Below are 111,676 nucleotides of genomic sequence, written 5' to 3' on the forward strand. Positions count from 1 at the left end.
CTGCGGAGCCACATCCCGACCAAAGGACTGGAGCCTTTCGCACAAGTTCACCGCATCACCGACAACCGTGTAATTCCAGCGGTCGAGCGCGCCGACATTGCCGACGACGACGCGGCCGGTATGCAGCCCTATGCGCATGCGCACGACCTTGCCGCCGTTGCCACGCGCCCGGGCATTCCCCTCCCGCAACGCTGCTGCAATGCCGAGGCAGGCCCGGGCCGCTGCAAGCGCGTGATCCGCACGCTCGTCCGGCGCACCCCAGAAGGCAAGCATGCCATCGCCAATGAACTTGTCGACGGTTCCGCCTTCCCGCTCGACGGCCGCGACCAACAAAGCGAAATGCTCGTTGAGAATATCGGCGGTCTGCGCCGCCGTCAGATTTTCCGACATCGAGGTAAACCCTACAATGTCGGTGAAAATGAACGTCAGGTCGCGTTCGCTCGCCACCGCCGCCTGATCGACGCCAAGGCGCATCAGTTTGCGGAATAGGGAGCGCGGGACATAGGTGTTCATCGCCCGCAGGCCGCTGACCATCGCATTGAACGCCTGAAAGACCTGGTCGATCTCCCGGACCATATTGCGCGGCAAATGCTCGACCTTGTCGAAATCCAGCTCACCGACGAAACGCGCCTGCCGCGAAATCTCCGCCAGCGGCCGCGTGGCACGCCGCACCAGAAGGACCGACAGGCCGACCGCCAGCAGGATGGACAGCAATCCGACCACCGCAGAGCCGAACAGTCGCTGCACCTCGCGCGAGATGGTGGAGGCGACATAGTACTGCCCAACCGTCCACACCCCCGGCCCGTAGCCTGCGATGACCTTCGTCATCGACAAATAGTCGGGGCCGCCGTCGTCGTTGTCCAGGTCCCGCACCTCCACGCCTGCCGCGCTCGCCTGCTGGAAGTTCTCCATCGGCTTCGACGTCGCCAGGCGCGCCAGAGCCCTGTCACCCAGTTGCTCGATGGTTATGGGAAGGCGCGGCACCTCGCCTCCCGGCGCCGCAAAGTCCTCGATATCCGAATGGGCGATCACCTCATTACCGTTGGCGATGATGAAGACGGTCGAGTGCTGTCCTTCGTCGAGTTGGCGCACGGTACGGCCCAACTCGTCGATGGAGACGGCCGCCGTCAGATAGCCGATGAGGGTCTCGCCCCGAACCAGTGGAACGGTGACGTTGGCATAAAGCAAACCGCCCGAGGTCACCAATGGCCCCCAGGTCGCGGGCGAATTGGCAGTCATCTGCGGCAGTGCGTAGAGCTTGGCTTCCTCGGGTATCTGCTGGCGCCGAAACGGCCAGAGCTTTCCGGTAGGCGAACGATAGATCCCGAATCCATCGCCGGCAGCGTCATTCACCACCAGGGCATCGAGCGACGGGTTGGCGTGGACGGCGGCGATCAGTTCACCGCTCAGGTCCTCCAGCTTGTCGCCGAGTTCGCGTCCGTCGAACACCGTCTTGAGCTGCACGACGGCCTGCGAGGCGAGATCGAGATGGTCGCGCAGCCGACGCTCCAGTGAATTGGTCGTCAGCACCGCCTTGTCGTTCAGCAGCGAGAAGGTGTTCTGCATGTTGGCTGAGACGGCCAAGCCGAGCACCAACAGCATCGAGACGCCGATCAACAGGCCAAATGCCGTTCCCACCACCCAGGTAATCGAATAGACACGGCGTTCGCGTGCCACCTGCTCAACTCGCTGTTCGTCCATGCGTAGCTGCGCCGTCCCTGCACTCTGCCCGCCAGATATCCCGCCCGCATTCGCGTCATACGCCGGTCGTTACCTTTCCCGGCACAATAGCGCGGATTGCGTCCGAAACGCGACCCCGCAGCTGCCGAACATCGCGTGAAGGTCAACGGCCGGCGCGTTCTCTTTCCTTCCGGTTCCGCGCTGGAAGCGCCGTCTCTGTACTCGGCACCGCTCAGCAGCTAAGAGACATCTCGTCAAACGGGAGCGAACGCGTGATCGACTACGAGGCCGAATACAACAATCGGGCGCTGGTGCCCGAGCATCCCGCGATCATCGAGGGCTGGGTTCGCGACGCCGCGCACTATCGCAGCGAAGCCAATCGCACGCTCGCAACCGCCTACGAACTGGGCGAGCGGACAGTCTACGATCTTTTCCTCCCCGAGAGCGGCATGCCGGAGCGCGGGCCGCTTGGCCTCTTCATCCATGGCGGCTACTGGCAGGGGCTCGACCGCACCTTCTTTTCCCATATGGCCAAGGGGCTCAATGCCCATGGAGTTCCCGTCGCCATCGCCAATTACTCGCTCTGCCCGCAGGTTCGCGTCGGCGATATCATCGAGGAGATCCGGCGGCTGGTCGGTCATCTGTGGGAACGGTATCGCCGTCCCGTGCTGGCCTATGGCCATTCCGCCGGAGGACAGTTGACCGCCGCCCTGCTCGCGACCGACTGGGGCAGCCGCGGGCTGCCGCGCGGGCTGGTGCCGGCGGGACTCGCCATTTCCGGCGTCTTCGACCTGCAGCCGCTGATCGGCACGTCGCTGAACGAAAAGCTGCGTCTCGACCGCAAGGAAGCCATCGACGTTTCCCCGATCGCCTTTGCCGCTCAGCCGGGCACACGGCTCATAGCCGCGGTCGGGGGCGGCGAATCGTCGGAGTTCATCCGCCAGTCGCGGGTGATCGCCGATGTCTGGCAACGTGGCGGGGTCAGGACCGAACTCGACATTCGCGGCCAGGACAACCATTTCACCGTCATCGCACCGCTGGCCGATCCGGACAGCGATCTGACATTGCGCCTCGTCGACATGGCCCGGTCGATCTGTTGAGCTTCGGGCACGAACGCCCGCAACCATGACGCGGGCGGCCCGATGACCCTTGTCAATGCAGCCGGTCCGGCACTCCCGCTAGCTTGAGGAACCGTCGACCGCAGCCGCAGGAAGGAGCCTTCATGCGTCCAGAATCTCCCGCTCCCATCCGCCTGGAAGATTACTGGGCACCCGCCTACCGGATCTCGACCGTTTATCTCGACATTCGCCTGGCGCCCCGCTCGGCAAAGGTTCGGGCACGGCTGGCTCTCGAGCGGGCGGCAGATACGGCACCTGGAACGCCGCTGATCCTGGACGGCGACGAACTTCGCCTTACCGCTCTCTCGCTCAACGGGCGCGTATTGGCGGATGCGGACTACACTGTCGCCCCGGACAGGCTGGAAATCACCTCGCCCCCCTCGGATCCCTTCACGCTGGAGATCGAGACGGCGCTCGATCCCGATGCCAACACCAGGCTGATGGGTCTCTATCGCTCGAACGGTACCTATTGCACCCAGTGCGAGGCCGAAGGCTTCCGGCGCATCACCTATTTCCTCGACCGGCCCGACTGCCTGGCTATCTACACAACCCGGATCGAGGCCCGCCTCGGCGAGGCGCCGGTACTGCTGGGCAACGGCAATCCCGTCGAGAGCGGCCCCGTGCCGGGAACAGACCGCCACTACGCCATCTGGCACGATCCGCATCCCAAGCCCGCCTACCTCTTCGCCATGGTGGCGGGCGACCTTGCCTGCGTCAGCGACAGTTTCCGGACCTGCGAGGGCCGCGATGTCGCGCTCAACATCTATGTCGAGCATGGCAACGAAAGCGCCTGCGACTGGGCGATGGACAGCCTGAAGCGCTCCATGCGCTGGGACGAAGAGGTCTTCGGCCGCGCCTACGATCTCGACGTGTTCAACATCGTCGCCGTGTCCGACTTCAATATGGGCGCGATGGAGAACAAGGGCCTCAATATCTTCAACGACAAATACGTCCTGGCCCGCCCGGAGACGGCAACCGACCAGGACTATGCCGGCATAGAAACCGTCATTGCCCACGAGTACTTCCACAACTGGACGGGCAATCGCATCACCTGCCGCGACTGGTTCCAGCTCTGCCTGAAGGAAGGCCTGACCGTCTTTCGCGACCAGGAATTCTCGGCCGACATGCGCTCGCGCGCGGTCAAACGCATCGCCGACGTGCGGCTGCTGAAGTCGCACCAGTTTCCCGAGGATGCCGGCCCCCTCGCCCATCCGGTGCGCCCGCGCCTCTATCACGAGATCAACAACTTCTACACGGCCACCGTCTACGAGAAGGGCGCGGAAGTCGTGCGCATGCTGAAATGCCTCATCGGCGACGAGGCGTTTCGTGCAGGCATGGATCTCTATTTCCGTCGCCATGATGGAGAGGCAACGACGATCGAGGCGTTCCTGGCCTGCTTCCAGGAAGCGAGCGGGCTCGATCTCGACCAGTTCTCGCTTTGGTACGAGCAGGCGGGAACGCCGGTGCTCAAGGTCGACAGCGCCTATGAGAACGAGGCCGGGCGGCTCACCCTCACCTTCCGCCAGCAACTGGCTCCGTCCCCGAAACAGCCGGACAAGCAGCCGATGCATATTCCCGTGCGCGTCGGCCTCATGGGGGCGGGCGGCGAGGAACTGGCGCCCACGACGATTACCGGCGCCGATACGACCGGCGACGTGCTGCACATCCGCAATCCGGTGCAGACCGTGGTGTTTACCGGACTGAAGCAACGGCCAATCCCCTCGCTGCTCCGCGGCTTCTCGGCGCCGGTGTCGCTCAAGAGCGATCTGAGCGAGAGCGACCTGCTGTTCCTTGCCGCCAACGACAAGGACCCCTTCAGCCGCTGGGAAGCGCTGCAAAGCGTCGTCATGACGGCGCTGATTGCGGCAACTGCCGGCACCGCCCGGCAGGAAGCGGTGGCGGTCAGCCCGGCGCTGATCGCCGCCTTCGCCGCCAATGTCGCCGACGACCGCCTCGAACCGGCCTTCCGGGCCCTGTGCCTGCAACTTCCGGGCGAGGCGGACATCGCCCGCGAGATCGGCCACGACGTCGATCCGGATGCCGTTCATACCGCGCGTGCCGCCTTCCGCCGAGCGATTGCCGACGGCATCGCCCCGACAATCCGGGCGACCTACGAAACGATGCAGGACGAGGCGGTCTTCTCCCCGGATGCCCGTTCGGCCGGCCGCAGGGCCTTGCGCAACACGCTGCTCGACTATCTCGGCCATGGCTCGGACCCGGCAGGCAACGACGTCGTGCAGGCCCATTTCGAGACGAGCGACAACATGACGGACCGCTTTGCGGCGCTGTCGGTGCTCACCCACGCCGCACTGCCGGGCCGGGACGCAGCCCTTGCGGCCTACGAGGAGCGTTACCGGGCGGTGCCGCTTGCCATGGACAAGTGGTTCATGGTGCAGGCGACCGCGCCCAATGCCTCGACCCTCGACCGGGTTCGCGAACTCACCGGGCATCCCGCCTTCTCGCCCGGCAATCCGAACCGCGTGCGCGCACTGGTCGGCGCTTTCGCCAGCGGCAACCAGAGCCAGTTCAACCGTGCAGACGGTGCAGGCTTTGGTTTCGTGGCGGATTTCGCCCGCGATCTCGACCGACGCAACCCCCAGGCGGCGGCACGGATGATGTCGGCCTTCCGGTCCTGGCGCGCGCTGGAGCCGGGTCGCCGTGCCCACGCAGAGGCGGCCCTTCGGCGCCTTGCGGCGGAAACAGGCCTTTCCGTCGACATGCGCGACATCGTCGAGCGCTGCCTGCAATAGGATATCAATCCCCGTTCGAATCAGGCTTTCGGGCCGTCGGAGCAGTCATCCCAGACCGCCCCGGCGGCCCGTTTCATGTTGGCCGAACGGGACTCGCAAGAGTTGTGCGTTTTGCAAATCGCATTAAGCTTCCATTAACTATATTTTTCTTGGGGGACTCTGGACAAAGCAGGCGAATGCGATTCAAATGAAAATGATTCGAGCGCCGGTTGCGTTCTGTTTGCGGCAAAATCGACACATCGGGGGCCATTACGATGGCGCGTGCCTTTGCAGGGGCTGCGTCCGCGCGTCGATTCGCGGACATGTTGAAACGACAGCGTGATTCGCAGTCGCTGACCGGGCACATCCGCCTTCTGGCGCAGCCCGCCTATCAGCGACTGCTGACCGCGGAACCTTTCTTCCGTCGCGCCATCCCCATTTTGTGCATCGTCTTCATCGCGACGCTGGCGACCTATCGCGCACTCACGCTCTCCTACGAGCATGAGGAGACCGATCTGAGGGCCCGCGACGACCTGACGATGATCGCGACCACGCTGGCCGCCCGCCTGTCGACCGCCGAGGCCGCCCTTCCCGAGCAGGGCTTCAGCACCGCGCTTCAAGCCGCCCTCGCCGACAGCCTGCCGCCGCGCGCCACCGGCGACGGCCGCCGCATTCTCGTCGCCGATCCGGACGGCGTGATCATGGCCACCGCGCCGATCCGCTCCGATCTGGAAGGCCGCCCGCTCGCCGACCTGCTCGGTGCCGGCCAGCCGCTCACCGTCTTCGGCGCCCGCGCCGGCGTTCTCACCGTCTCCGCGGGCGAACCGGACGAGGCCTATGCCACCGTTCATCACCTCGACGGCCGGCTCGGCATGGTCGCCCTGATCCAGTCCAAGGACATGATCTTTGCCGATTGGCGGGCCAGCGTGTCAGCCAACGTGACGCTGTTCGTCGGCACGGCCTCGGTTCTCCTGGTGCTCATCTACGCCTTCTTCGCCCAGGCGACGCGCGCCGAGCAGGCCGACCAGATCTACGCCGCCACCCGCGCCCGCATCGACCTTGCTCTCAACCGCGGCCGCTGCGGCCTGTTCGACTGGGACCTGTCGCGCGGCCGCATCTTCTGGTCCGCCTCGCTCTACGAAATGCTCGGCCTGCAGCCGCGCGACGACATTCTCGGCTTTGCGGAGATCTCCGCCCTCGCCCATCCGGACGACATCGACCTCTATGAGCTGGCAGAGTCGCTGCTGGAGACCGGCGAGACCACCGTCGACCGCATGTTCCGCATGCGCCACGCCAATGGCGACTGGGTGTGGCTGCGCGCCCGCGCCGAAGTGCAGAGCGAGCCGGGTATCGCCGAGCCGCACCTCATCGGCATCTGCATCGATATTACCGAGCAAAAGCAGCTTGCCGAGCAGAGCCGCACCGCGGACCTGCGCCTGCGCGACGCCATCGAGACGATCTCGGAAGCCTTCGTCCTGTGGGACACCGAAAACCGTCTGGTGATGTGCAATTCCAACTACCAGACGCTGCACAACCTGCCGAATTCCGCGATCAAGGCCGGCACGCCCTATGCTCAGGTGATGGCCGCCGCCCGCCAGACCGTTGTGTCGGCGAGCCCGACCATCGGCAGCGATGCCTCCGACCCCTCTTCGTCCTACGAGGCCCAACTCGCGGACGGCCGCTGGCTGCAGATTTCCGAGCGCCGGACCAAGGATGGCGGCTTCGTCTCCGTCGGCACGGACATCACGGCGCTGAAGCGTCACGAGGAAAAGCTGATGGAGAGCGAGCGGCGGCTGATGGCCACCGTCGCCGACCTGCGCCAGTCGCGCCAGAAGCTGGAAGTTCAGGCACAGCAGCTGGTGGAGCTTGCCGAAAAATACTCCGAAGAGAAGACCAAGGCGGAAGAGGCCAACCAGGCCAAGTCCGAGTTCCTGGCCAATATCTCGCACGAGCTGCGCACACCGCTCAATGCGATCATCGGTTTCTCCGAGATCATGGACCAGGGCATGTTCGGCCCGCTCGGATCCGACAAGTACCGCGAGTACTGCACGGACATTCACGACAGCGGCCGCTACCTGCTGAACGTCATCAACGACATTCTCGACATGTCGAAGATTGAAGCCGGACGCATGGAGCTGAAGCGCGAGGCGGTCAACCTCGGCGCGATCGTCACCGACGTGACGCGCATCATCTCCGCCGCTGCCGCCGAAAAGGCCATCTCCGTCACCAGCGAGACCGAGGAAGGCCTGACGCTCTCTGCAGACCGGCGCGCGGTGAAGCAGGTGCTGCTCAACCTGCTCGCCAATGCGGTCAAGTTCACCCCGGACAACGGCTCGGTGACCCTGGCCGCCACTCATGGCCGCATGGACGGCACCAATGCCGTCGTGATCGCGATTTCCGATACCGGTATCGGCATCCGCGAGAGCGATATCTCGCGGCTGGCAAAGCCCTTCGTCCAGGTGGAAAACCAGTTCACCAAGACGCACAAGGGGTCCGGCCTCGGCCTGGCCATCGCCCAGTCTCTGGTGAAGATGCATGGCGGCACAATGGAAATCCGCTCCAGCGTCGGCAAGGGAACCACGGTGACCGTCACGCTGCCTGTCGAGGCACGCATGGCCAGCAAGGCTGCTTGAGCCGCACGCTTCCCGCTTCCGCACAACGCTCACTCCGACTTGCAGGGCCCGCATCGCGGGCCCTTTCTCGTTTTTCGCAGCTTTCCGCTCTGCGACACCACGCCGCCGGGCCGGCCTGTTCCGAAAACTTAGGCGCTAACCTAAATTTCGGTTGACCTCTTCACGGCAAGTAGATAGTTAGGCAAATGGCTAAGCATGATCCGAACCTGAACCTCAAGTTCGCTGCCCTCAGCGACGAGACACGCAGGGCCGTCGTCTCCCGCCTGGCGCGGGGGCCGGCTTCGGTGAGTGAACTGGCCTCGGCTCATGCCATGGCCCTGCCTTCGTTCATGGGTCACCTGTCCAAGCTGGAAGCGGCCGGACTGATCGAGACGACGAAGAAGGGACGCGTGAGATACTGCCGGCTTTCGGCGGACGGAATAGCGCCCGTCACCCATTGGCTGGCGGAACAGCAGGCGCTCTGGACCTCGCGGATGGACCAGTTCGACGCCTATGTCGCCAAGATCGTGAAAGAGAGAACCGATGAAACTTGACCCGGAAACCGATCTCATCCTGAAGCGCACGCTCAAGGCGCCGCGCTCGATCCTGTGGGAATGCTGGACGACGCCCGAGCACATCAAGCACTTCTTCGTGCCACGGCCCCACAAGGTCACGGCCTGCGAGATCGACCTTCGGGTCGGCGGCCGCTTCAACACCACCTTCGAGGTGGAAGGCAACGAGATGGCCAACGAAGGCGTGTTCCTCGAGATCGTGCCGCAGGAAAAGCTGGTCTTCACCGACGCCTATACCGAGGGCTGGAAGCCCGCGCCGGACCCGTTCATGACGGCCATCCTGCTGCTGGAGGACGACGGCAACGGCGGGACGGCCTACACCGCCATTGCCCGGCATCGCTCGACCGACGCCCGCAAGACTCACGAGGACATGGGCTTCCATGACGGCTGGGGCACCGTCTCCGAGCAGCTCGACGCCTATGCGCTGGATCTGCTGAAGTCGCGATAACTCCCGTCCGATTGCCGGACAGCGGCGACGCGCAAAAGCGCGTCGCCCCCTCGTGGGGCGGCTATGCCGCTTTACTCGGCTTTGGCCGAGACCTTCCCCACCAGCTTCTCGAACGTTTCGCGCACCTGCTTCTGCCGGTCGGCGAGCATCGCCTCCAGATGGGAAAAGTCCGGCGCCTCGCCGGCATGCACAAGCAGCTCGCGCACGCCGTTGGGCACCGCATCGGCCTTGAACGTGCCCTCGAGCGTCAGGCGCTGCACCTGGGTCAGCGCGTGATACAGGCGGATCGCGGGCAACAAGACCTCGGCATCGCCAGCCGACAGCAGGCCGGCATCGCGCGCCCGCTCCAGCACCGTCTCCGTCGTCTGCGACAGGATCTCGGGATGCGCCTGCGCATTGACGAGCTGCAGGTACTGGGCCAGGAACTCCACATCGACCATGCCGCCGGCGACCTGTTTCAGATCCCAGATGTCCGCGGTCCCCTTCTCCGCCTCGATCCGTCCGCGCATCGACGCGACTTCGGATGCGATCTTGTCCGCATCCCGGGGCCGGGCCAGCGTCTCGCGGATAAGGCCCTCGATCCTCGCGGCAAAGGCATCCGAGGACCGCGCGATCACCCGCGCCCGGGTCAGGGCCATGTGCTCCCAGGTCCAGGCCTCCTTGACCTGATAGGCCTCGAATGCGGCAAGCCGCGTCGCCAGCGGACCGGCATTGCCCGACGGGCGCAGGCGGAAGTCCACCTCGTAAAGGCGCCCCTCCGCCGTCGGCGCCGACAGCGCCGCGACCAGCCGCTGGGTCAGGCGGATGAAATACTGGCTGGCTGCCAGCGGCCGCTTGCCGTCAGTCTCCGCCCCGTCCTCAGGATGGTCGTAAAGCAGGATGAGGTCGAGATCGGAGGCCGCCGTCATCTCCCGTCCGCCGAGCTTGCCCATGGCGACCACCGCCCAGTCGGCACCGGGCAACTGCCCGTGGTTTTCCGCCACCTGGTCGATCACGAAAGGCATCAGGCCGGCAACGACGCTCTCGGCGAGACGGGCGAGCGCCTCTCCCACCTGATGGGCGTTCAGCGTGTCGGAGAGCAGCCGCAGGCCGATCAGGAACTGCTGCTCCTGCGCGAAGATCCGCGCCCGGTCGAGCGCGTCTTCGTAGAACCGGGCGAGATCGAGCGTGCGGGCGAGGCCGGCGCGGAACTCCTGGGACGTCGGCATTGCGCCGAAGAAGGCCGGATCCATCACCGCATCGAGCACATGCACCCGCTTGGAGACCACCTCGCCCATGCGGGGGGCCGCGCCCATCACGGTCGCCAGCAGCTTCAGAAGCTGCGGATTGGAGCGCAGGAGCGAAAACAGCTGGACGCCGGCGGGAAGCTTCGACAGGAAACCGTCGAAGGCAATCAGCGCCTGGTCGGCATTGTCCGTGCTGGCCAGCGCCGAGATCAGAACCGGATGCAGTTCGGTCAGCCGCTCGCGCGCCTTGGCCGAGCGGACCGCCGGATACCGGCCGAAATGCCAGGCTCGGATGATCTTGCCGGCCTCCTTCGGCCGCTGGTAGCCGAGCCGCGTCAGCGTCTCCAGCGTCTCGGGATCGTCGTCGTCGCCGGTGAAGACCAGATTGCCGAGATCGGAGGCCAGTTCCGGCTCGTTCTCGAACAGCGCCGAGTAGTGCTTCTGCACCCGCTTCAGACGAGTGCGCAGCTCTTCCTCGAAAGGTTCCAGTTCGGCAAAGCCCATCAGCCGGGAGACGCGTGCCCGCGCCTCGGCATCCGCCGGCAGGATGTGCGTCTGCTCGTCGTTGACCATCTGGATCCGGTGTTCCACCGCCCGCAGGAAAAGATAGGCCTCGGTCAGTTCGTCGCGCGCATCCTGTGCGATCCAGTCGAGCTCGGCGAGCGTCGCCAGCGTGTCGAGCGTGCGCCGCCCGCGCAGTTCGGTGATGCGCCCGCCGGCGATCAGCTGCTGGGTCTGGGCAAAGAACTCCACTTCGCGGATGCCGCCGCGGCCGAGCTTGACGTTGTGGCCCGCCACCGCGATCCGGCCATGGCCCTTGTGCACATGGATCTGGCGTTTGATCGAATGCACATCGGCAATCGCCGCATAATCGAGATATTTGCGCCAGATGAAGGGGGCGATCTCCTTGAGAAAGCTCTCCCCGCATGCCACGTCGCCCGCGCAGGCGCGTGCCTTGATCAAGGCCGCGCGCTCCCAGTTCTGGCCAAGGCTCTCGTAATAGACCAGCGCGGCCGGGATCGACATGGCAAGGGGCGTTGCGCCCGGATCCGGGCGCAGCCGCAGGTCCGTGCGGAAGACGTAGCCGTCCGCCGTACGGTCGCCCATCATCTTGACCAGCCGTTTGGTCATGCGCACGAACTCGACCGGCGCCTCCGCCCCGCCCGTCACCGGTGCAAGCTCCGGCTCATACATCACGATGAGATCGATGTCGGAGGAGTAGTTGAGCTCCAGGGCGCCGTACTTGCCCATGGCCAAGACGACGAAGCCTGAACCCTTCTCGGGGGCCGCCTCGTCGCGGATCTCGAACCTGCCGCGCCGGGCAAGATCGCGCAGGCAGAAGCGGATCGCCGCGGTCAGCGCGGCATCGGCGAACCGGCTGAGCCCGCCGGTCACCGCATCGAGGTCGAGCGCACCGGCGATGTCGGCAAGCGCCAGCGTCAGCGCGAGATCCTGCTTCAGCCGCCGCAGGGCGGCCATCACCGCGCTTTCCTCCTCGCCGATCAGCTCGCGAGCCTCGGCAACCAGCCTGTCCACCCGTGCCTGCGGGTTCTCCTGCAGCAGGGCGGCAAGGCGGTCGTGGTCGGCAAGGGCAAGGTCGCGCAGGTAGGGCGCGTTCGTCAGGGCTCCCGAAAGAAACGCAGCGACCCGGTCGCGCTGCTCCTCGTCCGCATCGAGACCCGCAACGGCATCGGCGAGATCCCGCGCCAGCGCCTCGGCTGCAGCCTCGCTTTCGGGGGCAGGAACGCGCGAGATAGCGGCCAGCAGAGGCAGATCGCCGGCGTCTGCTCTCTGGCTGTTCCCCTTCCGGCCGCCACCGTTTCCGGCACCCTTCGCTGCGACACTGTCGTTCAACCCGACCTCCCGATCCGCTCCCTGACAAGGAGCTGTCTTGTTCAATCTCCGCCGGTGGGCGCGGCACCATCAGCACCGACGGCCGCCGGCAATCGCAACCGCGCCATCAGGCCGGGCCGCGCATCGGCAAGCTCCAGCCGCCCGCTATGCAGTCGTGCGACCGCCGCCACGAGGCTGAGACCGAGGCCGGAGCCCGGCGCGCTGCGGCTGGCCTCCAGCCGCACGAACCGGTGCAGCACCCGTTCCTTGTCGGCATCGGGAATGCCCGGCCCGTGGTCGCGCACACCGAGCAGCACCTCGCTGCCTTCCGCGCGCGCTTCCAGTTCCACCCTAGCGCCCTCGCCCTTGTCCTGCCGAGCGTATTTCAGTGCGTTTTCGACAAGGTTTATCAGCGCCTGGACCAGCAGCTCGCGGTTTCCCGTCACCTTCAGCCCGTCGGTCACGCGCAGCTCCATGCCGCCGCCCTCGTCCTCCGCGACCGGCGCGTAGAGTTCGGCCACCTCGCGGACCAGTTCCGAAACGTCGATATCGCCGAAACTCGCGTCGGACGAGCCGGCCTCCACGCGTGCGATGCGCAGCAGCGCGTTGAAGGTGCGGATCAGGGCGTCGCAGTCGTCGATGGTGGTCTCCAGCACCTCTCGCGCCTTGCTGTCGCCCGACAGATCGCTGCGCAGCGCCTCCTCCAGCCGGTTGCGCATGCGCGTCAGCGGTGTCTTCAGATCATGGGCGATGTTGTCGGAGACATCCTTCAGGCCCTGCATGAGCACCTCGATGCGGGTCAGCATCGCGTTGAGGCCGATCGCCAGGCGATCGAACTCGTCGCCGCTCCCCTCGACCGGCAAGCGTTCGCTCAGATCGCCCGACATGATCCGCCTGCTGGTCGCCGTCATCGCATCGATGCGCTTGAGTACGCGGCGGCTGACGAAGACCCAGGTGACGAGCCCGAGCGCGGCCAGCACGAACAGCCAGAAGCGCATGGCCTCGGCCAGCAGCGAGCGGAAATACTGTTGCTCCTGCAGATCGCGCCCGACCAGCAGGCGGAAGCCGCCGGACAGCTGGAACACCCGGGCCAGCGCCTCGCGGCGGGGGCCGCCGCCGATGGGGGTGTAGATCACGCGCTGCAGTTCGCCGCTCTCGCCGGCCAGCACGCGGTCGTCCAGCTGCTCGATATTGCCGACCAGTTGGTTGGCGGCGAAGTCGGTGACGAGATAGAGGCTGGCGCCGGGCCGGCGCGAGCGGGCGTCGACGGTGGCGACGAGCGCGCGGATGCCGCCGATGCGGTACTGGTCGGCAAGGCCGGAAATCTCGGCATCCACCGTATCCACCACCTGCTCGCGCAGCACCGTGGCGGTGTTTTGCGACAGATAGACGAGGACCGCGCCGGAGGCGAGCGTCAGCGCCGCCAGATAGATCAGCGCGAGCTTGATCGCCGTTGTGCGGAACAGCCGGCCGGTCGCGGTCGTCTCGCTCATGCGCGGCCGCTGTCGCGGATCGTATAGCCGGCGCCGCGCACCGTGTGCAGCAAGGGCCGGTCGAAGTCCTTGTCGATCTTGGCGCGCAGCCGCGAGATATGGACGTCGATCACATTGGTCTGCGGGTCGAAATGGTATTCCCACACATGCTCGAGCAGCATGGTGCGGGTCACCACCTGGCCGGCATGCTGCATCAGGTATTCCAGCAGGCGGAATTCGCGCGGCTGCAGCGGAATCTCCTGTCCCGAGCGCGTCACCGTGTGGCTCAGCCGGTCCAGCGTCAGGTCGCCGACCGTGTAGCTGGTCTCCACCTCGCGCTGGCGCGGCCGGCGACCGAGCGCCTCCACCCGGGCCAGCAGTTCGGAAAAGGCATAGGGCTTGGGCAGATAGTCGTCGCCGCCGGCGCGCAGGCCCGTGACCCGGTCGTCGACCTGGCCAAGGGCGGAGAGCACCAGCACCGGCGTGTGGTGGCCTTCTGCGCGCAGGCCGGAAATCAGCGACAGGCCGTCGCGCCGCGGCAGCATCCTGTCGACAACGAGCACGTCGTAGGGCGCGCTGGTCGCCAGGTCGTAGCCTTCCTCGCCGTCCGCGGCATGGTCGACCACATGGCCCGCCTCGCGAAAGGCCTTGGCCAGATAGCTCGCCGCTTCCTTGTCGTCCTCGACAATCAGGATCCGCATGACCTCTTCCGTGTCTCCGGTCTCGGTTTTCAGGCTGGTTCTGTGTGCTGGGTTTAGCATCGGCAAGAGCTCCCGTCGAACGCGACGAAAAAACCCCGGACCGCTGGGCGGCCCGGGGCTTCGGCCCCCTGGCATGCACCTCGTGGCGGTTGCGGACCTGCCCCTGGCATGCCGGTGACCTTCCGGATGACAGGCCGCCCGTCCGGGGGCTTGTCGTCGGATGGCCGCATCCGGTTCGGCCGGCGGCAGGGCATCCCTCAAGGAGCCCCTGCCGCAGTCGTCGCCCGCGCCGGCGTCGCGGCCGGCGCGGAGATGGCTGTGTTCGCTGTCAGCCCTTGTTCTGCTCGACCGGCACCGCGACGAAGCGCGAAGCCTGGTTGCGCTCGACCCGGAGCAGGACGGACTTGCGGCCGTTCTCGCTGGCACCCTGCACCGCGTTGGCGACCTCGCCGGGGCTGTTCACCGCCTGGCCCGCCACCTCGAGGATGACGTCGCCGGGCTGCAAGCCCTTCTCGGCCGCGGCGCTGGCGCTCGGAACATCGGTGATCACAACGCCGCGCTCGCCGGCATTCATGGCGCTGGCAGCGGCCAGTTCCACGCCCAGGCTGTCGACGAAGGCCGTGTCCTTGCCGGTCTGCTGAACGGCCGCGGTCGTCGGACCCTCGTCCTGCAGGCGGCCGAGGGTAACCTTCATCTCCTGCTCGCGGCCATCGCGCCACACGTCGAGGGTCACCTCGGTGTCCGGCGGATAGGCGGCGATCATCCGGGCAAGATCGCGCGGGCTCTCGACCGGCTGGCCGTCGACGCCAAGGATCGTGTCGCCGGAGCGGATGCCGGCCTTGCGGGCCGGGCTGTCGCCCTGGGCATCGGCCACGATGGCGCCCTTGGCTTCCTCGAGACCGACGCTCTCGGCGATGTCCTTGGACACCGGCTGGATCTGCACGCCCAGCCAGCCGCGGACCACCGTGCCGTCGTCCCTCAGGTCCTGGACGATCGCGGTCGCGGTCGAGGCGGGAATCGCGAAGGCGATGCCGACATTGCCGCCGGACGGCGAGAAGATCGCGGCATTGACGCCGATCACCTGGCCCTTGACGTTGAAGGCGGGACCGCCGGAATTGCCGCGGTTCACCGGCGCGTCGATCTGGATGAAGTCGTCATAGGGGCCTGCGCCGATATCGCGGCCGCGAGCCGAGACGATGCCGGCCGTCACCGAACCGCCGAGGCCGAACGGATTGCCGACGGCCACGACCCACTCGCCGACCTCCGGCGCGTCGGGGGCGAATTCCACATAGGTGAACTCGCGGCCCTCTCCGTCGACCTTCAGCAGGGCGAGGTCGGTGCGCTTGTCGGCCCCGATCAGCTTGGCGTCGTACTCCTTGCCGTCATCCATGACGATGGTGAACTCGCTGCCGTTCGACACGACATGCTCGTTGGTCACCAGATAGCCGTCGCCGGTGATGAAGAAGCCGGAGCCCTGGCTCATGCCGTGGCGGCGCGGCTGCTGCTCCCGGCGCTGGTCGCCGCCGAACTGCTCGCCGCCGAACCGGCGGAAGAAGCGCTGCAGCGGATGATCCTGCGGCAGGTCCTCGAAGCCCGGAATGCCCTGACGATTGGACATCATCCGCGGCGTCTCGTCGGTACGCACGCGCACGCTGACCACCGCCGGCTTGACCGCCGAGACGACGCTCGCAAAGTTCTGCGGCGCCGCGCTCTCCACCCGCACCGGATCGGCGAGGGCGAACTGGCCCGGCACCACCGTCTGCAGGCTCATCGCGCCGGCAAGGCCGAGCGCCAGGGCACCGGCCGCCAGGCTGGTGCGGCCGCGCGGCAGGCGGCGAAGGGCCGAGGGGATGTAGGTGTTCGACATGTGTTGCTCTCCACGTCAGGACCCGGACCACTGTCCGGGGGATCAGGAAATCTCGAGCCGGTGGGTCATTCGCGGGGAAGCGCTCACCGGCTGTCCTGACTGATATGGACCATGTCGCCTTACAGCCGCCTGTCGGCGGGATTAAGCTTTCGTAATGTTGCAGGAAAACAGTTGGCGTGGCCGCTCACGCCTCGCGGGTGACGATCGCGGCCCCGGCCTCGAGCGTGCGGTGCACCGGGCAGCGGTCGGCGATTTCCAGCAGGCGCGCACGGGTCTGCGCATCCAGATCGCCCTCGATGGCGATCCGCCGCTCGAACCGATCGATCCGCCCTTCCCTCGTGCGGTGTTCCTCGGTGCAGTCCAGGCAATCGGCGGCATGCACCTTGCCGTGGGTCACCGTTGCGGAGATCCGCTCGACCGCCAGTCCCTTGCGCTCGGCATACATGCGCAACGTCATCACCGTGCAGGCGCCGAGCGCCGCCGACAGGAAGCCGTAAGGGGACGGGCCGCTGTCGAGACCGCCGACCGCTTCCGGCTCGTCGGCGATCAGCCGATGCCGGCCGGACACCACCATCACCTGGAACTTGCCGAGCCCGGTCTCGCTCACCTCGACGCCCTTCGCCTCGGCCTGCGCCGTCTCTGAAGGCGTCTCGAGCGCCTTGCCGATATAGCGGGTGGCCCAGGCGGCGATGACGCCCGCCGCGTAGGCGGCATCGGCCGGATCGTTCAGCAGGTGATCGGCACTGTCCAGCGACACGAAGCTCTTGGGGTGCTTTGCCGCCACGAAGATCCGCGTCGCGTTGTCGATGCCGACGGTCTCGTCGCGCGGCGCATGCAGCACGAGCAGCGCCTTGTGCAGGTGAGAGACCCGCTCGCGCACATTCTGTTCGGCGATGTCGTCGAGGAACTGCTTCTCGATGGTGAAGCGTCGGCCCGCCAGCTCGACCTCCGCACGCCCTTGCGCGCGGATAAGCTCCAGATCGCCATGGAAGTTCTTGAGAACGTGATCCGCATCGGCGGGCGCTGCGATGGTCGCGACGGCGAGCGCTTCGGGAATCTCGTGCGCGGCCGCCAGCATCGCGGCTCCGCCCAGCGAGTGGCCGATCAGCAGCTTCGGGGCCTCATGGGTCTCGCGCAGGAAAGCTGCGGCCTTCAGGAGATCGCCCACGTTGGAAGAGAAGTTGGTGGAGGAGAAATCGCCGCCCGAACCGCCGAGCCCGGTGAAATCGAACCGCAGAACGGCGATACCCTCGCCGGTCAGCGCCTCGGCGATCCGCCGCCCCGCCGCCCCGTCCTTGGAGCAGGTGAAGCAGTGGGCGAACAGCGCATACGCGCGCACCGGCCCGCCCGGCAGGTCGAGCCGGGCGGAGAGCTCCGCGCCGTTATGGCCCTCGAAGGTCAGTCGGATTGGCTGTGCGGGCATGCGGCTCTCCGTTCGTTGGTCGCCTTCGTCGTTCGGAACGCGGGTCTCGTTCGAAGCCCGCGCCGACGCCCAACAGACCACGAAACCGGGAGCGGATCACGCCTGCTTGTCGCGGGAGAGGATCCGGTCCAGTTCGGCCTGCTCCTCGCCGCTCAGCCGCGTCGCGCCGCTGGCGGCGACGGGAGCGGCCCCGCGGCGGCGCCGGGCTCCGAGAAACAGCACCACGATGCCGATGAGCAGCGCCAGCGGCGCCAGGCCCCACAGCGCCACCGTCTGCAGCGACAGGCGCGGCTTCAGCAGCACGAACTCGCCGTAGCGGGCGACCAGGAAGTCGACCACCTCCGCATTCGTGTCGCCGGCGACGAGCCGCTCGCGCACCAGGATGCGCAGGTCCTTGGCGAGCGGCGCATCGCTGTCGTCGATGGACTGATTCTGGCAGACCATGCAGCGCAGTTCGGCGGACAGTTCCCGGGCGCGGTGTTCCAGCACCGGATCGTCGAGCACCTCGTCGGGCGCCACCGCATGGGCTGCCGGCAGGGCGGCAGCCAGCATGGCGAGCGCAAGGATCAGCCGTCGCAGGACCCGCATCATCAGTCGCCCCCCTGCCCGGCAGCCGCCATCTTGCGCCGCGCCGGCTTCGGTGCGCCGACCCGCAGCCTGCGGTCGAACAGCGACAGCACGCCACCGAAGCTCATCACCAGGCAGCCGATCCAGATCAAGGTCACCAGCGGCTTGTGATAGAGGCGGATGTCGGCGCCGCCGTCGGAATGCACCTCGCCGATGGAGACATAGACCTGCGACAGGCCGAAGGTGACGATGCCCGCCTCGGTCGTCGGCATCTGCCGAGCGGTGTAGAGGCGCTTGGCCGGATCGGCCACGGCCACCTGCCGGCCTTCGCGATAGATATCGAAATGGCCGACATCGTCGACATAGTTGGGGCCGGTGCGGCGCGCCAGTCCGGAGAAATTCAGCGTGTAATCGGCGATCTCCACGCTCTCGCCCGGCCGGATGGTCAGCACCTTCTCTTCCTGGAAGGCGGAAACGGCGACGACGCCGAGCAGCGTCAGGCCGATGCCCGCGTGACCGAAGGCCGTGCCCCAGGCGGACTTCGGCAGGCCGACGAGCCGGGCCAAACCCGTCGACAGGCCGACATCGCCGAAGCGGGCGCGCGACAGGATCTCGGCCACCGCAGCGCAGATCACCCAGACGGCAAGGCCGACGCCGAGCGCGGCGGGAACCCGGTCCGTGCCCTGCCACCAGGCGCTGACCAGGATCGCGACGAGCGCAAGACCGGCGACCGCGTAGAGCCGCTGGCCGACGGCGGCGAGATCGCCGCGCTTCCAGGCCAGGAACGGCCCGAACGGCATCGCCATCAGCAGCGGGATCATCAGCGGCCCGAAGGTCAGGTTGAAGAAGGGCGGTCCGACCGAGATCTTCTCGCCCGTCAGCACTTCCAGCACCAACGGATAGAGCGTGCCGACCAGAACGGCCGCGGTCGCCACCGTCAGCAGCAGGTTGTTCAGCACCAGCGCGCCCTCGCGGCTGACCGGTGCGAACAGACCGCCCTGCTTCAGCAGCGGCGCACGCCAGGCATAGAGCGCCAGCGAGCCGCCGATGAACAGCACGAGAATGCCGAGGATGAAGGTACCGCGTGCCGGATCGGTGGCGAAGGCATGCACGCTGGTCAGCACGCCGGAGCGCACCAGGAAGGTGCCGAGCAGCGACAGCGAGAAGGTGAGGATGGCAAGCAGCACCGTCCAGACTTTCAGCGCCCCGCGCTTTTCCATCACGATGGCGGAGTGCAGCAACGCCGTGCCGGCAAGCCAGGGCATGAAGGAGGCGTTCTCGACCGGATCCCAGAACCAGTAGCCGCCCCAGCCGAGCTCGTAATAGGCCCAGTAGGAGCCCATGGCGATGCCGAGCGTCAGGAACACCCAAGCGAGCAGCGTCCACGGCCGCACCCAGCGGGCCCAGGCGGCATCGACCCGGCCGAGGATCAGCGCGGCGATGGCGAAGGAGAAGACGATGGAAAAGCCGACATAGCCGACATAGAGCAGCGGCGGATGGACCGCGAGGCCGATATCCTGGAGGATCGGATTGAGGTCGTTGCCCTCCATCGGCGCCGGCGACGCACGCACGAACGGGTTGGACGTCGACAGCATGAACAGCAGGAAGGCGGCCGTCACCCAGCCCTGCACGCCCAGCGTCGCGGCCTTGAGCTCCATCGGGATGTTGCGGCCGAAGGCGGCGACCAGCGCGCCGAACAGCACCAGGATCAAAACCCACAGGAGCAGCGAGCCCTCGTGATTGCCCCAAACGCCGGTGATCTTGTAGAGGGTGGGCTTGGCCGAATGGGAGTTCTCGATCACGTTCACGACCGAGAAATCGGAGACCATGTAGGCCTGCATGAGGGCTGCGAAGGCGATGCCGACGAGCAGGAACTGCATGCCTGCGACGGGCGGCGCCACCGCCATCAGCCGGCGGTCGCTCGTGACCGCGCCCCAGACCGGCACGACGCTCTGCAGCGCCGACAGAACGAAGGCCAGAATCAGCGCGAAATGGCCGATCTCGATGATCATACCGGATCGTCTCCCTCAAATCGGCAGGCCGGAAGGCCCGCGCGCGGCCGGATCGCTGCCGGCTATTCCTCGCCCTGCCAGACGCCCTTGCCCTTGAGGGCTTCGGCGACTTCCTTGGGCATGTAGTTCTCGTCGTGCTTGGCCAGCACGTTGTCGGCGTGGAACCAGCCGTCGCCCTTCATCACGCCTTCGGTGACGACGCCCTGCCCCTCGCGGAACAGGTCCGGCAGCAGGCCGACATAGACGACCTTGACGCTTTCGACCGTGTCGGTCACGGCAAAACGCACCTCGGCATTGGCGCCGCGCTCGACGCTGCCCTCCTCGACGAGACCGCCGAGACGGATGCGCTGACCGTCCGGCAGCTGCTTGCCGACGATGTCGCTGGGGCTCTGGAAAAAGACGATCTGGTCGTTCAGCGCCACGAGGATCAGCCCGACCGCAACGGCGAGCACGCCGCCTGCGGCTGCGATCATCGTCATGCGTCTTTGCTTGCGGGTCATCTTGCTTCGTCCGTTCCCGTGGCTAACCAGGCCGTGCCGCTCAGGAGCCTTCGCCCAGCTCGCGGGCCAGGTCCCGAATGCCAGCGGCGGCAGTCGGGTCATCCTTCAGCGCCTCGCCGGCGCGCGCAATGACCTGGCGCAAACGCTCGCGCTCGCCGAGCACGTCCAGGGCGCGCATCAACTGCATCCATTCCTGGGCGCTGCCGCCGTCCGCGGCAAGTCGCGCGTCCAGCCCGTCGACCATCGAGCGGATCATCTGCTGGCGGTCGTCCGTGCTCAGCTCTTCCGCCGCCTCGATCTGCTCGCGCGACGGCCCGGCCACATCCGCTGCGGCCGGTGCCGGCGTCTCGACGCCGAGCTTGGCCAGCTCCATGCGCACGGCCTCGGCCCAGGCCTCGCCGCCCTGCGCATCGGCCAGCAGCGACTGCCAGGCGGCGATCGCCTCGTCCTTGCGGTTTTCCTGGGTCAGCGCCAGCGCCAGGAAGAAGCGCGGCTTCACCGCCTTCGCATCCATCGCCACCGCCCGTTCGAAGGCAGCATGCGCCTCGGCGCTGACGATACCGTTGTTGGCGACGACCAGCGCCTCGCCCCGGTCGGTCTCGCGCCGCACATCCGAGCCCAGCAGGCGGATGGCTCTCGCATAGGCGGCGGCCGCGTCCTGCGGCCGGCCCATGCGCATATAGACGGGCGCCACCACGTCCCAGCCGCGCCCGTCCTCGGGATTGTCGGCCAGATGCCGCTCGACGCGCGCCACCAGGTCCGGCAGCGAACGGCCCTGGGCAGGGTCCTCGAGTCGGGCAGACAGCGGCAAATCGGGAAGATCGGGGGAGCCGTACACGACATAGGCTCCCACGGCTGCGAGCGGCACCATGACGAGCGCGGCCGCCTGCACCAGGCGCAGCCGCGTGGCGCCGCCCTTGGCGGCAGCGTCCGCGGCGGCAGGCGCCGTTCCGCTGTCGCGTTGCGCCTCGCGATCGGCCGCGATCAGCCGGCGGGCGATCTCGGTCCGCGCGGCCTGCGCCGCTTCCTGCGAGATCAGGCCGCGGTCGAGGTCGCGGTCCACCTCGGCGAGCTGCGACTTGTAGACCTCGGCGTCGTGCAGGGCGGCGGCCGTTGCGGCGCCGCGTCCGGCACGGGCCAGCGGGACAAGCACGGCCAGCGCCGCCAGTACGGTGAGCAGGGAAAAGGCGATCCAAAGCGTCATGAAGGGGATATAGACCGTGCCTCGCGCATTTCCGCAAGTATTTGCGGCCTGTGACAGGCGGTCGCGCCGCCCCCGGCCTCTTCACGAAACCGTCAGCTGCCGCCCTGTCCCCGGCAGCTTCCTCAGGAGGCCGCCTGCCGCGTCTCCTGCTTGGGCTTGGGCTTGGGCGTCAGCGCGGCCTTGCGGCTGCGCCGCAACTGGTCTGCATAATCCTTGCCGTAGAACGCCTCGCACAGGTCGATGGCGATATCGACGGCGAGCAGGTGCGCCTTGCGGTCCTCCTCGCGCGCGGCGGCCAGCGAGGCGAGCAGCGAGCGGGTCTTGATGTCGAGCGACTGGTCCAGCGCATGGCGGGTGCGCGCGGTGATCTCGTTGACGGCAAGGTTCTCCGCCGCATCGCGCATCTTGTTGACCAGCATGATGCCGCGATGCGCCTCTTCCAGCAGCACCACATCCACCTCCGGCTCCGTGCCGGGCGCGACCTTCGGCACCACCAGCAGCCGGCGGATGCTGCCGGTCGCAGCTTCCAGTTCGCGCGCCACCAGCGCCGACAGCTGCCGCCGCGTCTCGGCGACCCGCTTGTGCCAGGCCGGCTTTTCCATCAGGTCGAACTGGCGGTCGAGCACCTTGACGATGCGGGTATAGGCGTCGATGGCGCCGGACAGCTTCAGGTTGGTGCAATCGCCGCAGCCGATGCCGGCGTATCGCTCGACTTCGGACAGGGCCATCTCGGCGAAGACCGAATAGCTGCTCTCGGAGATCTTGCGGATCGACATGGAGCCGGCGAGCGCAGCCGCGAGAGACAGCATCGATTCGGGCGCCTCGACCCGGCTGAGCACGACGGCCGCGATCAGCGCGCGTTCCTCGACGTGCCGGTCGGTCACCGCCTTGATGCGGGTCAGCGACGGGCTGCCCGGCTTGAAGTCCCATTCCGTCAGCCGCTCCGGCAGGCTTTCGCGCAGGGCCTCCAGCCAGGCGCCCTCCCGGAAGGCGGCGACGAGGTCCTCCACGTCGCGCAGCGCTCGTTCGCCCCCCACCAGCATGCTGATCTTCTGGTGCGCCCGGTCGTCCGCATGCGCCTCCGCCAGAGCCTTTTCCATCGGAGGAAGCACGTTGCGGCGGAGCGAAACGGCCTGCTCGATCACCTCGTCCGGCTCGGTCTCCAGACGGCGGCTGATCTCCAGCGCCACGCTGACCCTGTCGGGCGCGATGTCGCGAGCGATCCAGGTCCAGATCTGCGGCAGGCTCGAGCGGGTGATCCGGCCGCGCTCCTTGCTGGGCAGCATCTCGGTCACCAGCATATCCTCGACCGGTGCGAAGAACAGGCGCTGCAGCCAGTTCTCGCGCGGCTCGGCATCGAGCACGATGCCGGCGTCCGGACGCACCGCGCTGAGGCAAGCATCGAGAATCAGGTCGAGATGGGGATCGTCGGATCCGCGCGCGCGCGCGCCCTCCAGGCCGCGCAAGAGGGTCTGCACAGCGCGGGGCGACAAAGCTTGCAGATAGGATCGGATCTTTTCCGTCAAAAGGTGCCGGTCAGGCATCAGTCCGCGCTCGAACGAGTTCTGGGATCGTTGGCGGATGGTTTCAGAAAATGATTAATTGAATCTTCGCAATGGTCCGTATCCGGCTTCGCAGGCGGCGTCGGAACGGGCACGGAACGCAGCGTCTGCGGGCTTTCGCCCGAGCCCTGCAGCCCCGCTCAGGTGATCGGGAGCCAGCCGTCGTCGCCGCTGCGGCAGGCGGCGCCGCGCATGGAGCGCTCCACGCCCTCCACCGTCACCACGTGGGTGTAGTCGCGGCACAGGATATTGTTCACCTGATAGCTGGGACCGGTCACGACCCGGCCGCTGGTGCCGGAACTGCGGTTCTGCCACTGCACGGTCTCGCCGGTGCGGTTGGTGCCCAGCGCGCCGCGCAGCGCCGTCGCCGCGGCCCTACGGTCGGAGACCTCCAGCCCCTGCCCGGCTTCCGAGCGCAGCAGATCGGCCAGGACGACATCGGCCTCCGATTGCTGGACGGTCGGCGCGCTGAAGGCGCTGCCGAACAGGCTGCCGCCGACCACGACGGGCCCGGCACCGACGTTTCCGCCGGTGCTGCAGGCGCCAGCCACGGCAGCCAGGGCTACAGCAATGGCGAGTTTCAAGGCGTTCATCCGCGCTTGCCCTCGTGTCGTCCCTCTTGATCCGGCTCCTTTGCGGATCGCACGGAAGCCGAAGCGGCGGCGCGCAGGCGCCGCGGTGAGCCTAAACGTCCGGGCTGAATTCGCCAACTGGGAGGAAGGGTCGGCCCGAAATCCAGCATCAGACGTTACACGCATTTGTGGCCGAACTGCGTCCATGCAAGGAGCCTCCCCCGCCTTCGCGCAAGCCTCAGATCGCCGGCAGCACCAGCCGCGCGACGAGCCCGCCGCCGCCCGGCCCGCGGTCCCGCGCCAGCGCCAGGTCGCCGCCATACAGGCCCGCCAGATCGACGACGATGGACAGGCCGAGGCCGGTGCCGGGAACCGTCTCGTCGAGCCGCCGGCCGCGCATCAGCGCCTCCGCCATTTCGCTCTCGCCCAGACCCGGCCCGTCGTCGGCAATGGCGATCACGATGCGCTCGCCCGTCTCTGCGCCGCCGAGCGCGGCAACGCTGACCCGCACCCGGGACGAGGCCCACTTGCAGGCATTGTCGATGAGATTGCCGGCCATCTCTTCCAGGTCCTGCTCCTCACCGCGGAAGCGCAGCCGCGTCTTCATGTCGAGGGAGATGTCGATGTTCCGGTCGCGGTGGATGCGTGTCATCGCCCGGATCAGGCGCGCCAGCACCGGCTCCACCTCGCAGGACACGCCGATCACCCTGCGCTGCGCCGCCATGCGGGCGCGCTCCAGATGGTGATGCACCTGCGAGCGCATGACCTCGGCCTGTTCGGCCACTTTCGGAGCGAAGGGCGCGTCCTGCCCGCGCACCTCGTTGAGAATGACGCTGAGCGGCGTCTTCAGCGCATGGGCGAGATTGCCGACATGGGTGCGCGCGCGCTCCACCACCTCGCGGTTGGAGCGCACCAGCGCGTTGAGTTCCACCGCCACCGGCTTCAGTTCGGGCGGCAGGTTCTCGTCCACCGTCTGGGCATCGCCCCGCCGCACCGCCGCCAGCGAGGCGCTGAGCGTCGCCAGCGGGCGCAGGCCGACACGCACCTGCAGAAAGATCGCACCGACGAGGCCGAGGCCCAGCACCAGCAGCGTCAGCGCCACCTGGCCGGCGAAATCGCCCTCGCGTTCGCGCAGTTCCGCCGTCTCGCCGGCGACCGCGATCCGATAGGCCGCGGCCTCGCCGAAGATGATGGTCTGCTGCAACACGCGCAGCTCCGCATTGCGGGGTCCGGAAATCACCGAGCGCAGGATGACGCCCGGCTGCGGCTCTTCCAGCTGCAACCGGTCGCCCAGCAGCGACATGGAGGAGAACAGCACCTCGCCGGTCTCCGCCTTCATCACCAGCCAGTACCAGCCGGAGGCCGGCAGGTCGAAGCGGGGATCGCCGAGATTGCCCGGCTCGGCCGGATCGCTCGGCGTGCCGGCGGCCATCTCGCCGATGATCGCCTTGAGATAGACGTCGAGGCGGGCGTCGAACTCGCGCTCGCTCGCTTCCCGGTACATGGCGACGAGCACGAAGCCGGTGACCAGCAGCGCCACCAGCGACCACAGGGCCGCCACCAGGATAAGCCGTGTCGCGATGGAGCGCTGGCGCGCCGGGCGCGCGGTCGTTTCCGTTTCGCCGGAACTCCGCCCGGAAGCTTCCCCGCTATCAGGCATCCGTCTCGCCGATCCGGTAGCCGAGGCCGCGCACCGTCTCGATCAGGTCGCTGTCGAGCTTCTTGCGCAGCCGTCCGACGAACACCTCGATCGTGTTGGAATCGCGGTCGAAATCCTGGTCGTAGAGATGTTCGATCAGCTCGGTGCGCGAGACCACGCGGCCCTTGTGATGCATCAGGTAGGAGATCAGGCGGAATTCGTGCGAGGTCAGCTTGATCGTCGCCCCGTCCTTGGTCACCTTGCCGGCGCGGATATCGAGGCGGAAGGGACCGACGCTGATTTCGTTGCTGGCGTGGCCGGCCGCCCGGCGCAGCAGGGCCCGCAGCCGCGCCACCACCTCCTCCATGTGGAAGGGCTTGGCGACATAGTCGTCGGCGCCCGCGTCGATGCCGGCAACCTTGTCCGACCAGCGGTCGCGGGCCGTGAGGATCAGCACCGGCATGTCGCGCCCGTCGCGGCGCCAGCGTTCCAGCACCGACAGCCCGTCGAGCACCGGCAGGCCGAGATCCAGCACCACCGCGTCATAGGGTTCCGTGTCGCCGAGGAAATGCCCTTCCTCGCCGTCGAAGGCGGTGTCGACCACATAGCCCGCCTCGCCCAGCGCCTCGGCCAGCTGGCGGTTGAGGTCCTTGTCGTCTTCCACAACGAGCAGTCTCATGGTCGGGCCTGTTCCTCAAACCTTGTCGTTTCGCATCCGCGCTACCCTTCAGCGCAGCACCTGTCCCGAGCGGGCGTCGATGACGCGCTCCTTCACCCGTCCGCCGTCGAGCACCGACAGCACATAGACGAGCCGGCCGCCCTGGCGGCACAGTTCGGCGCGCACGATCTCGCCGCCGGCGCGTCCGGCAATGCTGCCGAGCGGGCGCGCTTCGCCCGCCTGCACCGCCTGACGGGCCTCGGGCTGGCTCAGGCACTGGGCTTGCGCCGCCGCCGGAGCGAGGAGAGCAAGCACCGTCGCCAGCACCAATGCGGCGCGTCGGGACGTCTTGCGGAGTTGTAGCTGCCTGACCATGCGCGATCCATACCGTGAACCGCCTGAATAGCACATGAACGCAAGATGCAGGACCTGCACGGGAAACGCCGCTCACCCCGTTTTTCCGCCGCGCAGATTGCGCGCGATGCCTTTCGCGCCGTCGACGAGAAACAGCGACAGCACGATGCCGCCCGCCCACTCATCCAGCGGGGCCGGCAGCGCCGAAACGTTCCAGGAAAAGCCGAAGATCGAATCGGCGATCACCGCCGTCCACCACACGCCCAGCGGCAGCACGAAGACCAGCCGGCCGATCCGCCCGGCCGACAGCAGGGTGCCCTGCTCGGCGATCAGCACCTTGCGGGCCTCGGCCCGTGCCGCGATCTCGGCGCGGATCTCCTGCGCCGCCAGTTCCGCGGCAAGGTCCCCCTGCCGCTCCTTCGCCGACAGGCGCCGCTCCATCAGGGAGACCAGCGCGCTCAGCAGCGGCCCGGCGAGAAAGGCGAGCAGCGCGCTCATCGTCCGCCCTCCTGCGGGTTCTTGCTTCCGCACCAGCCGGCCGGTCCGCGCGTCAGATGGCGCAGCGCGATGTTGGCGAGGTTGACGGCCACCACCAGCCACAGCGCCTCGCGCGGGCCGAGCGCGGCGGCCCAGTCGACACCGGCGAGAAAGCCGGCCATCTCGGCGGCGATCACCGCAAGGCCGGTCGCAAGATTGAGGGCAAGGGTTCTCCATCCGCGCATCGCGGTCTCCTTCTCGCAAAGTGTCGGGGGAAACAATTCAGCGCCGGTCCAGCCGGTCCAATAGCGCCCGCACCAGGTCTGCAAGGCGCGCCAGCAGGCCGCCGGGCGCCGCCGGCGCCTTGGCGGGCGTCACCGGGGCCGCAACCCCGTCGCCATAGTCGCCGGTCAGCAGCAGCCGCGCCTCTTCCTGGCGCCGGCGCACGAGCCCGGCGAGCCTGCGTCCGCCGGCGGTGTTGTAGTTGGCGGCAAGGATGTCGGCCGCCCCGCTCACGTCGCCGGCCTTGAGCGCGGTCGCCCAGCGCCACTGCAGCGCGCGCGGGCCGAGATTGAAGGCGACCGAGCAGGCCGCGTCGTGCCGGTGCTGCGGCAGCTCGCCCAGTGCCTTCGTCACCTCGCGTCCGTATTCCTCGTCGATCAGCCGGCGCAACAGGCGATCGGCCTCGGCGCGCGAGATCCGGTCGCCGGGCGCGAGCGGCCGGCCATGCGCCCTGCGCCAGCTCTCCGCAAAGATGCGGCTGCCCATGGTGAAACCGTAGCCGATGGTCAGCACGCCGACCGGATCGCGATAGGCGCTCGCGACAAATCCCTCGTGCCTGGCGACAAAGGCTAGGCCACGTTCGCTCACCTTCATGGGTCTCTCCCGTGCGTCGATGAAATCAGGGTTCCAGCTCGAAGAGGCCCGCGAGCCCCGGGCCGACGCTCGCCGAGACCTGCCGCACCCTCAGCCGGAACAGCGTCTGTGGCCCGCCGAACGCGGCCGTCTCCTGCGCCTCCGTCAGCACCGCCTCGGGGCTCGCCACCGTCGCCGACCACCGGGCGATGCCTCCTTCGTCCAGCAGTTCGGCGAGATACTCCTCGCGCTCCTCACCGAGCGGCACGTCGCCCTCGCGCCAGCCGTCGCCGCCGATGCGCGTGCGGCGGATCCAGTCGAACCGCACCTCGCCCCCAGCAAGCCGTCTCGCGCGCCCATGCACCGGTGCGAAGGGCAGAAGCCCGCGCGCGGTTGCGGTATGGGCGAGATCGACGCGGGCGAGGCTGTCGAGCGCATGTCCCGCCGGCAGCGCCGCATAGGAAAAGCCGATGCCGATCTCGTCGAGGGTCAGCGGCAGCGGCAACAGCGCGTCGTCGATCAGCACCACCCGGCTGCCGGCCGGCGTCGGGGCGCGCGCCGCCTCTTCCGTTCCCTGCTGGCCGCGCAGCAGCATCGACAGGCGGTAGCGGCGCGGGCCGACCAACTCGGCGCCGGCGAATTGCAGCACCTCCAGCCCGCCGGCCCCGCCCAGCACCGCCAGCGCATTGGCGCCGGACAGCACCGCCTCCTCGCTCGCCGAGGACAGCGTGCCGCCGGAAATCTCCACCACCGGCCGGCTGCCCCGGTCCCAGACCGCCACCGGCCCCGATGGCAACTCGTTCACCAGCGTGCCGATCAGCGCCGGACTCTCGGCCCGTGCATGGCGCATCGGCGACAGGCCGTCGCGCCAGCGATAGACGTCGACCGCTCCCGGCCAGGGCGCGCCGAACACCGCAAGGCGCGGGGCCTGCGGCGCGCTGTCGCCGGGCAGCGGCGGCAGGTCGAGGATCACCGCCTCCACCCCGCCGGCCGTCGCGGTGATGCTGCGCGGACGCGCCTCGCCGCCGATGGCGCGGGCAGCGCTCGGCGGCGGCCGGCGCACCACCCTGCCGGTCAGCCGGCGTCCCTCCGCCTCCTCCACGCCGTCGATGCGGATGTCGAGCGCCTCCTCGCGCCCCAGCAGCGGATCGGCCGAAAGCCGCACCACGTCGCCGGGCTCCGGCCCCAGCCGCCCCGGCGGCAGCGCCAGCTGCGCTTCCTCGCGCTCGTTCCAGCGCCGCATCAGCAGCCGGTCGGCAAGTCCCGCCGCCAGCGCCGGATCCAGCGCCGCACCGAGATCCAGTTCCTCCACCCGAGCGCCGTGCCCCTCGATCCGGCGGGAGGAGACGACGAAGCGCCGGTGCTCGCGGGTCGCATCGCGCGCGGCAATGCGCACCTCCGCCGGCAGGTCCGCCGTTTCGCTCCGCCGCAGCGACAGCGCCGGCCGGTCGGCATCGCCGGCCAGGATCCCGCCCGCATCCAGCTCCGTGACGGCCGGCGACCACGCCGGCAGCACGGCCAATGCCTCGCCTCTGTCGACGGCGACCGCGCCATGCGCCTCGATCAGCGGCGCCAGCACGTCGCGCGGCGCCACCGGTCCGGCCAGCGCGATCCCGTCCAGCGTGCCGGAAAGGCCACCGAGCCGGATCAGATCGTCCGGCAGGCCGAAATCGGCGGCAATCGCCCGCACCAGTCCGGCCAGGGACAGCCCGCCCAGCCGGCCGTTCAGCCAGTGGCCGGCGCGCCAGTTGCTGCCGTCGGCCCACAGGTCCGTTGCCGTCGGAAAGGCCGGAAAGGGCCGCGCATCCCAGGCCCACAGGTGGATGCGCGCCGGATCGACCATCGCGCCGCCATAGAGCGGCGAGACCGGGTTGTCGCCGGGGCCGAGCTGCGGATGCCAGCCCGACCAGCGGCCGATCACCGCCTCCAGCGCCCGGCGCTGGATCAGGTCGTCGCGCCCGCCGTCGGAGAAGCGCGGCCAGGCGGATTCGGAGGATTTCGCATCGAAGAAGACATTGGGCTGGTTGGCGCCGCGGCTGATCGCCGGCACGCCCAGTTCCGTCAGCCAGATCGGCTTGGACTGCGGCACCCAGGGTGTCGGCGCCCCGGTCTCCGCATCGGCGACCCGCTCCACATGCGGGTTCGACCACCAGCCCTTCAGGTCCTTGGCGCGGTACACCCAGGGCTTGCCATGCGCCCCGTCGCTGATAGGGGAGCGCAAGCCGGCGCGCCGGTCCGCCTCGCTCGCATAGTACCAGTCGTAGTCCTCGCCGCCCTCGACCGCGCCGGCCAGCGCCGCGATGTCGTAGGGGTCGACAGTGCCGTCCGGGTCGCCATCCTCGCGCTGGTCGGCGAGCGGAAAATACGCATCGATGCCCACCGCATCGATCTGCGGATCGGCCCACAGCGGATCGAGCGGAAAGCGCAGCTCGCCGCCTTCGCGCTGGTAGCCGCCATATTCGCTCCAGTCCGCCGCATAGGTGATCGCAGCAAGGGGGAGCAGCGCGCGCACCTCCCCGGCCAGCTGGCGCAGCACCTCGACGAAGGGGAAGCTGCCGGGCGCGTCGCAAAGCCGCGTCAGGCCGCGCATTTCCGAGCCGATCAGGAAGGCATCGACGCCGCCGGCCGCCTTGGCGAGCGCGGCGTGATGCAGCACGAAGCGGCGATAGCTCCACTCGTTGGGGCCGAGATAGCTCACCCCGTCGCCGGAGGGCGAAAACTGCCCCGCATGGGCCGTGCCGGCAAAGGCGGCGATCTCGCCCCCCGCCGCCGCCGTGCCGTCCGGCGAGCCGTCGAGGCCGGGCGCCAGCGCGCCGGTGACGCGCCCGCGCCAGGGATGCGGCGCCTGTTCCGCCCCGCCGTAAGGATCGGGCCGGCCGTTGCCGGGCGGCACGTCCATCAGCAGGAAGGGATAGAGCGCGACCTTCAGCCCGCGCGCCTTCAGGTCGCGGATCGCCCGCACCACGCTCGCATCCGACGGCGTGCCGCCATAGGCGGGCAGGCCCTCGTGCCGGCTCACCTCCTCGGCGACCGCGCCGGAGAGGCCGGCGACCCGCCATGTGGCGCCGCGCGTCTGGCGGCCGCGCGTTTCCACCTTGGGGCGGATCGTGCAGTGGCCGGCGCGCAGGTCGTCGCCGAACCATGCCGTCACCAGCGCCACCTGTTCCAGGTTCGGGCACAGCGCCTGCAATTCGTCGAGCGAGGCGGACCAGTTGCTCGGCGCATGGGAGACGTGCCGGTTGGCGCGTTCGGAGACGCCCGGCCGCACCGTCCATGTCACTTCCGCCGGCTCGTAGACGAATTCGCCCGCGCCGGGGATGATCGTCACCGCCCGCACCATCTCCTCCAGCGGCTCCACAGTGCGCACCACCTCGAAGGTCAGCTGCGGCAGCCGGTCGCCGAATTCCTCCAGCGGCAGCCGCTCGAACACCGCATAGGCGGTGCCACGATAGGCGGGCGTCGCCTCCTGCAGCGCCGCGATCAGCGGGTCGGGCGGCTGGTCGGCCTCGCCCTTGTAGAGCCGCCAGGTCACGCCGGTCAGTTCCATCGGCTTGCCGTCCGCCCAGATCGCCCCGACATGGGAGATCGGCCCCTGGCACAGCGCCACGGCGAAGCTTGCGTGATAGCGGTAGCTGCGCACCCGCGTGCTGCCGCCGCCGCCCTTACCGCCGGTGGTTTCCTCGCGCACCTCCTCCTCGAAGCGGGTCGCCCAGATCACCTGTCCGGCAAGCCGCACCCGGCCATAGACCAGCGGCAGCGGCGCCCCCTCCGCCGAGGACTGCACGGAAAGATCCGACAGCCGCCGCCCCTCGATGGTGCGGGTCTGGCCGAACAGCCGCTGGTCGAGCGCATGGCCCGCCAGCGCGCCGGCCGCCTGGCCGAGGATCGCGCCGGTGCTGCCGAGAAAGGCCGCGCCCAGCGCCTGGCCGGCGGCCGCCAGAACGAGCGTTGCCATCAGCGCGCTCCCGGAAAGGCGAAGACGGCGGCGATCCGCCGCCGCCAGGCCGGCACCAGGGGGCTTTCGGAGACCGACAGGCCCTCATAGGCGTGGATCATCGCAGGCGCCGTGCCGGTGAGGTCCGTCGAGAGGAAGCCCGCATGCTTCACCGGCGCCCCGTCGCGCCAGCGGAACAGCAGCACGTCGCCCGGCCGCGCCTCGGCGAGGCTGCGCTCCTCCATGTGGCGGCGCGCGGCGGCGAGCAGCGTCTCGCGCGCATCCGCCTCGGCCCAGTCGCGGCTATAGGGGGGCGGTGCCTCCGGCTCCGTGCCGTGGATCGCCCGCCACACCCCGCGCACCAGGCCCAGGCAATCGCAGCCCGCGCCCCGGCAGCTGCCCTGATGGCGATAGGGCGTGCCGATCCAGCGCCGCGCCTCGCAAAGGATGTCGCTTCGCAGCACCATGACGTGCCTCCTGTAGTGTCGCAGTCTTCGTGAAAGTGTCAGCGCACCAGCGCGCCGCCGTCGTTCTCCGCCGCCCCGCGGCTCGGATAGGCCAGCACCCGTTCGGAGCCCGGCATGTGCGGAAAGCCCTGGAAGTTGAGCGCGTTGGAGAATTTCTCGCGGCAGCTGGCGAAGCGCTTGTCGCAGCCGGCGGTCAGCCGCACGGGCACGCCGGCAGCCACCAGTGCGGGCAAAGGCGTCATCAGCTCGACGATGCGCATGCCCTCCTCCACCCGGTCGGAGACCACCTCGCCGACGAGCCCGCCGACCTCCAGGCGCCCGCCGGCGAACCAGTCGCGCGGCGGCCCGGCAATGCCGTCCACCTTGATCCGCCCGGCATTCGAGCCCGCCGCCACCGTGCCCTCCAGCCGGAAGCCGCCGGCAATCAGATCCACACCGCAGCGCCCGTCGCCGAGATCGGCATCGCACAGATGCGAGAACACCCGCCCTTGCGGGATGTCGAGCAGATGGGCGAGCCCGCGCAGCTCGGCGCGAAACGCATTGCCCGCCCGCGTCACCTCGCCGATGACGGCGCGGCGCAGCAGCATCCGGTGCTCCGGCGCCTGCCAGTCGACCAGGAAGATCTCGACGCGCCCGCCGTCCCACAGCCCGGCGGCAAGGTCCGCCTCGGCGATCCTGTCGGAGGCGAGAATGCCGGCCGCCTCGCTGGTGCCGGTGGCGAAGTCGGGCGCCAGGTCCGTGGCGCTCGCCTCGAAGCCGAGTTCGGGGCGGAACTGCGTCCCCTCGAAGGTGAGCACCCTGTCGTGGTCGGTGAAGCCGAGCACGGTGCCGTCGGCCCGTGTCAGCCGCCAGCAGGTGGCAAGCGTCGTCGCCTGCGCGCCCGCGCGCGCCGCGAGTTCCGGCGGAACCGTCCTCATGGCGCCTCTCCCCCGCCCGGCGTTATTTCCACAAGCGGGATTGTCGGCACGCGCCCGGCCTCGAAATGGGTCAGGCTCAGCTCCAACCGGTCGGTGTCGAAGCGCACCGGCACGTCGAAGCGGAAGCCCGCGGTGACCGTGACGCCCGGTGCCGGCGCGCCGGTGAGCGTCACAAGCCCGGTCGCGGGATCGCAGGTGAAGCCCGCGCCCTCGACAAGCTCGCTGCCGCCGACAGCGACCCGCACGGAGCCGGCCACCGGCTTTTCGATCCGCCGCAACGCCGCGTCGGCGCCCGCCCCGTAGCTCTTGGCGAGCGGAAACTCTACCCGCGTCCCGTCGCCGGTGCCGAGCGGGCAGTCGAGCGGGGAGACCGTGTTGCCGGTCGCCGCCGACAGGTTGTCGAAGGGATCGCGGAAGCGGAAGCCGATCAGCCGCCCGCGCATGCGCTCGAAAAAGCCGGCGACCTCCTGCAGGTCGGCGAGCGAGCGCACGCCGCTGCCGGCATCGTAGCGCCGCCGCGATCCGGCCCAGCGCGCGTTGCGCATCTCGGCGCCGGAGGCCAGCGTCACCACGTCCGTGCGCCATTGCGGCCCGCCGCTGGCGCCGAAGGCGACGCCGAGCGGGAAGCGTTCCTCGATGAAGCCGGGCGTCATCGGCCTGACTCCATGTTGCGAATTTTTGAAAGAAATGCCCCGAGTTTGATCTTGCTCAAGGTTCGGCCCGCCGCGGCGGGGCAGTCTCTTCGCGTCACAGGAGGTCTACCGGACATGAGTCATGTTCCCCACGAGTTGCACGAGGAATTCCCGGACAAGGTTGCTGCCTTGCACGAGCTGAAGGTTTCCAACGGCCATTTCGCGCGGCTTGCCGACAGCTACCACGACGTCAACCGGGAGATTCACCGGGTCGAAACCGATGTGGCCCCGGCCTCCGACGAGGCCCTGGAGAACCTCAAGAAGCAGCGCCTTCACCTGAAGGACGAAATCGCGGCGATGCTCGCCGCCACCTGAAACGCCGGTGCCTGAGCCCCTCCTCTTCAGGCCCGACGTCAAAGCCCGCGCCGTCCCCGTCCGACGGCGCGGGCAACCATTGTTGCGATCTGCGCTTCCGAACGCGCGAAGCTCTCCGCATCCCTCGCCTCCACATTGAAGACGATCTGCGGCATGGCCTGTCCCCCGCCTGCTGCGCCCGCGGCAACGCCCAGCCGGCCGCTCGCATCGCGCGACAGCGGCAGAACCGCCTCCGCACCAGCCTCGCCCATCAGCCCCAGCGCACCCGCGCCGCCTCCCGGCAGCGGAAAATAGCCGGGTGCCGCGACGACGCCGCCCTTGGCGAAGGGCAGAATGCCACCGCCGGAAAACCCGGACGCCAGCCCCGAGAACAGCTGCCCGGCAAGCCCCGAGATCCCGCTCGAGATCCCCTGCTCCACCGGGGCGAGCGCCGCGCTCAAGGCCCGGTTCGACAGCGACAGCGCCGCCGACCGCAGCACCTGCTCCAGCGAGCGGCCGTCGACCAGCGCCTGGCGCAGCCCGCGCGACAGCACTCCGGCCGCATCGCGCGAGGCGCTGCGCACATCCTCCATGGCGGCGCGCAGCCGCTCCGCCTCGTCCAGTTCCAGTCCCTCAGCGCTCATCGCCGCCCTCCTGCCGTTCCGTGTCGCCGCCCGCCGCCGCATCGGGGAAACGCCGCATCAAGGCCTCCAGTCCGGCGCGCGCCAGCGGGCGCAGATCGCGCGCCCTGCCGCCACCAAGGCCGGCCAGCACCGCTGCAAGCTCGCGCGGCGTTGCCCGCCAGAAGCTCTCCGGCGGCCAGCCGAGCCGGCCCATGCACAGGCCCATCGCCTCGGTCCAGGGAAAGGGCCGTGCTTCCTCCGCGCCCGCCTGCGGCCCGGCGGACGCGGCGCTCAAGGGTCCGGCGGCGTCTCGCCCCGCTGCCCGTCCGCGCTGCCGGCAAAGGTCGCGCGCAGCAGCTCCGCCGACAGCAGCGCCAGCCCGGCGACGCCGTCCGCATGGTCGAGCCGGGCGACCTCCTCGTCGGTGATGTCCTCGCCGGCACCGCGCAGGCCCGCCCCGAGGATGCGGATCACGTCGCGCGCCGACAGCCGCGCCTCGGCGAAGCGCTCGGCCAGCGTCGCCATGTCCTGCGCCCCATAGACCGCTTCCAGCTCCGCCAGCGCACCCAGCGTCAGCACCAGCCGGCGGTTCCGCCCGCCGAGCCGTGCCGCCACCTCGCCGCGGTGGCGGTTCGCCGCCAGTCCCTTGTCACCTGCCATGGTCAGGCCGCCGTGAAGCTGATTTCGCCGGCCGATTCCAGCGCCAGCTCGTAGGTCACCTCGCCGTCATGGGTGCCGGCATAGTCGAGCGCGCTCACCTGGAACGGCCCGCTGATCGTGCCGAAATCCGGCACCACCACCTGCCAGAAGCGGATGGCCCCGTCGAAGAACATCGCCCGCACCGTCTCGTCCGCCGCCTTGTCGCGGAAGATGCCGCCGCCCGAAATGCTGGCCGAGCGGGTGCCGGCGCCCGACAGCAGCTCGCGCCAGCGTCCGAAACTGTCCGCGTCGGTGACGTCGACGCTGCCGGCGTTGAGCGCGATGCGCCGCGCCTTCAGCCCGGCCATGGTGACGAAGCTCCCGCTTCCGGTCGCATCGCATTTCAGCAAAAGGTTCCTGCCTGCCTGTGCGGCCATCTCCGCCTCCGTTCCTGTATCGACCTAACCCGCCGGCTCGCTCACCAGCCGCAGCCGCAACCGGCCGCGCCAGCTGCGCCCGTCGGCCAGCCGCTCGCTGCGCTCGTCCAGCGTCCCGGCATTGACCAGCACATGTCCGTCGAGAAATCCGCCCGCGCCGGCCAGCACCGCCTCGCGGGCCGCCGCCATCAGCGCGGCAACCTCGCCGCGCGCGTCTTTTCGCGAATGCACCAGGATCTCCGCCTCGTGCTCCTCGCCCTCCTCCGCGCTGGCAAGCAGCGGCCGCGAGACGAGGGCGCCGAGCTCGATGAAGGGGTGCGCGCTCCCACGCGGTGCCCCGTCATGCACCCGCTCGCCGCCCGTCAGCGCGATCAGCTGCGCATCGGCGCGCAAGGCCTTCACCAGCGCCGCACGCAAGGCGACTTGCGCGCTCATCGCCCCTCCTCCTCGATGAGGCAGGCGACAAAGCCGCTCCGCCGCGCCGTGTCGTCGACGGCGAGCACGCGGAAGCGCCGCGCGCCCTCGCTCAGCCGCCAGCCGCCGGCAATGCCGGTGCCGGTGCGCAGCCGCGCCACATGGGTGGCGATGCCGTCGTGCCGCCCGCCCGCCTGCCGCTCGGCAAGGCTCGCCGGCGCCAGTGTCACGAAGACGAGGCCGGTGTCGGTGAAGATCGTCTGCGCCTCGCCGTCTTCTGCCTCGATCCGCTCGGGCCGCTCCAGCCGCATCGCGCGGTCGAGCGGACCCGCTCCGCCTGACGCCCTCACAGCCGCACCATCCGGTAGCTGCCGGCAAGGCTTGCGACTGCCGGCGGCAGGCCGAGCACGGCCGGATCCAGCCCCGGCTCGCGATGCTCGAACCAATGGGCGACCAGCAGCAGCACCGCCTGGCGCAGCGGCCCCGGCACCGTGGCAGGGTCCGCGCCGTATCCGGCGGTGAAATCGATCTCGATGCCGTTGAAGCCTTTGATCCCGGCCGGTGCGCTCGTCCTGACCTTCAGCCGCGGCGGGCTGGTGGCCGCCTCCAGCCGGAAGTCGGCCGGATCCAACGCCACCGGCAGCCCGTCGCCGTCATAGACGGTGACCGCCTCCACCGAGGCGACCGGGGCGACCGGCAGCCGCACCACCCGGCCCGGCGGCCACGCATCGAGATAGAGCCGCCAGCCCTGCGCGATCAGCGCGCGGCGCGTTGCCAGCTCGATCTGCGCCCGCGCGGCGGCGATCAGCCGGCCGAGCAGCGCGTCCTCCTCGCCGGATGTGACGCGCAGCTGGGCGCGCGCCTCCTCCAGCGTCACCGGCTCCACTGCCGGCGGCGTCGTCACGATCGCGGTCATCGCATCCCCATCCGCTGTCCGTCCCGCATCGCCGGGCGGGGAACGTCCCCGCCCGGCTCGTTCCCCGCCGCCGTTACGCGGCGAAGACCAGCAGCTTGATCGCGTCGAAGTCCTGCATGCCGCCGCCCACGCGCTTGGTCGTGTAGAACAGCACGTAGGGCTTGGCCGAATAGGGATCGCGCAGGATGCGCACCCCGGCCCGGTCGACCACCAGATAGCCCCGGCGGAAGTCGCCGAAGGCGATGGCCGGCGCGCCGGCGGCGATGTCCGGCATGTCCTCGGCCTCGGTGACCGGGAAGCTCATCAGCGTTGCCGGAGCGCCGAGGCTCGCCGGCGGCTGCCACAGGTAGTTGCCCTCGCCGTCCTTCATCTTGCGCAGCACGCCCTGCGTGCGCCGGTTCATCACGAAGCGGGCGTTCTGGCGGTAGCCGGCCTTCAGCGCATAGACGAGGTCTATCAGCACATCGCCCGGCTCCGTGGCCGGGAAGGCCGCATCGACGCCGGTCGACAGGGTGCCGACACTGCCCCAGCTCCAGGCGCTCTCGGCCACCTGCGGGTAGTCGAGAAAACCGCGCGGCCGGTTGACGCCGTTGCCGGCGACGAAAGCCGCGCCCTCCTGCTCGGCGAAGGCCAGCTCCACCTCCTCGGCGATCCACGCGTCGACATCGACCGCCGCATCGTCGAGCAGCGAGGCGGTCGCCGCCGGCATGGCGTAGAGCTCCATCGTCGGGAAGGCGAGTTCGGCCAGCGTCGGCGAGCCGGTTTCGGGCCGCGCCGCCGTCTCCGCCACCCAGCCCGACTGCGGGCCGGAGACCGAGAACGGCTTCTTGAAGACGCTGGACGAGACCTGCCGCGAGCCGGCGATGGCGCGGATCGGCGAGACCGACGTCATCCGGCGCAGGATGCCGGCCTCCGTCTCCTCCGGCACCAGATAGCCGCCGTCGGGATCGGAGCCGATGGACAGCGCCTTCTGCTCGAGCGAGCGCAGGCCTTCCTCCTGGCCCTTGCGCATATAGGCGAGGAAGGCGCCGCGATGTTCGCCGGCCGCCGCGCTCTCGCGGGCCCGGCCGCCGGTCCCTTCGCCCTCGCGCGGGGGACGGGCCGCCTTCAGCGCCAGCGCGTCGAGGCGCTGCTGCTGCCGGTCGATCTCCGCCTCGATGCGGGCGAGCTTCTCGCCGGTCAGCACGTCGGTGCTGCCGCGCTGCTCGATCTCCGACAGGCGCTCGTCGTTCACCTCGCGGAACGCGGTGAAGGCGGCGCGCATCTCGTCGAGCTCGCGCTCCAGTCCGCTGCCTGCGGCAGGCGCGGCGCCGCGCCCCGTCACCGCCTTGGTTTCCACCCCCTTGGTTTCTACCCCCTTCGTTTCGGGGGCGTGGCGCGTCAGCGCCGGCTGCTCGGCCGGACGGGGATTGCTGCTGGTCATGATCTGCGAAACTCCATTGCCCTGGTTGAGAGGCCCGGCGCCGGGAGCGCCGGTCGGGCGGCCCTGCGGCCGCCTCACGAGTCGAGCGCGCCTTGCGCGCGTCCCGTGGCGTTCGACCCGGCGTCGAGCCGGGCCATCGGGTGCAGCGGGAAGGTCACGAGCGACACCTCCCACAGGTCGATGTCGAAGATCCGCCGCAGCCCGCTCTGCGGATCGCGGCGGGCGGAGCGGGTGCGAAAGCCGATGGAGAGCCCGTCCAGTGCGCCGGCCGCCACCAGCGCGGCGGCATCGCGGCCCGTGCGCGTGTCGGTCACCAGCCGGCCGCTGAGATAGAGCCCGTGGGCGTCCTCCCTGGCGCTGTCCCACACGCCGATTGGCCGTGCCGGATCGTGCTGCCACAGGAAGCGGATGCCTTGCGCCCCGCGCTCGGCAAGGCTGCGGCGGAAGGCGCCGCGCATCACCATGTCGAGCGCGTCGTCCGGCGCGCCGAAGACGCTGGCATAGCCGGAAATCCGCGTCGGCCGGACGAGAGCCCGCCCACCCTTCGGCTCCGCCCCGCCGCCGTCGCGGCCGAAGCGCCCTGCCGCCAGCGCCCACATCGCCAGCGCGGCACCGTCCCGCTTTGCCGGGCTTTCCGTCTGCACCCGGCTCATGCGCGGACCCCGGCGCTCACCGCGCTTCTCTCGACGGCAGCGCGCAACACCAGCACGAAGCGGGCGAACACGGCCCTGTGCGCCCGCTTCACATGCGGCGCGCAGCGGATCGCGTCCGACGGCGTCGCGCCGGACATCTGGGAAACGGGCACGCGCACCCCCGCGCGCCCCCCAACACGGTGCGTCATGATCTGGATCTCCCTGTGGTGAATTCGAAATGCTCCCTGCCGGGTGCCACCTCTACCGCTCTGGCAACCAATAGGCCCCGGCTCGCGCTTCGCTTGGCCGGGGTGACGCCTGAGAGGGTGCGAGGCCGTGCCTCCCCCTCGGAGGTCATCCCGGCCGCAGGCGAAGCCGAAGAGCCGGGAACCATTGGTGTCCTCAGCAGGCATGAACTGGGAGGCGCTGCCGGCGTGCGGGCCTTCGCCCCAACCTCTCCCCACGTCATTCCGAGCAAGGCGAAGCCGCGGGGAGAGGAAAGTGCCAAGGATGACGAACAGAGAGGCAGTAAGCCCCCCTACTCGTCGCCGATCATCCGGTTGAGCCGGGCGATGGCCTCGACGAAATCGTCGAAGCGGCGGTTGGAGCGCACCATCTCGCGCAAGCTCCACACCAGCAGGCTCGACGAGGAGCCCGCCCACAACAGCAGCACCAGATGGGCAAGGTCCCCGCGTGCCGCCACCTCGCGCAGCGCCGGCTCCATCATGCGCCTTCCGCCCCGGCGCTCTCCGCGCCATAACCGACCGCCTGCCGCTTCTCGGCTCGCGTCAGGAACGAGGCCCGCTCGACCCGCTCCCACAGGGCGGCACGCTCGGCCGACAGCGCCTCGATGGCATCGGCATCGGGCACCAGCCGCAGGTCCGCCCCCTCGCGGGGGGAAAGCCACCGCGCCAGCGCCTCGCCGACGCGCGCGGCCAGCGGCAGCACGGTCTGGCGCCAGAAGGCGCGGTTGGCCTCCTGGTAGTTGGCGAAGGTGTTGTCGCCGGGGATCGCCAGCAGCATCGGCGGCACGCCGAAGGCGAGCGCGATCTCGCGCGCCGCCTGGTTCTTCGCCTCGATGAAATCCATGTCGCGCGGGGTGAGGCCCATCGGCTTCCAGTCGAGCCCGCCTTCCAGCAGCAGGGGCCGCCCCGCATTGGCCGGCCCCTGGTAGCCGGCCTCCAGCTCGCCCTTCAGCCGGTCGAACTGCTCGTCGGTCAGGTTCGCCGCATCCGCCCCGCCATAGACCAGCGCGCCGGAGGGGCGCGCCGCATTGTCGAGCAGCGCCTTGTTCCAGGCCCCGGCGGCATTGTGCAGGTCGAGACTGACCTGCGCCGCCTCCAGCGGCGCGAAACCGTAGTGGTCGTTGAGCGGGTGAAACACCTTCAGATGCAGCACCGACGGGTGTCCGTCGCGCGGGTCGGCGGGAAAGCGCACCGTGCGCCCGCCGACCGTGTAGTCGAACGCCTCCGGCCAGCCGTCGCGCCCCGGCACCACGCGCACCCGGTCGGGCCGCAGCGCATGCAGCTCGCGCGGCCTGCCGTCGATGTCGACCCGCTCCAGATAGGCATTGCCGGCGACCTGCAGGTAGCCGTGGATCTCCTCCAGCAGCCCCTGCCCGGACTGGCCCGGCGCGGGCCGCGCCAGCAGCTCCAGCAGCGGATGCGTGTCGAGTTCGCGCGCCCCCTCGTAGAGCACCAGCGGCACGCTGGCCGCCGCCTCCGCCACCATGCGCACGGCGCGGTGCACCACCGGATTTCGTGCATATCCCTCGCGGGCGAGCGCCGCATAGTCGCGCGGCGTCCACACCGCGCGCCCGCCGCCCGAGAGCGCCAGCAAGGGCCCGGCGCGCGAGGCCTTGGCCTCGGCTGACGGGCGACGAAAAGAGTCAAGAAGGTCGCGCAACCCCATGATCCAGAATCCTTTTTCCGGTCGACTTGAGGAACTGAATCCGCTGCCTGAGACATCGATTCAAACAGCTCGATTCAGCTGCTTCACACGCAGATTCAACTTGGCCGGGGGGCGTCTCACAGGCTGCGCAGGCGCGGGTTTGCCAGCGGCTTCAACGCCAGCTCGTGCAGCGCATAGACCAGCGCGTCGAGCCGGTCGGGCGAGTGGCCGGCCGACAGCCCGTCGGGGGCGAATTCCGCCATCTCGTCTTCGAGTTCGGGAAAGGCGCCGACATGGCGCACCCGGCCCTGCTCGTAGAGCATGGCGACCGGTTCGGCGCGCAGCCACTTGCCGCGCCGCGCCCGCACCTCGGCGACGGGCACGCCCGGGTCGACGCCGTTGATCACCGCGCCCACCATCTCGCCGCCCTGGTTCACCTCGGCGACCAGGCAGTCGGCCTCGAGCGTCCGCCACAGCTCCACCGCCGTCCGGGCCCAGCGCGCCGGCTTTGCCGCCCGCACGCTCGCATCCGCCAGCACATGGACGATGCCCGCCGCATCGATGCCGGCGGCAATGATCCCGCAGGCGTCCGAGCGGCGGGACGAGCCCGCCGGCGGATCGACCGCGACGACGATGCGGGTAAGCTCCTCCGGCCGCCGGTCGGTGCGGCAGCGCTCCAGCGCGTCGCGGCTCCACATTGCGCCTTCGCGCTCGCCGACGATCTCGCCGTCGAGTTCCTGCCGCGCCAGCCGCGTGCCGCGATAGCGGTTGCGGATCGCGGTGATGAAGCCCTTGGCCAGATGCGCCGCGTTGGCCTCCGTCGCCGCGCGGGTCACCACCGTGCCCTCGTCCTCGACCAGCCGCTTCAACAGCGGGATCGGGCGCGGCGTCGTCGTCACCAGCTGGCGCGGATGGGTGCCGAGCCGCAGGCCGAATTGCAGCATGTCCCAGGTCTCCTGCACATGCCGCCACTTGGCCAGCTCGTCGCACCAGGCCATCTCGAATTGCGGCCCGCGCAGGGCATCCGGGTCCTCGGAGGAAAACACCTGCGCCACCGCCCCGCACGGCCATTCCAGCCGCCGGCGCGAGGGCAGCCATTGCGGCCGCTCCGATGCCGGGTGCACACCGAGCAGGCCGGAGATCCCCTCCACCATCACCTCGCGCGCATCCATCTGCGTTTCGCCGACGAGCGCGATGCGCAGCTCGCCGCCCCGCCCTTGTCGGGCGGTCGCGTTCACCGCCGCGCGCAGCCATTCGGCGCCGGCGCGGGTCTTGCCGGCGCCGCGCCCGCCGAGCAGCAGCCACACCCGCCAGTCGCCCTGCGGCGGCAGCTGGTGTTCATGCGCCCAGATATGCCAGTCATGGCGCAGGAAGCGCAGTTCCGCCGCCGTCAGCCGCGCCAGAAAGTCCGGCAACCGCCCCTTCGCCGCACAGGCGGTCAAGGCGCTGCGCAAGCTCGTGCCTGAGTGCATCCTCGTCCCTCCCCGCCGGGTCCAGTTCCCTCACGCCGCTGCGCAGTTCGACCAGCACGTCGAGCGTCCGGGCGAGGATGCCGAGCGTGCGGGCGTTGCGCTCGGCCAGCTGCGAGGCCTCCGCCCGGTCCAGCTTCAGGGCGCGGGAGCGGCCGATTTCCAGCTCGATCGCCTCCACCTGCCGCTCGAACGCTTCCGCCAGCCGCCCCACGAGGCAGGCAAGGCCCTGCGTGTCGCCGGCGGCGATCAGCCCGCGCACGTCGCCCGAGCGCACCCAGCCTTCCGCCTGGATGTGGCGCAGCACCGTGCTCTTGGCGACGCAGAAGCGCTTCACCACCCCGTCCGCATCCAGCGCGCCGCTCTCGTAGAGCTGCCGCGCCTCGGCCCAGGCCTCGACGCCCAGATGCACCGGCGCCTTGCGGTCGGGAGAAGCTGCGTGTGTCGGGGGTGGCTTTCGGGTTTTGGCGCCCGCCGTCTCGGGATCGGCCGCTTCGGCCTGTTCCGGGGATTGCGCGGCACCGTCCGCTGGCGCCTTTGAACCGGCCATCGGCTCCTCCCTGTTTGATGTCGGGATCATGTTCGGCAAGGATCGGCAGACGGCCCGAGAAAGAAGCACGACCTCGCATCCCCTCGGCCTTGCCGAGGGCACCAATGGTTCCCGGCTCTTCGGCTTCGCCTGCGGCCGGGACGACGGCCTGAGAAAGTGGCGCGACCTCGCATCCCCTCGGCCGTCACCCCGGACGAGCAACGCGAGATCCGGGGCCTATTGGCTGCCAGAGCGGCAGCGGGGACGCCAGAACCTCTCCCTGCATCATCCCGCACGCAGCTCAGCCAAGATGCGGGATCGGAGAGCCGAGAGCCTCGCGGCAGCGCTCACACAAAAGAGGCAACCACCCTGCCTCCCCGGTCCCGGATCGTCGGCCTTCGGCCTTGTCCGGGAAGACGCCAAGGAGAGGGTGGAGCGACAAACCAACCGCCAGAAACACAAATGGCGGCCGAACCAATCGGTCCGCCGCCATCGCCAGGCCGCAACTGTGCGACCATGCCTGAACCCTACCCGACCACCGTCACGGTGTCAAGGATTTTTTTCCTACGAACAGCTGCCCGTAGAGATACCGGAACCGCCGCAAGCGTGCCAGCCACCATGCATCAGGAGACGCCCCTCTTTCCGGCCACTCTCACGAGCGCAAACAGGCCGAGCGTCGATAGACACGCCGGCAAAAGCACGAGCAGAGCCAGGAACAGCCCCCCTCCGGAAAGATGCCCCGCAAGAGACGCGAGGACCAGGGCGCACCAGATGACGATCAAAGAAAAATTCGCGGCACAAAGCACCAAGGAGCCGAAAGAGAGCGACAAGACAAAAATGACCGCAACAACCACAAGCAATATCATGAAATAAGAAGTCGCCGACGCCGCCCCGATCATCGAGACGGAAACCAGAACGACAGAAACAGCGTGAAGAACGACAGCCAGCCGGGCGGCATCGGGCAAGATGGACATCCTATATGCTCTCGTAGTCGCTCCCGAACGCGGCCTTACACCCACCCCTCACTCAATAAACCCCACCCGCACCTTCTCGTCCATCGGGTTCTCGCCCGGCCAGTCGGCGACGAAATTCTCGTAGTCTTCCAGCGGGATGCCGTCTTCGGGAAAGGTGCGCCCGCGCACCGAGACGCCGGCGGCATGCACCGTTTCCGGGTCGCCGGAGACCAGCGGATGCCACCAGTAGAGGTCGCGCCCTTCGGCGACCAGCCGGTAGGCACAGGTCGGCGGCAGCCAGGAGAGCGTCGGCACCAGCTCGGCGGTGAGCTGCAGGCAGTCCGGCACGGTGGCGAAGCGGTTGGCATAGTCCGAGCAGCGGCAGCTCTCGCCGTCGAGCAGGGTGCAGGCGAGCGAGGTCCAGACGATCTCGCCGCTGTCCCAGTCCTCCAGCTTGTTGAGGCAGCAGCGCCCGCAGCCGTCGCACAGGGCTTCCCATTCGGCCGGGTTCAGCTCGTCGAGCCGCCGTCCCTTCCAGAACGGCTCGCCCGCCTCGCTTGCGCCGCCCGCCGTCCCGCCCGCCCGATTTGTTGATCGCTCCGCCACCGGCACATCCTTGAAAGGCCCGGCGGATCGGGAGTAAAACGGACCGCGCCGGGTCGCTCCCGCAGCGGGAGCCCGCCCACGGCCATAGCAGAACGGAAGACCAAGGTGAACCAGCGATCCGGCGATGCCGACCCGCAGGACAGCCCGCAGCCGGCGCCCTCTTCAGGGAACCAGCCGTCGGGGCGGCGCCCGTTCGGCGCCCGCGCGCGTTCGGCCATGCTGTCGGTCGACGCGTGGGTCGACACCGCGTTGTGGCGGTCGTTTTCCGGTCTGCGCGCCGGGCTCGAGGGCTATTCGGCCTGGCTGCGCCGGTTCCGCGCCCGCGGCGCGGGGCGCGTTGCCGCCGAGCTTGCCTCCGACGGCGTCACCTTCGGCCTGCTCGGCCTGATCCTGATGCTGGCGCTGGCGCAGGACGCCTTCCAGCAGACCGGGCGCGCCGACTGGCGCACCACCGAGGACTTTTCCGTCACCTTCCTCGACCGCTTCGGCAACGAGATCGGCAAGCGCGGCATCCTGCTCAACGACACGGTGCCGCTGGAGGAGATCCCCGACCACCTGATCAAGGCGGCGCTGGCGACCGAGGACCGGCGCTTCTTCTACCATTTCGGCATCGACGTGATGGGCACCTTCCGCGCCATGCTGGAAAACGTGCGCGCCCGCACCGTGGTGCAGGGCGGCTCCTCGATCACCCAGCAGCTGGCCAAGAACCTGTTCCTGTCGAACGAGCGCACGCTGGAGCGCAAGATCAACGAGGCGTTCCTGGCGCTGTGGCTGGAGATGAACCTCTCCAAGCGCGAGATCCTCAAGCTCTATCTCGACCGCGCCTATATGGGCGGCGGCACGTTCGGCGTCGCCGCGGCGTCCGAGTTCTATTTCGGCAAGAACGTGCGCGAGCTGAGCCTGGCGGAATCGGCCATGCTCGCGGGCCTGTTCAAGGCGCCGACGAAATACGCTCCGCATATCAACCTGCCGGCGGCGCGCGCGCGGGCCAACGATGTGCTGACCAACATGGTCCAGGCCGGCTTCATGACCGAGGGCCAGGTGATCGGCGCAAGGCGCAATCCGGCGGTCGCCATCGACCGCAGCAAGGACCGCTCGCCGGACCACTTCCTCGACTATGCGTTCAACGAGGTGAAGGAGCTGGCGCGCACCCATCCCGCGCTCGCCAACGACCGCATCGTCACGGTGCGCACCTCGCTCGATCCCGGCCTGCAGCGCCAGGCGGAGCGCGCCGTGCTCGAGAGCCTGCGCCAGCACGGCGAGCGCTACCGGGTGCGCGAGGGCGCGGTCGCCGTCGTCGTGCCGGAAACCGGGGCCGTGCGCGCCATGGTCGGCGGACGCGATTACGGCGAGAGCCAGTTCAATCGCGCGGTCGACGCGGTGCGCCAGCCCGGCTCCTCGTTCAAGCCCTTCGTCTATATCGCCGCCTTCATGAACGGCTACACGCCGGCCTCCGTGGTGCCGGACGCGCCGATTTCCATCGGCGGCTGGAGCCCGCGCAACTATTCGCGCGGCTATGCCGGCCCGGTGACGCTGAAGACCGCGCTGACCAAGTCGATCAACACGGTGCCGGTGCGCCTTGCCCAGGCGATCGGCCGCGACAAGATCGTCGACTATGCCAAGGCGATGGGCATCACCACCGAGATCAAGATCACCCGGCCGCTGCCGCTCGGCGTCGCCGAGGTGAAGGTGCTGGACATGGCCGCCGCATTTGCCAGCTTCGCCAGCGGCGGGCTGAAGGTCGTGCCGACCGCCATCCTCGAGGTGCGCAATTCCGCCGGCGATGTCATCTACGAGCAGGCGAACGACCGGGCCCCGCCGGAACGCATCTTCCCGGAGGAAAAGGCCGCCGAGATGAACGACGTGCTGGTCAACGTGGTGGAAAACGGCACCGGCCGGCGCGCCCGGGTGGAGGGCGTCACCGCCGCCGGCAAGACCGGCACCACCCAGGCCTATCGCGATGCCTGGTTCGTCGGCTACACCGGCAACTACGCGGCGGCCGTGTGGTTCGGCAACGACGACTTCACCTCCACCGCCCGGATGACCGGCGGCAGCCTGCCGGCGATGACCTGGCAGTCGATCATGGATTACGCGCACAAGGGCATCGAGCTGCGGCCGATGCCGGGCGTCGACCGCCCGGCCCGCGAGGACGGTGCCATTCCGGTGGCGGAGGGCGCCGGCTCCGACCGGCCGCGCCTGCTGCGCGTGCAGTCCATCGCCGTGCTGGAGGAGATCGGCGCGCGGCTGGATGCCATCGGCAAGCGGGCGGAAGCGCCGGCCGCTCTTCAGGCGCCAGGACAGGCGGAGCCCGTCGCCCGGTGACACTCGCCCTTTCCCACGATCCGGAGACCGACGGCCTGCGGCCGGACCGCGTCCCCTCCATTCTGCGGCGGCGCCGGCGCGCCCTGGCGCTGGATCTCGCCATCGTCATCGCCATCGCCATGAGCGTCGGGTTTTCCAGCGCCTATCTGGCGGTGGAGCGGGCGCCGGCCTTCGGCGCGCTGCGGCTCGGCGCGTGGGAGGCGCGGCCGCGCCAGGGCACCCGCGATGCCGACCCCTATTCCACCGCCACCCATGCCCGCACGGGCCGCGTGCCGCTGGCCGGCGGCGAGGGGCTGATGTTCCTGGCCGAGACCGACAGCGACGGCAACACCCTGTCGCCGCGCTGCGACTACGAGATTTCCGGCCAGGCGGCCCCCGCCCGGCTGTGGACGCTGGTGGCGCTCGACCGCGAGATGCGGCTGGTCGCCGACGGCTCGCCCCGCAGCGGCGTCGACAGCCGCCACCTGCTGCGCCGCGCGAACGGCGAGTTCGTCATCACCGCCGCGCCCCGCGCCCGGCCGGGCAACTGGCTGCCGACCTCCGGCACGGCCCGCGGGCTGGTGCTGGCGCTGCGCCTCTACGACACGCCGCTGACCACCGGCACAGGCGTTGCCAACGTGCCGATGCCGGAGATCCGCCGGGGGCTGTGCCGATGAGCGCGCGCGCCCGCAAGACCTTTTCCTCCCTCCCGCTGCGGGCGCTCGACGGCATGGTCGTCGTGCGCATGCTTCTGCTGCTGCTGGCCGGGCTCTTTCTCGGCGGCATCATCCACATCGCGATCGTGCTCGGCGTGCCGGGCCAGGTGCCGGAAAGCGCCTATGCGCGGGTCGCCGCCTTCGGGCCGGACGGGGTATTCAACCGCCTGCCGGACGTGGAAGCCGGCGCCGAGCCGCTGCCGATGCTCGACCCGATGATGCTCCATGCCGCCTGCCGGTTCGACCTTGGCGAGGGTCCGCTGAAGATCGAGGCGGCGCTGCCGCCGCCCTTCTGGTCCTTCGCCCTGTTCGATGCGGGCGGGCGGGCGATCTACAGCCTCAACGACCGCACCTCCGGTGCCGGCGGCCGGCTGGAAGTGCTGGTGCTCACCACCGAGCAGCTCAGCGTCCTGCGCGAAAACCCGCCGGAGGGCCTAGAGGACCTGATCGTCATCGAGACCGACGCCCTCCACGGCTATGCGCTTTTGCGCGCCTTCGACGGCGAGCCCCTGCTGCGCGAACGGATCGAGACGGCGATGGCGCAGGCGACCTGCCGCAGGCTCTGACACACCCGGCGCCGATATCGAAGGATCCCCGAGTCGATGGCGGTCCGCCGCTGACGGTACAGTCCGCTCCCGCCCGTGGATAGCGCGCCGGCGCCCGTGCGGCCGGCAGGCGGCGCGGCGCCTCCTTGCCCCCTCTCTCCCCTCCCACATCCCCGCCAGACCCGCGCGCTGCACGCAAAAAACAACAGCGCAACCGCACTTATCCCCGTGCGGGTATTTTTCCCGTAATGATATAGGAATATAAACCTAAAATTGATAAGTGGAGGCAGGAATGACTGGATTGTCCGGAATTTCAGACCTCGGCGGCCTGGCCGTCGGCATGCCCGCGGCCCTTCGGCCCCGCCCGATGCGAGGGGCGGGCCTGCTCGTCACGGCCTGCGTCCTGTCGGTTTTCGAGGTGGAGGAGACCGACCTCGCCCAGCCCAGCCGCGGCCGCGCCCATGTCGCGCTGGCCCGGCAGATCGCCATGTATCTGCATCACGTCATTCTCGGGCGCACGCTCACCGACATCGCCCGCGAGTTCGGGCGCGACCGCACCACCGTCGCCCATGCCTGCCGGCTGGTCGAGGACAGGCGCGACGAGCCCGAGTTCGACGCGATGGTCGGCGGGCTGGAGACCGCGCTGCAAGCCGGGCTCGCCGTCCTGCCCGCCCGCCCGCCATCCACCCGTACCCTGGCCACCCGTCCCCTTCCCGCCCGCGGAACGGAGGCCTGAGCCATGGCTTCCTCGCGCCGCGCGCTGGACCGTCTTCTCGCCCGCCTTGCCGCCGCGCCCGCCTGGTCTCCTCAGGACGGACCGGACGGCGGCGTGCAGCTCGTCCCCCTGCCCGCCGCCGCAACCGCGCCGAAGGGCGGCGCCGCGCCTCCCGCCTCGGCCTCCTCCCCCGCCCCGCTTGCCGTCGACGCCGCGCAGCTGCGGGCGGCCTTTGCCGCCGGGCTGGTGGAGCGGGGCGGCAAGGGCCGTCTCCTCCTGTCTCCGGCCGGCCGCGCCCGGCTCCGGCGTCTTGGTTCCGGCGAGGAGGATTTCGCCGCCCAGCACCGGGAGACCGGCACCCGCCGCATCGCCATTGCCGGGGCGGCCGACGAGATCGTCACCGTCAACCATGCCGAGAGCCCGCTGGCCTGGCTGCGACGGCGGCGCGGCCGCGATGGCGAGCCGATCCTCGACGAGGGACAGTTCGCCGCCGGCGAGCGGCTGCGCGCCGACCACACCCATGGCGCCATCGTGCCGGGCATGCGCGGCATGGCCTGGTCGGCACTCGGCAGCGGCGCGGGCGGCGGCCGCGATCCGCGCGGCGGCCTTGTCGAGCTCACCGACACCACTTTGGCCGCGCGCGCGCGTCTCGAACGGGCGATGCGGGAGGTCGGGCCGGAGCTTGCCGGCGTGCTGATCGACGTGTGCTGCGAGCTCAAGGGGCTGGAGCAGGTCGAGCGGGAGCGGCGCTGGCCGCCGCGCTCCGCCAAGGTGGTCCTGCTGCTCGGGCTGACGCGGCTCGCCCGCCACTACGGCACCGGCTGAGCGGGCGCCCCGCGCTCCTGTCTTCTCTCTCACCGTCTCGATCCCCTGTCGCCTCGCTGCCCTGTCTCCTCCCCCTGTCGCCTCGCTGCCCTTGCACCGTTCCCCTTGCACCGCCCCTTCCCCGCGTCTTCCCGGGCAAGCGCAAGCGCGACCCGGGACCGGAGAGGCACGGTGCCCGCCTTTTTTGCCTGAGCGCTGCTGCAACCGCCCTCGGCTCCCCGATCCCGGATCTGCAGGCTTCGCCTGCGTCCGGGAGGACGAAGGAGAGGACCGTGTGGGCGAGGCGATGTTGCGGGGGTCTGCGCGCGCCCGCAACAGCTCTGGAAACCAATAGGCCCCGGCTCTGCGCTGACGCGCGGCCGGGGTGACGGCCGGAAGGATGCAAGGTCTCGCGACACCCACAGGACGTCACCCCGGACGAGCATCGCGAGATCCGGGGCCCAGAGGCAACGCGAGCGGCTGTGAGGCGGGGCGGCGTCGCCTCCCCCATCCCTGTCATACCTGCGAAGGCAGGTATCCAGTATCCGCCGGGGCGGGTGGATTTGCGAAAGCGCCCGTTTCGGCAAGGGAAGCTCACGGCAGTGCCGAGGCCTCGCCCGAACCGCTCGGGGTTACTGGGTCCTTGTCTTCGGCTGCGCCGAAACCGGGACGACAGGCCGAGCGTGGGCGCACGTCGGCGTGTCCTCGCCACTCACTCCAACCCCTCCCCGCGTCTTCCCGGGCAAGCGCAAGCGCGACCCGGGACCGGAGAGGCACGGTGCCCGCCTTTTTTGCCTGAGCGCTGCTGCAACCGCCCTCGGCTCCCCGATCCCGGATCTGCAGGCTTCGCCTGCGTCCGGGAGGACGAAGGAGAGGACCGTGTGGGCGAGGCGATGTTGCGGGGGTCTGCGCGCGCCCGCAACAGCTCTGGAAACCAATAGGCCCCGGCTCTGCGCTGACGCGCGGCCGGGGTGACGGCCGGAAGGATGCAAGGTCTCGCGACACCCACAGGACGTCACCCCGGACGAGCATCGCGAGATCCGGGGCCCAGAGGCAACGCGAGCGGCTGTGAGGCGGGGCGGCGTCGCCTCCCCCATCCCTGTCATACCTGCGAAGGCAGGTATCCAGTATCCGCCGGGGCGGGTGGATTTGCGAAAGCGCCCGTTTCGGCAAGGGAAGCTCACGGCAGTGCCGAGGCCTCGCCCGAACCGCTCGGGGTTACTGGGTCCTTGTCTTCGGCTGCGCCGAAACCGGGACGACAGGCCGAGCGTGGGCGCACGTCGGCGTGTCCTCGCCACTCACTCCAACCCCTCCCCGCGTCTTCCCGGGCAAGCGCAAGCGCGACCCGGGACCGGAGAGGCACGGTGCCCGCCTTTTTTGCCTGAGCGCTGCTGCAACCGCCCTCGGCTCCCCGATCCCGGATCTCCGGCTTCGCCTGCGTCCGGGAGGACGAGGGAGGAGCTTGCGTGCCGGAGAACGAAGGGGGGCTGCCTCAGGCCTCGGCGAGCGCTGCACGGGCGTCCGCGCGGATGCGTTCGACCATCGACTTCAGGCCGTTCGCCCGCTGCGCCGACAGGTGCTCCTTGAGGCCGATGCGGGAGAAGATCTCGTCGATATCGGTCTGCGCGATCTCCGCCGCGCTGCGCCCGGAATAGGTGGCGAGCACGATGGCGACCAGCCCCTTGACGATATGGGCGTCGCTGTCGCCCTGGAACACCAGGCGCGGCGCGCCGTCCTCGCCGCGCTCCACCGACTTCACCAGCCAGACCTGCGAGGCGCAGCCGCGCACCTTGTTGGCGTCGGTGCGCTCCTCGTCGGGAAACTCCGGCAGCATCCGCCCCAGCTCGATCACATAGCGGTAGCGGTCGTCCCAATCTTCGAGGAAGTCGAAGTTCTCAAGAATGTCGTCGAGCGGCGGGATCATGGGCAGCCATCGGTCTTTGAACGGAGCGCGGAGCGGGTCGGACTTTCGTGACCCGCTATATAGTCCGCTCGGCCGGAGATGGAAACCGGGGGGTGTCCGTCAATATCGCGGAAAGAAAACAAAGAAAAAGCCCGCGGGTGAACAGGGCAGCAGTTCACCCGCGGGCGGCGGAAGGGTCCGCCTTCAGTTTGCGCAAAAACGTCAAGAGGCTTGCCGGAAGACTTGCAGGCAGGTCCGGACGGCGGGCGCACCCGCCGGGCCGGGGACAAGTGTCCGGGCCAGGCCCGTTTGATCAGGCCGGTTTCGATCAGACCGGACGGTCCGCGCCCTTGGGACGGGGCAGCGGGACCGGGCCGTGGCCGGGCGCCGGAAGCGGCGTCACCTGGGCCGAGCGCTGCGCGCCTGCCTCGCCGGCGGCCGGTGCCGCGCTGCCCGCCTCGGCGGTCGTCGCGGGCTCGCCCTTCGGCAGCGCCCAGACCGGCTCCAGGTCGGTCTCGGTCAGCGTGCCGGTCGTGCCGGTGGTCAGCTCGCCGTTCTCGTCGAGGTATTCGTAGAGCATCCGCGCGCTGACCTTGGCCTTGGCGCCGATCTGCGAGATCGCCTGGCCGCCGGTCTCGCAGGTCTGCGGATTGCGCTCGCAGAAGCCCGAGAGGTCGCTGATGGTCGACTGGGCCGCGAAGAACGCGGTCACAGGGTTGATGCCGGCGCTCTCCTTGCCGTCCTCGCCGGTGTCGATCGGCAGGATCAGCAGCACGAGCGCGATCCAGAATGCGCATCTGAGAAGAAAGAACATGGTTGCCGCCCTTGGCTGTCATATCCGGGTCGGGGCCGGTCGCCGACATGCGGTCGCCGGATCCGTTATGCCCGCAATGTAGCACGCATCCTCCAACGCCGGGTTGAGTCGCCGCTCTCAATTTTTCGCAATTTCGAGACGAGTTTTCGCAAAATTCGTCTCAAATTTTATCGAAATTCCAAGGCCCTTCCGCAGGCCCTTTGGCGTGCCGTTCCGCCCCTTCGCTCCACCGGGAAAACTTGAGGTTTCATGGTTCCTTAAGCCGTTCCTGTGACCATCGGGGCACAACAGGTCGAGCAAACGGCGACGCGCCGGAAAGACGAGAATGATGCCAGCATTGCAGGATCGGCTGAGGCTTGCGGCAAGCCATGTCGATGCCCTGGTCCACCCGGATGCGGCCCATGAAACGGCCGCCCGCGCCAGCCACGGCGCCTTCATCCGCGGGCATCTCGCCTGCGGCGCGCTGGCGCTCGCCCTGCTGCCGCTGATGCTCGCCTTCAATGGAATCACTACCCTGGCGGTCGCCCTGATTCTCGGCTGGCTGACGGCGCACCTGCCGCTTGCCATGTATGTCTCGCGCACCGGCGAACTCGCGTGGGGGCAGATCGCCTCGGCGCTGCTCTTCGCGGTGAGCTTCGGCGTGCTCGCCGCGCTGACCGGCGGACTTTCCTCGTCGGTGCTGCCGCTGCTGGTGCTCGCCCCTGTCGAGGCGGCGATCGCCGGCCGCCGGCGCGGGATTGTCCTCGTCGCCGCGGTGACGCTGGTAATGGCCGTCGGCCCCGCGCTTGCCGGGCTGACGATGCCTGCGGCCGCCGCCCCGATCGGCGGTTTCCTGCCCGTTCCCTTGCTGGCCGTGACGCTTGCCGTGCTTTACGCCGGCCTGCTGGCGCTGCGTGTGGGCGCCGCCAACCGGCGGCGCGAAGGCGACCTTGTCCTGCGCGAGGCGCGCACGAGCCTTGCCGCACGGCTCGCCGGCGAGGCCGTGCTGCGGCATGGACCCGGCGGGCGCGTGGAGGAGGCCGGCGAGGCCGCCGCGCGCATCCTGGGGCTCGGCCGTCCGGCGGCAGCGGCACGGGAATTGGCCGGCGACGGGCTCTTCGCCCGCGTCCATGTCGGCGACCGTCCAGCCTATCTCAAGGCGCTCAGCGATGCCGCTTCGGAAGGGGCGGTCCAGAGCCTGCGCCTGCGCCTGCGCAGCGGCGAGAACCAGCCCGGCGAGGCCGGCCGTCCGGGCTACATCACGGCTGAGCTGACCGTTCATCCGTCGCCCGAAGGCGATACCGGCACCTTCAGCGTGCTGCGCGACGTCACGGCCGAGGCGACCCTTGCCGCGGAGCGCGACACGGCGCTCGCCGAGGCCGAGAAGGCCCGCGAGGCGCACTCCCGGTTCCTGGCCACCGTCAGCCACGAATTGCGCACGCCGCTCAACGCGATCCTGGGTTTTTCCGAGCTTTTGAGCGGGGATACGGCGTCCGGTGCCGCCGCCGATCCGCAGCGGGTGCGCGACTATGCCGGCACCATCCACCAGTCGGGCAGCCACCTGCTGCAGCTGGTCAACGACATGCTCAACATGGCGCGGATCGAGACCGGCCATTTCGATATCGTCGCCGAACGCTTCGACCTGCGGACCTGCCTCGACGGCTGCCGCCGGATGATGGAGCCGGAGGCCGCCCGGCTCGGCCTGCGGCTGACGGCGGACCTGCCGCTGTCGCTCGGCGAGGTGAGCGCGGATCCGCGCGCCTGCCGCCAGATCGCCTTGAATCTGCTGTCGAATGCGCTGAAATTCACGCCCGAGGGCGGCCGTGTCGTCCTCTTCGCCCGCAGCGAGCCGCAGGGCTTCGTCTTCGGCGTGCGCGACAGCGGCATCGGCATCGCGCCGGCCGACCACGAGCGGGTGACCGAGCCATTCGTGCAGGCGAGTTCGGGCCTGGCGCGGCTGCACGACGGCGCCGGCCTCGGCCTTGCCGTGGTCAAGGGCCTGGCCGCCTTGAGCGGCGGCCGAATGACGCTGGACAGCCGCGAGGGAGAAGGCACCTGCGTCAGCGTCGCCCTGCCCTCGCTGGCCGCCGACGGGGGGATCTCCGCTCCGCGGCCGACACTTTCGCAACGGCTTGCGGCGCCCCGGGGGGAGGCCGGCCGCAGCACGGGACATGACATCAAGCGCAGCGCATGAGCGCCAGGAAGAAGACTGAGAGCATGAGCCGTTCGCCCCGAAACCAGCCCGCTCCCGCCGCCCGGCGCGGACGACGGCACGAACCGCTGCCGCCGGCGCGCCCTGCGTCCCAGGGCCTCGGCGCGGTGGCGCTCGACAATCCGGTCGCGACCGGCGGCTGGCTGGTCATGGCGCTGACCGGCGGGCTGATCATCGCCAACGCCCTCGTCTTCCAGTCCGGCCGCCATCCGGCGCCGTTCTTCGCCACCCGCGACGCGCCGGTCAGCACGCCGGCCGCCCCTGTCGTCACCGAAGCGCAGCTGGAGCGCCAGCGGCTGGTGCGCGACGTGCAGATGGAGCTGCGGCGCCTCGGCATGTATGGCGGCCTGCTCGACGGACTGAACGGCCCGGCAACGGAGCGCGGCGTGCGCGCCTACCAGCGCGCGCGCGGCCTGCCCGAGACCGGGGATATCGACACCGCGCTGCTGGCGCGCCTTGCCATGGATACCGGTGTGGACGTGGACAACCTTCCGCCCCTGCCCCCGCTGCCGCCCCAGACAGCAGCGCCCCAGACGGTGCCCGGTCAGTCGTCCTCCGGCAGCTCGTCGCCGGCCGCCGCGCAGGCTTCGAACCCGACGACCGGCTCGGTGCGCACCACCCGGGTGACGCCGCCGGTGCCGGCCCCGTCTGCCCCCCGCGCACAAACCGTCTCCGCACCCGCGAACGCCGGTCGCGTGCCGCCCGCTTCGGTCGCCAACGGCGCGCTCACGGGCGACCGCGCCCGCATCGCCCGGTTGCAGGCGGCCCTGTCGGAAATGGGCTATGGTCCGATCAGCGTCGACGGATTCGCCGGCGAACAGACCGCCAATGCCATCCGCCGTTTCGAACTCGACCGCGGCCTTGCCATCACCGGCGCGCTCGGCCCAATGGTCGAGCAGGAGGTGGAAAAGGTGCTCGGCCGGCCGCTGTAAGGCCAGGGCGGGCCGGGCCGAGCGCCCGGCGGCGCCCGCGAAAGGACTGCCATGCGCCTGACGTCCGGTTTCTGGGTCTCGGCCCTGATCCGCCGCTGCTTCGGCGAGAACGCCTGGGCCGGCGTGATCTCCAGGGGCGCCGAGGAAGCCGGCGCCATCTATCTGGTTGTCGACCGGCGCGACGGCACCTGCGACCTCTACGGCCCTGCCCCGCAAAGCCTGTTCATGGACGCACCCGTCGGCGACCGGCTGTTCGAGCGCCTTGCCGAGCGCGCGGAGCGGGAAAAGGTCGAAGCCCGCCTCGCCTCCGAGCGGCGGATGGACCCGGACATCTGGGTCGTCGAGATCGAGGACCGCGAGGGCCGCACCTTCTGGGACGTCGCGTCCGATTGAGCGCCGATCCCTTGCCGCTGAGCACCTATCCCCGCCCCTGCCCGCCGACCGCATACTGGCTTGCGAACGACGGGAGCGGGGCCGATGGGGAAGAAGTATACAGGCGGCAGCGGCGACGGGGATATCCCGCTTTCGGACATCCATGCGAGGGTGACCGCGCGGCTCGGCGTGCCGGCGGGGATATCTCCCGCCGACGAGATCCGCTGGCTCGACCGCGCGGCAACGGCGGAGCGACAGCTCGGCCTTGCCGGCTCCTGGGCGCACGATCCCAACCGGCTGCTGGCCCTGCGGCAAGCCCTGGCCTTCAGCGCCGCGACAGCCCGGCAGCACGGGCCCGGCGCCCGGCCGTGAGGCACCGCGCTCCGCGCACTCAGTCCTTCCAGGGAATGGCGCCCGCCGGCACATGGCGGGCGAGCGCATTGACCGCCAGCATCACCAGCACGGTCGCCACCACCGTGACGCTCGACATGGCGGCGGCGAGCGTCGTGTAGCCGCCGTCCTCGTAGTTGAAGATCGTCGTGCCGATGGTCTCGTTGCCGCTCGACCACAGCAGGGCGGAGACCGTCACCTCGTTGTAGGAGGTGAGGAAGACGAGGATCGCGCCCGAGGCGGCGGCCGGCGCGACCAGCGGCGCGTGGACCCGCGCCAGACGGCGGAAGAAGCCGGCACCCGAAACCCGCGCCGCATCGTCGAGACTGGCATCCACCTGCATGTAGGCGGCCATTACCGAGTTCAGCCCGATGGCGAGGAACACCGCCACATAGGCCAGCAGGATGATCGCCATAGTGCCGTAGAGGCTGACGCCGAGCACCGGCAGCGGGCGCAGGAACATCAGGATGAAGGCGATGGACATGACGAGGCCCGGCACCGCATAGGCGACATCGGCCTGTGCCGCGACCAGTCCGGCGAGCCGCCGTGCCATGCCGCGGCGCATGGCCAGGAAATAGCCGAGCAGGATCGACAGACCCGCGATCAGCAGCGCGGCAAGCGCCGCCGCCACCGTGGAATTGGCGAAGGCGCGCAGTGTCACCGCCTGCCGGAACAGGATCTCGGCGTAGTTTTCCAGCGTCAGGCTGCTGGCGGCCAGCGGCAGGCCGTAGGTGCGCATCATGGATGTGGCGAAGAGCGACAGCGCCGGCAGCAGCAGGGTGGCCGCCAGCAGCAGCCAGACGGTCGCCTCGACCGGTAGGCGGGCGCGGCCGAGATCGACGGCCAGCGGCTGTTGCGGCAGGCCGACGAGCGCGTTGCGCATGCGCCGCTGCAGCAGGACCTGGATGGCGACGAGGCCGAGGGTGACGATGCCGAGCAGTATGGAGATGAGCGCCACGTCGCCGATCACCGAGGGGCCGTAGCCGGCGAGCCGGCGCCAGATCAGCACCGGCAGCGTGGTATAGCGGGCGGGAATGCCGATCAGCGCATTGATGCCGAAATTGCCGAGCGCGCTGACGAAGGCCAGGACGAAACCGGCCAATAGCGAGGGCGCAAGCAGCGGCAGGGTGATACGCCACAGCAGGCGCGGCGCGCGGGCGCCGGAGACGCGGGCGGCATCGCTGAGTTCGCGCGGGAAGGCCCGCAGGCCCGCCCTCACCACCAGGAACACGATGGGCATGTGCTGGAAGGAGAGCAGCGCCACGAGGCCGGTCAGCGAATAGACCGGATGCGGCGCGCCGGCGGCCGGAGCCAGTCCCAGCGCCTGCAGCACCGGGGATGCGGGCCCCAGCGCCTGGCTCCAGGCGATCGCCGTCACGTGCGGCGGGATCATCATCGGCAGCAGGATAAGGAAGACCAGCGGCGCCTTCGCCCGCACATTGGTGAGGCCGAGGGCCAGCGCCAGCACGGTGCCGAGCACGGTGGCAAGGCAGGCGGAGAGAAAGCTGCTTTCCAGCGAGTTCCACAGCGCCCGCTGCACGGATCGCGAGGCAAGCGTCTCGGCAAGGGGACCGAGCGTCAGCCCGCCGCCCTCCCCGGTCAGGCCGATGGCGAAGAGCAACGCCAGCGGCACGCCGCACAGCAGCGTGACCAGAAAGGCGACGGCGGCGAGGGAGAGCCCCTCGCCGCCGGCGATCGCGAAGGCGGACGGACTGCGCAAGCCTCGATTACCCGCCGAAGATCTCTTCGAACTTCATCTTGTTGGCGGCATCGCCCTCGAGCGCGGCGGCCGGATCGAAGTTCAGAAGCTTGATCTTGTCGCGGGCGGGGAAGCCCTCCGGCGCGGGAACGCCCGGATGCGCCGGCAGGTAGCCCTGCGAGGCGGCAAGGGCCTGGCCCTCCTCCGAGATCAGGAAATCGACGAAGGCCTTGGCGGCCTCGACATTCTTCGCGGTCTTGAGGATCGCGACCGGCTCGGTGACGGCAGAAACGCCCTCTTGCGGGAAGACGAAAGCGACCGGCGCGCCTTCGGCCGCGCCGCGGATCGCCATGAAGTCGACCAGGAAGCCGTAGAGCTTCTCGCCGCCGGCAACCGCCTTGTAGACGCCGCCGTTGCCGCCCTGAGCGAGCGCGCCCTGCTCTGCCAGCCCCTCGTAGAAGGCCCAGCCGAGATCCGGATGGCTGGTCACCGAGACCATATGGATGGTGGCGGCACCCGAGGTCAGCGGCGAGGGCATCGCGAAGCTGTCCTTGGCCTCCGGCTTCAACAGATCCTTGTAGGACGCGGGAACCATCGAGGCGCCGGTGTTGTAGACGATGCCGGTGGTGATCAGCTTGGTGGAAAAGTAGGTGCGGTCCTTGTCCATGATCGCCGGATCATAGGCCGAGACGTCCGCGCCCTCGTGGGCGAGCAGGCGGCCCTCCTTCTTCAGGCTCTCCATGGTCACCGTGTCGGCGATCAGCAACAGGTCCGGCTGCGGATCGCCTGCGGCGAATTCGGCCTGCAGCTTGGCCATCACCTTGGACGTGCCGTCGCGGACCCACTCGATCTCGAGGCCCGGATGCTTCGCCTTGAAGGCATCGACCGTCTGCTGCGCATCGGCATTGGGCTGGGAGGTGTACAGCACCAGCTTGCCGGACAGGTCGGCGAAGGCCGGCGTTGCGAGCGAAACCGTCATGAGGGCTGCGAGCAGCTTGGTCTTGATCATGCGAAACCCCGTGAATGGCGTGTTGTCCCGTTCGTCGCGAGCGGGTGAACAGGGGCCATAGCAGGCGCATGTAACAGTTTCTTGTGCCCCGGCCCAGACACCGGGGAAGACGCCGGGGATTTTTTACAAGGCTGTCCGGCGGTCAGCCGGCGTCGCGGCGCGAGGAAACAATGGCGGGAGAGGACGGCGCAAGCGTGCGCCCGCCCTGCCCGTCGCGGCGCTCGGCATGGGACAGACCGCCATAGGGCGAGGCCAGGCCGGAAGCCCGGCTGCGGCCGACCGCCGGGCGCTGCGCCTCCTCGCGGGCCGCGGCCAACTGCGCGACGGTGGCGGCCGGGCCGGCATGCAGCCCCTCCATCACCATCATCGCCGCACGCGGGGTGACCCGGTCGTGCAGGGCAAGGAGACCGCGCAAATGCTCCAGCGCCGCGGTCTGGCCGAGCACCCGCACGAGAACCCGGCCGCTTTCGCTGTCGCCGGTGCCGAGCGCCCGCAGCGCCAGCACCAGGGCCTCGCCGCCGGGATCGTCGACGATGCGAGCCGCCGTCTCCGCCGGCAGGGCCAGCGCATGGGCGAGCCGAGCGGCAAAGACGGCGAGACCGCCGGACAGCGCCGCCTCGACGAGTGCGGCCAGCACGGCAGGCTTGAAGGCAACGTTGAGCAGTTTCGGATCGCCTCGGCGGGCCAGTTCGGCAAGCGCGCGCGCTTCCGCCGCCGCGATCGCCTCCATGCGTCCCGTGCGGTCGAGGTCGAGGAACAGGGCGAAGAGCAGCGGCGCGGGCAGGGCATGGCGGCGGGAAAGGTCCGCGGCGAGCGCGCGCAGCATGTCCTCGCGCGCCGACAGGAGTTCCAGAACGCGCTCGCCGGGCGGGCAGTCGGGACGGGCCAGCAGCACCTTCAGCGTCGCCGCGTCGGCATGGCGCAGCAGCACGCCGGCAACGCTCTCCGGCATCTGCGAGCGCGCGGCGATGGCCCGATGGACGGCGGCATCGCCGCTGGCTGCACGCGAGATCAGGTCGGTTTCCGGCAAGGCTCCCTCGCCGGCAAGGGCCGCGGCGGCGATCTCGCTGTCGGGATCGGCAGCGAGCAGGCTGAGGCATTCCGACGGCGTCTCGGGCGCAGCGGCGAGCAGCTGCGCGATTGTCAGGCGGTGCTCGGCCGGCGTCTCCGGCAGCAACTGGCGGAACAGCTCGGCGAAGATGCGGCGCTCGGAGGTGTCGTGCCCCTGCCGGGCGACATAGAGTTCGGTGGCGGCCAGCAACAGTCCGGCCTTGCGGGCATCGCCCGGCTCCATCGGCAGGTCGAGCACGCCCTCCATCGCCCTGTGGTGCGGACGACGGCGGTCCTGCACGCTCTCCTCGGGGATAGCGCCAGGGGACAAAGTCTTGGCTGAAACGTCGAAAGAACTGGACACGGGCCGGGACTGCCTGCGCTACGCATTTACACGCGCCCCTCGCCATCGGCCCCTAACGCGGAGACCCTCATGGAGACGGACTGCGTAAAATTGCCAGAAAAGCGTTAGCGAGTTGTTAACCCTGACTCGTTCCTACTAACCTCACGGCAGTTGGTTTCGCGTGACCTGCCAGGGGTCTGGGACCGGAGCGCCACCGCGCACCGGGTTGGCTCATGGAGGATGCTATGGGCACCGTGCTGAACTTCCACTGCGGCTATCGGCCTGGGCGCCTTTCCCGGCGAGCAATGCCGCGCGGCCGCCATGTCTCGGCCGAGATCGTCATCTTTCCCGGCGTCAGGGTCGAGCATCACGACGACGTGCAAGCGCTTGATCTCGGCGCGCGAATCGGGCGCAAACAGGATAGCCTTGCGCATCCGGGCCTGGACCGCGATCCCGGCAAGGCTCACTGAGCCGGACCGCCCGTCCCATCCGGGGCGCGGGGGGCGCGAGGGGAAAGAGCAAAGCGTGACGATCCGCCGTCCGACAGTGCGCGCGGCCACGGCCGAACGGCCGGGGCTCGCGAGGCGCCAGAGCGCACCGCGCCCTGCCCTTTCGCATGCGCTGCTGCTTGCCTCGGCCTGCTTTGCCGCCGCGACGCTTGCCGCCTGCCAAAGGCCGACAGGCGATTTCGGCCGGCCTGCGCCGTCGGTCATCCACGACCGCCTGATGCCGCAGATGGGCTCGGAACTGGCTGTTGCGCGCGGCGAACCGATGTCGCGCTTCAACCTCACGGACGACGAGCGCGAACTGCGCGATCGCGGCTGGACGCTGATCCGCCCGCCGGCGAGCGAGGACTGGATCGAGGGCACGCGCACCGAGCTGATCCGCACGCGGATCCTGCCGGAAACCGCCAACAAGCTGGATCCGGACCGCTACTATTCCTATCTGCGCTCGGACAAGTACCGCTCCAGCGAGGTGCGTTACGACAAGGTGGCCGCCGACGCGCGCGCGGATGCGGAACTCGTACCGCCCTTCTGCAAGGTGGCGACCCGGGTGATGGCCGCCGACGAGGAGCGGCTGCGCGCCCTCGGCCGGCGCGAGATCTCCACCAAGGAGGAACTGGCGGGCGCCCAGGCGCGGGTGTGGGAGAACCGCCGCTATATCGACTGGGCCGGCCAGGCGCTGCGCTACCGTCTCGTCTCCTACCGCAACGCCATCGACGCGCTGGAGATCGAGACCCCCTCGCACAACAAGGTGTGGGACGCCAATGTGGCCTGGAAGAAGCTCGCCGCCGAGGTGGTGCTGCTGGAAAAGGGCTGCGAGGCGATCAACCGCTATGGCCAGGAAGAGGACGCACGGCGCTCGCGCATCTATTCCAACTGGGGCACCGAGCGGCCGGCGCCCGTGAAGTGAGCCGGCGGGCAGCACGCTGTCACGCAATCCTCACACTGCCATGCGATGGGGCGCGCTTGCGGGCAGCCGCCCGCGCGGTTAAGCACATCGCACGCCGCCCTCCCGACCTCAGCACAGTACCGGAGCCCCATGTCGGTTTCCCTTCGCGCGCTGACCAAGCGCTTCGGCCCGCAGACGGCCGTTTCCGACATCACGCTGGACGTGGAAGCGGGCAGCTTCTTCGCCATTCTCGGCCCCTCCGGGTGCGGCAAGTCCACCTTGCTGCGGCTGATCGCGGGTCTCGAGACGCCCGACGGGGGCGAAATCGCCATCGGCGGCGAGACGGTCGCCTCGCCGTCCCGGCATGTGCCGCCGGAGGCGCGCAATGTCGGCGTGGTGTTCCAGTCCTATGCGCTGTGGCCGCATATGAGCGTGCGCGACAACGTCGCCTTTCCGGTGGAGAGCGCCGGGCTTGCCGCAAGCGAGCGCAAGGCGCGGGTCGAGGCCAGCCTCGACAAGGTGGGGCTCTCGGCTTTCGCCGCGCGCAGACCTGCCTCGCTGTCGGGCGGCCAGCGCCAGCGCGTCGCCCTCGCCCGCTGTCTCGCGCAGCAGGCCGGCACCATCCTGATGGACGAGCCGCTGGCCAATCTCGATCCGCATCTGCGCCAGTCGATGGAAGAGGAACTGGCGCTGTTCCACCGCCAGACCGGAGCAACGACGCTCTACATCACCCACGACCAGCGCGAGGCCATGGCACTCGCCGACCGTATCGCGATCCTGTGGGAAGGACGGCTGTTGCAGGCCGCCAGCCCTGAGACGGTCTATCTGCGCCCCACCAGCGAGCGGGTCGCCCGCTTCATCGGCCGCTCGGCCCTGACACGAGTGGCCGTGGAAGCGGCCGAAAACGGCATGGCGCAGGTCAAGGCGGGCAACCAGACGCTTCAGGTACGGGCGCCCGACGATGCGCGCCCCGGAGCCGGTACGGTGATGCTGCGGCCGGAACACATCCAGACGGACGGAGGCGACGGCGCGCTGCGCGCAAAGGTGCTTCATGTCAGTTATCGCGGCGGGTTCTTCGAGGCGACGGCAGAGCTTCCGGGCTTCGATGAGCCGCTGGTGCTGCATCTCGCCCGCAGGGCCGGGCCGGGCGGCGAGGTTCCGGTGCGCTTCACCGGCGGATGGCTGCTGCCGCAGGACGATTGAGCGCACCCATCCTTCCCTGCAGAGAATGCCCAAAAGAAAGACCGCCGCGGATCGCTCCGCAGCGGTCTCGAACTGTCGGCTTGCGCTTCGGGCCTGCCGCCGCGCCAAGCTGCCTGGCAGGGCTTACTTGCCGCGCTTGCGCTGCTGGCCGAGGCCCATCTTCTTCGCCAGTTCCGAACGGGCGGCCGCGTAGTTCGGCGCCACCATCGGATAGTCGGTCGGCAGGCCCCACTTCTCGCGGTACTCTTCCGGCGACATGTCGTAATGCGTGCGCAGGTGCCGCTTCAGCGACTTGAACTTCTTTCCGTCCTCAAGGCAGATGATGTAGTCGGGGGTGACCGACTTCTTCACCGGCACGGCCGGACGCAGCGGCTCCGGCTCCGGCTCGACGGTCGAACCGCTGGTGCGCTGAAGGGCGTTGTAGACCTCGTTGATCAGACCGCCGAGGTCGGACGAGGCAACGGTGTTGTTGGACACATAGGCCGAGACGATGTCGGCGGTCAGGTCGATAAGATTGTCGTCGGCGACCGTATCAGTCATTATTTCACCCATCAGTTTATTCGGAACTTTGCGAAATAGACCGACAAAAATTACGACCAGACAAGCTCAGCGTACTGTTGGGATACTGACGCGAGACAATATCTGACCTCGATTCTGTCGACCGAAACCCATAGGTGTCGTATATATCGACAAAATGGCGATCACAAGAGAAATTTTTCAATGAAACCCATGTAGCTTGGCCTAAATGCCAATCGATTGCCAAGGCCGGTTTAGAATTCGCAAAAACAAGAAAAGCAGATCGCGAATAAAAAGGCGAAATCTGGGCAGTTGCCCTCTCAAAAACAGGCCCGCACCGGGAGAGCGGCGCGGGCCATGACGTCAGCTCGCCTCGTCCGCCATTTCGTCGATATGGGTGTCCGCGCAGGGCTTGTATCCGGCCTGATAGGCGGCCTTGGCCAGCAGATGCGCGGCAACGGGCGCCGTCAGCAGGAAGAACACGACACCGGCCAGAGCGCGGGTCAGCACGTCGACCTGGCCGGCATGGACGGCAAGGGCGATCAGCATCAGGCCGGAGCCCAGCGTGCCGGCCTTCGAACCGGCATGCATGCGCATGTAGACGTCCTTCAGCCGCAACAGGCCGATGGTGGCGATCAGCGAGAAGATCGAACCGACCACCAGAACTATTCCGACGGCGATTTCGTAAATCGGGGTCATCGGCCCCCCTCCTCTTGCGCAGTACGCGCCTGGACTTCGCGGATCTCGTCGACGATGGTCGGATCCTTCGCAAGGCCCCGGTTGAGCACGAAGCGGGCGAAAGCCACGGTCGCCAGAAAGCCGACAAGGCCGAGCGCGATGGCGATGTCGACATAGAGATAGTAGTCGGTCTGCACCCCGATGGCGGCGATGAAGCCGATGCCGACGGCGACCAGCATGTCGAGCGCTACCACCCGGTCGGGCAGGGTCGGCCCCTTAACGATGCGCAGCACGATCAGCACGAAGGACACGGTCAGGATCGCCAGCGAGATGCTGACGCAAACGTCCAGGAACTCGGAAGAGAAATTGGCAAGCCCGCTCATCGGAAGGCCTCCAGAATCTGGCGTTCGAAGCCGTTCTTGATGTCGTCGATGGTCGCCTGCTTGTCCGGCACGTCGATGCAGTGAACATAGAGCGTGCTGCGGTCCTCCGACACGTCCACGGACAAGGTGCCGGGCGTCAGCGTGATCAGGTTGGCGAGCATGGTGATCTCGAAGTCCCTGTCCACGGTGAGCGGATAGGCGATGATGCCCGGCTTCAGGTCGATCTTCGGCCGCAGAACGATGGCTGCGACGCGCAAGGCGGACAGCACCAGTTCGTAGACGAAGGTCAAAGCCAGGACGAAGATCAGCCAGAACCGTCGCAGATAGCGGTCGGACCCCACCTGCTCGCGGATGATGTACAGCGCCAGCATGCCGAGCACGAAGCCGAAGAAGAGGTTGACCTCGGCGAAGCTACCGGTGACCGCGCCCCACGCGAGCGCCAGCAGGATATTGATAAGGAAAAGGCCGGTCATTGGACGATGTCTCCGAAGACGGACCGCAGATAGCCGAGCGGCTCGACCAGGGTCGAGGCGCCGCGTTGCGCCACCTGCATCATGAACTCGGGCTGCAGGCCGATGATCACCACCAGGCCGAGCAGCAGGGCGATAGGCATCCACACGGCCGCACCGCCGACTTCGCGCGGGACAGCGAGCGAGGCAGTGAGCTGGCCGTCGGCCGTACCTTCCGCACCGCCGCGCCAGAAGGCGTAGATCCACACCCGCCCGACGGCGATGGTCGTCAGCAGACCGGTGAGCAGGATAGCCCCGGCGATCCAGCCATGGCCGTCGCGCAGGGCCGCATCGACCAGCAAAACCTTGGGCCAGAAGCCGGAGAACGGCGGCAGGCCGGACACGGCAAACGCCAGCATCAGGAACGCCGCCGCAAGCAGCGGGCTGGCCCGGTAAAGCCCGCCCAGTTCGCGCAGCGAATAGGAGCCGCCGAGCCCGCGCATGACACCGGCGGTCATGTAGAGCGCCGTCATCACCAGGATCGAATGGACGGCATAGAAGATCGCGCCCGCCATGGCCGGACCGGTACCCATGGCAAGGCCCGCCAGCATGGAGCCGATGCCCGAGATGACCAGATAGCCGAGCAGCCGGCGCAGGTCGGTCTGGGCCAGCGCTCCGATCACGCCGGTCAACATGGTGGCGATGGCGACGACGGCGATCAGGTCAGACAGCACCAGCCGGGCCTCCGGCATCAGCAAGCCGAAAATGCGCAACAGCGCATAGACGCCGACCTTGGTCAGCAGGCCGGCGAAGACCGCGGCCACGACGATGCGCGGCGTGTGGTAGGAGGCCGGTAGCCAGAAATTGACCGGGAAGGCGGCCGCCTTCATGGCGAAGGCGAGGAAGTAGAGCACAGCCACGGTCATCAACGGGCCGTCGACGCCGCTGGACGCGGTCTTGCGGGCAATATCGGCCATGTTTAGCGTGCCGAGAATGCCATAGAGAAGGCCGGTGGCGATCAGGAACAGCGTCGTGGCGATGATGTTGAGCAGGGCATACTTGACCGCGCCGTCGAGCTGGGCGCGCTCGTTGCCGAGCACCAGCAGGCCGAAGGACGAGATCAGCAGCACCTCGAACCAGACATAGAGGTTGAAGATGTCGCCGGTCAGGAAGGCGCCGCAGACGCCGGTCATCAGCAGCAGCAGGAACGGATAGAAGCCGTAGCGCCGGCCGGAACTGTCGATGTCGTTGATGCCGAAGACAGCGGCGGCCAGGGCCACGATGGACGAGGTCAGCGCCAGGGTCGCGCCCATCGCATCCACCGTGAAGGCGATGCCGAAGGGCGGCAGCCAGTTGCCGGCGACCATGGTCAGCACGCCCTTGTCGAGGACGCGGGCGAGCAAGCCTGCGCAGGCAAGGACCAGCAGCGTCAGGAAGATGATCGCGATCTTCGGCTGGGAGTCCGTATTCTTGCGCGCCATCAGACAGAGCGCGCCACCGAGAATGGTGATGACCAGCGGAGCGATCATCAGCCAGTCGCCCGGCGGGACCGCATCCATCCGCATGGCCTGCGAAAGATCAACGGAATAGTCGGAAGCGGCCATGCTCAGTATCCCTGCGGCGGGGCGGTTTCACCGGTCGGCTCGGCAACGCGCATTTCGACCGTGTTGTCGGTGCCGAGTTCCTGGTAGGCGCGGAAAGACAGCACCAGCAGGAAGGCGAAGAAGGAGAAGGAAATGACGATCGCCGTCAGGATCAGCGCCTGGGGCAGTGGATTGGCGATCGTCCCCTCCGGCACCTGGAGGGCCTCCGGGATGACCGGCGGCACTTCGCGCAGCAGGCGACCGGAGGTGAAGATCAGAAGGTTCACCGCATTGCCGAGGATGGCGATCCCAAGCAGCACGCGCACCAGCTGGCGCGACATCAGCAGGTAAACGGCAACGGTGAAGAACATGCCGATGAGAATGGCAAAGGCGGCTTCCATCAGTCGCTCTCCCGCTCTTCGAGGGCCAGGGCAATCGAGGAGATCGAGCCGACGACCACGAGATAGACGCCGATGTCGAAGAACAGCGGCGTGGATAGCGGCACCTCGACGCCGAGCATGTGGACGTACCACCACTGGCTGGTCATGAAAGGCTGCCCTGTGAACAGCGAGGGCAGGCCCGACAGGCCTGCCAGGAAAAGGCCGGCCGCAGAGATGCTCATCGGGTGGAACGTGATCGCCCGGCGCACCGCGGCGACGCCGCAGGCGATGCCGTAAATGGCGAAGGCCGAGGCGGCGATCAGCCCGCCGATGAAGCCGCCGCCCGGCTCGTTGTGGCCGCGCAGCAGCACGAAAATCGAGAAAAGCACCATCAACGCCGCCAGATAGGGGGCGATGGTGCGGAAGATGACCGTCCTCACAGGCGTGCCTCCCCGCTCTTCTGCAACGCCTCGTCACCGGCGGCGCGGTCGAGCGCCTCCTCCCTGGCGTGTTTCGGCCGCACCCGGATGAGCGCCAGCACGCACAGGCCGGCGAGCATGACCACGGCGATCTCGCCGAAAGTATCGAAGCCGCGGAAGTCGACGAGGATGACGTTCACGATGTTGCGCCCATGGGCGATGGTACGGCTGTAGGCCTCGAAGAAGTCCGACAACGACCGGTCGAAGGACAGCTCGGTGATCCGCATCAGGAGGCCGGCAAGGCCGACGCCGACGCCCAGCGCGATGGTGCCCTGCACGATCCGCGGCAGCATCGGCCGATGATCGCTCGGGCGCAGGTTCAGGCGCGTCATCACCAGCGCCAGGATCACCACCGACAAGGTCTCGACCATGAACTGGGTGAAGGACAGGTCCGGGGCGCCGAACAGCATGAAGATGACGGCGACCGCAAAGCCCTGGATGCCGAGCGACACGATGGCCGTCAGGCGCGTCTTGGCGACCAGCACCGCAAAGAGACCGCTGGCGGCGATGGCCAGGATACCCCACTCGTAGAAGCGGAAGTCCGGCATCGGCACGGCCGAGGGCCAGTTGCCGGTCAGCGTGAGCGGCACCAGGAGCGCCAGCGCGGTGACCAGGAAGGTGAGCGTCATGTAGACGTCCATGCGCCCGCCCTGGACCAGCCGGGTGAAGCTGCCCGAGAAGGACACGATACCGGCAATGACCTGGTCGAAGCCCTTGTCCGGGCCCCAACCGATGGCGGCGAGCGTGCGGGCCATGGCGGCGCGCAATGCATCGAGCTTGAGATAGAGAACGATGCCCAGCGCGACGGTCACCATCGACAGGATGAGCGCCGCGCCGATATAGCCGGGGATGAGATGGACCTCCACCTCGGTCGCCGTGCCGAGCACGGAGGAGACCACCGGCGAGATGAAGTAGACGCCGGTCGCATGGGCCATCACGGCCGCGGCGAGGCCGGCCAGCGACAGCGCCACGGGGCCGGCAAAAAGCAGCACCGGCCCCTCATGCGCATGCTTGGGGGTCTCCACCTTCGGCCCGAGGAACGGCTTCAGCGCCACGGCAGCAGCGATCACCAGCATGAGGGCATTGCCAATAAGCGCAACGGCGGTCACCGCCTGATGCGCGCCGGTCGCACCCCAGGTGCCGGCATACAGATACTCCTTCGCGATGAAGCCGACGAAGGGCGGCAGGCCGGACATGGACAGCGCCGCAAGGCAGGCGGCGGCAAAGGTGATCGGCATGGCGCCGCGCAGGCCGCCGAGCTTCGTCACGTCGCGGGTGCCGGCCTCGTGGTCGATGGTGCCTGCAACCATGAACAGCGCACCCTTGAACAGCGAGTGGGCGAGCAGGTAGAGCACCGCTCCCTCGATCGCCTTTTCCCAGCTGGTGCCGGTCAGCATCACCAGCAGGCCGAGAGAGGCGACCGTGGTGTAGGCGAGCATCAGCTTCAGGTCGGTCTGGCGCACGGCGAGCAGCGTACCGACCAGCAGCGTGATGCCGCCGAAGATCGGCAGAATCGTCGTCCACATCGCCGTATCGCCGAGTACGGGATGCATGCGCATCAACAGGTAGACGCCGGCCTTGACCATGGTCGCCGAGTGCAGGAAGGCGGAAACCGGGGTCGGCGCCTCCATGGCATTGGGCAACCAGAAATGGAACGGGAACTGCGCGGACTTGGTGAAGGCGCCGCCCAGCACCAGCAGCAGCACCAGCGGATAGAGCGCCTGCTCGCGCAGGATGTCGCCGCCGGCGAGCAGCGTCGCCATGTCGGTCACGCCGGTCAGCGCGATGATCATCAGGAAGCCGGCCAGCAGCAGCAGGCCGCCGCCGCCGGTCACCACCAGCGCCTGCAGCGCCGCACGGCGCGAGGCGGCGCGCAGATGATCGAAGCCGATCAGCAGGAAGGAGGTGATCGAGGTCAGTTCCCAGAAAATGAACAGCGTGATCAGGTCGTTGCCGAGCACCAGCCCGAGCATCGCTCCCATGAACAGGAACAGGAAGGAGAAGAAGCGGCCCTGATGCGGATGGCCCTTCAGATAGCCGCCGGCATAGAGGATGATGAAGGTGCCTATTCCTGAGATCAGCAGGGCGAACAGCGTCGACAGGCCGTCGACATAGAAGGAGAAGCTGACGCCGTAGGCCGGAACCCAGTCGACGGCGGGCGTGAAGCTGGCGCCTCCTGCGACGTCCGGCACGAGGCCGGCGAAGAACAGGAAGATCGCCGCCGGCACGACGGCGAGCGGCCAGGCCGCATTGGCTCCCAGCAATCGCGTCGCAAAAGGAGCAATCGCCGCCGCGGCGAAGGGAGCGAGGACGGCGGCGAAGGTCGCCTCAGGGCCTGTGATCGACATGTTCCTCCCCAAAGATATGAAACGGCCCGGACAGCCGGATGATCTGACGAATCAGCCCAGGCTAAGGCAGTGTTCATGAAGATTTGCCTCACATATAACCAGCACAACAGGCCGGGCAAGCGATTTAGGACCGCAGCCCGACAGTTTTCGAACCCTACCGCCAAGCCTATTGTCGCAGGGCCCGTTGGTTCCTATTTCTGCCTGTCGAGGGAGTCACTTCATCAACGGAGTCCGCACATGTCGAACGCGACGGAGCATAAGAAACTCGAGAAGAGCGACGAGGAGTGGCAGAGTGAATTGACACCGGAACAGTTCCATGTGCTGCGACGTGCCGGCACCGAGCGCCCCTTCACCGGCCCTTACTGGAACGTCTTCCGCGGCGGACTCTATTCCTGCGCCGGCTGCGGCACGCCGCTGTTCCGCTCCGACACCAAGTTCGACGCCGGCTGCGGCTGGCCGAGCTTCTTCGAGCCGGTGACGCCTGATGCGGTGAGCGAACACGAGGACCGCTCGCATTTCATGGTGCGTACGGAAGTGCGCTGCGGCACCTGCGACGGCCATCTCGGCCATGTCTTTCCCGACGGGCCGCCGCCGACGGGCCTGCGCTATTGCATGAACGGCACGGCGCTGCACCTCGAAGAGGACGAGGCCTAAGCCTCCTGCCTCAGGCGCCCGGCAGCTGTCGCAGCATCGCCGCGACGATGGCTTCCGGGCAGTCCTCCTGCACCAGATGACCCGCCTCCGGGATCACGATCAGCGGACGGTCGGAGATCCGCCCGGCAAGGTCTCGCCCTTTCTCCAGCGGGATCCAGTCGTCCTTCTCGCCCCACAGCACCGTGACCGGACAGTTCATCCGGCGATACAGCGGCTCGACCTCGTCGGTGTAACGCTGGTCCATCTGGGCAATCTGCCGGTAGAAGGCCGGCTGCCCCAGTTCTCCCGTCCAGGGCTCGGCATAGATGCGCAGCGCCTCGTCATAGAGCGGGCGGTAGGCCGAGGTCTTCAGGTAGGCGGCGACAAGCGCGTCGTGCATGTAGGCCGGCATGCCGGCAAAGGCGGCCTCGTGCTGGCGCACGTGGCGGACGAACGGCGACCCCCAGGGCGCCAGCGCCACCGCGTCGAAGATGGTCAGCGAGGCGTAGGCAAGACCGTCGAGGAAGTGACCGCGCAGTGCGGTAGCGCCGCCGAAGTCGTGAGCCAGCACATGCGGCCGCTCCAGCCCCCACTCCCGTAGCAACGCCGCCAGAATGCCGTTCTGCACGCCGAGCGAAACATCCTGCCCCTCCCGCATTTCCGAACGGCCATAGCCGGCGAGGTCGAACCAGTAGACCGTCCAGTGCGGCGCCAGATGCGGCACGATCCGCCGCCAGACCTGGGACGAGAACGGCGTGCCGTGGATGGCGACGAGCGGCGGGCCATCGCCCGCACGTCCCCAGCGGATGGCCGACCCGTCGACGATGGTGGTGTTCGGCAGATCGAGAAGCATCAACCGGCCCTCCCTGGTCATTGCATCATATTTACATTTAGCGAAATGACTATATGATTAGGCGCATGAATGATGCAACCCCTGCCCCGGCCGACGCCCTGCGAGAAGCACAGTTGCGGGCGATTTCCAGCGACGTGCGGATGACGATCCTGCGGCTGCTGCGGGATCCGGCGGCACATTTCTCCGGGCAGGTTTCGGCGGATCCGGTCGCATTCGGCGTCTGTATGAGCCTGATCGCAGAAGCTCTTGGGATCGCCCAGCCGACCGCGAGCCGGCATCTCGACCTCTTGCGGCAAGCCGATTTTCTCAAGGTCCGGCGGCAGGGGAAGTGGTCCTATTGCCGCCGCGACGAGCCGGCGATCCGCGACTTCCTCGCCTGGCTGAAGCGGGACCTGGAAGGCTGAAAGATATGCGGGGCCCCAGGTGCGGGACATTTCCGCGCAAGTCGGACTTGCTCCCGCTTCGCCCGGAGCGATAATTGCGCCAGCCAGAGCCGCGGCTGCAGGGACCGCCGCACGAGCCGGCAGAACCTATGCTGCCACCCCTCCCCCGTCCCTGAACCTCACCGGAAACCGATGACCGACACGCCCAAGCCCGCCCTGACGATCACCTATTGCCGCCAGTGCAACTGGATGCTGCGCGCCGCATGGATGGCGCAGGAACTGCTCTCGACCTTTTCCGAGGAGATCGGCTCCGTCACCTTGGTGCCCGGCACCGGCGGAACCTTCACCATCACCTGCGACGGGGCGACCGTCTGGGATCGCAAGGCCGATGGCGGCTTTCCCGAGGCGAAGGTCCTGAAAGCACGCGTGCGCGACCTCGTCTGGCCGGACATGAGCCTCGGCCACAATGACGGGCACAAGCGGGAGGGGCCATGAACGACCGTGTAGCAGTGACATGCAATCGGCCGAGAGCATCGTCCTTGCCGGAACGTCATTATGTTGATATCAACCTAACATTGGAGCACGACAAGTCTGACCCGAACGATGGAGGACAGGACGATGCACGGCAATTTTATCTGGTACGAGCTTCTGACCACGGACATCGAAGCTGCCAAGGCGTTCTACGGCGCGGTAACGGGCTGGAAAGCCGAGGTGACCGGCGTCGCCGGGTTCGACTACATCCTGTTCAAGGTTCCCGGCTTCGACATGGGCGTCGCCGGCATGATGCAGCTCACCCAGGAGATGCGCGACCGCCAGGTGCCGCCGAACTGGTCGGGATATATCGCGGTTGAGGACATCGATGCCAAGGCGCGCGCCTTCGTCAACGAAGGCGGCTCGGCCATCGTCGAACCTCAGGACATCCCCAATATCGGCCGTTTTGCCGTCCTGGCGGATCCGCAAGGGGCAGTAATCTGCCTGTTCACGCCGAACCCACCTGACGGCTCGATGCCGCCGGCCCCGCCCGCCGGCTCGCCGGGTACCTTCGGCTGGAGCGAGCTCTACGCCGGCGACGGCGACGCGGCCTTCGCCTTCTACGCGAAAATGTTCGGCTGGGAGAAGGACATGGCGGTCGACATGGGTGCCATGGGCACTTACCAGTGCTTTGCCGTCGACGGTCGCGCCATCGGCGGCATTATGACCAAGATGCCCCACATGCCGATGCCCTTCTGGAACTATTATGTGCACGTCGACACGATCGACGCGGCGGCAGAGCGGGTCAAGGTTGCCGGCGGTCAGGTGGTCAATGGCCCGATAGAGGTGCCTGGCGGCTCATGGATCGTCAATTGCCTCGACCCGCAAGGCGCCATGATCTCGCTGACCGCGCCCAAGCGCTGAGATCTCGCCCGGCCGACCCGCCCCTCCTGACACCGTTGTGTCAGCATGATGCGGGTTTTCGCCGGACAAAGCCGGAACACGGGGTTTCCGAAACGCGGCTTTGGGACCATATTGCCGCCATGGCCAAGCGACCGTCTTCCTCCTCTCCCTCTTCCGCGTCTTCCGGCAAACTGGACAAGGCGCGTCCCGACGACCGGACTGCCCGCGACGGTGCCGCGCCGCAAGGTTTCGGCGAGGCGCCGCAGGCCGCCTTCGAGGGGGCGCCGCTGACCGGCCCGGTTTCGGACTGGGCACGGCAGCTCACCGAGGACGAGCCGGCACCGGCGGAGAAGGGCAAGGAGCATCCTGCCGCAAAGCAGGCCAAGCCGGCGCGCTCGGCGCGCGGCACCTCCATGGGGGCGACCAGCAATCCGCGCGAGCGCGCGGCCGGCGGACTCAATCCCGTCGCCGGGCTGGATATGAGCCTGGAAGAGGCCGAGGCGCTGCTGGCCAAGCAGGTGGCGGAGACGAAGAAGGCGCGCAAAGGCAAAAAGCCCGCGCCGGAAATGTCGGACGGCACCACCGGGCACACCGCGACCGTGCAGGCGCTCACCGACCTGATCACATCCGGCAATCCGCTGCACAAGAACGGCGTCGCCTGGGTGCCGCACCGTCCGGAGCGGCCGGCGAAGTCCGAAGGCGGCATCCCGATCAAGCTCGTTTCCGAATACGAGCCGCGCGGCGACCAGCCGACCGCGATCGCCGATCTCGTCGAGGGGCTGGAGAACCAGGACAAGACGCAGGTGCTGCTCGGTGTCACCGGCTCGGGCAAGACCTACACGATGGCGCAAGTCATCTCCCGCACCCAGCGCCCGGCGCTGATCCTGGCGCCGAACAAGACGCTGGCCGCCCAGCTCTACGGCGAGTTCAAGTCGTTCTTCCCGGACAACGCGGTCGAGTATTTCGTCTCCTACTACGACTACTACCAGCCGGAAGCCTACGTCCCGCGTACCGACACCTATATCGAGAAGGAAAGCTCGGTGAACGAGCAGATCGACCGGATGCGCCATTCGGCCACCCGGGCGCTGCTGGAGCGCGACGACGTGATCATCGTCGCCTCGGTATCGTGCATCTACGGTATCGGCTCGGTCGAGACCTATACGGCGATGACCTTCGCCATCGAGGTGGGCGAGCGCATGGACCAGCGCCAGTTGCTCGCCGATCTGGTGGCGCTGCAATACAAGCGCAACGACGCGGCGTTCCAGCGCGGCACCTTCCGGGTACGCGGCGACACGGTCGAGATCTTCCCCGCCCACTACGAGGATAGGGCCTGGCGCATCTCGATGTTCGGCGACGAAATCGAGGCGATCACCGAGTTCGATCCGCTCACGGGGCAGAAGTCGGCGGAGATGAAGAGCGTCAAGATCTACGCCAATTCGCACTATGTGACGCCGAAGCCGACGCTGGCGCAGGCGATCAAGTCGATCAAGTCCGAACTGGTGCATCGGCTGGAAGAGCTGAACGCGCATGGCCGGCTGCTGGAAGCGCAGCGGCTGGAGCAGCGCACGCTGTTCGACCTGGAGATGCTGGAGGCGACCGGCTCCTGCGCCGGCATCGAGAACTATTCGCGCTATCTGACGGGGCGCAATCCCGGCGAGCCGCCGCCGACCCTGTTCGAATACCTGCCGGACAACGCGCTGGTCTTCGCCGACGAGAGCCATGTCACCATTCCGCAGATCGGGGCTATGTATCGCGGCGACTTCCGCCGCAAGGCGACACTGGCGGAATACGGCTTCCGCCTGCCCTCCTGCATGGACAACCGGCCGCTGCGCTTCGAGGAATGGGACGCGATGCGGCCGCAGACGGTCTGCGTGTCGGCAACGCCCGGCTCGTGGGAGATGGAGGAAGCCGGCGGCGTCTTCGCCGAACAGGTCATCCGCCCGACCGGTCTCGTCGATCCGCAGATCGACATCCGCCCCGCCTCCTCGCAGGTCGACGACCTGCTCGGCGAGGTGCGTGCGGTGGCGGCCAAGGGCTATCGTACGCTCGTCACCGTGCTGACCAAGCGCATGGCGGAGGACCTGACCGAATACCTGCACGAGAACGGCGTACGCGTGCGCTACATGCATTCCGACATCGACACGCTGGAGCGCATCGAGATCATCCGCGACCTGCGGCTCGGCGCCTTCGACGTGCTGGTCGGCATCAACCTGCTGCGCGAGGGTCTCGACATTCCCGAATGCGGGCTGGTCGCCATTCTCGACGCGGACAAGGAAGGCTTCCTGCGCTCCGAGACGTCGCTGATCCAGACCATCGGCCGCGCGGCGCGAAATGTCGACGGGCGGGTGGTGCTCTATGCCGACCGGATGACCGGGTCGATGGAGCGGGCAATCGCCGAGACCAACCGCCGCCGTGAGAAGCAAGAGGCCTACAACGCCGAGCACGGCATCACGCCGGAGAGCGTGCGCCGGTCCATCGGCGACATCCTGCAGTCGGTCTACGAGCAGGACCACGTCACGGTCGATGCCGGCTTTGCCGAGAGCGGCAACCTGGTCGGCCATAATCTCAAGGCGCATATCGAGGACCTCGAGAAAAAGATGCGCGAGGCGGCCGCCGACCTGGAATTCGAGACGGCCGCGCGGCTGCGCGACGAGATCAAGCGGCTGCAGGAGACGGAACTGGCGCTGGCCGACGATCCGTTGGCCCGCCAGTCGGCGGTGGAGGATCGCAGCGGCGGTTTCCGGGGCGAGAAGAAATACGGCGCCAGCGCCAACTTGCCCAATGCCTCGAAAGTGCGGAAGAATACGCTCGACGAGATGACCGTCGGACGCACCGAGGTGCCGCTGTCCAAGGGCGCGTTGCCGAAGAAGCCCGGCAGTTCTCCGAAAGACGACGTCAAGCCGGTCGTGCGCGGCAAGATCGGCGCAGGGTCCTATGAGGACCCCGCAGAAGAGCGCCAGCGTCGCGGTCGCCCGAAAAAGAGCGGTCGCCCGGGGCGCTAAGGCGTGTGGGCGCACGAAGCGCCCGGCGCCCCCCCTTTCAGCCTGCAAAGGCGACTTTCAGGCCTGCAAGGGCCTTGGACCGTCTCGCCTGACTGAATGCGGCTCATTTTCCCGCTTTACTTGCAGGGCCGTTTGCATTGAAACTCTCTTCCATTCATATCATTGAATTCACAAGAGACTTCCATGAAGCAGACATCAAGGACCATCCCGACGCTCGTCATTGCGGCACTTGCCGTTGCCTGCGGGCCGTTCATGACGACGATTTCGACGGGCAGCGCCATGGCGCAGAATTCGTCCTCTGCCAAATCCTGGAACGACCCCGACTTTCCGGGCGTCGACCCGACCCAGCGCGCCCTTTACGGCTGCACCTTCGGTCTCAAGCGCTTCCGCATGAAGTACAAGCAGGTGAAATATTCGGCCTTTGCGAAGGGCCGTGCCTTCTCCATCACCGGCATGAGGGGCTGCGGCTGGAGCGTCGGCGAGCGCACGCAGGCCCGCGCCGATAAGGTCGCGATGGACAAGTGCCGCAAGAACGCCCGCAATCCGGACAAGTGCGAGGTCACCGAGCGCACGATCGACAGGTAGTCGCCAATTCGCGATTCAATTGAACCAAAACAATCAAGGCGACTAGGGTCAAAACCCATTGATCTGGTTGATTTGATGTAGCAAATCAGAATCAAGGCTTCCAATCACGGGATTGGAGGTTTGGAGATCGCTTGTTTTGGCTTTCTGATGAGCAATGGGCGGTAATCGAGCCGTTGTTGCCGAGGAGCAAGGGCAACGCACGGCGCGTCGATGACCGCCGTGTGATCTCCGGCATCATCCATGTTCTCGAGGTTGGGGGCCGGCGGTGCGATTGTCCGGCCGACTATGGCCCTTCGACCACAGTCTACAACCGCTTCTACCGCTGGTCTCGCAAACGGTTCTGGATCGATCTGGTGGAGGCTCTTGGCACCTCGATCGACAGCACCTGCACCAAGGCGCATCGCTCGGCCCAGGGCGGAAAAGAGGGGCGAAAAATCAGGCTATCGGGCCTACGCGGGGCAGGCAAACCACGAAAATCCATCTCCTCACCGACGTGATCGGGCGTCCCTTCGCCTTCATGCTGACCGGCGGCAACGCGGCAAACAGCCCCCTGGCGCCACATCTGCTGGCAGGCTTGAAGGGAGCCAGGTACCTGCTCGCGGACAAGGGGTACGATGCAAACAGCTTGCGGAGACATCTGCGCCTGTCGGAAATCGTCCCCGTCATTCCAGGCCGCTCAAATCGCAAACGCAAGATCCGCTACGACGCCAAGCGTTACAAGAGCCGCCATCTCATCAAAAACGCGTTCTGCCGCCTGAAAGACTTCCGCCGCGTCGCAACCCGCTACGACAAACTCGCCAGGAATTTCCTGTCCGCTGTCGCACTCGCAACACTCGTCGCATTCTGGCTATGATTGAGTCTGAACCCTAGGCCGTGGATCGATGATTGCGCGGGGAGCAGCGCGGTCGCGGCAGCGTCACAGGGCTGATCGTCACGCGACGCGCAAATGGCACTTTCGAGGACAGCGGTATGTTCGATCATCGTAAGGCGGCACCACAAAGTCGCCACATGGCGATGCGGGTTGCATTCGTGCTCGCGCTTCTCGCCCCCGCCCTGCCAGCTGCGACGCAGGAGTTGCCTGCCTGTGCGGTGACGGGCGCCTCGTCGGTGATGATCAACGGTCGCCCGGCATTGCGGCTGTCGGATGTGGCCGCGTGCCCGCCGGGCCTGTTCGAGCCGGTCCCAGGCGTCTTCGTGGAAGGCGAGCCGGCCGTCCGCTTCGTGGCGCCGGTGGAGGGATGTGTTGCCGTGCGCTCGTCAGACGTAACCATCGACGGAGCGGGCGCGGTGCGTGCCGGAGACGCCGTCTGTCCGCCGCGGTGACCACGCGGCATGCGTGAGCCGAAAATCCTTTGAGAATCCGGCGCATGCAGCCCTACCTGGGGCCGATTCACCATGTCGCCGGACGGTCACATGCGCTATAGAACACACGAACCCCTTGTCCGGAGTCCGCTTCGTGAGCCTTCGTACACTTACCAATCGTTTCCGAGCCTACCGCGCCGGACTGAAGTCGTCGCCGCTGACGGACGGGCATGACGAGGTGATGGCCGCCGGCGGTGCACGCACATTATACCACTCGCGGTTCAATCCGGCCTGGTTCGGCGAACTCGGCATCACCCCGAAGGTGATCGTCGATCTCGGCTCATTCGACGGCGGCGATGCGTTCCGCTTCTCCCGTGCGTTTCCCGATTGCCGGGTGGTGACGGTGGAGGCCGACCCGCAGCGCTTCGCTCTGGTCAGCGGCAATCTCGCCGGTGAACGGGCGGAGGTGCTGAACTACGCCGCCTGCGCCACGGACGGGCCGGTGGATTGGCACCCTGCGACCATCGACGGAGAAGTGTTCGGCCAGGGCTCGATTTACGCCCATACCGACACCTATCGCAGCCGCTTCTCGCATGTGGCCCAGCAGGCGGCCACTCAGGTAGAGGGACGGCGCTTCGACACGCTGTGTGCCGAGCTCGGCATCACCGCCATCGACCTGCTGCATATGGATATCGAAGGGGCGGAAGCCGCCGTGCTGTCCAGCCTTGGCGCCACGCGGCCGGCTCTGGTCTACATGGAGTTCAGCAAGGACTATTTCGCCGGCGCACCGGACGGTCGCGAGACCCATCGCCGGCTGGAGGAGCTGGGCTACCGGATGGTTCTCGACCTTTCCAGCGACCGGCTTTACCTGCGCGCCCGCTGACGCGTCACGTCTCCGGCTCGGTCTCGAAGCGCAGCGGAAAGCCGTTGGCCCGCCCGGCCTCGGTCGCACGGGTCGCCTTGGTCTCGGCAACATCGCGCGGAAAGACGGCAACGACGCACACCCCCTGTTGATGGGCGGTGATCATCACCCGCACCGCCTCGTCCTCGCTCATGCGGAATTCCGAGGCGAGCACCGCCACGACGAATTCGCGCGGCGTGAAGTCGTCGTTGAGAAGCAGCACCTTGTACAGGCGCGGGCGCTCCGTCCGGGTCTTCGCGGACGGCTGCAGCGTTGTGGATCGGTCGCTCATGGCCGCGCTTTTATCACACAGCGACGCGCTTGTGCACCGGGCGCGACGAATGACGCCATGCCCGTCCGCAGTGCGCTGTCGCCCTTGCCAAGGCTCGTGAAAGCGCCTACCTCCGCTCCATGTTGAAGACACCCAATAGCCCCCTTTCCGATGCTGCGGCTGCGCCGGCGCCGCGGGCGGAACAGCGCCCTCTCACCCTGACGGCCCACGGCATCGTCCGGGAGGATCCATACCACTGGCTCCGGGCGGAGAACTGGCAGGAGGTGATGCGGGCGCCCGACACGCTCGATCCCGCCATCCGCGCCTATCTGGAAGCGGAAAACGCCCATCTGGAGACCGGCATGGCCGACACGAAGGGCCTCCAGGAGACGCTGTTCGCCGAGATGAAGGGGCGGATCAAGGAAGACGACAGCAGCGTGCCGATGGCCGACGGGCCCTATGCCTACGGCTTCGCTTATGTGGCTGGCGGGCAGCATCCGCGTCTCGTGCGCATGGCGCGCGAGACGGCCGAGCGCGGCGGCGAAGCCGAGGAAATCCTGATCGACGGCGACAAGGAGGCGGCGGATAAGGCCTATTTCCGCCTCGGCGGCGCATCGCACTCGCCCGACCATTCGCGTCTTGCCTGGGCCTTCGACGACACAGGCTCGGAGTTCTACACCCTCCTGGTGCGGGACCTTGCCAGCGGGCGCGATCTCGACCAGCGGATCGAGGACACGGGCGGCGGCGGTGTCTGGTCCGCTTGCGGCCGCTATCTCTTCTACGTGCGGCTCGACGCCAACCATCGGCCTTCGAAGCTGTTCCGTCACGAGGCCGGCACCGATCCGACCGGCGACGTACTGGTCTACGAGGAGGCAGATCCGGGCTTCTTCATGGGCATCGGCAAGACCCAGTCCGGCCGCTTCCTGACGATCGACATCCATGACCACGAGACGTCCGAGGTCCGCCTGATTCCGGCCGACGCGCCGCTGGAAGCGCCGCTCACCGTGGCCCCGCGCGCGACCGGCACCGAGTATTCGGTGGAGGACGACGGCGGCAACACGCTGCTGCTGCTGACCAATCACGGCGGCGCCGAGGACTTCCGCATCATGGGCCTGCCGCTGGCGGAGTTGCGGGCGGGCGCCGGCCCGGACGCCTGGCGGGACGTGGTGCCGCATCGCGAAGGGCGGCTGATCCTCTCATTCACCTGCTACGCCAAGCACATGGTGCGGCTGGAGCGCGAGGACGGATTGCCGCGTATCGTCGTTCGCCGCATCGCCGACGGGTTGGAACATGCCATCGCCTTCGACGAGGAAGCCTATTCGCTCGGCCTTACCGACGGCTACGAATTCAACACCAACCGCATCCGCTTCTCCTATTCGTCGATGACGACGCCGGCGCAGGTGTTCGACTACGACATGGAGACGCGCGAGCGCACCCTGCGCAAGACGCAGGAAGTGCCGTCGGGCCATGACCCGCACGCCTATGTGACGCGGCGCCTGCAGGTGCCGGCCGGCGACGGCGAGACCGTGCCGGTGTCGCTGCTCTACCGCAAGGATACGCCGCTCGACGGCAGCGCGCCCTGCCTTCTCTACGGCTACGGCTCCTACGGAATCACCATCCCGGCGAGCTTCAACACCAACTGCCTGTCGCTCGTCGACCGAGGCTTCGTCTACGCCATCGCGCATATCCGCGGCGGCAAGGACAAGGGGTTCCGCTGGTACCGGGATGGCCGCCGGCAGAAGAAGATGAACACGTTCACCGACTTCATCGCCGCCGCCCGCCATCTCGCCGACGAAGGATTCACCTCGTCCGACCGCATCATCGCGCAGGGCGGCTCGGCCGGCGGTATGCTGATGGGCGCGGTGGTCAACATGGCGCCGGAGGCCTTCGGCGGCATCATCGCCGAGGTGCCCTTCGTCGACGTGCTCAACACCATGCTCGACGACACGCTGCCGCTGACACCGCCCGAGTGGCCGGAATGGGGCAACCCGGTCGCTTCGCAGGACGACTACCGGACGATCGCGGCCTACTCGCCGTATGACAATGTCGCGACGCAGGCCTATCCGCCGATCCTGGCGGTCGGCGGGCTGACCGATCCGCGCGTCACCTATTGGGAGCCGGCCAAGTGGGTCGCGCGCCTGCGCGAGCGGCGCAGCAACGAGGCGGCGCTCTTCCTCAAGACCAACATGGAAGCCGGCCATGGCGGCGCGTCCGGTCGCTTCGACCGGCTCAAGGAAGTGGCGCTCGTCTATGCCTTCGCGCTGAAGGTGGCCGGCGCTACGGGCTGATCGGCAATCCGGCGCGGGCATGACGCCGTAAACGCTGGCAAAGGCGGCACTGCGCCGCCCACCGCTGGTTACGGAGGTTTCCATGCCCGCGCTGATCTTCTGCCGCGAGGCGGCTCGCGCTAATATTTCCGCCCTGGTGGCGGTCCTTGCCCTTGTCCTCCTGCTCCCGGTACTCGCCGCCGGCTCTGCCCATGCGGGCGGCAAACCGCTGGTCCTGGAAGACTATTTCCGCGGCCGCACCGTCGGCGAAGGCGTTTTCGAAAGCCGGATTGGCGGCATCCGCCGTCCCTTCACCGTCGTCACCTACGGCAGTTGGAACCCGAAGACCTTCACCCTGCGCCTGCGCGAGGATTTCCGCTTCGCCGACGGCGAGCGCGATACCAAGGTCTGGTTCTTCCAGAAGGTGGCGGAAAACCGCTATATCGGCACGCGCTCCGACGTGCTGAATCCAGTGACGATCACCACCGGCGGGCCGAGCATCCGCTTCGACTATGCAGCGGAACTGGCCACGGATGATGGTCCGGTGGCCGTGCGATTCTTCGACACGCTGACCCGCATCGACGCGCGCACCGTGCGCAACACCGCCGACGTGCGCAAATACGGCATCACCGTCGGCACCGTCGACCTCACCTTCCGCAGATAACGGGTTCCCCAGCAAGACGCGTCACATTGCAGTCACGAAAGGCGGCAAGGGTTCTCCTCCCGCATCCGACCCGCCTTTCGCCCAATGTCGTCTTTCCAGTCCTATGTGATTTGCACCTCCCCGCGCAGCGGCAGCACGCTGCTGTGCCGGCTTCTGGCCGCGACCGGCGTCGCCGGCAGGCCGGCATCCCTGTTCCATGAGCCGTCGCTGGACGATTGGCGCGAGCGCTTCGGACTTGCGAGCGACGCGGGGCGTGATGAACGACAGGCTCTCGCCGAGATCTTCGTCTCGGCCCTCGAGCGTGGGCGCGGCGGAACCAGCATCTTCGGCCTGCGCCTGCAGCGGCACAGCTTCGGCTTTTTCCGGGAGAAGCTCGCGATCCTCCACCCGCATCGACACGGCGATCTTGCGCGCCTCGAAGCAGCGTTCGGTCCCACGCTGTTCATCCACCTCACCCGTGCGGACAAGGCAGCCCAGGCTGTCTCCTACGTGAAGGCGCAGCAGAGCGGGCTTTGGCACAGGGCCTCGGACGGTACGGAGTTGGAGCGGCTGTCGCCGCCGCGCGAACCGGTCTACGACGCCGCGCTGCTGCGCAGCACCCATGACACGATGACGACCGCAGATCGAGAGTGGGAAGCCTGGTTCGCGGAACAGGGCATCGCGCCGCTACGCCTCACCTACGAGGCGCTGTCGGCCGACCCATCGGCAGCCCTGCGCCGGGTGCTGGAAGCGCTCGGGCTCGACCCGGCGCCCGCCGCAAATGCCGTACCGGACGTCGCCCGGCTGGCCGATGCGACAAACCGGGACTGGACGGAGCGCCTGCGTTCAGAGCTCGGGCTCGCGTGACGAGACCGTCTACTTGCTGCAGGTGTTTATGCCGAACAGCGTGTAGGCCGGGCACCATTTCAGGAAGGCGGTCAGCAGCGGCACGACGCCAATCCAGCCGACCCATTTCCAGGTGATGTCCGCCGGACCGAACAGGGCGAAGGCGATCAACGCCAGCCCTACGACGACACGGGCGATCCGGTCGGCACTGCCGACATTGGTGGTGATCATCGACATGGCTGTCACTCCTTGTAGGCGGCGCGGGCACGATGGTCACCCCGGATGCTCGCCGCATGTCCGGCAGAACCCTCGGCAGGTTTGCGGGCTTTTAATTTCTAGTATTCGAATTTAATTGAAAGATGGCCGCAGCCGCAAGCGGCATCGGCTGCGACGACTTGGCACGAATTGGCGAGAACCGGTCCGGGACGCGTGGACACAGGTTCGGGCCTCGGCTATGTGCAAAGCTCCCGCCTCGCCCCCCTTCTCAGCACGATGCCTGCCATGCCTCACCAAGTTCACGCCCACGACCTGCGGATCGAGACCGGGCGCGGCGCGCTCTTCACGCGGATGTGGTGGGAGGGGGCCTCTCTCCAGGACGCACCTCCGCCGATTGTGCTGTTCCACGACTCGCTCGGCGCCGTCGAGCTTTGGCGCAGCTTCCCTCAGGCGCTTGCCGACGCAACCGGCCGGCCGGTGATCGCCTATGACCGGCTCGGCTTCGGGCGCTCGGATGCCTTTCCAGGCGCCTTGCCTGCCGACTTCATCGAGGCAGAGGGACGCGACACGCTTCCGCTCCTGCGCAAGGCCCTCGGCTTTATGCAGTTCATCGCCTGCGGCCATAGCGTCGGCGGCGGCATGGCGGTGGAGACCGCAGGCCGGCACCACGAGAGCTGCCTTGCCGTCGTCACGATGGGCGCACAGGCCTTCATCGAGGAGCGGACGTTGGATGGCATCCGCGTTGCGCGCGCTGCGTTCCAGCAGCCGGGAGAACTGGCGCGGCTCGCCCGCTACCATGGCGACAAGGCGCGCTGGGTGGTCGATGCCTGGACCGAAACCTGGCTGTCCCCGGATTTTGCCGGCTGGACATTGGACAGGGCCCTGGCAGAGGTCACCTGCCCGCTGCTTGCGATCCATGGAGAGGCGGACGAATTCGGCTCCGCGGCCCATCCCGGCTGCATCGCCGAAGGGCGCGGACGCGCAGTGCTGCTGCCCGGCGTCGGCCACAACCCTCACCGGGAGACGGAAGCGGAGACCGTCGCCCTCATCGCCGATTTTCTGACCCGACTTGCCGGCTGAACCTCATACGCGACGATCCGCCTCCCTCACCGGCACGTAACCCGCCTTAAACGAAAGCTCGATAGAGATCGGGTCACAGGACCGTTGCTACGGCCATGCCACCATCATTCCGCCCCACTCCTTCCGCCAGATGGCGGATGATCGGGGATGTACGGCGAGGCTGTGCGGCAGCCGCCAGATCCGCCAGAACGACCAGTCGAGGACACCGATGCCCGCTTCCAGCTTCTCCTCCCGCAAACCCGGATCCATGGCCGGCCGCGCCGCCGCGCTGGCGCTGGCCGCGGCGCTCGCCCTGTCCCAGACGATGCCCGCGCAAGCCAGCTTCATCGGCGACCTGCTCTTCGCCCCCACCTATAACGAGGACTATGTGCCGAGCACCTATGGCTCGCGCGCCGACTGTCGCAATCCGTCGGCCGGTCCGTGGCGCGGCATCGTCGGCGGCCGCAAGAGCGTCGATCTGCGCACGATCCAGTTCTCGCGCGAAGGCTGTTTCCAGACCGAGGCAGAGTGCCGGGCGTTCCTCGACCACATTTCCGGGTATCTGACCCTGGTCTTCACTGCTCAGTGCAGCCGGCGCTGAGCCCCTCGCCAGTCAAAGACACGATACGAAAAAGGCGGGTCCGCAGGGACCCGCCTTTTCCGTTTGAAACGATGCGTTCAGGCCTTACGAGGCGGCCTGGAACAGCTCGTCGACATAGTCCCAGTTGACCAGGTTGTCGACGAAGGCCTCCAGGTACTTCGGACGCGCGTTGCGGTAGTCGATGTAATATGAGTGCTCCCACACGTCGACGCCGAGCAGCGGCACCGCGCCGTGCACCAGCGGGTTCTCGCCGTTCGGGGTCTTCGTGACGGCCAGCTTGCCGTCCTTCAGCACCAGCCATGCCCAGCCGGAGCCGAACTGGGTGGTGCCGGCGGCGATGAAGTCCGCGCGGAACTTGTCGAAGCCGCCGAGGTCGGAATCGATGCGCGATGCCAGGCCGCCCGGCAGCTTGTTGCCACCGCCATTCGGCTTCATCCACTTCCAGAAATGGATGTGGTTGTAGTGCTGGCCGGCATTGTTGAAGAGGCCGGCGTTCTTGCCGAAGCTCTCCTTGACCACATCCTCCAGCGACTTGCCCTCGAGGCCGGAATCCTTCAGCAGGTTGTTGCCGTTGGTCACATAGGCCATGTGGTGCTTGTCGTGGTGATACTCGAGCGTCTCGGCCGACATATACGGGCCAAGCGCGTCATAGGCATAGGGCAGGTCCGGGAGTTCAAAAGCCATGGAAACCTCCTCAGGGCGGGGGCGAAAGAACGATGCCGACCAGACGGCCGACAGTCGCAGGCGGAAGCCGGGCGCCGTTGCCGCGGCAGCCTGCGCGGGTTGTAAGACATTCGGTCCGACAGCCGGATGACGGCCGGACCGGGGGTGCCGGCAATCTCGCAAATCGCGATGGTTGCCTGTCACACAAGGCAAAATAGGCACCCCACCTTCAATCGGCAACGGGCATATGTGCCTTTTTCCCAAAGCCCTGACGCCTTCCGCCTTCTCCATCGTCAGTTGCCGCAGGGCACTCCTGGTTACCGCGCACTCACCGCTTTCTCGCCCTGCAAACAGATTTCCCCTCCCGGCGAGACGCCCCTCGCGTTAGGCTCGGGTCCCGCCTCCCGCCAAGCTCTGCAAGGCCCTTCCCCTCATGATTGCCAAGCCTCGCCCCGCCGCTCCCTCGCCCGTGCTGCTCGCCTTCGGCGGGTTCTGCGCACTGGCCGCCGCAATGGGCATCGGTCGCTTCGCGCTGACGCCGGTGCTGCCCTTCATGAGCGAAGCCATTCCGCTGTCGGCCTCCCAGGCCGGCCTGATCGCCTCCGCCAATTATCTCGGCTATCTGGTCGGCGCACTCGCGGTGATGGCGGTCGGCAAGGACAGGATCGGCACGGGCTTCCTGCTCAGCCTGGCCGGCAGCGCGGGAACATCCGCCTTGATGGCGATCGACGGCGGCCTCGTCTGGCTGGCGCTCGTGCGCTTTCTCGGCGGAATCGCCAGCGCCGGCGTGCTGGTGTTCTGCTCGACGCTGGTGCTCGACCGCCTGGCCGCGGCCGGGCGCGGCGAACTCGCCCAACTCTTCTTCTCCGGCGTCGGCATCGGCATAGCCCTGTCGGCGGCAACGGTCGGATGGCTGGCCCGTGAAGGCGCGAACTGGCAGGGACTGTGGGCCGCCTGCGGCCTCGTTTCGTCGGTGCTGTGCGTAGGCGCCGCGCTCTTCGTGGTTGCGCGGGCGCCGCGCACCGCCGCGCCGACTGCCGAGAGCGCCGGGCCTGTGCGCGCCCGCATATCGCCGGCGCTCGTGCGCCTTGCCGTCGCCTATGCCCTGTTCGGCATCGGCTATGTGGTGACTGCCACCTTCCTCACCTCTATCCTGCGCCAGTCGGAAACATTGGCGCCGTTCGAGGCCCCCGCCTGGGCGGCAGTGGGGCTGGCGGCGGCCGGCTCGGTCTGGCTCTGGGGCCGGGTTTCTGCCCGGCTAGGCGGAGCCTGGGCCTTTTCGCTCGCCTGCCTCGCAGAGGCCGTCGGCGTTGCCGCCAGCGTGGCGTTCTCCGGCCTTGCCGGCATGACGCTGGCCGCCGTCCTGCTCGGCGGCACCTTCATGGGAATCACGTCGCTGGGGCTGATCGAAGGGCGACGCCTTGCCGGCGGCGATCCGCGCAAGGTGATGGCACTGATGACCGCCTGCTTCGGCACCGGCCAGATGATCGGCCCGACGCTTGCCGGCCTGATCGCCGATGCCACGGGCAGCTTCTACTGGCCGTCGATGGCGGCCGCCGCCCTGCTGGTACTGGCCGCGCTGATGGTCGGCCCGCTGTCGGGCCCGAGGCCTGCTCGCCCCCTTGCAAAATGAACGCGGCGGCGCAGCCTTCGCTGCACCGCCGCTCCGCTGTTCCGCCCGGCTCGCGGCCCTCCATCAGCCGTGGGCAAATTCCCAATAAAGGTCGCGGGCGCGCTGAGCGACCGGGCCCGGCTGCAGCTCGCGGTCCTCGATCCGCTTGACCGGGACAACCTTGTTGTAGTTGCCGGTCGAGAAGATCTCGTCGGCATCCAGGAAATCGCCATAGCCGAGCGTGCGCTCGTAGACTTCCGTTCCGGCGTCGCGCAGCAGCTTGATGATGCGCTGGCGGGTGATGCCGTTGAGGAACGTGCCGTTCCAGGCGGGCGTGTGGACCGCCCCGTCCTTGACCATGAAGACATTCGCGGTGGTCAGCTCCGCCACATTGCCGAGCATGTCGAGCACGATAGCGTTGTCGAAGCCGCGCGACTTCGCCTCGACGATGGCCCGTGCGTTGTTCGGATAGAGACAGCCGGCCTTGGCGTTGACCGGCATGGTCTCCAGAGTCGGACGGCGGAACGGCGACAGGGTCAGCGTTATCGCCGCATCCTTCGGCGCAAGCGCCGCCTCGAACAGGCACAGCGCGAAGCGGGTGGAGGTGGCATCGCCGGCGATGGTGCCGATGCCGTCGCCTTCCGCCCAGTACATCGGCTTCACGTAGACCGGTGTGTTGGGCGCGAACCGGGAGAGGCCGTCCTGGGTCAGCTCCATCATCTCGCCGGCCTTCATCACCGGGTTGAGACCGAGGGCCACCGCGGAATCATTCAGACGCTGGCAGTGAAGATCGAGATCCGGCGTCACGCCCTCGAAGGCGCGCGCGCCGTCGAACACCGACGAGCCGAGCCATGCCGCATGCGTGCGCGTGCCCATGATCGGGGCATTGCCCTCGATCCAGTTTCCGTCGATCCAGTTCCAGGTTTGCGACCACTCGCTCATCATCTGCTCCCGATCCGTCTTGGCGCGATTGGTGGGGATCGAACGCCCTTCGCCGGCGAAGGTCAAGGCCCACCCGCACGCGCGCGGGAAAAGGACCGAATTGTTCCGCTCAGTCGGCAGGGCTGTCCAAATCGATCCCCTTTTTCCCGCAATCCGGAATGATGTTGCGCGCTCTCCGACGGCGCGGCAGCCCATCTACAGGCCGGCCCTGGACTTCAGGTTCCCCTAAAATTCTTATGCCGTAGCGACAGGTTCCAGGAAGGAATGTCGGCGAAACCTGGCCCCAAACCCGTATGTGACCACTCGCCGGGAAGAGCGCATGGCGCGTTCTGAGCCGGCTTCTTGTGCGCCGCACAAGAAGCCTTGACCTCGGGCCGGGTTGGCTGTTTGCTTGGCAGGTGAACAAAATTGCGGCAACGCCGCCAGAGGGCTCCCGATACCGGGCGCCCCACCCGCCAAGGCCCCAAGCCCATGTCCCACTCCGCGATCCGTCCCGTCTCCGCCTATGTCTTCGATGCCTATGGCACGCTGTTCGACGTGCACGCCGCAGTACGCCGCCATGCCGGCGACCTCGGCCCGGAGGCGGTCAGCCTGTCGACCCTGTGGCGTCAGAAGCAGCTGGAATATTCCTGGACGCGGGCCCTGATGGGCCGCTACCTCGATTTCTGGTCGCTGACAGAGCAGGCGCTCGACACGGCGATGGCGATGACGGGCAAGAGCGACGCGGACCTGCGCCGGCGGCTCCTCGACGCCTACTGGAAGCTCGACTGCTACCAGGAAGTGCCGACCGTGCTGAAGCGGCTCAAGGACGACGGCAACCGGCTGGCGATCCTGTCCAACGGCTCGCCGGCGATGCTGGAGGCTGCCGTGCGCGCCGCCGGGATCGAGGACCTGCTCGACGAGGTGTTCTCGACCGACCTGCTGAAGACCTACAAGACCCGGCAGGACGTCTACGAACTGGTGACCAACCACTTCCGGATTTATCCCGAGGCGGTCTCGTTCCAGTCGTCCAACCGCTGGGATATCGCAGGCGCCACCGCCTTCGGTTTCCGCAGCGTGTGGATCAACCGCATCGGCGCTGCCGACGAGTATTCGGACCTGCCGCCGACGGCCGTTCTGGCCGACCTGCAGGGCCTGCTGGCGCTGAGCTGAGGCGAGCGCGAGCCGCTTTCCAAAAACGAAAACGCTCCGGCCCGCCAGGAACCGGAGCGTTTGAATTCCGACGGACCGGGATCCGTCAGTAGGTCATGACCGGCGGCAGTTCCTTCGCCTGCGCAACCCACTTCTCCACCGCCGACTCGCTGGGAAGCTGACGAACGAGCTTCTTCGCCTCGTTCACCTCCTTCATCTTGGCGTGAAGGTTGGCCGGCACCCGGTGCTTGAGCTCCTTCACCGTGTCGACGCCGGCGGCCTCGAGCAGCTCGGAATATTCCTCGCCGACGCCGCTGATGCGCATCAGGTCGGCCATGTTGGCCCACTTGAGGATGCGCTTGTCGTCGATCCCGGTCTCCTCGGCCAGCGCCTTGCGGCCCTTGGGATCCTTCGCCCGCTCCAAATAGGCCTCGGTAGTCCTGATGCCGACCGCCTGCAGCTTCTCAGCATAGGCGGGGCCGATACCCTCAATCTCGTCAATGGAATAGGACATCTCGCACCTCCAGACTTGCCCGGCACCGACCGCCGGGCTTCAAGATAAGCTTCTGCTCCTCACAGGACCTGCCCAAGGCCGGGGATCGACGCGACCAGCCGGTCGACGACATCGTCGCCGGCGCGTTCGCGGGCAGCCTGCACGAGTTCGCGCGTGACGGCCTGCACCTCGCCCATATCGAGGCCCGCGTTGGTCAGCTCGTTGAGGGCAGCCATTGCTCCCATTCCCCCGCCGATGCTGCCGCCGAGCTTTCCGGCAAGGCTGTCAAGCAGCCCGCCGCCACCGCCACCCTGCTCCGCCATGAGCTGGGAGGCGCCGGGCAAGGCCGCCAGGACCTGGGCGACCGCATCCGGCGGGCCGTCGCGGTCGAGGAACTTGAGGATGATGCCGATCGCCTGGCGCGCGAGATCCTCGCGGATGCCGGCAGCCGCAGCGACGCGGCCGATGAGTTCGTCCATGTGCCCCCCGAGGAATCATCTGGCGTTTGACTGATAATCTGGCACGAGAGCGCGCATCGCGACAACCGCTATACACAGCGCGATCTGCGGGTTACATGGTTTTTCGGCGCGCCGGAGGGACCGGCGACGGCAGCGGAGGCGCACGAAGTGCAGGACGCAGACAAGATCTTCATCGGTGCTTCGGACAAACCGGAGTATCTGACGCTGAAGCTTGCCAACCGGCATGGCCTGATCACCGGCGCCACCGGCACCGGCAAGACCGTGTCGCTGCAGATCCTCGCGGAAGGCTTTTCCAGCGCCGGCGTCCCGGTTTTCTGCGCCGATGTGAAGGGCGACCTGTCCGGCATCGCCGCCAGCGGCGAGAAGAAGGACTTCCTTGAAAAGCGCGCTGCACAGATCGGCTTCACGGACGACTACATCTACGAGGACTTCCCGACGATCTTCTGGGACCTGTTCGGCGAGCAGGGTCACCCGATCCGCGCCACGGTCTCCGAAATGGGGCCGCTGCTGCTGTCCCGTCTGATGGACCTCAATCCGACGCAGGAAGGCGTCCTCAACGTCGCCTTCGAACTGGCCGACGACGAGGGCCTGCTCCTGCTCGATCTGAAGGACCTCCAGGCGTTGCTGGCGCATGTCTCAGAGCGCGCGCAGGAGCTCTCCCGCGTTTACGGCAATGTCTCGAAGGCCTCGGTCGGCGCGATCCAGCGCCAGCTTCTGGTGCTCGAACGCCAGGGTGGCGATGCCTTCTTTGGCGAACCCGCGCTCGACATCCGCGACATGATGCGCACCACGCGCGACGGGCGCGGCGTCATCTCGGTGCTGGCCGCCGACAAGCTGATGGGCGCGCCGCGCCTCTATGCGACCTTTCTGCTGTGGCTGCTGTCCGAGCTGTTCGAGGAACTGCCCGAAGTGGGCGACCCGGAAAAGCCGCGACTGGTCTTCTTCTTCGACGAAGCGCATCTGCTGTTTTCCGAGGCGCCCAAGGCGCTGCTGGAAAAAGTCGAGCAGGTGGTCCGGCTGATCCGCTCCAAGGGTGTCGGCGTCTACTTCGTGACGCAGAACCCGCTCGACGTGCCCGAGACCGTGCTGGCGCAGCTCGGCAACCGGGTGCAGCATGCGCTGCGCGCCTATACCCCGCGCGAGCAGAAGGCCGTTCGCGCAGCGGCGGAAACCTTCCGCCCCAACCCGGACCTCGACACCGAGCGCACCATTATGGAGCTGGGTGTCGGCGAAGCGCTGGTTTCGGTGCTGGAGGGCAAGGGCATTCCCTCCGTCGTCCAGCGGACCCTCGTCCGCCCGCCCTCCTCCCGCCTTGGCCCGATCACAGAGGCCGAGCGCCGCGAGATCATCGCCATGAGTCCGGTCGGTCATCTCTACGACGAGACCGTCGATCGCGACTCCGCCTTCGAGGTACTCAAGCGCCGGGCGCAAGAGGCGGCGCGGATGGAGGAACGCCAGCAGGCGCGCGAGGAACAGGAGATCGAGCGACGCGGCGCGCCCCGACGCACCCGCTCCGGCTTCGAGATCCCCGACTTCGGCACCTCGCCTGCCCCGGCACCCAGCCGCAGCCGGACCCGGTCCAGCCGCTCGCGCACCGACAGCGTGGCGGACGCCGCCGTGAAATCGGTGGTGCGTTCGCTCGGCTCGGCGCTCGGCCGCGCGCTGGCGCGCGGCGTCCTGGGGTCGATCAAACGGGGCTTCTAGGCCTTCTCCAAGCGCTTCGCGCTGAACTCCCCAGAGATCGTTTTTCGGCTTTGCGGCGGCGGCTCCCTCTTCGCCGCGACAGCAGTTGCCCGCCCCTTTTTGGAGCCGCACCGAGAAGTCAGCGGCAAAGCGGGCACGACCGGGCGCCCCAACATCGGCGAGACGACGCAACAGCCTGCCTTCCGCGAACGACACTTGTCGGCACCATCTCGATCACTGTGTACGGCGGCCTGCCCACAAGCAGCCGCCCGGCCCCAGGGCGCGGTGCGTTCCCCGATACGGGGCCGTGCCGCGCCTTGCCTTGACCGAGGATCTGTGTCCATGCTGGGCTCCCTCACCAGCGCGCCGGCCGCAGTCCTTGCCATGGTCTGTCGGCCCGCGGGCATCCTTCACAGCGGAGCCCCACCATGTCCGATCTCGACCGGGTCCTGTCTCGAATCGACTCCGATTTCGACAACTCGCTCGCCCGCCTCTTCGACCTCGTCCGCATCAAGAGCATTTCCACCGACCCGGCCTTCAAGAGCGACTGCCGGCAGGCTGCCGACTGGCTGGCAAGCGAACTGACGGCCCTCGGCATCCCGGCAAGCGTGCGCGATACGAACGGGCACCCGATGGTGGTCGGCCACCGCAAGGAAGACGGCAAGGCGGGGCCGCACGTTCTGTTCTACGGCCATTACGACGTCCAGCCGATCGACCCGCTCGATCTGTGGGAGCGCGATCCGTTCGACCCGGCCGTCGTGACCCGCCCGGACGGCTCAAAGATGATCGTCGCCCGCGGCTCCGCGGACGACAAGGGCCAGTTGATGACCTTCGTCGAGGCCGCCCGCGCCTGGATCGCCGAGACCGGTGGGCTTCCGGTTTCCGTCTCCGTGCTGCTGGAGGGCGAGGAGGAGTCCGGCTCGCCGTCGCTCCATCCGTTCCTGACCGCCAACAAGGACGAGCTCTCCTGCGATCTCGCGCTGGTGTGCGACACCGGCATGTGGGATCGCCAGACCCCCGGCATCACCACCATGCTGCGCGGCCTCGTGGGGGAAGAGATCACGATCACCGCCGCCGACAAGGACCTGCATTCGGGCATGTATGGCGGCGCTGCGCGCAACCCGCTGCATGTGCTCGCCGACATCCTCGCAGGACTGCACGACGAGACCGGCAAGGTCACCCTGCCCGGCTTCTATGACGGCGTCATCGAGATGCCGGAGGACGTGCGCGCGTTGTGGGACAAGCTCGGCTTCGACCATGAAGCCTTCCTCGGCGGGGTCGATTTGAAGTATCCGGCCGGCGAGAAGGACCGCACCGCGCTGGAGCAGATCTGGACGCGCCCGACCTGCGAGATCAACGGCGTGTGGGGCGGCTACAACGGTGCCGGCTTCAAGACCGTGATTGCTTCGCAGGCTCATGCCAAGATCTCGTTCCGCCTCGTCGGTGACCAGGATCCGGACAAGGTGCGCGCCACCTTCCGCGCCTATGTGGAGGCGAAGCTCCCGGCCGACTGCACCGTCACGTTCCACAAGCACGGCGGCAGCCCGGCCCTGCGCCTGCCCTTCGACAGTCCGGCGCTCGCCAAGGGCCGCAAGGCGCTGTCCGACGAGTGGGGCCGCGAGGCCGCGCTGATCGGCTGCGGCGGGTCCATTCCCATCGTCGGCGACTTCAAGACCATGCTCGGCATGGATTCTCTATTGATCGGCTTCGGCCTCGACGACGACCGGGTGCACTCACCCAACGAAAAATACGAAATGACCAGCTATCACAAGGGCATCCGCTCCTGGGCCCGTGTGCTCGACGAACTGGCGAAGGGCTGATTGCGACGATGAAGTCTATCTGCGTTTTCTGCGGCTCCAGCATGGGAGCCAAACCGGCCTATCGCGAGGCCGCCATCGCCACCGGTGAAGCCATTGCCCGCTCCGGCCGGCGGCTCGTCTATGGCGGGGCGAAGGTCGGGCTGATGGGTGCGGTCGCCGACGGCGCCTTGGCGGCCGGCGGCGAGGTCGTCGGCGTGCTGCCGCTCTCACTGCAGGAGAAGGAGCTCGCCCATGCCGGCCTCACCGAGTTGCATATCGTCGCCTCCATGCACGAGCGCAAGGCGATGATGGCCGACTTCTCCGACGGGTTCGTCGCGCTTCCGGGCGGCGCCGGCACGCTGGAGGAGCTGTTCGAGATCTGGACCTGGGGACAGCTCGGCTATCACCGCAAGCCTTGCGGCCTTCTCAATGTCGACGGGTTCTACGACGGCTTGCTGACTTTCCTGGATCTGCAGCGCGACGAGGAATTCGTGAAGCCGGTGATGCGCGACATGGTTCTGGTAGCAAGCGAACCGGCAGAGCTGATCGCCAGGTTCGAGCGCTACGAGCCGCCGGCGACGCCGAAGTGGATCAAGCGCGACGAGACCTGACGCCTCGCTTGCTGCGCTCACGGCACCACCGGGGCGTAAAACGAAAACGGCCACCCGGACAAATCGCCCGGGTGGCCGTTTTCGTTTTCCCGACCGGCTATAAGCCGGCGTGCCGCCCGTTGCCGGTCAGAGCCGGATCTGGCCGTAGCGTAGCGCTTCGACCACGGTATGCGTCTTGTTGGACGCGTTGAGCTTGGCGCTGGCATTTTGCAGATGCGCATGCACCGTCCGCTGCGAGATGTCGAGCAGACCGGCGATATCGCTCGCGGTCTTGCCGAGCGCGGTGAGTTCCAGCACCCGCCGCTCGCGAGCCGAGAGATCGCCGGGGCGCTGCGTCGACAGGACGCCGAGATCGATCAGCCGGCGGAAGGCGGTGTTGCAGATCAGTTCGAGATTGGACAGCTCCACCGAGCCTGCTTCGAGATGGGCGCCGCCGCCCATCACCACCGCCTGGAAGGGGTGTGTCTCGGTCACCGGCACCACCACCACGCGGGTCTCGCCGCCGAGCGATGCGAAGAGCTCGGAATGCTCCATGTCGCCCACCGTCACGTCCCAGACGAATGCCCGGTTGCGCATCAGGCCCAGCATCAGCGCGCCGTCCTCGGTATCGAGGTCGCTGCGCTCGATGCCGCCGGCCCGTTCGTCCGCCCAGCGGAAGCGATGGACCAGGCCGTCGATCGGCCGGTTGGGCATCGGCAGCCCGGTTACCAGGATATGTGTCGCGCCCAGCCTGCGCAGCTGAGCCTCGACGATGTCGAGAACATGCTTGCCCGTCTGTGCTTCGGCAATCGCCGCCGCCTTGGACTGCGTCTCCATCGGGTCGGCCATCTCTTCCCTGCCTTTCGTCCTGAGAGCCTCGCCTGCTCGCGGCTTGGCATCTTCACCCATGCATACACTCGCAAATTGCGCCAGTTTGAGGGCCAGCACCCGCCGCAAGGGCATTTTCCACTCGGCAAGCCCGTCAAACTTACAAGAACACCACCGTCCCTCAGGCGTCTCTTCCTTGTCAGAATTTTCCCCGCCTCGGCGGGGCCCCGACTTGAAATCGAACGAAAACCACGTGAAGCAGACACCCCCTCCCCTCCCCGAGGGGACGTCCGACAGCGGTCTTCCGAATCCTGACGGGGTAGCTGCCCCCGAGAATTCCAATCAGACCATGGAACGCCGGAGCTCTGCAACCCTCTGTTACCAATAGTTTTTACTGCAACGAAAGAAAAGAGGCAGAGGCCGTTCGCGATTCATTGCCTTCTCCACCTTTTTCAGTCGCCGGACGACCCGCAAGCGTGAAACCGGGCGAGATCGTCGCATAAAGTACTGTCAGTTTCGCGAGGGGCAATCTCGTCAGGGTGGCCACCCGCTCCGAAACGGCCAAGACACCGCCTCGCAGGGGTTCCTTGCCAGGCTCATGAGTGCTATCTGCCGGCCGGGCACAGTCGAGGAGATCCGATTCACGATGAGACTTTCACGTTCCGCCCTCTTGCTTCTCCTGCCTCTGCTCGCCGCCTGCTCGCCGACGCTCGATGGCGATACCGTCGGTTCGATCCGCACGCCCGGCCCGCAGGTCCAGATCACCGAAGCCGGCGCCGGCGGCATCACCGCCGAGACGCCCTACTCGGAGAAGGCAATTGCCGCGGCCCTGCCCGGCTTCACCACCGAGGGTTTCCAGGCTGCCACCGAAGACAAGACCGAGTGGGCGATCGGCGCCTACAACGCCGAGGGCTTCCAAGTCCTGCACTTCTACAAGGGCAGCAACGGCAAGCTGCGCGAGATGCACGGCGTAACCCACCATCTGCAGGGCCCCAACGGCGAGCGTATCGGCATGACCTTCGCCGATATCGGCACCTCGCGCGGCGACTGCCGCGTCGGCCGCAACCTGTGGCGCGGCATGGCGATCTGCAAGGCACGCGGCACCAGCAACGTCACGCTCGTCTATGCGATCCCGCAATATCCCGGCCCCTTCGACCAGCTGGCACCAAGCGACCAACTGCGTGAGGCCGTTCTGCAGCGGATCATCTGGACCCCCGGACGCGCCTGACCTTTTCCTTCCCGCCAGGGCCATCAATGCTCGTCCCGTTTCGGGACGGGCAATCAGGCACGCCGTTTGCGTTGCAGGTCTTGGGGAGAGTGGATGGGCATGAAACGGGACAGGCAGCACATGGCATCGCCATTTGAGACGCGGGATCGCTGCGCGCAATCCGGGCCGACACGGCGCGGGTTTCTGCGCGGCGGGCTGGCGTTTGCCGGTCTCGTTTCACCTCTTCTCCTGCCGCAGGCCGCAAGGCCCGCCGCCGCGGCGGTACGTGTCGCCGATCTGCGCGGCACCATCGAGGCAAGCGAATTCGGCATCCGGCCGGGCGCCGCCGACGACCAGAGCGCCCTGATGCAGCAGGCCATCGATGCGGCGGCGGAGCGCGGGCGGGCGCTGTTCCTGCCCGGCGGACGCTATACGGTCGCCAACCTTCGCATTCCTCCCGGCGCTCGCCTTGTCGGCCTGGCCGGCCAGACCCGTCTCGACTATCAGGGCGGCGGGCATCTCATGTTCGCGCAAGGGCCCGGCACCATCGGCATGGAGGGGATCCATTTCGACGGCGACAATCGGCTGCTCGGCGAGTACACGCCCGCCCTGCTGCACTTCGCCGATGTCGACGACCTCCTGATCGAAGGCTGCACCATCACCGGCAGCTCACAGGCCGGCCTGGCGCTGGACCGCTGCGGCGGGCGCATCGTCGGCAACACGATCTCCGGGGCGCGCACGGCCGGACTGCGCTCCATCGAGGCGCGCGGCCTGTCGATCACCGACAACCATGTCCACGACTGCGCCAATGCCGGCATTCTCGTGCATCGCTGGAGCGAAGGCGAGGACGGCAGCATCGTCTCCGGCAACCGGGTCGAGCGGATCTCCGCCCGCGACGGCGGCACCGGGCAGAACGGCAACGGCATCAACATCTTCCGCGCCCATGGTGTCGTCGTGCGCGGCAACCGCATTGCCGACTGCGCCTTCTCGGCGATCCGCTCCAACAGCGGGTCCAACGTGCTGATCGAGGGCAACTCGTGCCTGCGCTCGGGCGAGACCGCGATCTATTCGGAGTTTGCCTTCCAGGGCGCGGTGATCGCCGACAATCTGGTCGACGGCGGCGCCATCGGCATTTCCATCGCCAATTTCCTGGACGGCGGCCGGCTCGCCACCTGCTCCGGAAATCTCGTCCGCAACATCGCCGACACCGGCCCCTACCCGCCGGAAGTACAGGGCTTCGGCATCGGCATCGCGGTCGAGGCCGACACGGCGGTTACCGGAAATGTGGTGGAAAAGGCCGCACGTTTCGGACTGCACATGGGCTGGGGACCTTACCTGCGCGATGTCAGCATCGCGTCCAACGTCATCCGCGATTGCCCGGTGGGCGCAGCGGTCACCGTAGTGGAAGGCGCCGGCGCAGCACTGATTTCCGGCAACATCTTCTCCGGCACGCCGGGCGGCGCCGTGATCGGCCATCGCTGGAAGGAAGCGGTCACCGGCGATCTGACGCGGCCGGGCGCGGCCGACGGTTTCGGCCACCTTGCCATTCAGGGCAACATGGTTCGGTAGAATTGGTTGAAACAGGCAATCGCCGTCAGACGATGCTTCTCAGCGGCGCAAATGCCTCGGCGACGGCACGGATGCTGCCGACAGGTCGGCCGTTCCAGTTGGCGAGCGGCGGGGCGAGCCAGGGACGCAGCGCCTTCGCCTCGTCCTCGTCGAGTTCCAGCAACGCATCGATGACGGCAGCCATCATCGTCTCGGCCGCACGCGTCGCGCCGTCGTCGCATTTCAACGCAATACCAAAGCCGAGTTCGGGGATCGCCGCGGTAAAGACGCCCTCGGCGCCCGTCTTGACGAACACCCGCCCGCCGAGTGCTTTCATCACATCCGTGCAGAAGCGTCCCGTACCGGCAATCATGAAGGGATGGTCGACACAGGCATTGTACAGCCGCTCGGCGGCCTGTGCGCGCAAGGGCTCGAGCCCCTCGCCGGTGCCGAAACAGGCGAAGGCGCGCGCCAGCGGCGCCAGCGGCATCGCATAGGTGGGGATCGAACACCCGTCGGTGCCTCGTGCGATCGAGGAAAGATCGATGCCGGCCATCTGCTCGATGGCCGCCCGCACCTCAAGCTGCACCGGATGGTCCGGCTCGACATAGCCGCGCGTCGGCGCCCCGAGCGTGCGGGCAAGCCCGAGGAAGCCGGCATGTTTGCCCGAGCAATTGTTATGCAGCGGACAAGGCGTGGCATCCGTCCGGTGAAGAACAGCGACGTCCTCCATCCGGCGCGGCCACTGGCTGCCGCATTCCAGCGCGTCCTCATCGAGGCCGGCCTTCAACAGCATCACCCGTGCCGCATTCACATGCACCTCCTCGCCATTGTGCGAGGAACAGGCGAGCGCAAGTTCTGCATCGTCGAGGTCCAGCGCTTCGGCCGCGCCGGATTCCACCAGCGGCAGGGCCTGCAGCGCCTTCACGGCCGAGCGCGGAAAAACCGGCCGCTGGTGCTCGCCGAGCGCGGCAACGACGTGACCGCCAGCATCAACCACCGCAAGCGCACCGCGATGGCGGCTTTCCACCGCATCGCCGCGCAGCACTTCCACCAGGACCGGATTTTCCATCTCGCTCAAGCCTTCTCGGCTGCCACCTGAAGGGAACCGGGTGCGGACAGGACAGCGGAGGAACCCCCGCGGGCCGACAGGAAGGCGTTCAACCGTTCCAGGGCCCCGTCCAGCACCTCATCCTTCTTGCAGAAACAGAAGCGCACGAAATTGGTCGGGGCGTCGGCAACGTAGAAGGCCGAAACCGGCACGGCGGCAACGCCGGCCTCTTCCACCAGCTGACGGCAGATATCGACATCGGTGCCCTGCAGGCCGAGGGTCGAGACGTCGCAGGTCAGGAAGTAGGTGCCCTCGCAAGGCAGAACGCCGAAGCCGAGAGCTGCAATCCCCCTCGCGAACCGATCGCGCTTGGCCTGCATCTCGTCGCGCAGGGTGAGAAAGTAGCTGTCTTCCTTGCCAAGGCCGTAGGCCACCGCCTTCTGCAGGTTGGGCGGCGTCGTGAAGGTCACGAACTGGTGCGCCTTGGCGATCGGATCGAGCAGGTTCGGCGCGGCTGTGACATAGCCGACCTTCCAACCGGTCAGCGAGAAGGTCTTGCCGGCGGAGCCGATGCGCACCGCCCGCTCGCGCATGCCAGGGAACGCCATCAGAGGCAGGTGCTGGCGGCCGTCGAACAGCAGATGCTCGTAGACCTCGTCGCAGATCGCATAGACGCCGTGCTCGATGCACAGCCGGGCGATCGCGGCCAGTTCGTCTTCGCCGAACACCTTGCCGGCCGGATTCATCGGATTGTTGATGAGGATAGCCTTGGTGTTCTCGGTGAAAGCGTCGGCCAGCTTGCCAAGGTCGAGCTTCCAGTGCGGCGGCGTGACGCGCAGACGCACCGGGATGCCGCCTGCACGCTTCACCAGAGGCAGGTAGCAGTCATAGAGCGGCTCGATGAGGATGACCTCGTCGCCCGGCTCCAGCAGGGCCAGCAGCACGTCGGCCAGTGCCTCGGTCGCGCCCGAGGTCACCATGACCTCGCTCTGCCAGTCGACATCGAGATCGTAGAAGCGCTTGGTCGAGGCGGCGACCGCCTGGCGCAGCTCCGGCAGGCCCAGCATCGGCGGGTACTGGTTCGGGCCTGCCATCAGCGCATCGGCCGCGGCCTGGCGCACGTCCTGCGGCCCGTCCACATCCGGAAAGCCCTGACCCAGATTGATCGCACCGTTGGCGATGGCGAGCCGCGACATGGTCTCGAAGATCGTTGTCGGCAGTCCGGTGAAAACAGGATTGGTCGGCTTCATGGCGTGCTTGCGTTCCCACATGGCGACTTTGTCCGGGGTTTGTAGCCATTCGCGGCGGCTGCGTCGAGTGAGGATGCGCGAACGGCCCGCGCCGGCCTCCCGCTGGGGAAGATCGGCACGGGCCGTCGAGACGTCCGGATCGCGGTGCGAGGTCAGCGCACCAGGATGTTGCGGAACTGCCAGGGATCGCTCTCGTCGAGGTCCTCGGGGAAGAAGCCCGGACGATCGGTGAGCGGCGTCCAGTCGGTGTAGTAGCCCTTGACCGGGCCGAGATAGGGACGCTGAACCTCGAGGCAGCGCCGGTAGTCCATCTCGTCCGCCTCGACGATGCCCTCGTTCGGGTTCTCCAGCGCCCAGACCATGCCGGCAAGCACGGCCGAGGTCACCTGCAGGCCGGTCGCGTTCTGGTAGGGGGCGATTTCGCGGGTCTCCTCGATGGAGAGCTGGGAGCCGTACCAGTAGGCGTTCTTCTCGTGACCATAGAGCAGCACTCCGAGCTCATCGATACCGTCGACGATCTCGTCCTCGGCCAGAACGTGCAGGGTCTCCTGCATCTTGCCGGCGGCGCCGAACAGCTCGTGCAGCGACAGCACCGCGTCGTTGGCCGGGTGGTAGGCGTAGTGGCAGGTCGGACGGTAGACGACCTTACCGTTCTCCTTCAGCGTGAAGAAGTCGGCGATGGAGATCGACTCGTTGTGGGTGACGAGGAAGCCGTACTGGGCACCCGGTGTCGGGCACCAGGTGCGCACGCGGGTGTTGGCGCCCGGCTGTTCCAGGTAGATCGCCGCCTTGCAGCCCTTCTTGTGCTTGCGGGCGTTCTTCGGCATCCACTTCTCGTGCGTGCCCCAGCCCAGCTCGGACGGCTGGAAGCCCTCGGAGAGGAAGCCCTCGACCGACCAGGTGTTCCAGAATGCGCCCATCGGCTTCGGCTTCTTGGCCCGCTGGGTGTCGCGCTCGGCGATGTGCACGCCCTTGACGCCGACCTTCTTCATCAGCTTCGCCCAACCCTTGCGGTTGGTCGGCTCCTCGAACTTGGCGCCGGTGTCGCGGGCAATGTCGACCAGCGCCTGCTTGACGAACCAGGAGACCATGCCGGGGTTGGCGCCGCAGCAGGAGACGGCCGTCGTGCCGCCCGGGTTCTTTTTCTTTTCGCGGCGCACGGTCTCGCGCAGCGCGTAGTTGGTGCGCGAGGCGTTATCTGCGGTCTCGTCGAAATAGAAGCCGAGCCACGGCTCGACGACGGTGTCGATGTACAGGACGCCCAGCTCGCGGCAGAGCTTCATCAGCTCCAGCGAGGAGGTGTCGACCGACAGGTTGACGCAGAAGCCCTGACCTTCGCCCTCGGTGAGCATCGGCGACAGGATATCGCGATAATTGTCCTTGGTGATGGCTTCCTTGAGGAACTTGTAGCCGCGGTCGTCGACCAGCTTGCGGTCGGTGTCGACGGGATCGATCACCGTCACGCGCGAGGCATCGAAGCGGAAATGGCGCTCGATCAGCGGCAGGGTGCCCTTGCCGATGGAGCCGAAGCCGATCATCACGATCGGGCCGGAAATGGTGCCGTGAACCGGCCAGGACTTCTCCGCGGCTGCGGAGCTGGCGGACGACGTGGTTGCCGGGGCGGACCTGGCGGCCTTTTTCTTCGCCGCCGGGGTCTTCATTTCGGTCATGGCGAGTGTCCTTCTGCTTGCAACGTGTCGGCATGGCGCGCAACAGGCAGCGGCCGCCATGGCTGGACCATAACGCCGGCCGGCCGCTTTCGCGACCGGCCGACTCGGAGTTTTTCGGGATCTCTATAGGACGTTATTCTGAGTGACCGTCAGATGACGTAGGAGCGCAGGGGCTCGAAGCCGTTGAAGGCCACCGCCGAATAGGTGGTGGTGTAGGCGCCGCACGCCTCGATCAGCACCTTGTCGCCGATCGACAGGCTGACGGGCAGCTCGTACGGGGTCTTCTCGTAGAGCACGTCGACGCTGTCGCAGGTCGGGCCGGCGAGCACGCAGGGGGTCTTGCGGTCCTCATCCTTGTCCGTGCGGATCGGATAGCGGATCGCCTCGTCCATGGTCTCGGCCAGGCCGTTGAACTTGCCGATGTCGAGGTAGACCCAGCGGATCTCGTCCTCGGCCTCGGATTTCTTCGAGATCAGCACCACCTCGGCCTCGATCATGCCGGCATCGCCGACCATGCCGCGGCCCGGCTCGATGATCGTCTGCGGGATGCGGTTGCCGAAATGCTTGGCCAGGCCGCGCAGGATCGCCTCGCCGTAGCGCGGCACGCCCGGGACGTCCTTCAGGTAGCGAGCGGGGAAACCGCCACCCAGGTTGACCATCGACAGCACGATGCCGCGCTCGGCCATCTCGCGGAAGATCGCGGCGGCAGAGCCCAGGGCCGTGTCCCAGGCCTCGACATTCGCCTGCTGCGAGCCGACGTGGAACGACACGCCATGCGCAGCGAGGCCCAGACGATGGGCATGCTCGAGCACCTGCGGCGCCATGGAGGGCGCGCAGCCGAACTTGCGCGACAGCGGCCAGTCGGCGCCGGCGCCATCACACAGGATGCGGCAGAACACCTGCGCGCCGGGGGCGGCACGGGCGATCTTCTCGACCTCGGCCTCGCAATCGACGGCGAACAGGCGCACACCCAGTTCGAAGGCACGCGCGACATCGCGCTCCTTCTTGATGGTGTTGCCGAAGGAAATACGCTCGGGGCCCGCGCCGGCGGCCAGGGCCATCTCGATCTCCGGCACCGAGGCGCAGTCGAACGAGGAGCCGAGGCTGGCGAGCAGCGCCAGGATCTCGGGAGCCGGGTTGGCCTTCACCGCGTAGAAGACGCGAGTGTCCGGCAGAGCCCGCTCGAAGGCGAGATAGTTGTCCTGGACGATGTCGAGATCGACGACGACGCAAGGCCCCTCGCCTCGTCGCTGCCGGAGGAAGTTCTTGATGCGCTCGGTCATGGCATTCACCCGCAAGTCCGAATTCCGGTACAGGTGCATATGCGATCACGCCTCCCGCCCGCTTTGGAGACGGGGAGAAAACGGACGCCATATGCAACGGTCGGGTTCGACGCCTGCATGCGCGCAAGCGTGTCGCCGTTCCGCGATTGCTGCCTTGGATTGGATCGGGTGTCCCGAACCGCACGGCCGGCAATGATGTAACAAGTGCCTCTTCAGTGACCCCGGGACTTGGAAACCCGGCAGAGACCAAAAAAGCCCTCTTACGTCGTTGCTTTAAGCCATCCGTTTTGTCGCTCTATTCCGGACAGGTCCGGGCCCTTTTGAGCGACTGCCACCTTTCGGTTGGACGACCACGGGCACGTGCGAATTTGGGCAAGAGGAGATATGAATCAGGAGCCTGTCTTAATCAAGGGAAAAATCCCTCGATCAGGTGCATTTTTTGCGCATCTTCCATGCGTTTCCGTATTTCCTGTGACTTTTGCCGATAGGCGAAACGGGCCGGACCGCACGAGACGGGCGACACGCCGCAGCCGCAGGGGAATCAGGCTCTTCCCGGCCGGCGCAGAAGCCCCTTGCGAACACGAACGGCGGGACACGAGGTCCCGCCGCTTGCGCAGTTCAGCAGAGAAGTTCAAACGGAGGAACCGCCCTATCAGTCGTTGCTGCCACGCGGGCCTTCGCCGCGCGCGCCGCGACCTTCGCCCTTCATGCCGTGGTGCTTTTTGCCATGCCAGCGCTTGCCGTCGCGATCCCGCATGCCGCCACGCGGGCGGTCTTCGCGGGACAGAGCACCGTCGCCATTGCGATCCATGCGGGCAACGAGGCCCGCGAAGGGACGCGCCGCTTCCTCGCGGGTGATGGCAAGGTCGCCGTCACGGTCGAGCCGCTGGAAGGCACGCACCATGCGGCTGTCGGTACGCTCGGCCCAGATCGTGCCGAACTCCTCGAGCGTCAGGGCCTTGTCGCCATCGGCATCGGCCGTGGCGAAGGCATCGGCACGGGCCGTGCGGATCTCGTCGCCTGTCACGTTGCCGTCGCCGTCCGCGTCGAAGCGCTCCATCATCCGACCATGACCGCGCGGACCGCCACGGCCCTTGTTGTCATCGTTGCCGGCGCGCCGCTCCATGCGGGAGATCATGCGCTCCATCGGACGGGAGTACTCTTCCTCGGTGATCTTGCCGTCGCCATCGCGGTCGAGGCGCTGGAAGGCACGAACGCGGCGCTCGCTGAACTCGTTCTGGTACGCGACCTTGAACTCTTCCAGCGTCACCTTGCCGTCGCCGTTCGTGTCGGCGGCGGTGAAGGTCGCCTCCACCTTGGCGTCGATCTCGGCCTGGGTCACCTTGCCGTCGCCGTCGGTGTCGAAGCGCTCCATGAACATCCGGGCCATGTTGCCGCGGCGGCCATGATGCCAGCCGTGCTTGCCGCCACGATGGGACTGGTGCCAACCCGACTTGCCGCCGTCGCGACCCCAGCCGGGCTTGCCGCCGTCACGGTCGGCAAAGGCGGGCATGGCGGTGGTCCCGACCAGCGCCGCGGCGAGGGCGGCCAGCGTGATCTTCTTGAAAGTGGTCATCGCGTCATCTCCTTGTCGGTCACTGCGATGACACCGGTCTAGCGGCCGCTTGTCGCTGAAATGTGCCTGCAACACCGCCTTTGTGTCGCAAGCTGTGGCGGTCTGCCCACACGTTACATCTAGATACAATTGCGGTTTCCCTGCCGATGCGGGCAGGGATATCTAGAGTGCGAGGGAGACAATTCGAGGCGGAAGCGACCCATGAGCGAAAGCGGGCACCATATTCTCGTCGTCGACGACCACCGCGACATTCGCGAGTCGCTGGCGCGTTATCTGCGCAAGAACGGGCTGCGTGCCTCGGTCGCGGAAAATGCTGCCCAGGCGCGCAAGTTCCTGAAGGCCGCGGCGGTGGACCTCGTCGTGCTCGACATCATGATGCCCGGCGAAGACGGTCTTTCCCTCTGCCGCTCGCTGGTGGAAAGCGGCACGATGCCGGTGATCCTGCTCACGGCGATGGCCGAAGACACGGACCGCATCGTCGGGCTGGAGATCGGTGCCGACGACTATGTGACCAAGCCGTTCAACCCGCGCGAATTGCTGGCGCGCATCCGCGCCGTCCTGCGTCGTTCCTCCCAGGTGCCCAAGCAGCGCGACCCGATCGAGGCCGAGACGCTCGCCTTCGCCGGCTGGCGCCTCGATGTCCCCAAGCGCCTGCTCACGGGAGAAGACGGCGTTGCCGTGCCGCTGTCGACCGGTGAGTTCCAGTTGCTGATCGCCTTCCTGAAGCGCCCTCGCATGGTGCTGTCGCGCGACCAGCTGCTCGACATCACCTCCGGCCGCAGCCCTGCCGCCTTCGACCGCTCGATCGACAATCAGGTCAGCCGCCTGCGCCGCAAGATCGAGCCCGACCCGAAGAACCCGGAACTGATCAAGACCGTCTGGGGCGGTGGCTACACCTTCACCGCAGAAGTCGAGGACATCGTCGCATGACGGCCCGCTTGCGTCCCTGGCCGCGCTCGCTGGCCGGCCAGCTTGTCGCCCTGCTGCTGATCGCGGTGGTGCTGGCCCAGATCATCACGCTGTGGCTCTTCGCCGGCGAACGGCGGGTGGCGTTGGTGGAGCTTGCCCGCAACACCATCGTCTCGCGCACCGTCTCTCTGGTGCGCCTCGTCGAGGCAGCGCCGGAGAGCCAGCACCCGGACATGCTCCGGGCCATCTCCAGCCGCTTCCTCTGGTACTGGATCGACGAGACTCCTGCCCTTGCCGAAGCCGGAGGCGGCAGGACCGACAAGCGGATCGCCGCCATGCTCGGCGAGGAACTCGATGCCGGCAAGACCATCCGGGTCGACGTCTCGCGGCGCGAGGTCTCCCATGCCCCGCCTTCGCGCCGGCGGATCGATGTCGGCGACAGCGAGGGGGAGGACGAGGCCGACGACCGGCCGGAAGACAGGCAGGCCCGCGACCGCCCTGCCCCGCACCATCACGGCAGCTGGCGCGCCGCCCCCGTGTCGCTGACGCTGTCCGTGCAACTGTCGGACGGGCGCTGGCTCAACGGAGCCAGCCGCTTCCGCGTGCCGCGCAACACGCTCCTTCCGGTTTTCGTCACCGTAGCGCTGATGGCAACGGCCATTGTCCTCGTCATCGGCCTGACCGTGCGCCGCCTCACTCGCCCCTTGCGCGATCTGGCCGCCGCCGCCGGTCGGCTGGGGCGCGGCGAGGATGTGGAACCGCTGCCCGAGAGCGGGCCGTCGGAAGTGCGGAGCACGATCCAGGCTTTCAACGTCATGCAGGACCGCTTGACCCGCTTCGTACGCGACCGCACGCGCATGCTGGGTGCGATCAGCCACGACCTGCGCACCCCGATCACCTCGTTGCGCATCCGTGCAGAGTTCATCGACGACGACGAAAATCGGGAGAAGATGATCGAGACGCTCGACGAGATGCAGCGCATGGTCGAGGCAGCGCTGGCCTTTGCCCGGGACGAAGCCTCGCGCGAAGTCGGCGCACCGACGGACCTCAGCGGCTTCATCGACGCCATCGCCGAGGACTATCGCGATATCGGCAGGCCGGTGGCCTTCGACCCGCCCGAAGGCAGCCGCATCGTCGTGTCCTGTCGGCCGTTCAGCCTCAAGCGTGCCATGCGCAACCTCATCGACAACGCGGTGCGCTATGGCGGCGACGCCACGCTGCAGCTCTCATCCGAGGCCGGACAAGCGGTCATCACCGTGCGCGACCACGGCCCCGGCATCCCGGAAGAACGGCTGAAGGACGTGTTCGAGCCCTTCGTGCGGCTCGAGGAATCGCGGTCGGAGGAAACCGGTGGCATCGGCCTCGGCCTGTCCATCGCCCGCTCAATCGTCCATGCGCATGGCGGCACCTTGATGCTCGCCAACCACCCGGACGGCGGCCTGGAAGCACGAATCGCACTGCCGATGGACGACCGCCCTGGCCGCCGTTGAGGCGGCGAGGAACACAGACACGTCAACGGCCCCTTGTGTTGCGAGATCCGAGCACAACGTGCGACGGCAACAACTTCATGACTCCGCGTCACATTTTGCGATCATCTGACAATCTGACCGGAATTTAACGTTGCGTCATCCTCGGATTTTCATCTCTCTTTACTAAAATTCTCTGCTCACACTCAGATATCGGCAATATTCTGGGCCGTATAACTGCTGAGAGGAGGAGCAGGCAAGCGAATGGACTCCGGGAGGGAGACTGTTCGACTTCCTGCGCAATTGAGGACAAGGGGAGGATGGGAGCCCTGTCATCGAGAAATCGCTACATGCCATCGTCGATGGTGCAAAAGGAGCGCCGGCGGTCACCCAGGGCGGAGGGGGAGATACCGGTTGTAATCATGACCATGCGCGGGCCGATGGCTGCCAGCATGATGGATCTCAGCCTGACCGGCTGCCGCATACGTTGCCCAGATCTGCCGAACTTCGCACTTAGCGTCAGGATTTCGATCAACGGTCACGGATTGGAACTGCGGGCCGAGCGACGCTGGCATCGGAACAAGGAGTCAGGCTGGCGCTTCATCTACGGCGACCGGGAGCAGGAGCGGCTGAAGGAAGCGCTGCATCACATTGGACGCCTGCGTAACACTGCCGAGACCATCGTCCAGCCGTTCCACACTTCGGAACGCTAGAGCCGGTTGCGGCGCTCCTTGAAAGAGAAAGCCTCCCGGCCTGACGGCCGGAAGGCTTCATCCGTTCTCGCATTGCGCGACCTGTCAGTCGCGAGCGGCGGCCTTCGCTTCGAGGCGGCGGGCATGCAGCACCGGCTCGGTGTAGCCGGACGGCTGCTCGCGGCCCTTGAACACCAAGTCGCAGGCGGCCTGGAAGGCGATCGAGCCGTCGAAATCCGCAGCCATCGGCGTGTAAAGCGGATCGCCGGCATTCTGTCCGTCGACCACCTTCGCCATGCGCTTCATCGTCTCCATCACCTGCGTCTCGGTGCAAACGCCGTGGCGCAGCCAGTTGGCAATGTGCTGGGACGAGATGCGCAGCGTCGCGCGGTCTTCCATCAGCCCGACATTGTTGATGTCCGGCACCTTGGAACAGCCGACGCCCTGGTCGACCCAGCGCACCACATAGCCGAGGATGCCCTGCGCATTGTTGTCGAGCTCGGCCTGGATTTCCTCCGCCGACCAGTTCGGCCGTTCGGCGACCGGGATCGACAGGATGTCGTCGAGGCTGGCGCGGCCGCGGGCCCGCAACTCTTTCTGGCGGGCTGCGACGTCGACGACATGGTAGTGCAGCGCGTGCAGGGTCGCGGCGGTCGGCGACGGCACCCAGGCGGTGTTGGCGCCCGACTTCGGGTGACCGATCTTCTGCTCCAGCATCGCCTTCATCAGGTCCGGCATCGCCCACATGCCCTTGCCGATCTGGGCATGGCCCGGCAGGCCGCATTCGAGGCCGATGTCGACGTTCCAGTTCTCGTATGCCTGGATCCAGGCGGCCTGCTTCATGTCGCCCTTGCGGATCATCGGGCCGGCTTCCATCGAGGTGTGCATCTCGTCGCCGGTGCGGTCAAGGAAGCCGGTGTTGATGAAGCAGACGCGCGAGGCGGCAGCGCGGATGCACTCCTTGAGGTTGACGGTCGTGCGCCGCTCCTCGTCCATGATGCCCATCTTCAGCGTGTCGGCGGCAAGGCCCAGCGCCTGCTCGATCCGGCCGAACAGCCGGTTGGCGAAGGCGACCTCGTCGGGACCGTGCATCTTCGGCTTGACGATATAGAGCGAGCCGGCGCGCGAGTTCATGCGCCGTCCGCCACCGTCCGGGCCGCCCGTGCCGATGTCGTGCATGGCGATCAGCGCCGTCATCATGCCGTCGAGGATACCTTCCGGCACCTCCTTGCCGTCGCGATCCAGGATCGCCGGCGTCGTCATCAGGTGGCCGACATTACGCACCAGCATCAGGGAGCGGCCGTGCAGCGCCATCTCGCCGCCCGCCGGCGTCGTGTAGGTCCGGTCGCCTTCCATCCGGCGCACCATCTCGCGCCCGCCCTTGGAGAAGGAGGCGGTCAGGTCGCCCTTCAGCAGGCCGAGCCAGTTGCGATAGGCGACGACCTTGTCTTCCGCATCGACGGCCGCGACCGAGTCCTCGCAGTCCATGATGGTGGAAACCGCCGACTCCAGCACCACATCGGAGATACCCGCCGGATCGGTCTTTCCGATCGGGTTGCCCGGGTCGATGGCGACCTCGATATGCATGCCGTTCTTGACGAAGAGCACGGCAGCCGGAGCGGAGGCATCGCCGCGATAGCCGGCGAATTGCGACGGATCGGACAGGGTGAGAGCCGTACCGCCCTCGCCTGCGATCTTCAGCTTGCCGCCTTCAACGGCAAGTCCGGTAACGCTCGACCAGGGCGCCGACAGCGGCACACGCTCGTCCAGCAGCGCCTTGGCGTAGGCCACCACCTCGGCGCCGCGCGCCGGATCGTAGCCGCCGCCCTTCGGCAGGCTGCCCATGGCGTCGGTGCCGTAGAGCGCATCATAGAGCGAGCCCCAGCGGGCATTGGCGGCATTCAGCGCATAGCGGGCGTTGGTGATCGGAACTACCAGCTGCGGACCCGCGATGGAGGCGATTTCCGGGTCGACATTCTGCGTCGTCACCGAGAAGGCAGCGCCCTCATCCACCAGATAGCCGATCTCCTTGAGGAAGGCCTTGTAGGCGGCAAGGTCGACCGGGCCGGGATGGGCGCGATGCCAGCCGTCGATCTTCGCCTGCAGCGCATCGCGGCGGGCCAGCAGATCGCGATTCTCCGGTGCCAGGTCGTGCACGATGCCCGACAGACCCTCCCAGAAGGCCTCGGCCGTCACGCCGGTGCCCGGCAGGGCCTCCTGCTCGACGAAATCCCGCAGTTCCGGGGCGATCTTCAGGCCGGCAATCTCGATACGGTCCATGGCGGTCGGCACTCCCTGGTCGACATCTGTGCGTCTTGCTGTTCCGGCGCTCCCTCGGATGCGTCCGTCCGGCCGCCTCCGGCTTGCGCGGGCGGCACGGTCTTCACAAAAGACGATGCCGGGAAGCCAGGCAAGGGCAGATGATGGCTGCGTGGCGGACGAAAACCGCGAGCGAACGGTTCGACCGTCATCAAACCGCAAGGGACCTTTCCTGGTCAATCTTGCACAAATCGAAAAGACTTGATCCTCACGGGAAACAATCCTTCCTGCATCCCAGCCCTGCGTCTGTTGCAATGCCCGGTCCCGCCCGCGCGGCTTGCATCGCCTGTCGCAATTCGTCATACGATAGGGGCAATTCTTCGCTCCCGCGCCGGCGCGACACGCCTACGGTGCGGGCCACCCCAGCAAGTCCGGACGACGGAATGCCCCGGCAAGACGGCCGGTGCGCGTCCCGCTCCGGCGCGGATCCATGGCCCTATGTCGCAATCCGGCTCGCCCCTGCTCACGCGCTTCTTCAACCAGCCGATCCTGCTGCTGGTGCTGACCACCCTGTTCTGGGGCGGCAATACCATCGCCGGACGCCTGGCGATCGGCGAGGTCTCGCCGATGGCCGTCGTGCTGCTGCGCTGGATCGCCGTTTCCGGGCTGCTCCTGGTGCTCTACGGACGGCAGGTCCGGGCCGAATGGCCGACGCTGCGGCGCCACCTGCCGATCCTTATCGCTATGGGCATGTTCGGCTTCACCGCGTTCAACGCGTTGTTCTACATCGCCGCCCACAGCACGACCGCCGTCAATCTCGGCATCATCCAGGGGTCGATGCCGATGTTCGTGCTGCTCGGCGCGCTGGTGATCCTGCGCACGCCGATCCGGCCGCTGCAGGCGCTCGGCGTTCTGGTCACCATGGCGGGCGTCGCCTTCATTGCCGCCCAGGGCGACCTGTCGCGTCTGGCCGGGCTGGAGGTGAATGTCGGCGATGCCCTGATGATCATCGCCTGCCTGCTCTACTCGCTCTATGCGGTGCTGCTGCGCAAGCGTCCGCCGGTCTCCGGCATGGTGTTCTTCACCGTGCTGGCAGTGGTCGCGGCGGTCACCTCCGTGCCGCTCTTCGCCATCGAGGTGTCCCAGGGCGCGCTGCAATGGCCGACGCCCAAGGGCTGGCTGGTGATCGCCTATATCTCGATCTTCCCGTCCTGCCTGTCGCAGATCTTCTTCATGCGCGGGGTGGAACTGGTCGGACCGGGGCGGGCCGGCGTCTTCATCAACCTGGTGCCGATCTTCTCGTCCCTGCTGGCGGTGAGCCTGCTCGGCGAGCCGTTCCATCTCTACCATGCCGCAGCGCTGTGCCTGGTTCTGATCGGCATCGCGCTTTCGGAGCGCAAGGCGCGCCAACTCGCCCCGGCCACCTGACCGGCCGCACAATCAACACCGAAAATTTCGGGGGACGACGCGAAAGGGTCGCGTCATTGTCGAAATATGG

The 111,676-nt window shown here is 67.8% G+C and carries 107 protein-coding genes and 1 pseudogene (1 of these 108 running past the window's edge); 43 read left to right on the top strand and 65 right to left on the bottom strand.

Annotation, left to right across the window (positions count from 1 at the left end; translation table 11 throughout):
* A protein-coding gene (locus MNI96_RS18530; RefSeq protein ID WP_249695585.1) for an adenylate/guanylate cyclase domain-containing protein crosses the window boundary here: on the bottom strand, positions 1–1,701 show its 5' portion. The gene continues 207 nt to the left of window position 1, outside the view; 1,701 of the gene's 1,908 nt are visible here — the first part of the coding sequence; its start codon is at positions 1,699–1,701; its stop codon lies beyond the left edge, outside the window.
* Positions 1,702–1,952: 251 nt separating this feature from the next.
* Here MNI96_RS18530 and MNI96_RS18535 point away from each other — a divergent pair, with 251 nt between their 5' ends.
* From MNI96_RS18535 to MNI96_RS18555, 5 genes are all read left to right on the top strand, one after another.
* Positions 1,953–2,780: an alpha/beta hydrolase gene (locus tag MNI96_RS18535; RefSeq protein ID WP_249695586.1), complete on the top strand. Its 828-nt coding sequence runs from the start codon at positions 1,953–1,955 to the stop codon at positions 2,778–2,780.
* A 122-nt stretch (positions 2,781–2,902) separates the two neighbouring features.
* Positions 2,903–5,548 carry an aminopeptidase N gene (pepN, locus tag MNI96_RS18540; protein ID WP_249695588.1) on the top strand — a complete coding sequence of 882 codons (2,646 nt, stop codon included), beginning with the start codon at positions 2,903–2,905 and terminating at the stop codon, positions 5,546–5,548.
* A 302-nt stretch (positions 5,549–5,850) separates the two neighbouring features.
* Positions 5,851–8,160, top strand: a complete 2,310-nt coding sequence (locus tag MNI96_RS18545; RefSeq protein ID WP_244953731.1) for a PAS domain-containing sensor histidine kinase — start codon at positions 5,851–5,853, stop codon at positions 8,158–8,160.
* Positions 8,161–8,345: 185 nt separating this feature from the next.
* Positions 8,346–8,693 carry an ArsR/SmtB family transcription factor gene (locus MNI96_RS18550; protein WP_158195647.1) on the top strand — a complete coding sequence of 116 codons (348 nt, stop codon included), beginning with the start codon at positions 8,346–8,348 and terminating at the stop codon, positions 8,691–8,693.
* A complete protein-coding gene (locus tag MNI96_RS18555; RefSeq protein WP_249695589.1) occupies positions 8,683–9,159 on the top strand; it encodes an SRPBCC family protein in 477 nt (158 codons plus the stop codon). The genes MNI96_RS18550 and MNI96_RS18555 overlap by 11 nt, the downstream gene beginning before the upstream one ends.
* Before the next feature lie 71 nt (positions 9,160–9,230).
* Here MNI96_RS18555 and MNI96_RS18560 read toward each other — a convergent pair whose 3' ends face one another.
* The 21 genes from MNI96_RS18560 to MNI96_RS18660 all read right to left on the bottom strand — a co-directional run bounded on the left by MNI96_RS18560 (position 9,231) and on the right by MNI96_RS18660 (position 34,052).
* Positions 9,231–12,158: a bifunctional [glutamine synthetase] adenylyltransferase/[glutamine synthetase]-adenylyl-L-tyrosine phosphorylase gene (locus MNI96_RS18560; protein WP_502960361.1), complete on the bottom strand. Its 2,928-nt coding sequence runs from the start codon at positions 12,156–12,158 to the stop codon at positions 9,231–9,233.
* Between the two features lie 122 nt (positions 12,159–12,280).
* Positions 12,281–13,711: a HAMP domain-containing sensor histidine kinase gene (locus tag MNI96_RS18565; protein ID WP_249695592.1), complete on the bottom strand. Its 1,431-nt coding sequence runs from the start codon at positions 13,709–13,711 to the stop codon at positions 12,281–12,283.
* Positions 13,708–14,391 carry a response regulator transcription factor gene (locus MNI96_RS18570; protein ID WP_067222682.1) on the bottom strand — a complete coding sequence of 228 codons (684 nt, stop codon included), beginning with the start codon at positions 14,389–14,391 and terminating at the stop codon, positions 13,708–13,710. The genes MNI96_RS18565 and MNI96_RS18570 overlap by 4 nt, the downstream gene beginning before the upstream one ends.
* A 328-nt stretch (positions 14,392–14,719) precedes the next feature.
* Positions 14,720–16,258 carry a Do family serine endopeptidase gene (locus MNI96_RS18575; RefSeq protein WP_249695594.1) on the bottom strand — a complete coding sequence of 513 codons (1,539 nt, stop codon included), beginning with the start codon at positions 16,256–16,258 and terminating at the stop codon, positions 14,720–14,722.
* Between the two features lie 184 nt (positions 16,259–16,442).
* On the bottom strand, positions 16,443–17,681 hold the full coding sequence (locus MNI96_RS18580) for a bifunctional alpha/beta hydrolase/OsmC family protein (protein ID WP_249695596.1): 1,239 nt from the start codon (positions 17,679–17,681) through the stop codon (positions 16,443–16,445).
* 96 nt (positions 17,682–17,777) lie between these two features.
* Positions 17,778–18,272, bottom strand: a complete 495-nt coding sequence (locus tag MNI96_RS18585; protein ID WP_249695598.1) for a cytochrome c-type biogenesis protein — start codon at positions 18,270–18,272, stop codon at positions 17,778–17,780.
* The gene (locus tag MNI96_RS18590; RefSeq protein WP_249695600.1) at positions 18,272–20,260 is read right to left on the bottom strand and encodes a heme lyase CcmF/NrfE family subunit; all 1,989 of its coding nucleotides are present in this window, start codon (positions 20,258–20,260) and stop codon (positions 18,272–18,274) included. The genes MNI96_RS18585 and MNI96_RS18590 overlap by 1 nt, the downstream gene beginning before the upstream one ends.
* A gap of 62 nt (positions 20,261–20,322) precedes the next feature.
* Positions 20,323–20,760, bottom strand: a complete 438-nt coding sequence (gene ccmE, locus MNI96_RS18595) for a cytochrome c maturation protein CcmE (protein ID WP_249695602.1) — start codon at positions 20,758–20,760, stop codon at positions 20,323–20,325.
* 40 nt (positions 20,761–20,800) lie between these two features.
* A complete protein-coding gene (ccmI, locus tag MNI96_RS18600; protein WP_249695604.1) occupies positions 20,801–21,964 on the bottom strand; it encodes a c-type cytochrome biogenesis protein CcmI in 1,164 nt (387 codons plus the stop codon).
* Between the two features lie 122 nt (positions 21,965–22,086).
* Entirely contained in the window at positions 22,087–23,430 is a 1,344-nt protein-coding gene (locus MNI96_RS18605; protein WP_249695605.1) for a hypothetical protein, read from the bottom strand.
* Positions 23,431–23,666: 236 nt separating this feature from the next.
* The gene (locus MNI96_RS18610; protein WP_249695607.1) at positions 23,667–24,119 is read right to left on the bottom strand and encodes an RT0821/Lpp0805 family surface protein; all 453 of its coding nucleotides are present in this window, start codon (positions 24,117–24,119) and stop codon (positions 23,667–23,669) included.
* 217 nt (positions 24,120–24,336) lie between these two features.
* Positions 24,337–25,758, bottom strand: coding sequence for an ATP-binding protein (locus MNI96_RS18615; protein ID WP_249695609.1), 1,422 nt, complete (start codon positions 25,756–25,758; stop codon positions 24,337–24,339).
* The gene (locus MNI96_RS18620; protein WP_249695611.1) at positions 25,751–26,416 is read right to left on the bottom strand and encodes a response regulator transcription factor; all 666 of its coding nucleotides are present in this window, start codon (positions 26,414–26,416) and stop codon (positions 25,751–25,753) included. Before MNI96_RS18620 ends, MNI96_RS18615 begins: the two co-directional genes overlap by 8 nt.
* Positions 26,417–26,464: 48 nt before the next feature.
* Complete coding sequence (locus tag MNI96_RS18625; protein WP_249695613.1) at positions 26,465–26,770, bottom strand: PepSY domain-containing protein; 306 nt, start codon at positions 26,768–26,770, stop codon at positions 26,465–26,467.
* 72 nt (positions 26,771–26,842) lie between these two features.
* Positions 26,843–27,247: a hypothetical protein gene (locus tag MNI96_RS18630; protein WP_249695615.1), complete on the bottom strand. Its 405-nt coding sequence runs from the start codon at positions 27,245–27,247 to the stop codon at positions 26,843–26,845.
* Positions 27,244–27,471 carry a hypothetical protein gene (locus tag MNI96_RS18635; RefSeq protein WP_249695618.1) on the bottom strand — a complete coding sequence of 76 codons (228 nt, stop codon included), beginning with the start codon at positions 27,469–27,471 and terminating at the stop codon, positions 27,244–27,246. The genes MNI96_RS18630 and MNI96_RS18635 overlap by 4 nt, the downstream gene beginning before the upstream one ends.
* A gap of 37 nt (positions 27,472–27,508) precedes the next feature.
* The gene (locus MNI96_RS18640; protein ID WP_249695620.1) at positions 27,509–28,102 is read right to left on the bottom strand and encodes a lysozyme; all 594 of its coding nucleotides are present in this window, start codon (positions 28,100–28,102) and stop codon (positions 27,509–27,511) included.
* A gap of 25 nt (positions 28,103–28,127) precedes the next feature.
* Positions 28,128–32,036, bottom strand: coding sequence for a baseplate multidomain protein megatron (locus MNI96_RS18645; RefSeq protein ID WP_249695621.1), 3,909 nt, complete (start codon positions 32,034–32,036; stop codon positions 28,128–28,130).
* Positions 32,036–32,482, bottom strand: a complete 447-nt coding sequence (locus MNI96_RS18650; protein WP_249695623.1) for an NlpC/P60 family protein — start codon at positions 32,480–32,482, stop codon at positions 32,036–32,038. The genes MNI96_RS18645 and MNI96_RS18650 overlap by 1 nt, the downstream gene beginning before the upstream one ends.
* 38 nt (positions 32,483–32,520) lie before the next feature.
* Positions 32,521–33,399 (bottom strand): phage/gene transfer agent baseplate hub protein, encoded by an 879-nt coding sequence (locus MNI96_RS18655; RefSeq protein WP_249695625.1) that lies wholly within the window; start codon positions 33,397–33,399, stop codon positions 32,521–32,523.
* Positions 33,396–34,052 (bottom strand): DUF2460 domain-containing protein, encoded by a 657-nt coding sequence (locus tag MNI96_RS18660; RefSeq protein WP_249695627.1) that lies wholly within the window; start codon positions 34,050–34,052, stop codon positions 33,396–33,398. Before MNI96_RS18660 ends, MNI96_RS18655 begins: the two co-directional genes overlap by 4 nt.
* 114 nt (positions 34,053–34,166) lie before the next feature.
* Here MNI96_RS18660 and MNI96_RS18665 point away from each other — a divergent pair, with 114 nt between their 5' ends.
* Positions 34,167–34,406: an HP1242/YdcH family protein gene (locus MNI96_RS18665; protein WP_158195626.1), complete on the top strand. Its 240-nt coding sequence runs from the start codon at positions 34,167–34,169 to the stop codon at positions 34,404–34,406.
* Positions 34,407–34,444: 38 nt separating this feature from the next.
* Here the strand turns inward: MNI96_RS18665 and MNI96_RS18670 are convergent, their stop codons facing one another.
* From MNI96_RS18670 to MNI96_RS18745, 16 genes are all read right to left on the bottom strand, one after another.
* The gene (locus tag MNI96_RS18670; protein ID WP_249695629.1) at positions 34,445–35,029 is read right to left on the bottom strand and encodes a phage tail tape measure protein; all 585 of its coding nucleotides are present in this window, start codon (positions 35,027–35,029) and stop codon (positions 34,445–34,447) included.
* Positions 35,019–35,303, bottom strand: a complete 285-nt coding sequence (locus MNI96_RS18675) for a rcc01693 family protein (RefSeq protein WP_283776564.1) — start codon at positions 35,301–35,303, stop codon at positions 35,019–35,021. The genes MNI96_RS18670 and MNI96_RS18675 overlap by 11 nt, the downstream gene beginning before the upstream one ends.
* A complete protein-coding gene (locus MNI96_RS18680; RefSeq protein WP_158195624.1) occupies positions 35,300–35,668 on the bottom strand; it encodes a gene transfer agent family protein in 369 nt (122 codons plus the stop codon). The genes MNI96_RS18675 and MNI96_RS18680 overlap by 4 nt, the downstream gene beginning before the upstream one ends.
* A 2-nt stretch (positions 35,669–35,670) precedes the next feature.
* The gene (locus MNI96_RS18685; RefSeq protein ID WP_249695631.1) at positions 35,671–36,084 is read right to left on the bottom strand and encodes a phage major tail protein, TP901-1 family; all 414 of its coding nucleotides are present in this window, start codon (positions 36,082–36,084) and stop codon (positions 35,671–35,673) included.
* A 24-nt stretch (positions 36,085–36,108) separates the two neighbouring features.
* Entirely contained in the window at positions 36,109–36,519 is a 411-nt protein-coding gene (gene gp17 / locus MNI96_RS18690; protein ID WP_249695633.1) for a tail completion protein gp17, read from the bottom strand.
* Positions 36,516–36,848: a head-tail adaptor protein gene (locus MNI96_RS18695; protein WP_249695634.1), complete on the bottom strand. Its 333-nt coding sequence runs from the start codon at positions 36,846–36,848 to the stop codon at positions 36,516–36,518. Before MNI96_RS18695 ends, gp17 begins: the two co-directional genes overlap by 4 nt.
* A complete protein-coding gene (locus tag MNI96_RS18700; RefSeq protein WP_249695636.1) occupies positions 36,845–37,414 on the bottom strand; it encodes a head-tail connector protein in 570 nt (189 codons plus the stop codon). Before MNI96_RS18700 ends, MNI96_RS18695 begins: the two co-directional genes overlap by 4 nt.
* Positions 37,415–37,487: 73 nt before the next feature.
* Entirely contained in the window at positions 37,488–38,837 is a 1,350-nt protein-coding gene (locus tag MNI96_RS18705) for a phage major capsid protein (protein WP_283776567.1), read from the bottom strand.
* Between the two features lie 74 nt (positions 38,838–38,911).
* Positions 38,912–39,490, bottom strand: a complete 579-nt coding sequence (locus MNI96_RS18710; RefSeq protein ID WP_249695638.1) for an HK97 family phage prohead protease — start codon at positions 39,488–39,490, stop codon at positions 38,912–38,914.
* Entirely contained in the window at positions 39,487–39,678 is a 192-nt protein-coding gene (locus tag MNI96_RS18715; RefSeq protein WP_249695640.1) for a hypothetical protein, read from the bottom strand. Before MNI96_RS18715 ends, MNI96_RS18710 begins: the two co-directional genes overlap by 4 nt.
* A gap of 329 nt (positions 39,679–40,007) precedes the next feature.
* A complete protein-coding gene (locus MNI96_RS18720) occupies positions 40,008–40,196 on the bottom strand; it encodes a hypothetical protein (RefSeq protein ID WP_199270398.1) in 189 nt (62 codons plus the stop codon).
* Entirely contained in the window at positions 40,193–41,380 is a 1,188-nt protein-coding gene (locus tag MNI96_RS18725; protein ID WP_249695642.1) for a phage portal protein, read from the bottom strand. Before MNI96_RS18725 ends, MNI96_RS18720 begins: the two co-directional genes overlap by 4 nt.
* Before the next feature lie 116 nt (positions 41,381–41,496).
* A complete protein-coding gene (locus MNI96_RS18730; protein WP_249695643.1) occupies positions 41,497–42,831 on the bottom strand; it encodes a DNA-packaging protein in 1,335 nt (444 codons plus the stop codon).
* Positions 42,719–43,378, bottom strand: a complete 660-nt coding sequence (locus tag MNI96_RS18735; protein ID WP_249695646.1) for a hypothetical protein — start codon at positions 43,376–43,378, stop codon at positions 42,719–42,721. Before MNI96_RS18735 ends, MNI96_RS18730 begins: the two co-directional genes overlap by 113 nt.
* 602 nt (positions 43,379–43,980) lie before the next feature.
* Positions 43,981–44,322, bottom strand: coding sequence for a hypothetical protein (locus MNI96_RS18740; RefSeq protein ID WP_249695648.1), 342 nt, complete (start codon positions 44,320–44,322; stop codon positions 43,981–43,983).
* Between the two features lie 57 nt (positions 44,323–44,379).
* A complete protein-coding gene (locus tag MNI96_RS18745) occupies positions 44,380–44,916 on the bottom strand; it encodes a YcgN family cysteine cluster protein (protein WP_249695649.1) in 537 nt (178 codons plus the stop codon).
* A gap of 105 nt (positions 44,917–45,021) precedes the next feature.
* Here MNI96_RS18745 and MNI96_RS18750 point away from each other — a divergent pair, with 105 nt between their 5' ends.
* From MNI96_RS18750 to MNI96_RS18770, 5 genes are all read left to right on the top strand, one after another.
* Positions 45,022–47,238, top strand: a complete 2,217-nt coding sequence (locus tag MNI96_RS18750; RefSeq protein ID WP_502960359.1) for a transglycosylase domain-containing protein — start codon at positions 45,022–45,024, stop codon at positions 47,236–47,238.
* A complete protein-coding gene (locus tag MNI96_RS22035) occupies positions 47,235–47,894 on the top strand; it encodes a DUF1214 domain-containing protein (protein WP_249695650.1) in 660 nt (219 codons plus the stop codon). Before MNI96_RS18750 ends, MNI96_RS22035 begins: the two co-directional genes overlap by 4 nt.
* Positions 47,891–48,499 (top strand): DUF1254 domain-containing protein, encoded by a 609-nt coding sequence (locus MNI96_RS18760; RefSeq protein ID WP_249695652.1) that lies wholly within the window; start codon positions 47,891–47,893, stop codon positions 48,497–48,499. Before MNI96_RS22035 ends, MNI96_RS18760 begins: the two co-directional genes overlap by 4 nt.
* A 271-nt stretch (positions 48,500–48,770) precedes the next feature.
* Positions 48,771–49,214 carry a helix-turn-helix domain-containing protein gene (locus MNI96_RS18765; protein ID WP_249695653.1) on the top strand — a complete coding sequence of 148 codons (444 nt, stop codon included), beginning with the start codon at positions 48,771–48,773 and terminating at the stop codon, positions 49,212–49,214.
* A gap of 3 nt (positions 49,215–49,217) precedes the next feature.
* Complete coding sequence (locus MNI96_RS18770; RefSeq protein ID WP_249695654.1) at positions 49,218–50,018, top strand: DUF6456 domain-containing protein; 801 nt, start codon at positions 49,218–49,220, stop codon at positions 50,016–50,018.
* A 1,471-nt stretch (positions 50,019–51,489) separates the two neighbouring features.
* Here MNI96_RS18770 and MNI96_RS18775 read toward each other — a convergent pair.
* Positions 51,490–51,921, bottom strand: coding sequence for a SufE family protein (locus tag MNI96_RS18775; RefSeq protein ID WP_249695655.1), 432 nt, complete (start codon positions 51,919–51,921; stop codon positions 51,490–51,492).
* Positions 51,922–52,228: 307 nt separating this feature from the next.
* Complete coding sequence (locus tag MNI96_RS18780; RefSeq protein ID WP_249695657.1) at positions 52,229–52,714, bottom strand: DUF5330 domain-containing protein; 486 nt, start codon at positions 52,712–52,714, stop codon at positions 52,229–52,231.
* Between the two features lie 325 nt (positions 52,715–53,039).
* Between MNI96_RS18780 and MNI96_RS18785 the strand changes: the two genes are divergently transcribed.
* The 4 genes from MNI96_RS18785 to MNI96_RS18800 all read left to right on the top strand — a co-directional run bounded on the left by MNI96_RS18785 (position 53,040) and on the right by MNI96_RS18800 (position 56,581).
* Positions 53,040–54,887 carry a sensor histidine kinase gene (locus tag MNI96_RS18785; protein WP_249695658.1) on the top strand — a complete coding sequence of 616 codons (1,848 nt, stop codon included), beginning with the start codon at positions 53,040–53,042 and terminating at the stop codon, positions 54,885–54,887.
* Positions 54,888–54,910: 23 nt separating this feature from the next.
* Complete coding sequence (locus MNI96_RS18790) at positions 54,911–55,837, top strand: peptidoglycan-binding domain-containing protein (RefSeq protein WP_249695659.1); 927 nt, start codon at positions 54,911–54,913, stop codon at positions 55,835–55,837.
* A gap of 51 nt (positions 55,838–55,888) precedes the next feature.
* Entirely contained in the window at positions 55,889–56,230 is a 342-nt protein-coding gene (locus tag MNI96_RS18795; RefSeq protein WP_249695660.1) for a DUF1491 family protein, read from the top strand.
* 84 nt (positions 56,231–56,314) lie between these two features.
* Complete coding sequence (locus tag MNI96_RS18800; RefSeq protein WP_249695662.1) at positions 56,315–56,581, top strand: hypothetical protein; 267 nt, start codon at positions 56,315–56,317, stop codon at positions 56,579–56,581.
* Positions 56,582–56,600: 19 nt separating this feature from the next.
* Here the strand turns inward: MNI96_RS18800 and MNI96_RS18805 are convergent, their stop codons facing one another.
* The 3 genes from MNI96_RS18805 to MNI96_RS18815 form a co-directional block, all read right to left on the bottom strand.
* On the bottom strand, positions 56,601–58,319 hold the full coding sequence (locus MNI96_RS18805) for an ABC transporter permease (RefSeq protein WP_249695663.1): 1,719 nt from the start codon (positions 58,317–58,319) through the stop codon (positions 56,601–56,603).
* Positions 58,320–58,326: 7 nt separating this feature from the next.
* On the bottom strand, positions 58,327–59,304 hold the full coding sequence (locus MNI96_RS18810; RefSeq protein ID WP_502960362.1) for an ABC transporter substrate-binding protein: 978 nt from the start codon (positions 59,302–59,304) through the stop codon (positions 58,327–58,329).
* 145 nt (positions 59,305–59,449) lie between these two features.
* Positions 59,450–60,658 carry a DUF2336 domain-containing protein gene (locus MNI96_RS18815; RefSeq protein WP_249695666.1) on the bottom strand — a complete coding sequence of 403 codons (1,209 nt, stop codon included), beginning with the start codon at positions 60,656–60,658 and terminating at the stop codon, positions 59,450–59,452.
* A gap of 287 nt (positions 60,659–60,945) precedes the next feature.
* Between MNI96_RS18815 and MNI96_RS18820 the strand changes: the two genes are divergently transcribed.
* From MNI96_RS18820 to MNI96_RS18830, 3 genes are all read left to right on the top strand, one after another.
* Positions 60,946–61,170: a hypothetical protein gene (locus tag MNI96_RS18820; RefSeq protein ID WP_249695667.1), complete on the top strand. Its 225-nt coding sequence runs from the start codon at positions 60,946–60,948 to the stop codon at positions 61,168–61,170.
* Positions 61,171–61,225: 55 nt separating this feature from the next.
* Entirely contained in the window at positions 61,226–62,113 is an 888-nt protein-coding gene (locus tag MNI96_RS18825) for a hypothetical protein (protein WP_249695668.1), read from the top strand.
* Positions 62,114–62,242: 129 nt separating this feature from the next.
* Positions 62,243–63,295: an ABC transporter ATP-binding protein gene (locus MNI96_RS18830; protein WP_249695669.1), complete on the top strand. Its 1,053-nt coding sequence runs from the start codon at positions 62,243–62,245 to the stop codon at positions 63,293–63,295.
* Between the two features lie 123 nt (positions 63,296–63,418).
* Here the strand turns inward: MNI96_RS18830 and MNI96_RS18835 are convergent, their stop codons facing one another.
* The 8 genes from MNI96_RS18835 to MNI96_RS18870 all read right to left on the bottom strand — a co-directional run bounded on the left by MNI96_RS18835 (position 63,419) and on the right by MNI96_RS18870 (position 70,111).
* Positions 63,419–63,835, bottom strand: coding sequence for a Ros/MucR family transcriptional regulator (locus tag MNI96_RS18835; RefSeq protein ID WP_158195600.1), 417 nt, complete (start codon positions 63,833–63,835; stop codon positions 63,419–63,421).
* A 339-nt stretch (positions 63,836–64,174) separates the two neighbouring features.
* Positions 64,175–64,510, bottom strand: coding sequence for a monovalent cation/H(+) antiporter subunit G (gene mnhG, locus MNI96_RS18840; protein ID WP_249695671.1), 336 nt, complete (start codon positions 64,508–64,510; stop codon positions 64,175–64,177).
* Positions 64,507–64,872, bottom strand: a complete 366-nt coding sequence (locus MNI96_RS18845) for a cation:proton antiporter (protein WP_249695673.1) — start codon at positions 64,870–64,872, stop codon at positions 64,507–64,509. Before MNI96_RS18845 ends, mnhG begins: the two co-directional genes overlap by 4 nt.
* Positions 64,869–65,345: a Na+/H+ antiporter subunit E gene (locus tag MNI96_RS18850; RefSeq protein ID WP_249695674.1), complete on the bottom strand. Its 477-nt coding sequence runs from the start codon at positions 65,343–65,345 to the stop codon at positions 64,869–64,871. Before MNI96_RS18850 ends, MNI96_RS18845 begins: the two co-directional genes overlap by 4 nt.
* Positions 65,342–66,925 (bottom strand): Na+/H+ antiporter subunit D, encoded by a 1,584-nt coding sequence (locus tag MNI96_RS18855; protein WP_249695675.1) that lies wholly within the window; start codon positions 66,923–66,925, stop codon positions 65,342–65,344. Before MNI96_RS18855 ends, MNI96_RS18850 begins: the two co-directional genes overlap by 4 nt.
* Positions 66,926–66,927: 2 nt before the next feature.
* Complete coding sequence (locus MNI96_RS18860) at positions 66,928–67,305, bottom strand: Na+/H+ antiporter subunit C (protein WP_158195596.1); 378 nt, start codon at positions 67,303–67,305, stop codon at positions 66,928–66,930.
* The gene (locus tag MNI96_RS18865; protein WP_158195595.1) at positions 67,305–67,724 is read right to left on the bottom strand and encodes a Na+/H+ antiporter subunit B; all 420 of its coding nucleotides are present in this window, start codon (positions 67,722–67,724) and stop codon (positions 67,305–67,307) included. The genes MNI96_RS18860 and MNI96_RS18865 overlap by 1 nt, the downstream gene beginning before the upstream one ends.
* Entirely contained in the window at positions 67,721–70,111 is a 2,391-nt protein-coding gene (locus MNI96_RS18870) for a putative monovalent cation/H+ antiporter subunit A (protein ID WP_249695677.1), read from the bottom strand. The genes MNI96_RS18865 and MNI96_RS18870 overlap by 4 nt, the downstream gene beginning before the upstream one ends.
* A gap of 237 nt (positions 70,112–70,348) precedes the next feature.
* Between MNI96_RS18870 and msrB the strand changes: the two genes are divergently transcribed.
* Complete coding sequence (gene msrB, locus MNI96_RS18875) at positions 70,349–70,765, top strand: peptide-methionine (R)-S-oxide reductase MsrB (protein ID WP_249695678.1); 417 nt, start codon at positions 70,349–70,351, stop codon at positions 70,763–70,765.
* Between the two features lie 10 nt (positions 70,766–70,775).
* Here the strand turns inward: msrB and MNI96_RS18880 are convergent, their stop codons facing one another.
* Positions 70,776–71,597 (bottom strand): alpha/beta fold hydrolase, encoded by an 822-nt coding sequence (locus MNI96_RS18880; protein ID WP_249695679.1) that lies wholly within the window; start codon positions 71,595–71,597, stop codon positions 70,776–70,778.
* 65 nt (positions 71,598–71,662) lie between these two features.
* Between MNI96_RS18880 and MNI96_RS18885 the strand changes: the two genes are divergently transcribed.
* From MNI96_RS18885 to MNI96_RS18920, 8 genes and pseudogenes are all read left to right on the top strand, one after another.
* On the top strand, positions 71,663–72,001 hold the full coding sequence (locus MNI96_RS18885; RefSeq protein WP_249695680.1) for an ArsR/SmtB family transcription factor: 339 nt from the start codon (positions 71,663–71,665) through the stop codon (positions 71,999–72,001).
* Positions 72,002–72,172: 171 nt separating this feature from the next.
* Positions 72,173–72,475, top strand: coding sequence for an Rdx family protein (locus MNI96_RS18890; protein WP_249695681.1), 303 nt, complete (start codon positions 72,173–72,175; stop codon positions 72,473–72,475).
* Between the two features lie 123 nt (positions 72,476–72,598).
* Positions 72,599–73,375 carry a VOC family protein gene (locus tag MNI96_RS18895; RefSeq protein ID WP_249695682.1) on the top strand — a complete coding sequence of 259 codons (777 nt, stop codon included), beginning with the start codon at positions 72,599–72,601 and terminating at the stop codon, positions 73,373–73,375.
* Positions 73,376–73,746: 371 nt separating this feature from the next.
* Positions 73,747–76,356, top strand: a pseudogene (gene uvrB, locus MNI96_RS18900) (excinuclease ABC subunit UvrB); the annotation flags it as partial.
* Positions 76,357–76,539: 183 nt separating this feature from the next.
* Positions 76,540–76,941, top strand: coding sequence for a hypothetical protein (locus MNI96_RS18905; RefSeq protein ID WP_249695685.1), 402 nt, complete (start codon positions 76,540–76,542; stop codon positions 76,939–76,941).
* A gap of 131 nt (positions 76,942–77,072) precedes the next feature.
* Positions 77,073–77,794, top strand: a protein-coding gene (locus tag MNI96_RS18910; RefSeq protein ID WP_502960360.1) for an IS5 family transposase whose coding sequence is annotated in 2 segments (ribosomal slippage) — positions 77,073–77,364 and positions 77,364–77,794 — 723 coding nt in all. Because the reading frame shifts where the segments join, the coding sequence is not laid out codon by codon here.
* 116 nt (positions 77,795–77,910) lie between these two features.
* Positions 77,911–78,264 carry a PAAR domain-containing protein gene (locus MNI96_RS18915; RefSeq protein ID WP_249695687.1) on the top strand — a complete coding sequence of 118 codons (354 nt, stop codon included), beginning with the start codon at positions 77,911–77,913 and terminating at the stop codon, positions 78,262–78,264.
* A gap of 133 nt (positions 78,265–78,397) precedes the next feature.
* Positions 78,398–79,126 carry an FkbM family methyltransferase gene (locus tag MNI96_RS18920; protein WP_249695688.1) on the top strand — a complete coding sequence of 243 codons (729 nt, stop codon included), beginning with the start codon at positions 78,398–78,400 and terminating at the stop codon, positions 79,124–79,126.
* 4 nt (positions 79,127–79,130) lie between these two features.
* Here MNI96_RS18920 and clpS read toward each other — a convergent pair whose 3' ends face one another.
* The gene (gene clpS, locus MNI96_RS18925) at positions 79,131–79,436 is read right to left on the bottom strand and encodes an ATP-dependent Clp protease adapter ClpS (RefSeq protein ID WP_067221889.1); all 306 of its coding nucleotides are present in this window, start codon (positions 79,434–79,436) and stop codon (positions 79,131–79,133) included.
* 119 nt (positions 79,437–79,555) lie between these two features.
* Between clpS and MNI96_RS18930 the strand changes: the two genes are divergently transcribed.
* The 3 genes from MNI96_RS18930 to MNI96_RS18940 all read left to right on the top strand — a co-directional run bounded on the left by MNI96_RS18930 (position 79,556) and on the right by MNI96_RS18940 (position 83,192).
* The gene (locus tag MNI96_RS18930; RefSeq protein WP_249695689.1) at positions 79,556–81,703 is read left to right on the top strand and encodes a S9 family peptidase; all 2,148 of its coding nucleotides are present in this window, start codon (positions 79,556–79,558) and stop codon (positions 81,701–81,703) included.
* Between the two features lie 82 nt (positions 81,704–81,785).
* Positions 81,786–82,346 (top strand): DUF3833 family protein, encoded by a 561-nt coding sequence (locus MNI96_RS18935; RefSeq protein WP_249695690.1) that lies wholly within the window; start codon positions 81,786–81,788, stop codon positions 82,344–82,346.
* Positions 82,347–82,430: 84 nt separating this feature from the next.
* Positions 82,431–83,192, top strand: a complete 762-nt coding sequence (locus MNI96_RS18940; RefSeq protein ID WP_249695691.1) for a Stf0 family sulfotransferase — start codon at positions 82,431–82,433, stop codon at positions 83,190–83,192.
* A gap of 9 nt (positions 83,193–83,201) precedes the next feature.
* On the opposite strand, the gene MNI96_RS18945 is transcribed toward MNI96_RS18940, so the two are convergent.
* Entirely contained in the window at positions 83,202–83,408 is a 207-nt protein-coding gene (locus MNI96_RS18945; protein ID WP_283776568.1) for a YgaP family membrane protein, read from the bottom strand.
* 264 nt (positions 83,409–83,672) lie between these two features.
* Here MNI96_RS18945 and MNI96_RS18950 point away from each other — a divergent pair, with 264 nt between their 5' ends.
* Positions 83,673–84,467, top strand: a complete 795-nt coding sequence (locus MNI96_RS18950; protein ID WP_249695693.1) for an alpha/beta fold hydrolase — start codon at positions 83,673–83,675, stop codon at positions 84,465–84,467.
* Between the two features lie 208 nt (positions 84,468–84,675).
* Complete coding sequence (locus tag MNI96_RS18955; RefSeq protein ID WP_249695694.1) at positions 84,676–85,047, top strand: hypothetical protein; 372 nt, start codon at positions 84,676–84,678, stop codon at positions 85,045–85,047.
* Between the two features lie 84 nt (positions 85,048–85,131).
* Here the strand turns inward: MNI96_RS18955 and MNI96_RS18960 are convergent, their stop codons facing one another.
* Positions 85,132–85,731 carry a superoxide dismutase gene (locus MNI96_RS18960; RefSeq protein WP_120269078.1) on the bottom strand — a complete coding sequence of 200 codons (600 nt, stop codon included), beginning with the start codon at positions 85,729–85,731 and terminating at the stop codon, positions 85,132–85,134.
* A gap of 412 nt (positions 85,732–86,143) precedes the next feature.
* Here MNI96_RS18960 and MNI96_RS18965 point away from each other — a divergent pair, with 412 nt between their 5' ends.
* On the top strand, positions 86,144–87,343 hold the full coding sequence (locus tag MNI96_RS18965; protein ID WP_249695695.1) for a YbfB/YjiJ family MFS transporter: 1,200 nt from the start codon (positions 86,144–86,146) through the stop codon (positions 87,341–87,343).
* 63 nt (positions 87,344–87,406) lie between these two features.
* Here MNI96_RS18965 and MNI96_RS18970 read toward each other — a convergent pair whose 3' ends face one another.
* Positions 87,407–88,264: a branched-chain amino acid aminotransferase gene (locus MNI96_RS18970; RefSeq protein ID WP_249695727.1), complete on the bottom strand. Its 858-nt coding sequence runs from the start codon at positions 88,262–88,264 to the stop codon at positions 87,407–87,409.
* Positions 88,265–88,735: 471 nt separating this feature from the next.
* Between MNI96_RS18970 and MNI96_RS18975 the strand changes: the two genes are divergently transcribed.
* Complete coding sequence (locus MNI96_RS18975) at positions 88,736–89,416, top strand: haloacid dehalogenase type II (RefSeq protein WP_249695696.1); 681 nt, start codon at positions 88,736–88,738, stop codon at positions 89,414–89,416.
* Positions 89,417–89,501: 85 nt separating this feature from the next.
* Here the strand turns inward: MNI96_RS18975 and MNI96_RS18980 are convergent, their stop codons facing one another.
* Together MNI96_RS18980 and MNI96_RS18985 are read right to left on the bottom strand one after the other, a co-directional pair.
* A complete protein-coding gene (locus MNI96_RS18980; protein WP_249695697.1) occupies positions 89,502–89,909 on the bottom strand; it encodes a DUF4332 domain-containing protein in 408 nt (135 codons plus the stop codon).
* Positions 89,910–89,968: 59 nt separating this feature from the next.
* Positions 89,969–90,367, bottom strand: a complete 399-nt coding sequence (locus MNI96_RS18985; protein WP_249695699.1) for a DUF2267 domain-containing protein — start codon at positions 90,365–90,367, stop codon at positions 89,969–89,971.
* Between the two features lie 147 nt (positions 90,368–90,514).
* Between MNI96_RS18985 and MNI96_RS18990 the strand changes: the two genes are divergently transcribed.
* The 3 genes from MNI96_RS18990 (at position 90,515) to MNI96_RS19000 (ending at position 94,460) form a co-directional block, all read left to right on the top strand.
* Positions 90,515–92,071 carry a helicase HerA-like domain-containing protein gene (locus tag MNI96_RS18990; RefSeq protein WP_249695701.1) on the top strand — a complete coding sequence of 519 codons (1,557 nt, stop codon included), beginning with the start codon at positions 90,515–90,517 and terminating at the stop codon, positions 92,069–92,071.
* A 407-nt stretch (positions 92,072–92,478) separates the two neighbouring features.
* On the top strand, positions 92,479–93,870 hold the full coding sequence (locus MNI96_RS18995) for a dipeptidase (RefSeq protein ID WP_249695702.1): 1,392 nt from the start codon (positions 92,479–92,481) through the stop codon (positions 93,868–93,870).
* A gap of 8 nt (positions 93,871–93,878) precedes the next feature.
* Positions 93,879–94,460 carry an LOG family protein gene (locus MNI96_RS19000; RefSeq protein ID WP_249695703.1) on the top strand — a complete coding sequence of 194 codons (582 nt, stop codon included), beginning with the start codon at positions 93,879–93,881 and terminating at the stop codon, positions 94,458–94,460.
* Between the two features lie 126 nt (positions 94,461–94,586).
* Here MNI96_RS19000 and MNI96_RS19005 read toward each other — a convergent pair whose 3' ends face one another.
* Positions 94,587–95,348, bottom strand: a complete 762-nt coding sequence (locus MNI96_RS19005) for a helix-turn-helix transcriptional regulator (RefSeq protein WP_249695704.1) — start codon at positions 95,346–95,348, stop codon at positions 94,587–94,589.
* A gap of 565 nt (positions 95,349–95,913) precedes the next feature.
* On the opposite strand from MNI96_RS19005, the gene MNI96_RS19010 reads away from it, so the two are divergent.
* Positions 95,914–96,495, top strand: coding sequence for a DUF1131 family protein (locus MNI96_RS19010; protein WP_249695705.1), 582 nt, complete (start codon positions 95,914–95,916; stop codon positions 96,493–96,495).
* Positions 96,496–96,615: 120 nt separating this feature from the next.
* Entirely contained in the window at positions 96,616–98,043 is a 1,428-nt protein-coding gene (locus MNI96_RS19015) for a TIGR03808 family TAT-translocated repetitive protein (protein ID WP_249695706.1), read from the top strand.
* Between the two features lie 25 nt (positions 98,044–98,068).
* On the opposite strand, the gene MNI96_RS19020 is transcribed toward MNI96_RS19015, so the two are convergent.
* From MNI96_RS19020 to MNI96_RS19040, 5 genes are all read right to left on the bottom strand, one after another.
* Positions 98,069–99,094 carry an asparaginase gene (locus MNI96_RS19020; protein ID WP_249695728.1) on the bottom strand — a complete coding sequence of 342 codons (1,026 nt, stop codon included), beginning with the start codon at positions 99,092–99,094 and terminating at the stop codon, positions 98,069–98,071.
* Between the two features lie 5 nt (positions 99,095–99,099).
* Positions 99,100–100,323 (bottom strand): aminotransferase, encoded by a 1,224-nt coding sequence (locus MNI96_RS19025; protein ID WP_249695729.1) that lies wholly within the window; start codon positions 100,321–100,323, stop codon positions 99,100–99,102.
* Between the two features lie 152 nt (positions 100,324–100,475).
* Positions 100,476–101,861: a homospermidine synthase gene (locus MNI96_RS19030; RefSeq protein ID WP_249695730.1), complete on the bottom strand. Its 1,386-nt coding sequence runs from the start codon at positions 101,859–101,861 to the stop codon at positions 100,476–100,478.
* Positions 101,862–102,142: 281 nt separating this feature from the next.
* Positions 102,143–103,276, bottom strand: a complete 1,134-nt coding sequence (locus MNI96_RS19035) for a type III PLP-dependent enzyme (RefSeq protein ID WP_283776569.1) — start codon at positions 103,274–103,276, stop codon at positions 102,143–102,145.
* A 652-nt stretch (positions 103,277–103,928) separates the two neighbouring features.
* Positions 103,929–104,852 carry an EF-hand domain-containing protein gene (locus MNI96_RS19040; RefSeq protein ID WP_249695707.1) on the bottom strand — a complete coding sequence of 308 codons (924 nt, stop codon included), beginning with the start codon at positions 104,850–104,852 and terminating at the stop codon, positions 103,929–103,931.
* A 201-nt stretch (positions 104,853–105,053) separates the two neighbouring features.
* On the opposite strand from MNI96_RS19040, the gene MNI96_RS19045 reads away from it, so the two are divergent.
* From MNI96_RS19045 to MNI96_RS19055, 3 genes are all read left to right on the top strand, one after another.
* The gene (locus MNI96_RS19045) at positions 105,054–105,782 is read left to right on the top strand and encodes a response regulator (protein WP_249695709.1); all 729 of its coding nucleotides are present in this window, start codon (positions 105,054–105,056) and stop codon (positions 105,780–105,782) included.
* Positions 105,779–107,251 (top strand): ATP-binding protein, encoded by a 1,473-nt coding sequence (locus tag MNI96_RS19050; protein WP_249695710.1) that lies wholly within the window; start codon positions 105,779–105,781, stop codon positions 107,249–107,251. The genes MNI96_RS19045 and MNI96_RS19050 overlap by 4 nt, the downstream gene beginning before the upstream one ends.
* Positions 107,252–107,589: 338 nt before the next feature.
* A complete protein-coding gene (locus tag MNI96_RS19055; protein WP_283776581.1) occupies positions 107,590–107,940 on the top strand; it encodes a PilZ domain-containing protein in 351 nt (116 codons plus the stop codon).
* A gap of 84 nt (positions 107,941–108,024) precedes the next feature.
* Here the strand turns inward: MNI96_RS19055 and MNI96_RS19060 are convergent, their stop codons facing one another.
* Complete coding sequence (locus MNI96_RS19060) at positions 108,025–110,199, bottom strand: malate synthase G (RefSeq protein ID WP_249695712.1); 2,175 nt, start codon at positions 110,197–110,199, stop codon at positions 108,025–108,027.
* Between the two features lie 477 nt (positions 110,200–110,676).
* Here MNI96_RS19060 and MNI96_RS19065 point away from each other — a divergent pair, with 477 nt between their 5' ends.
* Complete coding sequence (locus tag MNI96_RS19065; protein WP_249695713.1) at positions 110,677–111,606, top strand: DMT family transporter; 930 nt, start codon at positions 110,677–110,679, stop codon at positions 111,604–111,606.
* The last annotated feature ends 70 nt before the right edge of the window (positions 111,607–111,676 follow it).

The organism is Stappia sp. WLB 29 (assembly GCF_023507705.1).
Lineage (GTDB): Bacteria > Pseudomonadota > Alphaproteobacteria > Rhizobiales > Stappiaceae > Stappia.

Excerpts from the sequence above, each read along its gene's own strand:
- pepN (WP_249695588.1), top strand. The coding sequence starts at position 2,903 with ATGCGTCCAGAATCTCCCGCTCCCATCCGCCTGGAAGATTACTGGGCA.
- MNI96_RS18545 (WP_244953731.1), top strand. The coding sequence starts at position 5,851 with ATGTTGAAACGACAGCGTGATTCGCAGTCGCTGACCGGGCACATCCGC.
- MNI96_RS18550 (WP_158195647.1), top strand. The coding sequence starts at position 8,346 with ATGGCTAAGCATGATCCGAACCTGAACCTCAAGTTCGCTGCCCTCAGC.
- MNI96_RS18555 (WP_249695589.1), top strand. The coding sequence starts at position 8,683 with ATGAAACTTGACCCGGAAACCGATCTCATCCTGAAGCGCACGCTCAAG.
- MNI96_RS18565 (WP_249695592.1), bottom strand. The coding sequence starts at position 13,711 with ATGAGCGAGACGACCGCGACCGGCCGGCTGTTCCGCACAACGGCGATC.
- MNI96_RS18570 (WP_067222682.1), bottom strand. The coding sequence starts at position 14,391 with ATGCGGATCCTGATTGTCGAGGACGACAAGGAAGCGGCGAGCTATCTG.
- MNI96_RS18575 (WP_249695594.1), bottom strand. The coding sequence starts at position 16,258 with ATGTCGAACACCTACATCCCCTCGGCCCTTCGCCGCCTGCCGCGCGGC.
- MNI96_RS18580 (WP_249695596.1), bottom strand. The coding sequence starts at position 17,681 with ATGCCCGCACAGCCAATCCGACTGACCTTCGAGGGCCATAACGGCGCG.
- MNI96_RS18585 (WP_249695598.1), bottom strand. The coding sequence starts at position 18,272 with ATGATGCGGGTCCTGCGACGGCTGATCCTTGCGCTCGCCATGCTGGCT.
- MNI96_RS18590 (WP_249695600.1), bottom strand. The coding sequence starts at position 20,260 with ATGATCATCGAGATCGGCCATTTCGCGCTGATTCTGGCCTTCGTTCTG.
- ccmE (WP_249695602.1), bottom strand. The coding sequence starts at position 20,760 with ATGACCCGCAAGCAAAGACGCATGACGATGATCGCAGCCGCAGGCGGC.
- ccmI (WP_249695604.1), bottom strand. The coding sequence starts at position 21,964 with ATGACGCTTTGGATCGCCTTTTCCCTGCTCACCGTACTGGCGGCGCTG.
- MNI96_RS18610 (WP_249695607.1), bottom strand. The coding sequence starts at position 24,119 with ATGAACGCCTTGAAACTCGCCATTGCTGTAGCCCTGGCTGCCGTGGCT.
- MNI96_RS18615 (WP_249695609.1), bottom strand. The coding sequence starts at position 25,758 with ATGCCTGATAGCGGGGAAGCTTCCGGGCGGAGTTCCGGCGAAACGGAA.
- MNI96_RS18620 (WP_249695611.1), bottom strand. The coding sequence starts at position 26,416 with ATGAGACTGCTCGTTGTGGAAGACGACAAGGACCTCAACCGCCAGCTG.
- MNI96_RS18625 (WP_249695613.1), bottom strand. The coding sequence starts at position 26,770 with ATGGTCAGGCAGCTACAACTCCGCAAGACGTCCCGACGCGCCGCATTG.
- MNI96_RS18630 (WP_249695615.1), bottom strand. The coding sequence starts at position 27,247 with ATGAGCGCGCTGCTCGCCTTTCTCGCCGGGCCGCTGCTGAGCGCGCTG.
- MNI96_RS18635 (WP_249695618.1), bottom strand. The coding sequence starts at position 27,471 with ATGCGCGGATGGAGAACCCTTGCCCTCAATCTTGCGACCGGCCTTGCG.
- MNI96_RS18640 (WP_249695620.1), bottom strand. The coding sequence starts at position 28,102 with ATGAAGGTGAGCGAACGTGGCCTAGCCTTTGTCGCCAGGCACGAGGGA.
- MNI96_RS18645 (WP_249695621.1), bottom strand. The coding sequence starts at position 32,036 with ATGGCAACGCTCGTTCTGGCGGCCGCCGGCCAGGCGCTGGGCGCGGCC.
- MNI96_RS18650 (WP_249695623.1), bottom strand. The coding sequence starts at position 32,482 with ATGGTGCTGCGAAGCGACATCCTTTGCGAGGCGCGGCGCTGGATCGGC.
- MNI96_RS18655 (WP_249695625.1), bottom strand. The coding sequence starts at position 33,399 with ATGAGGACGGTTCCGCCGGAACTCGCGGCGCGCGCGGGCGCGCAGGCG.
- MNI96_RS18660 (WP_249695627.1), bottom strand. The coding sequence starts at position 34,052 with ATGACGCCCGGCTTCATCGAGGAACGCTTCCCGCTCGGCGTCGCCTTC.
- MNI96_RS18665 (WP_158195626.1), top strand. The coding sequence starts at position 34,167 with ATGAGTCATGTTCCCCACGAGTTGCACGAGGAATTCCCGGACAAGGTT.
- MNI96_RS18670 (WP_249695629.1), bottom strand. The coding sequence starts at position 35,029 with ATGAGCGCTGAGGGACTGGAACTGGACGAGGCGGAGCGGCTGCGCGCC.
- MNI96_RS18680 (WP_158195624.1), bottom strand. The coding sequence starts at position 35,668 with ATGGCAGGTGACAAGGGACTGGCGGCGAACCGCCACCGCGGCGAGGTG.
- MNI96_RS18685 (WP_249695631.1), bottom strand. The coding sequence starts at position 36,084 with ATGGCCGCACAGGCAGGCAGGAACCTTTTGCTGAAATGCGATGCGACC.
- gp17 (WP_249695633.1), bottom strand. The coding sequence starts at position 36,519 with ATGAGCGCGCAAGTCGCCTTGCGTGCGGCGCTGGTGAAGGCCTTGCGC.
- MNI96_RS18700 (WP_249695636.1), bottom strand. The coding sequence starts at position 37,414 with ATGACCGCGATCGTGACGACGCCGCCGGCAGTGGAGCCGGTGACGCTG.
- MNI96_RS18705 (WP_283776567.1), bottom strand. The coding sequence starts at position 38,837 with ATGACCAGCAGCAATCCCCGTCCGGCCGAGCAGCCGGCGCTGACGCGC.
- MNI96_RS18710 (WP_249695638.1), bottom strand. The coding sequence starts at position 39,490 with ATGAGCCGGGTGCAGACGGAAAGCCCGGCAAAGCGGGACGGTGCCGCG.
- MNI96_RS18715 (WP_249695640.1), bottom strand. The coding sequence starts at position 39,678 with ATGACGCACCGTGTTGGGGGGCGCGCGGGGGTGCGCGTGCCCGTTTCC.
- MNI96_RS18720 (WP_199270398.1), bottom strand. The coding sequence starts at position 40,196 with ATGATGGAGCCGGCGCTGCGCGAGGTGGCGGCACGCGGGGACCTTGCC.
- MNI96_RS18725 (WP_249695642.1), bottom strand. The coding sequence starts at position 41,380 with ATGGGGTTGCGCGACCTTCTTGACTCTTTTCGTCGCCCGTCAGCCGAG.
- MNI96_RS18730 (WP_249695643.1), bottom strand. The coding sequence starts at position 42,831 with ATGCACTCAGGCACGAGCTTGCGCAGCGCCTTGACCGCCTGTGCGGCG.
- MNI96_RS18735 (WP_249695646.1), bottom strand. The coding sequence starts at position 43,378 with ATGGCCGGTTCAAAGGCGCCAGCGGACGGTGCCGCGCAATCCCCGGAA.
- MNI96_RS18760 (WP_249695652.1), top strand. The coding sequence starts at position 47,891 with ATGAGCGCGCGCGCCCGCAAGACCTTTTCCTCCCTCCCGCTGCGGGCG.
- MNI96_RS18765 (WP_249695653.1), top strand. The coding sequence starts at position 48,771 with ATGACTGGATTGTCCGGAATTTCAGACCTCGGCGGCCTGGCCGTCGGC.
- MNI96_RS18770 (WP_249695654.1), top strand. The coding sequence starts at position 49,218 with ATGGCTTCCTCGCGCCGCGCGCTGGACCGTCTTCTCGCCCGCCTTGCC.
- MNI96_RS18775 (WP_249695655.1), bottom strand. The coding sequence starts at position 51,921 with ATGATCCCGCCGCTCGACGACATTCTTGAGAACTTCGACTTCCTCGAA.
- MNI96_RS18780 (WP_249695657.1), bottom strand. The coding sequence starts at position 52,714 with ATGTTCTTTCTTCTCAGATGCGCATTCTGGATCGCGCTCGTGCTGCTG.
- MNI96_RS18785 (WP_249695658.1), top strand. The coding sequence starts at position 53,040 with ATGATGCCAGCATTGCAGGATCGGCTGAGGCTTGCGGCAAGCCATGTC.
- MNI96_RS18790 (WP_249695659.1), top strand. The coding sequence starts at position 54,911 with ATGAGCCGTTCGCCCCGAAACCAGCCCGCTCCCGCCGCCCGGCGCGGA.
- MNI96_RS18795 (WP_249695660.1), top strand. The coding sequence starts at position 55,889 with ATGCGCCTGACGTCCGGTTTCTGGGTCTCGGCCCTGATCCGCCGCTGC.
- MNI96_RS18800 (WP_249695662.1), top strand. The coding sequence starts at position 56,315 with ATGGGGAAGAAGTATACAGGCGGCAGCGGCGACGGGGATATCCCGCTT.
- MNI96_RS18820 (WP_249695667.1), top strand. The coding sequence starts at position 60,946 with ATGGGCACCGTGCTGAACTTCCACTGCGGCTATCGGCCTGGGCGCCTT.
- MNI96_RS18830 (WP_249695669.1), top strand. The coding sequence starts at position 62,243 with ATGTCGGTTTCCCTTCGCGCGCTGACCAAGCGCTTCGGCCCGCAGACG.
- MNI96_RS18835 (WP_158195600.1), bottom strand. The coding sequence starts at position 63,835 with ATGACTGATACGGTCGCCGACGACAATCTTATCGACCTGACCGCCGAC.
- mnhG (WP_249695671.1), bottom strand. The coding sequence starts at position 64,510 with ATGACCCCGATTTACGAAATCGCCGTCGGAATAGTTCTGGTGGTCGGT.
- MNI96_RS18845 (WP_249695673.1), bottom strand. The coding sequence starts at position 64,872 with ATGAGCGGGCTTGCCAATTTCTCTTCCGAGTTCCTGGACGTTTGCGTC.
- MNI96_RS18850 (WP_249695674.1), bottom strand. The coding sequence starts at position 65,345 with ATGACCGGCCTTTTCCTTATCAATATCCTGCTGGCGCTCGCGTGGGGC.
- MNI96_RS18855 (WP_249695675.1), bottom strand. The coding sequence starts at position 66,925 with ATGGCCGCTTCCGACTATTCCGTTGATCTTTCGCAGGCCATGCGGATG.
- MNI96_RS18860 (WP_158195596.1), bottom strand. The coding sequence starts at position 67,305 with ATGGAAGCCGCCTTTGCCATTCTCATCGGCATGTTCTTCACCGTTGCC.
- MNI96_RS18870 (WP_249695677.1), bottom strand. The coding sequence starts at position 70,111 with ATGTCGATCACAGGCCCTGAGGCGACCTTCGCCGCCGTCCTCGCTCCC.
- msrB (WP_249695678.1), top strand. The coding sequence starts at position 70,349 with ATGTCGAACGCGACGGAGCATAAGAAACTCGAGAAGAGCGACGAGGAG.
- MNI96_RS18880 (WP_249695679.1), bottom strand. The coding sequence starts at position 71,597 with ATGCTTCTCGATCTGCCGAACACCACCATCGTCGACGGGTCGGCCATC.
- MNI96_RS18885 (WP_249695680.1), top strand. The coding sequence starts at position 71,663 with ATGAATGATGCAACCCCTGCCCCGGCCGACGCCCTGCGAGAAGCACAG.
- MNI96_RS18890 (WP_249695681.1), top strand. The coding sequence starts at position 72,173 with ATGACCGACACGCCCAAGCCCGCCCTGACGATCACCTATTGCCGCCAG.
- MNI96_RS18895 (WP_249695682.1), top strand. The coding sequence starts at position 72,599 with ATGCACGGCAATTTTATCTGGTACGAGCTTCTGACCACGGACATCGAA.
- MNI96_RS18905 (WP_249695685.1), top strand. The coding sequence starts at position 76,540 with ATGAAGCAGACATCAAGGACCATCCCGACGCTCGTCATTGCGGCACTT.
- MNI96_RS18915 (WP_249695687.1), top strand. The coding sequence starts at position 77,911 with ATGTTCGATCATCGTAAGGCGGCACCACAAAGTCGCCACATGGCGATG.
- clpS (WP_067221889.1), bottom strand. The coding sequence starts at position 79,436 with ATGAGCGACCGATCCACAACGCTGCAGCCGTCCGCGAAGACCCGGACG.
- MNI96_RS18930 (WP_249695689.1), top strand. The coding sequence starts at position 79,556 with ATGTTGAAGACACCCAATAGCCCCCTTTCCGATGCTGCGGCTGCGCCG.
- MNI96_RS18935 (WP_249695690.1), top strand. The coding sequence starts at position 81,786 with ATGCCCGCGCTGATCTTCTGCCGCGAGGCGGCTCGCGCTAATATTTCC.
- MNI96_RS18940 (WP_249695691.1), top strand. The coding sequence starts at position 82,431 with ATGTCGTCTTTCCAGTCCTATGTGATTTGCACCTCCCCGCGCAGCGGC.
- MNI96_RS18945 (WP_283776568.1), bottom strand. The coding sequence starts at position 83,408 with ATGTCGATGATCACCACCAATGTCGGCAGTGCCGACCGGATCGCCCGT.
- MNI96_RS18950 (WP_249695693.1), top strand. The coding sequence starts at position 83,673 with ATGCCTCACCAAGTTCACGCCCACGACCTGCGGATCGAGACCGGGCGC.
- MNI96_RS18955 (WP_249695694.1), top strand. The coding sequence starts at position 84,676 with ATGCCCGCTTCCAGCTTCTCCTCCCGCAAACCCGGATCCATGGCCGGC.
- MNI96_RS18960 (WP_120269078.1), bottom strand. The coding sequence starts at position 85,731 with ATGGCTTTTGAACTCCCGGACCTGCCCTATGCCTATGACGCGCTTGGC.
- MNI96_RS18965 (WP_249695695.1), top strand. The coding sequence starts at position 86,144 with ATGATTGCCAAGCCTCGCCCCGCCGCTCCCTCGCCCGTGCTGCTCGCC.
- MNI96_RS18970 (WP_249695727.1), bottom strand. The coding sequence starts at position 88,264 with ATGAGCGAGTGGTCGCAAACCTGGAACTGGATCGACGGAAACTGGATC.
- MNI96_RS18975 (WP_249695696.1), top strand. The coding sequence starts at position 88,736 with ATGTCCCACTCCGCGATCCGTCCCGTCTCCGCCTATGTCTTCGATGCC.
- MNI96_RS18980 (WP_249695697.1), bottom strand. The coding sequence starts at position 89,909 with ATGTCCTATTCCATTGACGAGATTGAGGGTATCGGCCCCGCCTATGCT.
- MNI96_RS18985 (WP_249695699.1), bottom strand. The coding sequence starts at position 90,367 with ATGGACGAACTCATCGGCCGCGTCGCTGCGGCTGCCGGCATCCGCGAG.
- MNI96_RS18995 (WP_249695702.1), top strand. The coding sequence starts at position 92,479 with ATGTCCGATCTCGACCGGGTCCTGTCTCGAATCGACTCCGATTTCGAC.
- MNI96_RS19000 (WP_249695703.1), top strand. The coding sequence starts at position 93,879 with ATGAAGTCTATCTGCGTTTTCTGCGGCTCCAGCATGGGAGCCAAACCG.
- MNI96_RS19005 (WP_249695704.1), bottom strand. The coding sequence starts at position 95,348 with ATGGGTGAAGATGCCAAGCCGCGAGCAGGCGAGGCTCTCAGGACGAAA.
- MNI96_RS19010 (WP_249695705.1), top strand. The coding sequence starts at position 95,914 with ATGAGACTTTCACGTTCCGCCCTCTTGCTTCTCCTGCCTCTGCTCGCC.
- MNI96_RS19015 (WP_249695706.1), top strand. The coding sequence starts at position 96,616 with ATGGCATCGCCATTTGAGACGCGGGATCGCTGCGCGCAATCCGGGCCG.
- MNI96_RS19020 (WP_249695728.1), bottom strand. The coding sequence starts at position 99,094 with ATGGAAAATCCGGTCCTGGTGGAAGTGCTGCGCGGCGATGCGGTGGAA.
- MNI96_RS19025 (WP_249695729.1), bottom strand. The coding sequence starts at position 100,323 with ATGAAGCCGACCAATCCTGTTTTCACCGGACTGCCGACAACGATCTTC.
- MNI96_RS19030 (WP_249695730.1), bottom strand. The coding sequence starts at position 101,861 with ATGATCGGCTTCGGCTCCATCGGCAAGGGCACCCTGCCGCTGATCGAG.
- MNI96_RS19035 (WP_283776569.1), bottom strand. The coding sequence starts at position 103,276 with ATGACCGAGCGCATCAAGAACTTCCTCCGGCAGCGACGAGGCGAGGGG.
- MNI96_RS19040 (WP_249695707.1), bottom strand. The coding sequence starts at position 104,852 with ATGACCACTTTCAAGAAGATCACGCTGGCCGCCCTCGCCGCGGCGCTG.
- MNI96_RS19045 (WP_249695709.1), top strand. The coding sequence starts at position 105,054 with ATGAGCGAAAGCGGGCACCATATTCTCGTCGTCGACGACCACCGCGAC.
- MNI96_RS19050 (WP_249695710.1), top strand. The coding sequence starts at position 105,779 with ATGACGGCCCGCTTGCGTCCCTGGCCGCGCTCGCTGGCCGGCCAGCTT.
- MNI96_RS19055 (WP_283776581.1), top strand. The coding sequence starts at position 107,590 with ATGGTGCAAAAGGAGCGCCGGCGGTCACCCAGGGCGGAGGGGGAGATA.
- MNI96_RS19060 (WP_249695712.1), bottom strand. The coding sequence starts at position 110,199 with ATGGACCGTATCGAGATTGCCGGCCTGAAGATCGCCCCGGAACTGCGG.
- MNI96_RS19065 (WP_249695713.1), top strand. The coding sequence starts at position 110,677 with ATGTCGCAATCCGGCTCGCCCCTGCTCACGCGCTTCTTCAACCAGCCG.